The sequence below is a fragment of the Enterobacter cloacae complex sp. IR5403 genome (assembly GCF_049238705.1).
GTDB classification, from domain to species: Bacteria; Pseudomonadota; Gammaproteobacteria; order Enterobacterales; family Enterobacteriaceae; genus Enterobacter; species Enterobacter hormaechei_C.
On record NZ_JBMKHP010000018.1, the window covers coordinates 1 to 81,442 of the forward strand.

Here is an 81,442-nt window from a genome sequence, read left to right on the forward strand (position 1 = left end):
ACCGTGTCTCAGTTCCAGTGTGGCTGGTCATCCTCTCAGACCAGCTAGGGATCGTCGCCTAGGTGAGCCGTTACCCCACCTACTAGCTAATCCCATCTGGGCACATCTGATGGCAAGAGGCCCGAAGGTCCCCCTCTTTGGTCTTGCGACGTTATGCGGTATTAGCTACCGTTTCCAGTAGTTATCCCCCTCCATCAGGCAGTTTCCCAGACATTACTCACCCGTCCGCCACTCGTCAGCGAAGCAGCAAGCTGCTTCCTGTTACCGTTCGACTTGCATGTGTTAGGCCTGCCGCCAGCGTTCAATCTGAGCCATGATCAAACTCTTCAATTTAAAAGTTTGATGCTCAATGAATTAAACTTCGTAATGAATTACGTGTTCACTCGTTGAGACTTGGTATTCATTTAGTGTCCGAAGACATTAAGAATCCATGTCACTTTGAGTGCCCACACAGATTGTCTGATAAATTGTTAAAGAGCAGTTGCGACGCGCTTCAGCGCGCTGTCGCGAGGTGGCGTATATTACGCTTTCCTCTTTCAGAGTCAACCCGTTATTTCAGGATTTTTTCTCTTCAACCGACCGGGTTATCTGTGAAGTGATTCACATCCGCCGTGTCGATGGAGGCGCATTATAGGGATCCCAGTTTTTAGCACAAGTATTTTTTAGATCTTTTTTTCCAACTGATGATTTTCCGTGCTTTTCGCTGAAAACCCACCCGATCCGCTTAAAAATTGACGCATTTTGCCTTGCCTCGATCCAGGAATACGATCAAAGTCTTCTTTAATAGCGCTCATCTGTATCGAGGTAGATATGTTTGCAGTATTACGTCCTTATAAAGATCTGTTCCCTCAAAAAGGCGATCGCGTGATGATCGATGCCAGCAGCGTGGTCATTGGTGATGTTCGCATGGCCGATGATGTCAGCATCTGGCCACTCGTCGCGATCCGGGGCGATGTTAACTACGTTGCAATCGGTGCACGCACCAATATTCAGGACGGCAGCGTGCTGCATGTGACTCATAAGTCATCTTATAACCCTGAGGGCAATCCGCTCATCATTGGGGAAGATGTCACCGTCGGTCATAAAGTGATGCTCCACGGCTGCACAATCGGTAACAGGGTTCTCGTTGGGATGGGATCGATTTTGCTGGATGGCGTCATAGTAGAAGATGACGTAATGATTGGCGCAGGAAGCCTTGTTCCGCAAAACAAACGTCTGGAAAGTGGCTATCTCTATTTAGGCAGTCCGGTTAAACAGATCCGCCCCCTAAAAGAGGCGGAGATCGAAGGATTGAAATACTCAGCGAACAATTACGTTAAATGGAAGAATGACTATCTGGATCAGGATAACCAGACCCAACCCTGATCGTCTTCCTGCTGATCGCGGATCAAATCGCTGGCTTCCTCTTCCAGATCCCAGCGATTTTCGCAAAAGACCGCTAACGGATCTGAACCACCAAAGCGCTGATGCAACGTCTCCCCTTTAATCGCACAGGTGAGCTGCATTCCATGCACCAGCACCGGGAAACAAACCGCTTGCTTGTTTTCATCCCAGATTTCTCTGTCCGGAAAATGAATCGCCTGATTCACGCCATCAGTTCCTGTTTCAGCGTTTCGATCACCGGCTCTACAGCAGGTAACACGCCATGCCAGAGTAGCACCGCATGAGCCGCCTGCCCCACCAGCATGCCCAGACCATCAGCCATGTGTTTTGCCCCCTGTTGTTCGCACCAGGTCAGAAAGGGCGTTTTCCCTTTTTGATAAAACATGTCATAGGCGTAGATGTAGGAGTGAACCAGGGATGCAGGAATCGCCGGGATCTCTCCATTAATACCGCTTGAGGTGGCATTAATCACAAGATCAAATTCGTGACCCGCGAGATCGTCAAGTGCTACCGCAGTTACGCTGCCTGTGTGTGCGAACAACGCCGCCAGCTCTTCTGCTCTGGAGAAAGTGCGGTTGGTAATTGTCACCGCACAATCCAGCGAAAGGAGAGGAAGCAATACGCCGCGCGACGCGCCACCCGCGCCGATCAGCAGGATCCGGAAGCCTGGTTTAATGAACGACAGTCGCGCCAGATCGCTGAGTAAACCTATGCCATCGGTGTTATCGCCAAGAAGGCGACCATCTTCAAGCCGCTTAAGGGTATTGACGGCACCAGCGAGCGAGGCACGCTCGGTCAGTTCATCCGCGAGCCCGAAAGCCTCTTCTTTAAAAGGCACCGTGACGTTCGCACCTTTACCACCCGCATCAAAAAAGCTATTCAGCGTCGGTATAAATGCATCAACAGGCGCAAGAACCCGACCATACGGGTGATCTATCTGCAACTGCTCTGCAAACAGCTGATGGATCAGAGGCGACTTGCTGTGCGCGATCGGGTTACCAAAAACAGCATAGGTTTCCATCACATTATCCCTGGCGAAAACGTTCGCCGGTCAAGGCATCACGAATTTCTGACGGGTTAAGACGGCCACCGGTTTCACCGACGGCTACCGGGAAATCACTCCCGAACTGTGCCAGAACTTCTTCGGTTGTCCGACAAGGGGGAAGCCCGGTCAGGTTGGCGCTGGTTGAAACCAGAGGTTTACCAAATGCCTGGCATAACTCCACCACCAGCGGATGGTCGGTAATGCGTACCGCGAGTGAATCGAAACGCCCGGTTAACCAGCGCGGCGTTGTCGGTTGTGCAGGGAAAACAAACGTCACGGGACCAGGCCACGCAGAGAAAATGGTTTCCCACTGTGCAGGCGTCAGCATGGAATCATCAATATAAGGCTTAAGCTGCGCGTAGTTCGCAGCGATTAAAATCAATCCTTTTTCAACAGGCCGCTGTTTTAGCGCCAGCAGACGATTAACGGCGACTTCGCTGTCAGGATCGCACCCGACCCCGAAAACGGCTTCTGTTGGATAGGCGATGACTTCTTCTTTTTTCAGGATTTCCACCGCCTGCGCGATGGAGCCTGATGGCAGGTTATTATTCACTGATTTGATCCGCCGAAACCGGCTTTCCACATTGTTTACTGGCGCAAAAGCGTTTCAGGCCTTGCGCGGTTTTCTTTTCTATAAGTAACGGATAATCGCAATGAGGGCAGACGCCCGCTACTGGTTTGAAATTGATAACGAACTGGCATTCAGGATAGCGATCGCACGAATGGAAGGTCTTACCATAACGAGAGCGGCGCTGCACCAGTTGACCACGCTGGCACTGAGGACAGGCAATTGCCGTTTCATCTGGTTTATCAATTTGTTCCGTATGTTCACATTCCGGATAGCGGCTGCATCCGATAAACATCCCGAACCGCCCCTGCCGCAGCGCCAGTTCGCCGCCACAGAGTGGACAAAGCTGTCCCTCCAGAATTTTGACGATATGTCCATCCGCCTGGCTTTTCAGGGGACGGACATAATCACATTCCGGATAGTGTGAACAACCGAGAAACGGACCGTGTTTCCCGGACCGAATAACAAGTTCAGCCCCACACTGTGGGCAGGGCTCGTTTTTATGCACCGTGAAGAGTGCTGATTTGGCCATAACAACTCTTGTTGCTGCACATAGAATTAATGCAGCATACCTTCATTCACTTCAAAGAGTAATTCTTCCATTTGCTGATAGGCATTTTCACAGCCTGGAATGTTGAACAGAACCATCAGGATCACCCATTTGAGATCTTCCAGTTCAAATTCAGCAGTATCCAGCGCCATGACGCGCTCTATCACCATCTCTCTCGTTTCGAGGTTTAGCACCTGAATCTGCTCGAGGAATAAAATGAATCCCCGGCAGCTGGCATCCAGCCTTTCACACTCTTCAGCTGTATAGATGCGCACAGACAATGGGTCAGAAGCAAGCTGCATCGGTTCGGCGAGGCCGTCCTGATAATCAGCTAACTTATCCAGCCACATCAACGCATTATAAATATCTTCCCGCTCAAAACCTGCGTCGGTCAGATCCCGTGTTAATTTGTCCTGATCCACCTGCATTTCTGCTTCGTTGTGGATGTAAGTCTCAAACAAATACATCAGTACGTCGAACATGGCATGCCCTCCTTAATCGGACATAGCCGCCGGGTACAGCTGCGATCCACCCTGCTAACTCCAGTTCGAGTAGCTGTGCTACCGTTACTGGCACAGGTTGGCCGGCACGTTCAGCGACAACGTCAACAGGTGTTACCTCATCTCCTACGTTAGCCAGGAGCTTGGGAAATGGCAATGCTACTGCCTCCTGATCCGATGAAATATGTCGCTTTTGGAGATCATCCTGCAACCAATGCAATCCATACTGCAAATTTTCCAGGATATCCTCTTTACAGGTCACCAGCGTCGCCCCCTGTTTTATCAGCCAGTGAGGGCCTTCGCAGCCAGGGTTTCCCAACGGGCCGGGTAGCGCAAAAACTTCACGCCCCTGCTCCAGTGCGCACCTTGCGGTAACCAGCGATCCACTCCGAATCGCAGCTTCGACCACCAGCACGCCCTGGCTTAACCCACTGATGATCCGGTTACGCCGTGGAAAGTTACCCGGTCTGGGCGATGTCGAAAGTGAAAACTCAGACACTATCGCCCCCTCTGAAGCGATAAGTTGCTCAGCCAGAATGTGATGACGACGCGGATAGAGACTAAAAAGACCATTGCCAAGCACGGCGACACTTCGCCCTTTTGCTGACAACGCCGCATGATGTGCCACACCATCGATGCCGCAAGCCAGGCCACTGGTGATCGTAAAGCCACATTGGGACAGCTGTTCACTCAGCATTTTCCCCCAACGCTCGCCATACCACGAGGGCGCACGGCTGCCCACAACCGCAAGCTGCATGCTATTAAGCACATCAACGCAGCCTCGCACAAAGAGCGCCCCGGGAAAATCAGGTATAGAACGCAGCAATGGCGGGAAGCGAGGATCATCCGCCGTGAGAAGGTGGTTGTCGGTGTGTTCCAGCCATTCCAGACTACGTTCATGCTCACTCTCGCTGAACGAAAAAAACTTTACGGCATGTTTGGGCGAAAGCCCTGACGCGTTGACAGCTTCAGCATCGACGGTTGCCTGGCGAAGCAGCCTCTGCGTAATCTCCAGCATCGCGTCACCGTATAACGACCCGATGTTTATAAGCCGTAACCATATCTCTGTGGACGTCATCCTTTTCCCTGCCATAAGCAGCCTCAGCAATCTTTGCGATTGGTCACTGATGCTGTCAATCGACCGGGGATTTGTCTAGAATAGAAGTAATATTCTTATCAACTCCTGAACACGACTCTGGAAATTTATGGCAGTTTTGCAAGTGTTACATATTCCTGACGAGCGCCTTCGCATCGTCGCGGAACCGGTTAAAGAAGTGAATGCAGAAATTCAGCGTATCGTCGATGATATGTTCGATACCATGTACGCTGAAGAAGGCATTGGCCTTGCCGCGACCCAGGTAGACATTCACAAACGTATTATTGTGATCGACGTTTCTGAAAATCGCGATGAGCGCCTGGTGCTGATCAACCCTGAGCTGCTGGAAAAAAGCGGCGAAACAGGTATTGAGGAAGGCTGTCTGTCTATCCCTGAACAGCGCGCTTTGGTGCCACGTGCCGAAAAAGTTAAAATCCGCGCACTGGATCGTGACGGCAATCCGTTTGAGCTGGAAGCTGACGATCTGCTGGCGATTTGCATTCAGCATGAGATGGATCACCTGGTCGGTAAACTGTTTATCGATTACCTCTCACCACTGAAGCAACAGCGTATTCGTCAGAAAGTTGAGAAACTGGATCGTTTGCGTTCTCGCGCTTAACGCCCCCCGGATACAAGGAATAACGTGTCTACATCACTACGTATAATCTTCGCGGGTACCCCTGATTTTGCAGCGCGTCATCTCGACGCGCTGCTATCGTCTGGTCATCAGATTGTTGGCGTATTTACTCAGCCGGATCGTCCGGCTGGCCGCGGTAAAAAACTGATGCCTGGCCCGGTTAAAGTGCTGGCAGAAACGCATGGTTTACCGGTATTCCAGCCTGCGTCATTACGACCTCAGGAAAACCAGCAGTTAGTGGCAGATCTGAACGCTGACGTGATGGTAGTTGTGGCTTACGGCCTCATTCTGCCGAAAGCGGTACTCGATATGCCCCGCCTGGGCTGTGTTAACGTTCATGGTTCTTTGCTCCCACGCTGGCGCGGTGCAGCCCCTATTCAGCGCGCTCTGTGGGCAGGCGATGCTGAAACTGGCGTGACAATCATGAAGATGGACGTAGGTTTAGACACGGGCGACATGCTGTATAAACTGGCGTGTCCCATTACCGCAGAAGATACCAGCGCCACGCTGTATGACAAGCTGGCGGATCTCGGTCCGCAGGGGCTGATTGAGACGCTGCAACAGCTTGCTGACAATACAGCGACACCTGAAGAGCAGGATGAGGCGCAGGTGACCTATGCTGAAAAACTGAGTAAAGAAGAAGCCCGGATCGACTGGTCCCTGTCAGCAGCTCAACTCGAACGCTGCATCCGCGCCTTTAATCCGTGGCCGATGAGCTGGTTGATGATTGATGAGCAGCCAGTGAAAGTCTGGAAAGCTTCAGTTATTAACGGCAATACATCGGCAGAGCCCGGTACGATTATCGACGCCAGCAAAAACGGTATCCAGGTTGCGACCGGAGAAGGGATCCTGAATCTTGAATCGCTGCAACCGGCCGGTAAAAAGGCAATGAGCGCGCAGGATCTATTAAATTCCCGTCGTGAATGGTTCATCCCTGGCAATCGCCTTGCCTGAACAAATTTACTCTTAAGGCCCGGTGTTTCCGGGCATTTTTATTTTTACGGTTATGAAAAGACAAAATCTACGCACTATGGCGGCTCAGGCCGTTGAGCAGGTTATTGAGCAGGGCCAGTCACTGAGTAATGTCCTGCCTGCACTGCAACAAAAGGTTTCCGATAAAGACAAAGCCCTGCTTCAGGAGCTGTGCTTTGGCGTGCTGCGCACCCTCTCTCAGCTTGAGTGGTTAATTAATAAGCTGATGTCACGCCCGATGAGCGGCAAGCAGCGTACCGTGCATTATTTGATCATGGTCGGTTTCTACCAGCTTCTTCATACCCGCATTCCACCTCATGCTGCGCTGGCTGAGACAGTGGAGGGGGCCGTTGCGATTAAACGTCCCCAGTTGAAAGGATTGATTAACGGCGTGCTGCGTCAGTTCCAGCGTCAGCAGGACGAACTGCTGGCAGAATTTGCGCAAAGCGAAGCGCGCTTCCTGCATCCTGAATGGCTGCTGAATCGCCTTAAAAAAGCCTACCCTCAGCAATGGCAAGACATTGTGGATGCCAATAACCAACGTCCGCCGATGTGGTTACGCGTTAATCGTAACCATCATACCCGCGACGCATGGCTGGCCCTGCTGGAAGAGGCCGGAATGAGCGGCTTCACACACGCTGCTTATCCTGATGCGGTTCGTTTAGCCTCCCCTGCACCGGTACATGCATTACCCGGTTTTGAAGAGGGCTGGGTAACGGTACAGGACGCATCCGCTCAGGGCTGCATGACCTGGCTTGAACCGAAAGACGGGGAGCAGATCCTTGATCTCTGTGCAGCGCCAGGGGGGAAAACAACGCACATTCTGGAAGTGGCGCCGCAGGCCAGCGTGATGGCCGTGGATGTTGATGAGCAGCGTCTTTCACGCGTCTATGACAACCTCAAGCGTCTGGGTATGAAAGCACAGGTTAAGCAAGGCGATGGACGTAAACCCGCAGACTGGTGTGGTGATACCCGGTTCGATCGCATTTTGCTGGACGCCCCCTGCTCAGCAACCGGCGTGATTCGTCGTCATCCCGATATCAAATGGCTGCGTCGCGATCGTGATATCAAGGAGCTTGCCCAGTTGCAATCCGAAATTCTGGATGCCATCTGGCCGCATCTCAAACCCGGCGGAACCCTGGTGTATGCAACCTGCTCTGTTCTCCCGGAAGAGAACAGTCAGCAAATTGCGGCCTTCCTGAAACGCACCCCGGACGCTACGCTGCATGATACGGGAACACCTGAGCACCCGGGTCTGCAAAACCTGCCGGGCGCAGAAGAGGGTGATGGCTTCTTTTACGCTAAGCTAATCAAAGAGTGATGTTGAGAACAGGTCACGAAAGATGAAAATTATCATTCTGGGCGCAGGGCAAGTTGGCGGAACGCTGGCGGAAAATCTCGTGGGCGAAAACAACGATATCACCATTGTGGATACCAATGGCGATCGCCTGCGCGTTTTGCAGGACAAGTTTGATCTTCGTGTTGTACAGGGGCACGGCTCTCACCCACGCGTGCTTCGGGAGGCGGGCGCGGACGATGCCGACATGCTGGTTGCAGTAACCAGTTCTGATGAAACCAACATGGTTGCATGTCAGGTGGCCTACTCGCTTTTCAACACACCGAACCGCATCGCCCGTATTCGCTCCCCGGACTATGTCCGGGATGCGGAAAAGCTGTTTAATTCCGAAGCAGTACCTATCGACCATCTTATTGCGCCTGAACAGCTGGTTATCGACAGTATTTATCGTCTGATTGAGTACCCGGGCGCGTTGCAGGTTGTGAACTTTGCTGAAGGAAAAGTAAGCCTGGCGGTTGTGAAGGCTTATTACGGCGGTCCGCTGATTGGTAATGCCCTGTCGACAATGCGCGAGCATATGCCACATATCGATACGCGTGTTGCGGCGATTTTCCGTCACGACAGACCTATTCGTCCGCAAGGGTCCACCATTGTCGAAGCCGGGGATGAAGTCTTCTTTATTGCGGCTTCTCAGCATATCCGTGCGGTGATGAGTGAACTTCAGCGTCTCGAAAAACCGTATAAACGTATTATGCTGGTTGGCGGCGGTAATATTGGCGCAGGTCTGGCGAGACGGCTGGAAAAAGACTACAGCGTGAAGCTGATCGAACGAGATCAACAGCGCGCGTCGGAGCTGGCTGAAAAGCTTCAGAATACTATCGTGTTTTATGGCGATGCTTCGGATCAGGAATTGCTGGCCGAAGAGCATATCGATCAGGTTGATCTTTTTATTGCCGTCACCAACGACGACGAAGCGAATATTATGTCCGCCATGCTCGCTAAACGTATGGGGGCGAAAAAAGTAATGGTGCTTATCCAGCGTAAGGCTTATGTCGACCTGGTACAGGGTAGCGTAATTGATATTGCTATTTCACCTCAGCAAGCCACCATTTCTGCCCTGCTAAGCCATGTGCGTAAAGCGGATATTGTCGGCGTGTCGTCTCTTCGTCGTGGTGTTGCTGAAGCCATTGAAGCCGTCGCTCATGGGGATGAAACGACGTCGCGCGTTGTTGGTCGCGCGATCGACGAAATTAAACTTCCACCAGGCACCATTATCGGCGCCGTAGTGCGAGGTAACGATGTCATGATCGCCAATGATAATTTACGTATCGAGCAGGGTGACCACGTTATTATGTTCCTGACCGATAAAAAATTTATTACCGACGTCGAGCGTTTATTCCAGCCAAGCCCGTTCTTCCTGTAATGATTTGGGTGCTCAGACAAGAGCACCCAAATATTAACCTTCTAATTTTCATGCCTTTTATTTTTCATAACGATTATTTATCCCCAATGGCAATTAGCTAATCATTTGTTAAACTTATAGGCGTCAGCTGGCACAAGGAGAACATAATGAGTTTTATTAAAGAGTTTCGCGAATTTGCGATGCGCGGGAATGTGGTGGATTTGGCTGTGGGTGTCATAATTGGTGCGGCGTTCGGTAAGATCGTTTCATCATTAGTCGCCGACATTATTATGCCGCCGTTAGGACTGTTGATTGGAGGCATTGATTTTAAACAATTCGCCTTCACACTTCGGGAAGCTCAGGGCGATATCCCTGCGGTTGTAATGCACTACGGCGTATTCATTCAGAACGTATTTGATTTCGTGATCGTGGCATTTGCCATTTTCATGGCGATCAAACTTATCAACAGACTTAACCGTAAAAAAGAAGAACCGGCTGCTGCCCCGCCAGCACCCACTAAAGAAGAAGTCTTACTGACTGAAATTCGCGATCTGTTAAAAGAGCAGAATAACCGCGTTTAATCAGGCGACAGAAACAGAAAGGCCAGTGGTAAAAAAGCGATTAGCTTGCTTGCCACTGGCCTCCCAGTTACCTCGTTGTGCATGTTTACCTTTACGTAAATAACTCCCTTTTCCTTTCTTGTTCTTCTCCACTCGCTGTCTGAAAAGCGGGTCGTGAAGCAATGCCTCAATGGCGTTATCCTTAATTTGTCCCTTAGTATGCTGATAGCGGCTCATCATTTCTCCTGAGCATAGTTAATGTCGGCGGGAGTCTAGTCCCTGGCTGATAAAAAATCAACAACCCTGAGTTTCACTACTGGCGCCCTGTTCAAGAGCTTCCAGTATTGAGCAATAAACACTGCTATGAGCGGTACCGCAGCACGCGTCATTTAACCTTTGCAGAGATCGCTGCATGGCTTGCAGCTCCTGAATGCGTCCTTCAACTTCATCCAGCCGGGCCTGAACGATGCTTTTAGATTCCTGACACGTATGATGTTCAGGATCGATACGGATCGACAGCAGTTCACGGATCGACTCCAGCGTGAAGCCGAGTTGCCGTGCATAGCGGATAAAACGAAGGCGTTGCAGATCGTTATCCGTATAAAGGCGAAATCCACCTTCCGTTCTGACCTCATGATCGATCATCTGCTGCTTTTCGTAGTAGCGGATAGTATCCGGCGTTACGTTAGCAAGCTTCGCAAGTTCACCTATGCGGTACATGGCTACTCCTCGTTTATTTTTTGCATTAAACTTTCACTGTACTCACCATGCAAAAAATCAGTATTCATTCCCGTCTGGCGCAGTTTTAGCTCGATGAGCGCCAACCGACGACTGATTTCGGAGTACCGCGGGTCATTCTTATGAATGCCTTTAAGCAGATCGGCAAGCTCGACGGCTTCATTGCGTTGCTGAAGTTCAGGCGGTAAACAACCTGCGTTTTTCAGTAAGCGATAACCGGCCCGTAATTCAGGTGGAATATGTGAATCATCGTCCAGAATCAGCGGCTCACCGCTGCCGGGAAGATTTTCGAACTCGCCTTTGTTTTGGGCATCGCAAATATGGCGTTCAGCCCACTGATCGAGCAACCACATAATGAACTCCAGGGGATGAGCAGAAAAGATACAGACATTGTAGATAAGTGGAGATTCTGCGGATATAAAAAAACCCGCCGAGGCGGGTTTTTTTACGTTACTACAGATTACTCTGCAGCAGCTTCTGCTTTCTCTGAACGATCAACCAGCTCGATGTAAGCCATCGGCGCGTTGTCGCCTGCACGGAAGCCACACTTCAGAATGCGAGTGTAACCACCGGCACGGCTCGCGAAACGCGGGCCCAGTTCGTTAAACAGTTTTGCCACGATCTCGTTATCACGAGTACGGGCGAATGCCAGACGACGATTAGCAACGCTGTCAGTCTTGGCAAGAGTAATCAGCGGCTCAACTACGCGACGCAGCTCTTTCGCTTTAGGCAGGGTCGTCTTGATGATTTCATGACGAACCAGTGAACCTGCCATGTTGCGGAACATAGCCTGGCGATGGCTGCTGTTGCGGTTCAGTTGACGACCACTCTTACGATGGCGCATGACCTTATCCTTCTCAGTAAAACCTTAACCTGTGATCCGGTTACTCGTCAGCAATGCTTGCCGGTGGCCAGTTTTCCAGGCGCATGCCCAGAGACAGACCACGTGAAGCCAGCACGTCTTTAATCTCGGTAAGAGATTTTTTACCCAGGTTCGGCGTTTTCAGCAACTCAACCTCGGTACGCTGTACCAGATCACCGATATAGTGGATAGCTTCTGCCTTGAGGCAGTTAGCAGAGCGGACAGTCAATTCCAGATCGTCAACAGGGCGCAGCAGGATCGGATCGAATTCTGGTTTCTCTTCTTTCACTTCCGGCTGACGTACATCACGTAAGTCAACGAAAGCTTCCAGTTGTTCTGCCAGGATGGTTGCCGCACGACGAATCGCCTCTTCAGGATCGATTGTGCCATTGGTTTCCATTTCGATGACCAGCTTGTCCAGGTCGGTACGCTGTTCTACACGCGCTGCTTCAACATTGTAGGCAATACGCTCTACAGGGCTGTAGCATGCGTCGACCAGCAGACGGCCGATTGGGCGCTCATCTTCTTCCGAATGAATTCGGGCAGAAGCCGGCACATAACCACGACCGCGCTGAACTTTGATACGCATGCTAATAGCTGCGTTCTCATCGGTCAGGTGGCAGATCACGTGCTGCGGCTTGACGATTTCAACATCACCGTCGTGGGTGATGTCGGCTGCAGTCACAGGGCCAATGCCAGATTTATTCAGAGTAAGAATAACTTCATCTTTACCCTGAACTCTCACCGCCAGCCCTTTCAGGTTGAGCAGGATTTCAAGGATATCTTCCTGAACGCCTTCTTTGGTGCTGTACTCATGAAGTACACCATCAATCTCAACCTCGGTCACCGCGCAACCCGGCATCGATGAGAGCAGAATACGGCGCAGTGCGTTACCCAGAGTATGGCCAAAGCCACGCTCTAAAGGCTCAAGGGTCACCTTGGCGTGCGTCGAACTCACTTGCTCGATATCTACCAGGCGCGGTTTTAGAAACTCTGTCACAGAACCCTGCATTGTGTCCTCTCTTTGGTACTAAGCTTTACTTGGAGTAAAGCTCGACGATCAGGTGTTCGTTAATGTCCGCAGACAGATCAGAACGTTCTGGCTGACGCTTGAACGTACCTTCCATCTTGCCAGCATCAACTTCCAGCCAGGTTGGCTTTTCACGCTGCTCAGCCAGCTCCAGAGCGGCTTTCACGCGAGATTGCTTTTTCGCTTTCTCACGAATGCTAACAACGTCATTCGCTTTAACCTGATAAGAAGCGATGTTAACAACACGACCGTTTACCATGATTGCTTTATGGCTAACCAGCTGGCGTGATTCAGCACGAGTCGCGCCGAAGCCCATACGGTATACAACGTTGTCCAGACGACCTTCCAGCAGAGCCAGCAGGTTTTCACCTGTGTTGCCTTTCAGACGTGCTGCTTCTTTATAGTAGTTACGGAACTGACGCTCCAGCACACCGTAGATACGGCGAACTTTTTGCTTTTCACGCAACTGCACACCATAGTCAGACAGACGCGGTTTACGCGCACCGTGCTGGCCAGGAGCTTGTTCAATTTTACACTTGGTATCGATCGCGCGAACGCCAGACTTAAGGAATAAGTCGGTGCCCTCACGACGGCTCAGCTTGAGCTTAGGACCCAAATATCTTGCCATTTTCTATCTCCAACTAACCTAAAAAACGAGCGTTATACGCGACGTTTTTTCGGCGGACGACAACCGTTATGAGGGATCGGAGTCACATCAGTAATATTCGTGATGCGGAAACCAGCGGCGTTCAGAGCGCGAACAGTAGATTCACGACCCGGACCCGGACCTTTAACCATAACTTCCAGATTCTTGATGCCGTATTCTTTTACGGCTTCAGCGCAACGCTCTGCTGCAACCTGAGCTGCGAACGGAGTGGATTTGCGAGAACCACGGAAACCGGAACCACCGGCTGTTGCCCAACCCAATGCGTTACCCTGACGATCAGTAATAGTAACGATGGTGTTGTTGAAAGAAGCATGGATATGAGCCACGCCGTCAGAGACTTGTTTTCTTACACGTTTACGTGCACGAACTGGTGCCTTTGCCATTATTCAATCACCCCGATTATTTCTTGATCGGTTTGCGCGGACCCTTACGGGTACGTGCGTTGGTCTTAGTACGCTGACCGCGCACTGGCAGACCACGACGATGACGCAAACCGCGATAGCAACCAAGATCCATCAGGCGCTTGATGCTCATGCTGATTTCACGGCGCAGATCACCTTCAACGACAAATTTGGCAACTTCGTCACGCAGCGTGTCGATTTGTTCTTCAGACAGCTCACTGATCTTAACATCTTCAGCGATACCCGCTGCAGCCAGAATGGCTTTAGAACGGGTCTTGCCGACGCCATAGATCGAAGTTAATGCGATCACAGCATGTTTCTGATCAGGAATGTTAATGCCTGCTATACGGGCCACTATGCACTCCTACTATTTAATATGTACGCACCATGCTGAAAAGCCCGTTTTCAGGATACTCAAATGGAAACGTACAGACATACAAAAGATTGGCTGGCTAATCTAGCCAGCTCAACCCAACTTTGCAAGAAAAATATGCGAAATAATCAGCCTTGGCGCTGTTTATGCTTCGGCTCGGCACTGCAAATCACACGGATGACACCATCACGCTTAACGATTTTGCAGTTACGGCATAATTTCTTGACGGAAGCACGAACTTTCATTTTTACTCTCCGTAACTTCTCAGGCGACCAGTTAGCGGCCGTAGCCTTTCAGGTTCGCCTTCTTCAATGCAGACTCATACTGACTGGACATCATCAGAGTTTGCACTTGAGCCATAAAGTCCATAATCACGACCACAACGATAAGCAGTGAGGTCCCACCGAAGTAGAACGGTACTTTCATTGCATCACGCATGAACTCCGGGATCAGGCAGATAAAAGTAATATAAAGCGCACCAACCAAAGTCAGGCGAGTCATTACTTTATCGATATACTTCGCCGTTTGCTCTCCCGGACGAATTCCTGGTACAAATGCACCGGACTTCTTCAGGTTATCTGCTGTTTCACGCGGGTTGAAGACCAACGCCGTGTAGAAGAAACAGAAGAAGATGATCGCAGACGCATAGAGTAACACATAAAGTGGTTGCCCAGGCTGCAAATACAGCGAAATTGTTGTCAGCCAGTTCCAACCAGTACCGCCCCCGAACCATGACGCGATGGTTGCCGGGAACAGAATAATACTGGAAGCGAAGATAGCCGGGATAACCCCCGCCATATTCACTTTCAGCGGTAAATGTGTGCTCTGTGCAGCATAGACACGACGACCCTGCTGACGTTTAGCGTAGTTCACCACAATGCGGCGTTGACCACGTTCAACGAAGACAACAAAGAACGTCACTGCAAATACTAATACTGCAACCAACAGCAACAGGAGGAAGTGCAGGTCGCCTTGACGCGCTTGCTCGATAGTATGGGCGATGGCCGGCGGGAGACCCGCAACGATACCGGCGAAGATAATGATTGAGATACCGTTACCGATACCGCGTTCAGTAATCTGTTCGCCGAGCCACATCAGGAACATGGTCCCTGTGACCAGACTTACAACAGCGGTGAAATAGAATGCAAAGCCCGGGTTTAAAACCAGGCCCTGCATACCAGGCATATTCGGAAGACCGGTAGCAATACCGATCGACTGGAATATTGCCAGCACCAGAGTGCCGTAACGGGTGTACTGGCTAATCTTACGACGTCCAGACTCCCCTTCTTTCTTCAACTCTGCCAGGGCCGGATGAACGACCGTCAGCAGCTGGATAATAATCGATGCCGAAATGTACGGCATAATACCCAGTGCGAAAATAGAAGCACGGCTGAGAGCACCACCAGAGAACATGTTGAACATTTCAATGATGGTGCCTCGCTGTTGCTCAAGCAGTTTGGCAAGTACAGCGGCATCAATACCAGGGATCGGAATAAAAGAGCCAATACGGAACACAATCAGCGCGCCGATTACAAACAGCAGTCTGCGTTTCAGCTCGCCAAATCCACCTTTGGCACTTTGAAAATCTAATCCCGGTTGCTTAGCCATCTGCTACTTATTCCTCAATTTTACCGCCAGCAGCTTCGATAGCAGCACGAGCACCTTTAGTAACACGCAGGCCACGAACAGTTACCGGAGTAGAAACTTCACCAGCCAGGATCACTTTCGCGAACTCGATCTGGATACCGATAATGTTAGCCGCTTTCAGCGTATTCAGGTCTACAACGCCGCCTTCAACTTTCGCCAGGTCAGACAGACGGATTTCCGCTGTGATCGCTGCTTTGCGAGAGGTGAAGCCGAACTTCGGCAGACGACGGTACAGTGGCATCTGGCCACCCTCGAAACCGCGACGTACGCCACCGCCAGAACGAGAGTTCTGACCTTTGTGACCACGACCACCGGTTTTGCCGAGGCCAGAACCGATACCACGACCCAGGCGTTTACCCGCCTTTTTAGAGCCTTCGGCCGGAGACAGAGTATTTAAACGCATCTCTTACTCCTCAACTTTAACCATGAAGTAAACCGCGTTGACCATACCACGAACAGCAGGAGTATCCTCGCGCTCAACGGTATGACCAATACGACGCAGACCCAGGCCAAGCAGCGTTGCCTTGTGTTTCGGCAGACGACCGATTGCACTGCGGGTTTGAGTGATTTTAATAGTCTTTGCCATGGTCAATTACCCCAGAATTTCTTCAACGGATTTACCACGCTTGGCAGCGACCATTTCTGGAGAATTCATATTTTCCAGGCCATCAATAGTTGCACGAACCACGTTGATCGGGTTGGTGGAACCATATGCTTTAGCCAGAACGTTATGAACTCCAGCAACTTCCAGAACGGCGCGCATTGCACCACCGGCGATGATACCGGTACCTTCGGAAGCTGGCTGCATGAATACACGAGAACCCGTGTGAACACCTTTAACTGGGTGTTGCAGGGTACCGTTGTTCAGCGCGACGTTAATCATATTGCGACGGGCTTTTTCCATCGCTTTCTGGATCGCTGCTGGAACTTCACGCGCTTTACCGTAACCAAAACCAACGCGACCGTTACCATCACCCACTACAGTCAGAGCTGTGAAGGAGAAAATACGACCACCTTTAACGGTTTTAGATACGCGGTTTACCGCGATCAGCTTTTCCTGCAGTTCGCCAGCCTGTTTTTCGATGTGAGCCATCTTACACCTCTACCTTAGAACTGAAGGCCAGCTTCACGGGCAGCATCTGCCAGTGCCTGGACACGACCATGATATTGGAACCCGGAACGGTCAAAGGAAACATTGCTGATGCCTTTTTCCAGAGCGCGTTCAGCGACAGCTTTACCTACAGCTGCTGCGGCGTCTTTGTTACCGGTATACTTCAATTGTTCTGAGATAGCTTTTTCTACAGTAGAAGCAGCTACCAGAACTTCAGAACCGTTCGGTGCAATTACCTGTGCGTAAATATGACGCGGGGTACGATGTACCACCAGGCGAGTTGCACCCAGCTCTTTGAGCTTGCGGCGTGCGCGGGTCGCACGACGGATACGAGCAGATTTCTTATCCATAGTGTTACCTTACTTCTTCTTAGCCTCTTTGGTACGCACGACTTCGTCGGCGTAACGAACACCCTTGCCTTTATAAGGCTCAGGACGACGGTAGGCGCGCAGATCTGCTGCAACCTGACCGATCAGCTGTTTATCAGCGCCTTTCAGCACGATTTCAGTCTGAGTCGGGCATTCTGCAGTGATACCGGCCGGCAGCGGATGCTCAACAGGGTGTGAGAAGCCCAGAGACAGGCCTACTGCATTCCCTTTGATAGCTGCACGATAACCTACACCAACCAGCTGAAGCTTTTTAGTGAAGCCTTCGGTAACACCAACAACCATTGAGTTCAGCAGGGCACGCGCGGTACCAGCCTGAGCCCATCCATCCACGAAACCATCACGTGGACCGAAGGTCAGAGCGTTATCTGCATGTTTAACTTCAACAGCATTGTTGAGGGTACGAGTCAGCTCGCCGTTTTTACCTTTGATCGTAATAACCTGACCGTCGATTTTTACATCAACGCCGGCAGGAATAACGACCGGTGCTTTAGCAACACGAGACATTCTTTCCTCCGATTAGGCTACGTAGCAGATAATTTCGCCACCAAGACCAGCCTGGCGCGCTGCACGATCAGTCATAACACCTTTAGAGGTAGAAACAACTGCGATACCAAGACCAGCCATTACTTTTGGCAGCTCATCTTTTTTCTTATAGATGCGCAGGCCTGGGCGGCTGACACGCTGAATGCTTTCTACAACAGCTTTACCCTGGAAATACTTGAGAGTAAGTTCCAGTTCCGGCTTGGTGTCGCCTTCAACTTTAAAATCTTCGATAAAACCTTCTTCCTTCAGCACGTTGGCAATTGCCACTTTCAGCTTGGCGGAAGGCATGGTGACCGCAACTTTGTTCGCGGCCTGACCGTTACGGATACGGGTCAGCATATCCGCGATCGGATCTTGCATGCTCATCTGTCTTTACTCCCGTGATTCAATTGGTAATTACCAGCTAGCCTTTTTCAAGCCTGGTACTTCACCGCGCATGGCGGCTTCACGCAGTTTGATACGGCTCAACCCAAACTTGCCCACATAACCATGTGGACGACCTGTTTGACGACAGCGGTTACGCTGACGAGACGGGCTGGAATCACGCGGCAGAGACTGCAGCTTGAGAACCGCATTCCAACGATCTTCGTCGGAAGCGTTCACATCAGAAATGATCGCTTTCAGTTCAGCGCGTTTAGCGAAGAATTTATCAGCTAAAGCTACGCGCTTTACTTCGCGTGCTTTCATTGATTGCTTAGCCATTCAGTAACCCTACCTTACTTGCGGAACGGGAAGTCAAAGGCAGCCAGCAGAGCACGGCCTTCTTCATCAGATTTCGCAGTAGTGGTAATGGTAATATCCAAACCACGCACGCGGTCGACTTTATCGTAGTCGATTTCTGGGAAGATGATCTGCTCACGGACACCCATGCTGTAGTTACCACGACCGTCGAAAGACTTAGCGGACAAGCCACGGAAGTCACGGATACGTGGAACAGCAATAGTGATCAGGCGCTCAAGGAACTCCCACATGCGTTCGCCACGCAGAGTTACTTTACAGCCGATCGGATAGCCCTGACGGATTTTGAAGCCTGCAACAGATTTGCGTGCTTTGGTGATCAGCGGTTTTTGACCGGAGATTGCTGTCAGGTCAGCTGCTGCGTTATCCAGCAGTTTCTTGTCAGCGATCGCTTCACCAACACCCATGTTCAGGGTGATCTTCTCGACCCGAGGGACTTGCATGACAGAATTGTAGTTAAACTCAGTCATGAGTTTGTTAACTACTTCGTCTTTGTAGTAATCATGCAGTTTCGCCATCGTACTACTCCAAATTACTTGATAGTTTCGCTGTTAGACTTGAAGAAACGGACTTTTTTACCGTCTTCGAATCTAAAGCCTACACGGTCAGCCTTACCGGTAGCCGCATTGAAGATTGCAACGTTAGAAACCTGAATAGCAGCTTCTTTTTCAACGATGCCGCCTGGTTGGTTCAGGGCCGGAACCGGCTTCTGATGTTTCTTAACCAGGTTGATACCTTCAACGACGAGTTTGCCGGAAGACAGAACATTTTTTACTTTACCGCGTTTACCTTTATCTTTACCGGTTAACACGATAACTTCGTCATCACGACGGATTTTCGCTGCCATGATTCGCTCCTTAGAGTACTTCTGGTGCCAGAGAGATAATTTTCATGAACTTCTCAGTACGAAGTTCACGAGTTACCGGCCCAAAGATACGCGTGCCGATAGGCTGCTCGCTGTTATTGTTTAAAATAACGCATGCATTACCATCGAAGCGAATGACAGAACCGTCAGGGCGACGAACACCCTTCTTGGTGCGCACCACTACCGCCTTCAGCACATCACCTTTTTTGACCTTACCACGTGGAATTGCTTCCTTGATGGTGATCTTGATGATGTCGCCTACGCCTGCGTAGCGACGGTGCGAGCCACCCAGAACCTTGATACACATTACGCGACGTGCACCGGAGTTGTCGGCGACGTTCAGCATAGTCTGTTCTTGGATCATTTTAGTGCTCCGCTAATGTCAACTACTACCTGAGACTCTAAAATCAGAGCCGTTAAAAAGCCCCATATCGAGGGCGCGGCATTATAACACCGCTTCTGCAATATGGGTAGAAAAAATAAACGGCTCATCGCTGAGCCGTTTATTCGTATTGAGAATGCGTACTCTATTACAGAACCGCTTTCTCTACAACGCGAACCAGCGTCCAGGACTTAGTCTTGGACAGTGGACGGCATTCACGGATTTCAACCTTGTCGCCGATACCACATTCGTTGTTCTCGTCATGTACGTGCAGTTTGGTCGTACGCTTGATGAATTTACCGTAGATCGGGTGTTTCACAAAACGTTCGATAGCTACAACAATGGATTTCTCCATTTTATCGCTAACAACACGACCTTGCAGAGTACGGATTTTATCGGTCATTACGCACCCGCCTTCTGAGTCAGTAAAGTCTTAACGCGCGCAACATTGCGACGCACTTGCTTCAGCAGGTGAGTCTGTTGCAGCTGGCCACTTGCAGCCTGCATACGCAGGTTGAACTGCTCACGCAGCAGGTTCAGCAGCTCAGCGTTCAGCTCTTCAACGCTTTTTTCACGCAGCTCTTTTGCTTTCATTACATCACCGTCTTAGTTACAAAGGTGGTTTTGATAGGCAGTTTCGCTGCTGCCAGGCCGAAGGCTTCACGGGCCAGCTCTTCCGGAACACCGTCCATTTCATAAAGGACTTTGCCCGGTTGGATCAAGGCAACCCAGTACTCCACGTTACCTTTACCTTTACCCATACGAACTTCCAGTGGCTTCTCGGTGATCGGTTTGTCCGGGAATACACGGATCCAGATCTTACCTTGACGCTTAACTGCACGGGTCATTGCACGACGTGCTGCTTCGATCTGACGTGCAGTCAGACGACCACGGCCAACAGCTTTCAGACCGAAAGTGCCGAAGCTAACATCCGTACCCTGCGCCAGACCACGGTTGCGGCCTTTGTGCACTTTACGGAATTTTGTACGCTTTGGTTGTAACATCAGCGACGCTCCTTATTTACGGCCTTTACGCTGCTGCTTTTTAGGTTGAGCAGCCGGTTTTTCCGGTTGTTCAACAGCAGCCATACCACCCAGGATCTCACCTTTGAAGATCCATACCTTAACGCCGATTACACCGTAAGTGGTGTGCGCTTCAGAGGTGTTGTAGTCGATGTCAGCACGCAGAGTGTGCAGCGGTACGCGACCTTCGCGGTACCATTCGGTACGTGCGATTTCCGCGCCGCCCAGACGGCCGCTAACTTCAACTTTGATACCTTTAGCGCCCAGACGCATTGCGTTCTGTACAGCACGCTTCATAGCACGACGGAACATAACACGACGTTCCAGCTGAGAAGTGATGCTGTCAGCAACCAATTTAGCGTCCAGTTCAGGCTTACGAACTTCAGCGATATTGATCTGTGCAGGAACGCCAGCGATATCCGCTACGACCTTGCGCAGTTTTTCTACGTCTTCGCCTTTCTTACCGATAACGATGCCAGGACGAGCAGTGTGAATAGTCACACGGATGCTCTTAGCTGGACGCTCGATAACGATACGAGATACAGACGCTTTAGCCAGTTCCTTAGTCAGGTACTGACGTACTTTAAAATCGCTGTCCAGGTTGTCAGCGAATTCTTTGGTGTTCGCAAACCAGGTAGAGTTCCATGGTTTTACAATACCCAGGCGAATACCATTAGGATGTACTTTCTGACCCATTGCTAGTCTCCAGAGTCTCAGCGATCGGACACAACCACAGTAATGTGGCTGGTGCGCTTCAGGATGCGATCTGCACGACCTTTCGCACGCGGCATAATGCGCTTCATGCTTGGGCCTTCATCTACGAAAATTTTCGCGACTTTCAGATCGTCGATGTCAGCGCCATCGTTGTGTTCAGCGTTAGCAATGGCAGATTCCAGTACTTTCTTGACCAATACCGCAGCTTTCTTGTTGGTATAGGTCAGGATGTCCAGGGCCTGCGACACTTTCTTACCGCGAATCAGGTCAGCAACAAGGCGAACCTTCTGTGCAGAAGAACGAGCATGGCGATGTTGAGCTAAAGTTTCCATCTCTTCCTCCTACCTTATTTCTTCTTCGCTTTTTTATCAGCAGCGTGGCCGCGATAAGTACGAGTCGGTGCGAATTCACCCAGTTTGTGACCAACCATTTCGTCGGTAACAAAGACTGGAACGTGCTGACGACCATTATGGACAGCGATGGTCAAACCGATCATGTTAGGAAAGATCGTTGAACGACGGGACCAAGTGCGCAGGGGCTTCTTGTCTCCGCTTTCCACCGCTTTCTCTACCTTCTTCAGCAAGTGCAGGTCAATAAAAGGACCTTTCTTGAGAGAACGTGGCATGGCTTATCCTCTAAAATTATTTGCTACGGCGACGTACGATAAATTTATCAGTACGCTTGTTGCTGCGGGTCTTCTTACCTTTGGTCTGAACGCCCCACGGAGTTACCGGGTGCTTACCAAAGTTACGACCTTCACCACCACCATGTGGGTGATCGACTGGGTTCATCGCAGTACCGCGAACGGTAGGACGAACACCACGCCAGCGTGCAGCACCAGCTTTACCCAGAACGCGCAGCATATGCTCAGCATTGCCAACTTCGCCCAGAGTAGCGCGGCAGTCTGCTTCGACTTTACGCATTTCACCAGAACGCAGACGCAGGGTGACATAAGCACCGTCACGCGCAACGATCTGAACGTAAGTACCCGCGGAACGCGCCAGCTGACCGCCTTTACCTGGTTTCATTTCTACGTTATGAACGGTAGAACCAACCGGGATATTGCGCATCGGCAGGGTGTTGCCTGCTTTGATTGCAGCATCAACGCCAGACTGAATCTGGTCGCCAGCTTTCAGGCCTTTAGGGGCCAGGATGTAACGGCGTTCGCCATCTTTGTACAGAACCAGCGCGATGTTCGCGGAACGGTTCGGATCGTACTCAAGACGCTCAACAACTGCTGGGATACCGTCTTTGTTGCGTTTGAAGTCAACAATACGATAAGCCTGCTTGTGGCCACCACCGATGTGACGAGTGGTGATACGGCCATTGTTGTTACGACCACCGGATTTGCTGTTTTTTTCCAGCAACGGAGCAAAAGGTTTGCCCTTGTGCAGCTCAGGGTTAACCACTTTAACTACGTGGCGACGACCCGGAGATGTCGGTTTACATTTAACAACTGCCATTGTATTACTCCTCCGACTTACTCAGCGCCGCCAACGAAGTCCAGGTTCTGGCCTTCTTTCAGGGTGACGTAAGCTTTTTTCCAGTCGCTACGACGACCGATACGCTGTCCGTGACGTTTAACTTTCCCTTTAACTACCAGGGTGTTAACGACTTCGACTTCGACTTCAAACAGTTTCTGCACAGCAGCTTTGATCTCTGCTTTGGTCGCGTCTTTAGCAACTTTGAGAACGATGGTGTTTGTTTTTTCCATCGCAGTAGACGCTTTTTCAGAAACGTGCGGTGCGCGCAGCACCTTCAGCAGACGTTCTTCACGAATCATGCCAGCATCTCCTCAACTTGCTTAACAGCATCAGCAGTCATTACGACTTTGTCGAAGGCGATCAGGCTAACCGGGTCGATACCAGTCGCGTCGCGTACGTCAACCTTGTGCAGGTTACGCGCGGCCAGGAACAGGTTCTCGTCCAGCTCACCGGTGATGATCAGCACATCTTCCAGAGCCATGTCTTTCAGTTTCTGTGCCAGCAGCTTAGTTTTAGGCGCTTCAACAGAGAACTTCTCGACAACGATCAGACGATCCTGACGTACCAGTTCGGACAGAATGCTTTTCAGCGCGCCGCGGTACATCTTTTTGTTAACTTTTTGACTGTGGTCCTGTGGACGCGCAGCGAAGGTCACGCCACCTGAACGCCAGATCGGGCTCTTGATAGAACCTGAACGCGCACGGCCGGTACCTTTCTGGCGCCATGGCTTTTTGCCTGAACCAGTTACTTCAGCACGAGTCTTCTGAGCACGAGTACCCTGACGAGCACCAGCTGCATAAGCAACAACAACCTGGTGAACCAGCGCTTCGTTGAAATCACGACCGAAGGTAGTTTCGGAAACAGTCAGCGCGCTCTGCGCGTCTTTCAATACTAATTCCATTGCTATCCCCTTACGCCTTCACAGCTGGTTTAACGATCAGGTCGCTACCGGTTGCACCCGGGACCGCACCTTTAACCAGCAGCAGGTTGCGCTCAGCGTCAACACGTACTACGTCCAGGCTCTGAACGGTTACACGTTCGTTGCCCAGCTGACCTGCCATTTTCTTGCCTTTGAACACTTTGCCCGGAGTCTGGTTCTGACCGATAGAACCCGGAACGCGGTGAGACAAGGAGTTACCGTGAGTAGCGTCCTGGGTACGGAAGTTCCAGCGCTTAACGGTACCAGCAAAACCTTTACCTTTAGAGGTACCGGTTACGTCAACTTTTTTAACGTCAGCAAACAGCTCAACGCTAATGTCCTGACCTACGGTGAACTCTTCGCCTTCAGCAAGACGGAATTCCCACAGACCACGGCCAGCTTCAACGCCAGCTTTAGCGAAGTGACCCGCTTCTGGTTTGGTTACACGGTTAGCTTTTTTAGCACCAGTGGTAACCTGAATAGCGCGGTAGCCATCGTTAGCCAGATCTTTAACCTGAGTAACGCGGTTTGCTTCAACTTCGATTACGGTTACTGGGATAGAAACGCCATCTTCAGTGAAGATGCGGGTCATACCCACTTTTTTACCGACTAAACCAATCATTGTTTCAACCTCTCAATCGCTCGATGACCTGATTAACCCAGGCTGATCTGCACGTCTACACCGGCAGCCAGATCCAGACGCATCAGAGCATCAACGGTTTTCTCAGTTGGCTCAACGATGTCAACCAGACGCTTGTGAGTGCGGATTTCGTACTGATCACGCGCATCTTTGTTAACGTGCGGAGAGATCAGAACGGTAAAGCGCTCTTTGCGGGTCGGCAGCGGGATCGGACCACGGACTTGCGCACCAGTGCGCTTAGCAGTCTCGACGATTTCCGCGGTTGATTGATCGATCAGACGATGATCAAACGCTTTAAGGCGGATACGGATTCTTTGGTTCTGCATGAGACCAGAGCTCCAATTATTTTATAAACGAAAATGATTACTCCTCAAACCCATTACGATTGATGGGAGAGTGTAACCGTTCTTACGTAGCTCCCCAATTGGAAGCATTGTTGAGTAACAAAGTGAGCTACTCTGGTTCAGATTGAACCCGCCGTCAATTACGACAAGCCCGCGCATTATACGTAAATCTGGGGAAGACGCAAGTGCCGTTTAGAAATTAAGCGCTAAAGACGTACTCTGCGTAAGGCCTCGCATTTTTTTATGCAAAGTATCCCTTCTCAACTCTTTGTCTGAAGCCGCTACGCAATTGCAGTTTTTGCACATTGGCGGACATGCAGATTATTACGAGTATGCGCTCAAACCGTTTTGAGGCTCTCGCTATGCTACTGTCCCTCCCCTTTCTGCTGATCTATTTTGCGTTATCGGCCTTGCTTGTTCGCACCGATATTCGTACGGGGCTTCTTCCCGATAAATTTCTTTGCCCGCTGCTATGGACGGGCCTGCTTTACCAGCTTTGCCTCCATCCTGATTTTTTGCCGAGCGCGGTAGTGGGTGCGATGGCAGGATACGCCGGATTCGCTGTTATCTATTGGGGATATCGGCTCATCTGCCGACGTGAAGGGATGGGATATGGCGACATAAAATATCTGGCGGCGCTGGGGGCATGGCATGGCTGGTGTGTACTGCCAGTACTGGCACTCGTAGCCGCGTTAATGGCTCTGCTCTATCTGGTTGCTTTCTCGTTGTTTACCCCTGATAAGCAGGCATTAAAAAACCCACTGCCTTTTGGGCCATTTCTGGCGGCAGCGGGTTTATGCGTTGGCTGGGAAAGCCTGATTAACTTTCCACTTTGATTTGAGACTGAAGGTAGTTCTGTAGGCCAATTTTGCTAATGAGATCCAGTTCGGTCTCAAGCCAGTCAATGTGCCCTTCTTCATCGGCCAGGATCTGGATCATCATATCGCGGCTGACGTAGTCATGTACGCTGTCCGCATAGGCAATGGCTTCGCGCAGGTCTTTTGCACCCTCCAGCTCCAGCCGGAGATCAGAACGCAGCATCTCTTCGACATCTTCTCCGATGCCCAGTTTTCCGAGATCCTGTAGGTTAGGAATGCCTTCAAGGAATAAAATACGCTCAATGTATTTATCGGCGTGTTTCATTTCATCAATCGACTCATGGTATTCAACATCGTTGAGGCGAGTCAGTCCCCAGTTTTTGAACATTCTTGCATGGAGAAAATACTGATTGATTGCGACAAGCTCATTTCCCAATAATTTATTGAGATAACTTATGATTTTAACATCACCTTTCATTATATAGTCCCTCCGCTTCCACTCATTGAAGCGTAGATCGGGCTACGGGGATGTCAAAAAAAAGATAGGGGCTTACGCGATCTCTTTGAATTCCGGGATCTGCATCAGTTCGTCCTGCATGATCTCACGCGCTGCGCGAACGCATTTACCGCATTGATTTCCCACCGGAACAAACTTGCGAAGCTGCTGGAAAGATTGTGGCTGAAACTGGCGAACGGCCTGACGAATTTTTTTGTCGCTTACACCATTACATAAACAAACGTACATAAAGACTCCCGTTCAAAATATGCGCAAAGTGTAAGTGAGAATGGTTATGATTACAATAGCACAGGCGCCGGAATACGGGGCGGGAGAAGACAAAAAATGCGAATTTTTATGACAGCGACTTTACGGCAGAAAACAAAAAAGGACGCCGAAGCGTCCTTTTTATTTCAGGGATAATTAATTAGCCCAGAACTTTAGCAACAACGCCCGCGCCAACAGTACGGCCGCCTTCACGGATTGCGAAACGCAGACCGTCGTCCATCGCGATTGGGTGGATCAGAGTCACAACCATCTTGATGTTGTCGCCTGGCATTACCATCTCTACGCCTTCTGGCAGTTCGATGGTACCGGTCACGTCAGTTGTACGGAAGTAGAACTGTGGACGGTAGCCTTTGAAGAACGGAGTATGACGGCCGCCTTCGTCTTTGGACAGAATGTACACTTCAGATTCGAACTTGGTGTGTGGCTTGATTGAGCCTGGCTTCGCCAGAACCTGACCACGTTCGATTTCTTCACGTTTGATACCACGCAGCAGAACACCAACGTTCTCACCAGCACGGCCTTCGTCCAGCAGTTTGCGGAACATTTCAACGCCAGTACAGGTAGACTTCGCAGTCTCTTTGATACCAACGATTTCAACTTCTTCGCCAACTTTGATGATACCGCGCTCTACACGACCGGTAACAACGGTACCACGACCGGAGATGGAGAATACGTCTTCGATTGGCAGCAGGAATGGCTTGTCAATCGCACGCTCTGGTTCTGGGATGTAAGAATCCAGGTAGCCAGCCAGTTCGATGATTTTCTCTTCCCACTCTGCTTCGCCTTCCAGCGCTTTCAGCGCGGAACCACGAACGATTGGAGTGTCGTCGCCTGGGAAATCGTACTGAGACAGCAGTTCACGAACTTCCATCTCTACCAGTTCCAGCAGTTCTTCGTCATCAACCATGTCGCATTTGTTCAGGAACACGATGATGTAAGGAACGCCTACCTGACGACCCAGCAGGATGTGCTCACGAGTCTGAGGCATAGGGCCGTCAGTCGCAGCAACAACCAGGATCGCGCCGTCCATCTGCGCAGCACCGGTGATCATGTTTTTAACATAGTCGGCGTGGCCTGGGCAGTCTACGTGTGCGTAGTGGCGAGTCGGGGTGTCATACTCAACGTGAGAGGTATTGATGGTGATACCACGAGCTTTTTCTTCTGGTGCGTTATCGATCTGGTCGAAAGCACGAGCAGCACCGCCGTAGGTTTTAGCCAGTACGGTAGTGATTGCAGCAGTCAGGGTAGTTTTACCATGGTCAACGTGGCCGATAGTACCAACGTTGACGTGCGGTTTTGTACGTTCAAATTTTTCTTTAGACACGGCTATATTCCTTACTATAGTGCTCTCCCCTTCGGAGAGAGCACGGGACTTAGGTTTTAATCCTGTGGATTACTTACCACGGGCTTCGATAACGGCCTGAGCAACGTTGTTCGGCGCATCATCATACTTCAGGAATTCCATAGTGTATGATGCACGACCTTTGGTCAGAGAACGCAGCTGAGTTGCATATCCGAACATTTCAGACAGCGGAACTTCAGCGTGGATCTTAACGCCAGTTACTTCGGATTCCTGACCACGCAGCATACCGCGACGACGGCTCAAGTCACCGATAACGTCACCGGTGTTCTCTTCAGGAGTTTCTACTTCAACCTTCATGATCGGCTCAAGCAGAACTGGTTTTGCTTTCTTAAAGCCTTCTTTAAAGGCAATAGACGCAGCCAGTTTAAACGCCAGTTCAGAGGAGTCAACGTCGTGGTAAGAACCGAAGTGCAGACGAACACCCATGTCTACAACCGGGTAACCAGCCAGAGGACCAGCTTTCAGCTGCTCCTGGATGCCTTTATCAACGGCAGGGATGTATTCGCCAGGAATTACACCACCTTTGATGTCGTTGATGAACTCGTAACCTTTCGGGTTAGAGCCCGGCTCCAGTGGGTACATGTCGATCACAACGTGACCGTACTGACCGCGACCACCAGACTGCTTAGCGTGTTTACCTTCAACGTCGGTAACTTTCGCGCGAATCGCTTCGCGGTAAGCAACCTGAGGTTTACCCACGTTCGCTTCAACGTTGAATTCACGCTTCATACGGTCAACGATGATGTCCAGGTGCAGTTCACCCATACCAGCGATGATGGTCTGGTTAGATTCTTCATCAGTCCATACGCGGAATGATGGGTCTTCTTTCGCCAGACGGCCCAGAGCCAGACCCATTTTTTCCTGGTCAGCTTTGGTTTTTGGTTCAACTGCGATGGAGATTACCGGCTCAGGGAATTCCATACGCTCCAGAATGATCGGGTGATCCGGGTCACACAGGGTGTCACCAGTGGTCACGTCTTTCAGACCGATAGCAGCAGCGATGTCGCCCGCACGAACTTCTTTGATCTCTTCACGTTTGTTAGCGTGCATCTGTACGATACGGCCAAAACGTTCACGCGCCGCTTTCACGGAGTTCAGGATGGTGTCACCGGAGTTAACCACACCAGAGTAAACGCGGAAGAAGGTCAGGTTACCCACGAATGGGTCGGTAGCAATTTTGAACGCCAGTGCAGAGAACGGCTCTTCATCACTTGCGTGACGCTCAGCCGGAGTGTCTTTACCGTCGTCCAGGATGCCGTTGATCGCAGGAACGTCAATCGGGGATGGCAGGTAGTCAACTACCGCATCCAGCATCGCCTGAACACCTTTGTTCTTGAACGCAGAACCACAGGTTACCAGGATGATTTCGTTGTTCAGAACGCGCTGACGCAGAGCAGATTTGATCTCTTGCTCAGACAGTTCTTCACCACCCAGGTATTTTTCCATCAGCTCTTCAGAAGCTTCTGCTGCGGATTCGATCAGGTTCTGGTGCCATTCGTCAGCCAGGTCCTGCATCTCTGCCGGGATATCTTCGTATTCGAAGGTAACGCCCGCATCTGCTTCGTTCCAGTTGATGGCTTTCATTTTCACCAGGTCGATAACGCCGGTGAAACCTTCTTCAGCACCAATTGCCAGCTGAAGCGGAACAGGGTTCGCGCCCAGACGGGTTTTGATCTGGCCAACAACTTTCAGGAAGTTAGCACCCATACGGTCCATTTTGTTAACGAACGCGATGCGTGGAACTTTATATTTGTTTGCCTGACGCCATACGGTTTCAGACTGTGGCTGAACACCACCAACTGCGCAATAAACCATTACCGCGCCGTCAAGAACACGCATGGAACGTTCTACTTCGATGGTGAAGTCAACGTGCCCTGGGGTGTCGATGATGTTTACGCGATGCGGTTCGTACTGCTTAGCCATACCTGACCAGAATGCAGTAGTCGCTGCGGAGGTGATAGTAATACCACGCTCCTGCTCCTGTTCCATCCAGTCCATGGTGGCTGCGCCGTCATGAACTTCACCGATTTTATGGTTTACACCGGTGTAGAACAGAATACGTTCGGTAGTAGTGGTTTTACCGGCGTCGATGTGCGCACTGATACCGATGTTACGGTAGCGTGCGATGGGTGTTGTACGAGCCATTTGATTCCTCGTTTATATCTTTAGGCGTTCAGTTAAGTTACCCAGAGCGGGCGGCTTCTCTGAAGCGCCCGCCTGGTGACTACGACTCCGAAGGGATTACCAACGGTAGTGTGCGAACGCCTTGTTGGCTTCTGCCATACGGTGAACGTCTTCACGTTTCTTAACTGCGGTACCTTTGTTTTCCGCAGCATCAGAAAGTTCGTTCGCCAGACGCAGAGCCATGGATTTATCACCGCGTTTACGAGCAGCTTCAACGATCCAACGCATTGCCAGAGCATTACGACGAACCGGACGAACTTCAACTGGAACCTGATAAGTAGAACCACCAACGCGGCGAGACTTAACTTCTACAGTCGGACGCACGTTGTCGAGAGCGACTTCGAAGGCTTCCAGTTCATTTTTACCAGAACGCTGAGCCAGGGTCTCCAGCGCGCTGTATACGATTGCTTCTGCGGTAGATTTTTTACCATCTACCATCAGGATATTTACAAATTTTGCCAGCAGTTCTGATCCGAATTTCGGATCTGGAAGAATTTTACGCTGACCAATGACGCGACGACGTGGCATGGGATTACTCCGTTGTTAATTCAGGATTGTCCAAAACTCTACGAGTTTAGTTTGACATTAAGATAAATCAGTTTGGCCTTACTTAACGGAGAACCATTAAGCCTTAGGACGCTTCACGCCGTACTTGGAGCGAGCCTGCTTACGGTCTTTAACACCTGAGCAGTCCAGCGCACCACGAACGGTGTGGTAACGAACACCCGGAAGGTCTTTAACACGACCGCCACGGATCAGGATCACGGAGTGCTCCTGAAGGTTGTGACCTTCACCACCGATGTAGGAAGTCACTTCGAAACCGTTAGTCAAACGCACACGACATACTTTACGCAGTGCGGAGTTTGGTTTTTTAGGAGTGGTGGTATATACACGAGTACATACGCCACGTTTCTGCGGGCAGGCTTCCAGCGCAGGCACGTTGCTTTTTGCAACTTTGCGTGCACGTGGTTTGCGTACCAGCTGGTTAACTGTTGCCATTAAATAGCTCCTGGTTTTAGCTTTTGCTTCGTAAACACGTAATAAAACGACCTCATACAATATGAGGACGCGAAATTTTAGGGCTACGTCGAAAAGGTGTCAAGAAATATACAGCGATCTCAAATCACCAGTTCATTTGACTGGCGTGCGTCACAGTAAGATTGACGAAATCAGTATAGCCAACCACGTCAATTTTGGCTGAAATTTGACCAGAAAGACCCCGCGCATCCAGATCCTCTTTCAGCGCAGAGACTGTTATGGGGGCATTAGCGAGGATTTCAACAAAACGGCTGCCTTCAAGCGCCGCAAGCACGCCATCCTGAATCAGCAGCAGATCATCACCTTCGCGCAGCATGCTCAGTAACGTGTCGATATCGCATTGCCACGGTGAACGGCTCAGGGTATGGAGCATGACAGCCTCAGAAAGTCAGAACGGTATCGTAGTGAGAAAGTTGTTCGCGCAGCGCAGCAGAAGTCAGGATCGTCACGTCCAGCACGAACGGTGTTTTCTCGTTTAACCCACGCGCGGCCAGCGAGTCGGCGCACACATAGAAGGTTTCAATGTCATAGAGCGGCAGAACTTTAAAGGTCGCAATGTAGTCGCGCGCAAGAATGGCCTGCGGTTGTTGGCCTGCCAGAAGCTGGAATACGCCATCGCCTAAAAAGAAGACGCCAATATCTTCGGTTAAAGCCGATGTCGCGAGCAATGCATCCAGCCCTTCCCGACCTGAAGCGCTGCCATGCGGCGCAGAAGTAAAAACAAACGCTACGCGCTTCATCAAAATTGCACCACTCTGTCGCAGGTCAACGCCGCCTGTGCCAGGGCACCTAGTCCGCTGAGCGAAAAGCCCGGTTGCAGGTTAGCCCCCGCCAGACCAAGGCGTTCGGCTTCGGTCGCATCCGTCACGCCGCGACGCAGTGCCGCCGCGACACAGATATGCAGGTCAACGCCCTGCGTTTCGTTTAATTTTTGCCAGGCGCGCACGAGGTCAAACTCATCGCTCGCCGGAGACGTAAACTGATTCGCGTTATACACGCCTTCGCGATAGAAAAAGACGCTTGCCAGTTCATGACCGGCATCAAGCAGCGCATGGGCAAACTGTAGCGCGCTGCTGGCCTGCTGAGTACCGTACGCCGGGCCCGTCACCATTAACGCAAAACGCATTACTTGTCTTGTCCCAGAAAGTCGCCGCTTTTGAACTGACGAATATAGAGGTAAACCGTGTGTTTGGAGATATTCAGGCGATCGGCCACCTGGTTGATGGCATCTTTGATATCAAAAATCCCTTTCTCATAGAGGTTCAGGACGATCTGACGATTCTTGGCGTTGTTGGATACGTTGCGATCGGCATTCACCTCTTCAATGGTGAACTCCAGCGTCTGGGTCACGAGATCCTCAACCGAAGAAGCAAAGTTCACCGATGAGCCCACGTCCGGCGTTTCTGGCGGGATGAAGGTGCTCATGATTTGCGAGAAGGGCACATCAAGGTTCATGTTGATGCACAGCAAACCGATTACCCGGTGTTCGCGGTTTCGAATCGCGATCGTTTCTGATTTCATCAGCACGCCGCTTTTGGCGCGGGTGAAATAGCATTTTGAGACGCTGCTGTCCGCGCCGGTCATGTCATGCAACATACGCAATGCAAGGTCGGTGATTGGCGAACCAATTTTACGGCCAGTGTGCTCACCATTCGCAATGCGGATAGCGGAACACTTAAGATCTTGCAGGGAATGCAATACGATTTCGCAGTGGGAACCAATGAGCATCGCTAACCCGTCCACTACCGCTTCGTAGGATTTCAGAATATCGAAGTCGGTCTGGTCAAATGGACGTTGATCCAGCAAATCAAGTTCACTGGTTTCGTTGGTTAAAAGCGACCTGGACATGAAAAAAACACTCCTTTTCAGGAGCCTGTCGTTAGGTTTTCAGGGCAGGCTCATTATCTACACGGACAACTAAATTAATACAGCGTGTACAACGCTTTCCAGTGTTAATTATATCTGCCCCACAATAAAAAAACCGCCGCCTGTAAAGGCGGCGGTTTTTTTCAGCATTACTTCTTAGCTGCTGCGGCTTTGTCGTCAGCCGGTGCGTCTGTTTTCGCATCCGCTTTCGGCGCCGGTTTGATGTCCAGCAGTTCTACATCAAATACCAGCGTGGAGTTAGCCGGGATACCCGGAACGCCGGTTTTGCCGTAAGCCAGATCCGGTGGGATGACCAGCTTGATTTTACCGCCTTTCTTGATGTTCTTCAGGCCTTCAGTCCAGCCCGGGATCACACCGTCCAGACGGAAGGAGAGAGGCTCACCACGGGTATAAGAGTTATCGAACTCTTTACCGTCGATCAGCGTACCTTTGTAGTTCACCACAACGGTGTCGCTGTCTTTAGGCGCATCGCCGGTACCTTCTTTCTCAACTTTATAGATCAGGCCAGTAGAAGACGTTTTAACGCCTTTCTCTTTAGCGAACTTGTCGCGGTAGGCTTTGCCTTTCGCTTCGTTATCTTTAGCGTCTGCTTCCATCTTGGTCTGAGCGGCGCCTTTCACGCGCGCTTCAAACGCTTGCAGAGTCTGCTCGATTTCCTGGTCAGACAGTTTGCTCTTGTCTGCGAACGCATCCTGAACCCCTGCGATCAGCTGGTTTTTGTCCAGTTTGATGCCCAGTTTCTCTTGTTCTTTCAGAGAGTTTTCCATGTAACGACCCAGAGACGCGCCAAGTGCGTAGGCGGATTTCTGGTCGTCATTTTTGAATGCCGCTTTGCTGTCTGTAGTCGCAGCAGGCTTCGCAGCAGTATCAGCAGCGAAAGACAGCGGCGCATTGAGCGCTACAGCCATAGTGGTCGCCAGCAGCGTAACTTTAAACAGTGATTTCATCCATATCTCCAGGACCTGAGGTCTCTCACCCCAGTGTTAAACGTAAATGAGTGACGTACTATAAAACGTTGTGGAAGAAATCTACAGACAGACTCCCCCGAATGTCGCTTCTTTTCAGACTATTTTTGTTTAAATAAGTTTCTTGTCAGGGAGATGGATACTGTACTTAAGGAAAAAGTCAGCTAAACTTCGCCGCCGCTGGTCCATTATGGCGAATGAGAGATAAACGAGGTGAATGATGAAGGATACAACGATCGAAGCGAGACTGGCTGAGCTGGAAAGCCGCCTGGCTTTTCAGGACATCACCATCGAAGAACTGAATCAGACCGTGACGGCCCATGAGCTTGAAATGGCAAAACTGCGCGATCACATGCGCCTGCTGACGGAAAAGCTGAAGGCCACGCAGCCGTCAAACATTGCCTCTCAGTCAGAAGAGACGCCACCACCTCATTATTGAGGCGTAAAAAAAGCGGGATTATCCCGCTTTTTTATTTTCCGGAGTACGGAATCAGTGGCAACCGCAGCCGCCGTTACCGCAACCACCTTTACCGTGGCCGTGGTCATGACCATGGTCGTGGCCGTGACCACCGCAGCAGCCGTCGTGGCCGTGATCGTGGTCATGGTCGTGACCGTGCGCACCGTGAACGTGGCCATGAGCCAGCTCTTCTTCGGTCGCTTCACGGATCGCAACAACTTCTACGTTGAACTTCAGGTTCTGACCCGCCAGCATGTGGTTGCCGTCAACCACAACGTGGTCGTCTTCAACTTCAGTGATTTCAACCGGAACCGGACCCTGGTCAGTTTCCGCCAGGAAGCGCATGCCAACCTGCAACTCGTCAACGCCCATGAATACGTCTTTAGGAACGCGCTGAACCAGGTTGTCGTCATACTGACCGTAAGCGTCGTTCGCGCCTACAGCAACGTCGAATTTGTCGCCAACTTCATGACCTTCCAGCGCCGTTTCCAGGCCGGAAATCAGGGAACCGTGACCATGCAGGTAGTCCAGCGGCGCACTCACCGGAGACTCATCAACCAACACACCGTCTTCTGTACGTACCTGATAGGCCAGGCTGACCACCAGGTCTTTTGCTACTTTCATGATATCTCCTGAGCGTGGGAAAATTGCTGGCGCAGATTGTAGCGGAAATCTGCACCCGTGTACCCTTAAGCTTAAAAAAACTCAGAGCATATCGCTAGTCTGGATGAAAAATGCCGATCACTTGCTCTTCATTGCGAACATGATCGCGGGCTTCTTTGTCGGCCTCACGCATCTGGTGACCGCACTTAACACATTCAACGATATCGATATTATTTTCACGCCACATGGCCAGCGTATCTTGCGCCTGGCAGGATGGGCATTTTGCGCCCGCGATAAAGCGTTTACGTACAGCCATCTTTCGTTACCCTTTATTCAAATTCATCCCAGCCGTCGAGCTGGCGTCGTTCCTGTTGCATCTCACGCTGGAAGATCTCCTCCAGTTCGCGACGCGCTTCCCGCACGCGGGAGATCTGCGCCGTGTCGCTGTGCACGGGCATCAGTTCACGCAGCATTCGCATATCCAGCCGGCGGAAATGCATCTGGGCGCGTTGCGCCTGGTGAGGATGCATACCCAGCGAAACCAGCGCCTTGCGTCCCAGCTCCAGCGCGCTGGAGAAGGTTTCGCGGGAGAAGTGTTTCACACCCGCCTGCAAAAGTTCGTGAGCCTCCACACGTCCACGCGCACGCGCCAGAATATGCAGATGCGGGAAATGCTGCTGGCACAGCTCCACCAGCTTCATCGTGTCTTCCGGATCGTTGCAGGTGATGACGATGGACTCCGCAGCCTCTGCCCCCGCCGAGCGCAACAGCTCAAGCTGCGTCGCATCGCCGTAGTACACCTTATAACCATATTTGCGCATCAGGTTGACGGCGCTGATATCGCGCTCCAGCACCGTGATGCGCATTTTATTCGCCATCAACAGGCGACCAATCACCTGTCCGAAGCGACCAAAGCCCACGACGATCACCTGCGGTTTATCATCTTCCACCCACGGCGCTTCGTCTTCATCGTCTGCGGGATTCAGGCGGCGCGACAGCAGTTTGTCCACCAACTTCATCAGCAGCGGGGTGGTCATCATCGACAGCGTAACCGTCACCAGCAGCAGCGCCATCTGGTCATCTTTGAACAGCTTCTGAGACGACGCCGTGGAAAACAGCACAAACGCAAATTCTCCACCCTGGCTTAACACGCTGGAAAACTGCATTCTTTCCGAGCTGCGCAGCCCGTAAATCCTCGCGAGGAGATACAGCACCAGCGTTTTGACCGCCACCAGCACGGCGACACTCGCAATAACCCACAGCAGATGGGTATAGAGCACGCCAAGATTAAGCGCCATACCCACCGAGATAAAGAACAGCCCTAACAGCAGCCCCTTAAACGGATCGATGGCGGTCTCCAGCTCGTGGCGGTACTCGCTTTCCGCAAGCAGCACCCCGGCGATAAACGTCCCAAGCGCCATCGACAGCCCCAGCGCATCCATAAACAGCGCTGAGCCAAGCACCAGCAGCAGCGTTGCGGCGGTGAATACCTCGCGCACGCCGGATGCGGCAATAAACCGGAACACCGGACGCAGTAAAAACCGTCCGCCGATCAGCATCCCCGCGAAGGCCAGCACCTTCATGGAGATCTTCATCCAGTCGAAATGATCGTCTCCGGATCCCGCCAGCAGCGGCACCAGCGCCAGCGCCGGGATCACTGCTAAATCCTGGAACAGCAGCACCGAAAAACCCAGTTGCCCCGCCTCGTTGCGGTTCATCCCTTTGTCGCGCATCAGCTGAAGCGCCATCGCCGTCGACGACATCGCAAGACCGATCCCGCCAATCACTGCGGCCTGCCAGGAAAACTGCGTCAACATCAGCAGTCCCGCGAGAATGGCCGCGCTGAGCAACACCTGCGCCGCCCCGACGCCAAAAATAGATTGCCGCAGCTGCCACAGCTTGGAGGGGTTCAGCTCCAGGCCGATGATGAACATCAGGAAGACCACGCCCAGCTCGGAGAAGTGGAGAATTTCATCCACATCGCTGATAAACCCAAGCCCCCAGGGGCCAATGGCTATCCCCGCCAGCAAATAACCCAGCACCGCGCCAATACCGAGACGCGCGGCAAGCGGGACCGCGACGACGGCGGCAAACAAAAACAGCACCCCGGCAAGAAGTAAATTCGAACCGTCCATTAGCGTCCTCCCGCCGGAATCGGTGACGCCAGCCATTCGCCATAGGCCCTGGCATGGCTCGCCAGCGCTTTCGGATCCTGCCGCCGTGCCCAGTAGATAATAATCGGGCTCATCCAGTGCATACGGCACATCGCCGCCGTCAGCTCAAACGGCCGCAGAATGTCGCTCATGGGGTAACGGTTCAGCCCGTCGTGACGGTAAGCGCTTTCCGGCTCACCGGTGGTAATGACACTCCGCCAGTACTTTCCCGCCAGCTGGTTGCCCCCCACCCCGCTGGAGAAGCCCCGGCTCAGCACGCGGTCCAGCCACTCTTTGAGCAGCGCCGGACAGCTGTAGGTATAAAGCGGATGCTGGAACACAATCACGTCGTGCTGACGCAGCAGTGCCTGCTCGTAAGGAATATCGATAAAAAAATCGGGATAGTGCGCGTAGAGATCGTGCACCGTTACGTTACTGAGCTGTGTGGCCGGCTTAAGCAGCACCCGGTTCGCCACCGAGTCCTGTGATTCCGGATGGGCATACAGCAGCAGCACTTTCGCTGTCTGAGACATCACTCCCCTCCCGGTTCTGTTTTTGTGTATTGTTGTCGTTTTGGGCTACCATGGCGGCCCGGTGGGGAAAATGGCCCACACCTTACATTATCATAATGACAAATTAACATAGTCGGAACATACGGCGCTTCTATGATTGTTTTCTCCTCGTTACAAATTCGTCGCGGCGTGCGCGTCCTGCTGGATAACGCGACTGCTACCATCAACCCGGGCCAGAAAGTGGGGCTGGTCGGCAAAAACGGCTGCGGTAAATCCACCCTGCTGGCGCTGCTGAAAAACGAGATAAGCGCGGATGGCGGTAACTTTACCTTCCCGGGCAACTGGCAGCTCGCCTGGGTGAACCAGGAGACGCCCGCGCTGAGCGAACCCGCGCTCGACTATGTTATCGACGGCGACCGTGAATACCGCAAGCTCGAAGCGGAGCTCAACGCCGCCAACGAGCGCAACGACGGCCACGCCATCGCCACCGTCCACGGCAAGCTGGACGCCATCGATGCCTGGACCATTCGCTCCCGCGCCTCCAGCCTGCTGCACGGCCTGGGTTTCAGCAACGAACAGCTTGAACGCCCGGTGAGCGATTTCTCCGGCGGCTGGCGTATGCGCCTTAACCTGGCGCAGGCGCTGATCTGCCGCTCCGACCTTTTGCTGCTCGATGAACCCACCAACCACCTCGATCTTGATGCGGTTATTTGGCTGGAGAAGTGGCTCAAGAGCTATCAGGGCACTCTGATTCTGATCTCCCACGACCGCGACTTCCTCGATCCGGTGGTGGATAAAATCATTCATATCGAACAGCAAAGCATGTTCGAATACACTGGCAACTACAGTTCTTTCGAGCGCCAGCGCGCGACGCGCCTTGCCCAGCAGCAGGCGATGTATGAAAGCCAGCAGCAGCGCGTGGCGCACCTGCAAAGCTTTGTGGATCGCTTCAAGGCGAAGGCGTCAAAAGCCAAGCAGGCGCAGAGCCGCATCAAGATGCTGGAACGTATGGAGATGATTGCCCCCGCGCACGTGGATAACCCGTTCCACTTCAGCTTCCGCGAGCCGGAGAGCCTGCCGAACCCGCTGCTGAAAATGGAAAAAGTGAGCGCGGGCTACGGCGATCGCATTATTCTCGACTCTATCAAGCTCAACCTGGTGCCAGGTTCACGCATTGGTCTGCTGGGACGTAACGGCGCCGGTAAATCGACGCTGATCAAGCTGCTGGCGGGCGAGCTTAACCCGGTCAGCGGCGAAATCGGCCTGGCGAAAGGCATCAAGCTTGGCTACTTCGCCCAGCATCAGCTGGAATTTTTACGCGCGGATGAATCGCCGATCCAGCACCTGGCGCGCCTGGCGCCGCAGGAGATGGAGCAGAAGCTGCGCGACTACCTCGGCGGCTTTGGCTTCCAGGGCGATAAGGTGACTGAAAACACCGAGCGCTTCTCCGGCGGCGAAAAGGCCCGTCTGGTGCTGGCGCTGATCGTCTGGCAGCGTCCAAACCTGCTGCTGCTTGATGAACCGACCAACCACCTCGATCTCGACATGCGCCAGGCGCTGACCGAAGCGCTGATAGAGTTCGAAGGGGCGCTGGTTGTCGTATCGCACGACCGCCACCTGATCCGCTCCACCACCGACGATCTCTACCTGGTGCACGGTGGCAAAGTGGAGCCGTTCGACGGCGATCTGGAAGATTACCAGCAGTGGCTGACGGACGTGCAGAAGCAGGAAAACCAGCCGGAAGAGTCAGCGAAAGACAACGCCAACAGCGCCCAGGCGCGTAAAGACCAGAAGCGCCGTGAAGCGGAACTGCGCACCCAGACGCAGCCGCTGCGTAAAGAGATTGCCCGTCTCGAAAAAGAGATGGAGAAGCTCAACGCCACGCTTGCTGCCGTCGAAGAGAAGCTGGGCGACAGCGAACTGTACGATCAGAGCCGCAAAGCGGAGCTGACGGACTGTCTGCAAACTCAGGCGAAAACCAAATCCAGCCTCGAAGAGTGCGAAATGGCGTGGCTGGACGCGCAGGAACAGCTGGAAGCGATGCTGCAAGCCGACTAACACGCCGGGAGGGTTATGGGCTTCGATACCACGAGCGAGATTACATTCCGTAAGCTCAGCATCTTCATGACGTTCATGGAGAAGGGCAATATCGCACGTACCGCAGAAACGCTTGGCCTGAGCGGTGTCAGCGTGCACCGTGCGCTGCATACCCTCGAAGAGAATGTCCGCTGCCCGCTCTTTGCTCACAAAGGGCGTAACCTGATTGCCCTCCCCTCCGCGTGGACGCTGCTGGAGTATTGCCAGGAGGTGATGCAGGTGATGGAGCGTGGGCTGGAAGAGTCGCGCAAGATCGCCGGTATCGGCCAGGGACGGTTGCGCGTCGGCACGCTCTACTCGCTGACGCTGGAAACCGTGCCGCGCCTGATAATGGGCATGAAGCTGCGCCGTCCGGATCTGGAGATGGATCTGACGATGGGCTCGAACGAAACCCTGCTCCATATGCTGGATGAGGGGTCGCTGGATGCGATTTTAATCTCTATTTCCGAAAGCGATATCGACCGTAACAGCCTCGAAGTGCTTCCTCTGTTCCATGACGATATTTTCCTTGCCGCACCGGCCTCTGCCACGCTGAATACCAGCGGCCCCGCCGATCTGCGTGATTATAAAGATCAGAAGTTTGTCGCCCTCGCGGAAGGGTTCGCCACTTACGCCGGGTTTCAGGAAGCGTTCCATATCGCCGGGTTTGAACCAGAGATTGTTACCCGGGTGAACGACATTTTCTCAATGCTCAGCCTGGTGCAGGCGGGCGTCGGCTTTACGCTGATGCCGGGAAGGATGAAGAAGGTCTACGAGAATTCCGTGCAACTGTTGAAGCTGGCGGAGCCGTACCAGATGCAGCAGCTGATCGCGATTGTCTTTGCCCGCAACCGCGAGCAGGATCCGAGCCTGCGCGCGCTGGCCGCCGAAGGGCGGATGTATGCCAGAAGTTTGCAGGACGGAGCCTGAGGTCTTGCCGGGTGGCGACGCGTTGCGTCTTACCCGGCCTACAAAGCAATCGAACCCGTAGGCCCGGTAAGGCGCAGCCGCCACCGGGCAAAAAATTACGCACGAAGCCGTCCCGCCAGATGCACCGCCACGTCCACCCCGCTGCGCTCCAGCGAAATGGATTCCCCTTCCCACGCCGCCTGCCGCGTCAGACAGGTCAGAATCCCCCCTGGCGGCATCTCAATCGCCAGACGCGCTTCGCGCTCGTTAGCAGAAATCACCGCCTCCTGCCAGCGCACGGTTCGCGCCATATTCATCGCTAAATCATCAGCGATCCTCTCCGGCTGCCAGAGCACGCGTCCGGTACTGCCGCTCAGGTACGCACAGCGCGGACGTGAAAGCGTGACCGAATTAAATGCTGCCACCAGCTTCTGCGCCGGTTCCGCCAGCAGTTCACAGTGCGACGGTACGCTCACCGCCAGCCGCTTAGCCTTGCTCGCGCCTTTTGCCAGGGCGCGCTCCGCCACCTGCGCCATGCCGTCATCGGTTCCGGCAATCACGATCTGCGTTTCGGCGTTCAGGTTAGCAATATAGGTTCCTGTCCCCTGAAGCAGGTTTTCCACCTGGGGCAGGGTCAACCCCATAATCGCCGTCAGGCCGTAGCCGTGCGGATACGCCTGCTCCATCAGATCGCCGCGCAGCGCCACCAGCTTCAGCGCGTCCGTAAAGTCCAGCGCACCGGCGATAACCGCCGCAGGATAAGCGCCAATGGACAGCCCGCTGACGATATCCGGCGACACGCCGCGACGTTCCAGCTCGCGCGCCCACGCCACACCGGCAATCAACAGCGAAAGCTGAACCGCGCGGGTGTGGGTTAACGAGCCTTCGCTGTCCAGGGTATCGACTTCCGCCCCCAGCACAGCGCGGGCCTGCTCCAGCTCCGTTCCCGGCAGGTTTTGCAGCATACCCTCATGCTGTGTGCCCTGCCCCGGAAAGGTAAACAGTATTTTCATTACTCCTCCCTGTGCCATGGATCCGCCACCAGGCGTGGTCCACATTGCGTTTTTAGCAGCGTTTTGCCGTCGCGCAACCATTCCGCCAGCGCGAATCCGCCCTCGGGCGTGTCCACCTGCGTATCCGCCCGACACAACGCACGGCTGAGCTGAGCCTGCCAGCCAGTAAACGCCTCAGGGGAAACGGCACGCGGGGCGCGGATCAGCAGATCGAGATCGCTGTCGGCGTGGATCACCGGAATGCCGGTCGCCAGCGCGTAACCCGTACTGCCGGTTATCCCCCACGTCCACGGCCACGACTGCTGCGCAAGCTGAAGCGCCACCTGAACCGGCGGCTGGGTGATAAACGGCGAACGCAGCAGGTCGGCGGCAACGCTCAAATCTTCGGGCGACACAACGCGCAACACGTTCTCAGGCTTCACCCATCCGGCCGCCCGCTGGTCGCGGCGCAATCCGCGCACGCCAACGGGAATACGGCCTTCATTATCAACATCACGCCGCACCACTACCGGTAGCCCGGTATGCCAGGCCGCGTCCACCCAGGATTCGGTAATCCCTTCCAGGGCGTCGCGCGCGGTAAGCCAGATGAGGTCATGTGGGCGTAATGTTGTGGTCATGATTACATTCCTGAAGTCAGCGAGATAAACAGCGGCAGCGACAGGATACACAGTACGGAGCTCAACAGCAGCACGGCTTCAGCATCCGGCGACTGCACGCCAAAGCGGTTACCGAACACCACGCCAAAGAAGCCCGCGGACAGCGCAATCATCAGGATGGCGGTGATCGCCACAGAACCGTGCAGACCGAAGATTAAAACGATACCCCAGGCAATCGCTGGCTGGATCAGCAGCTTGGCGATAGTGGAAGTGATCACCATGGTGTTGATCTGAAGTTTACGCGCGGAGAGGATCACCCCGGTCAGGAACAACGCCGCAGCGGTCGCAGACAGTCCCAGCGGTTTAATCGCCGCCAGTACCAGCTCCGGCATTTTGATGCCGATAGCGGACAGGATCACACCCAGCAGCGGGCCCATCACGATCGGTTTTTTAATGGAACGCCACATTAGCACCGGCAGCATGGAAAGCGTTGAACCCGAGTTATTGCCTTCGGCGCGGGCTTTCTCACGCTCCAGAATCAGCAGGCAGAACGGGGTCATCAACACTGAACCACAGGCGATGGAGACCGCCACGGACAGTGAGGTTGAAGGGCCTTCGCCCAGCACGCTGCCCAGAATCGGCAGGCCAAGCGCCGCGTAGTTTGGCAGGGCGACGGTAAGCGTCAGCACGGCCGCATCCTGCGGGGATTTTTTAAACACTTTCGTCGCGAGGAAGTAGATGACCGCATAGGTGATCCACATCGCCAGGGTGAGCACCAGGATCAGCGGCGACTGCGCCACGATGCCGGTCCACGGGGTTTGCACGGTGGCGCTGAACAGCGCAGCCGGGAGTGCAAAATCCATCACGAAGATATTCAGCAGGGAAACATTTTTGTTATCGACCATCTTTGCCTTACCGGCCCAGAATCCCAGCAGCATGATGACGAAAATCGGTGCAAGAGCATGAACAATTACGTAAGTCATAAATCACCTGTAGTAAAAAAGTTTAAGCACTGGCGCGATGTTTATTATTTTCAGGATGCAGGTTCCCGCGTGGACGCAACGGGCGCGCCCACGGGGTGATGCATCTGGCAGGTCTCTTTTTACTTACCAGCTGGCTCGCATACGTTCACGTACGAGCGCCGAGCTGCGGCGGTTGTCAGCACCCAGACGGTTTTTCAACGTGGTGTCCTGACGAGCGTCGCTGATGGCCTGTTGCAGGGTGGTTTTCACCCGCGTCAGATCGCTTTCGGAAGGGGCATCCGGATTGCTGATATCCAGCAGGTCGGAAAGCAGCCCCAGCGTGGCGTAGTTACTGATGTCGTACGCCATTGGCGGAATGGTTGCAGCCAGTTTTTCCAGCGCCTCAACGGTACGCAGCGTAATGCGCGCCGCAGACTCTTTGCCCATGGCGTGGATCAGCACGCCTTTATCGTTGAAGGCAATCAGACGGTTAGCCTGGTAGCCGTGCGCCAGAAACGCGCCGGACATGGCCTTACCGACGATAAGACCAATCACCGGATGACCCGCCAGCCGCGCGTTAGCGTAGGCGGCAGCGGCGCCGGCCAGCGCCTGGTGGATGCCAAACGCCTCTTCGCGACGGCCATAGGCCTGGCTGGGGACGTCGATTACCGCCACGATCGGGCGCTTCACGGCTTTGTCTGCGTCGGCGGCGACGGTTTCGCTGACCACTTTTGCCAGCGTCCATCCTTCCAGCAGGCCGACTTCACCCTGCGCCGCACGCGGGAAGTGGTTGTTGGCGTCCGGTACCACGGCGATAAAACGCACCGTTTCACCGTTCAGCTCGCCGTCTGCGGCCTGCACGGACGGGCATAACCCCTCCAGACGTTTCGCGTTCGGGGCGAGGGTTTCCAGCCAGAGTTCGCCACGGCTAATTGCGTTAGTCATCATTTCACCTCCCGGGCAAAAAGCGCTTTAATCTGTTCGGCATCGGCCTGTTTGCGGGTGTCGAAATTCGTCAGACGGTTCAGGTAATCGTCGTAGTTATCGGTGCGATGTTTCGCCGGTACGCCTTTGGCGATGGCTTCGTTCATCGCGGCTTTCACCGCGTTCACCCCGTCGCCCACCAGCGCATCCACCAGCCCGCTTTCATAGCGCACTTCGCCGCCGGTCATGCTCCAGATAAACGGACGGTCGCGGGAGTCATACTCTTCAATGCCCGCTTCCTGCTCGATAACCTGCGGACCGTTGAGGCCGAGCCGCGCTTCGCAGGTCACAATCAGGTAGCTGCACAGCGCCGCGGCGATAGACATCCCGCCGAAGCAGCCCACGGTCCCGGCGACAATCCCGACGACCGGGGTATAGCGACGCAGGTCAACGATCGCGGCGTGGATATCGGCAATCGCCGCCAGGCCGAGGTTGGCTTCCTGCAAACGTACGCCGCCGGTTTCGAGGCACAGCACCGCCTGAGTCGGAATGCCGTTGCGGTTATCTTCCGCCGCCAGCTCCAGCGCCGCCGCCATTTTGGCGCCGGACACTTCGCCCATGCTGCCGCCCTGGAAGGTGCCTTCAATCGCCACCACCACCGCAGGCTGGCCGTTAATGGTCCCTTTCGCGACCACCATGCCGTCATCGGCCTGAGGAACAATCCCCTGTGGCCCAAGCCAAGGAGAAATAATGCCTTCAAACGGATCCAGCAGTTCGCGGTAGCTGCCGTCGTCGAGCAGCGCCTGCGCACGCTGGCGCGCTTTTAATTCGATAAAGCTGCTGTCATCACGCATGGTTCACCCCTTCAAAAACCTGTTCGATACGAATGCGTGCCACGCCCGGCGTCGCGCCGAAGTCGTGGATGGTCAGCTTACCTGCGGGCAGGCTGCTGACGGTTTGCAGGCGGTTGAACAATGCCTCCCAGCGCCCGCGGCTGTTGTCGACGGAGGTGGTGATATCAATGGTTAAGGTCTGGCCCGGTTCGGCGGTGAAAAGCACCTCCATATCCCCGGAACCGACTACCCCTGCCAGCGCCCTGCCGCTTACTTCGCGGCTGGCGGGCACGGTCAATGTGATTTTTTCCATAACATCCTCTTAATGCTTTGAATAGGGCGTTTCGACGCGGTCAAGAAACAGCGTGGCGGCAAGCAGGTCTGCGGCTCCGCCCGGCGAGGCGTTAAGCGACAGCATCTGACGGTCTAACCGCGCCAGCGCCTGCTGCCCGGCGAGCGTTGCGCATCCTCCGGCGTTCAGCACCGCACGGGCGCCGTTCTGCATGGCGTCCAGCCCCTCCATGCCGGCGCGCGACAGCACGCAGGTGTCGGTGAGCGAGGTCATGATCGCCATCAGCGCGTCGAGTCTGGCCTGCGTTTCGCTGCTGCCGTTGAGACGGCTGAGGCGAAGCTGCGGCAGCGCGCGCTGCATAACGTGCGGAAACGCCTGCTGAGCCTCTTCACGCGCGCCCGGTACACGGTAGCGGTGCGTGACGCGTAACCCCTTGCTGAACACTTTCGGCGCCGCGTCATCCGGCAGCTTCGCCAGCTGAGCGGCGGTGTTCGCGACGGTTTGCGCCCGGGCATCGCCGCCCAGCATCGCCACCGCGCTCACCAGCAATCCCAGCGCCCAGATCGCGCCACGGTGCGTGTTCACGCCGTCGGTAGCGGCCATCATCTGCCGTTCACCTTCGCGACCCAGGCGGCCAACGGTTTGCCGGAGGGCAATATCCGCCGGACGCTGCCAGCTCTGCTGCGCCAGCGCCTGAAACGTGGGGGTCAGGCTGTGAGCGGAGCGCTCCATCAGCGCAAGCGATAAATCGTGGTGCGCGCCGTTCCCCCGGCTGTCCACCAGACCGGGCTTCGGGCTTAAACGTGCTTCGTCAATCAGACACTGCGTGGCGGTTCGCGCCAGCCATTCGGCACCGCCTTCAACCTGGATCTGGGGCAGAAGTTTCATTACCAGCTCCGGAATTTCGCAGGTGGGTTGTAAAGACCGCCGGACCATTCCACCAGGTCCGCGACGCTACCGGCCGCCAGCAGCGAACGGGTGGCATCGGTACGACGAATGCCCATATCTTCCGGATACACAACCTTGCCGCTCTGGCGCAGTTCCGCCACGCGTTTGGCGTCAACGCCCAGACCGATATCGGTGATACCCGCCACGGCGGCGACCATGGCGCGACGCTCTTCCAGATCTTTCGCCCGGTAGAGGTAAGCAATCCCCTCTTCCGTCAGCACGTGGGTGACGTCATCGCCGTAAATCATGACCGGCGCCAGCGGCATACCGGAGGCTTTCGCGACGTCAACGGCGTCGAGTTTTTCCACGAAGGTTGGCTTCACGCCCGCCTGGAAGGTTTCCACCATCTGCACAACCAGCTTTTTACCGCGCTGCATCGGGTCAGGCTCGGTGATCATGTTCAGCCAGGCCGGTGTGGCGTGGCGACGACCGTGCGGATCGTGGCCCATGTTTGGCGCGCCGCCGAAGCCGGAAAGACGGCCGCGGGTCACGGTTGAGGAGTTAGCGTAACCGTCGACCTGTAGCGTAGAGCCGATAAACATATCGACCGCGTACTGACCAGCCAGCTGACAGAAGGCGCGGTTAGAGCGCATGGAGCCGTCGGCACCGGTAAAGAACACGTCCGGACGGGCGCGGATGTACTCTTCCATTCCCAGCTCGCCGCCGAAGCAGTGGACGCTCTCCACCCAGCCGCTTTCGATGGCCGGGATCAGCGTTGGATGCGGGTTCAGGGTCCAGTGTTTACAGATTTTGCCTTTGAGTCCGAGCTGTTCGCCGTAGGTGGGCAGCAGCAGCTCGATCGCGGCGGTGTTAAAGCCAATCCCGTGGTTCAGGGACTGCACCTGGTGTTCAGCGTAGATGCCTTTAATCGCCATCATCGCCATCAGGATATGTTCCTGTTTGATCAGGCGCGGGTCACGGGTGAAGAGCGGTTCGATAAAGAACGGCTTGTCGGCAACCACCACAAAATCAATCCACGAGCCCGGAATATCCACACGCGGCAGGTCGCACTCGTCGTCCACCAGCTCATTCACCTGCGCGATGACGATGCCGTCATGGAACGCGGCGGCTTCCACCAGCGCCGGAGTATCTTCGGTACTCGCCCCGGTATAGAGGTTGCCTTTGCGGTCCGCTTTAAAACCGGCAATCAGCGCCACGTTTGGCGATAGGTCGACGTATAAACGTGAGTAGAGTTCGATGTAGGTGTGAATCGCCCCGATTTCGAGCTGACCATCCTCCAGCAGTTGGGAGATTCGCAGGCTTTGCGTACCGGAGAAGGAGAAGTCCAGCTTGCGGGCGATGCCTTTCTCAAAGATGTCCAGATGCTCGCTGCGGCCCACGCTCGGCATGATCATATGCAGATCGTGTACGATTTGCGGGTTCACTTCCGCCAGTGAACGGGAAAGGAAATCCGCCTGCTTCTGGTTGTTGCCTTCCAGAACGACTTTGTCGCCTGGTGCGATCAGTTTTTCCAGCATGGCGACAAGATCGCCGGTTGGCAGTACCTTGCCCTGCACCGGTACGGACGCCAGACGACGCGCTTTCTCACTGCGTCGGGTGTTCCATTGCCGGGTGGGTGTTTGCCCAGATAACATTATTAACCTCCTGATTCAGCACATCATTCTGATTTGCTTAACGTTGAGTAAAGTGTGCGCTCTGGTGAGAAAGGCATCAATTAAGCGTAGGACGTAATCATTAGCCTGAGAGTAATAATCAAGGTAAAGAAATGTGATCGGGATCAGTTCATGTTTCGGAAAAACGGGCTAAACGGGGTACAATTCGGAAGGTATAGTTAATTTCTGACAAGAATCAGCATCGCCCTTATGACCCAAATCATTCCCTCAGACTTCGACATTGCAGCCGAAGAGAGCGCAGAGTTCGTGCCCATGCGCGGTGTGGCTAACCCTCACCTGCAAACCATGCTGCCGCGCCTGATCCGCCGCAAGGTACAGTTCACCCCGCACTGGCAACGCCTGGATTTGCCGGATGGCGACTTTTTGGATCTCGCCTGGAGCGAAGATCCGGATCGGGCCAGACATAAACCCCGTCTGGTGGTGTTTCACGGTCTGGAAGGCAGCCTGCACAGCCCTTACGCACACGGTCTCATTGAGGCGGCGAAAGCCCGCGGCTGGCTTGGGGTGGTGATGCATTTTCGCGGATGCAGCGGCGAGCCTAACCGTCAGAAACGCATTTATCACTCGGGTGAAACCGAGGACGGCACCTGGTTCCTGCGCTGGCTAAGAGACCATTTCGGCGAGGCGCCAACGGCAGCGGTGGGGTATTCGCTGGGCGGCAATATGCTGGCCTGCCTGCTGGCGAAGGAGAGCGACGCCGTACCGCTGGATGCGGCGGTGATTGTCTCTGCGCCCTTTATGCTGGAGCAGTGCAGCTATCATATGGAAAAGGGGTTTTCGCGGGTCTACCAGCGCTACCTGCTCAACCTGCTGAAAGCCAACGCCGCGCGCAAGCTGAAGGCTTATCCGGATACGCTGCCTGTAACGCTGCAACAGCTCAAACGCGTGAAGCGCCTGCGCGAGTTTGATGATTTGATCACCTCGAAAATTCACGGCTTTGCCGATGCGATTGACTATTACCGTCAGTGCAGCGCCATGCCTTTACTGAACCAAATCACGAAACCTACGCTGATTATCCACGCCAAAGATGATCCGTTTATGGATCATCACTCGATTCCGGCGCCCGATCATCTGCCGGCCAACGTGGAGTATCAGCTCACCCAATTCGGCGGACACGTCGGCTTTGTCGGCGGCACGCTGCGTCGGCCCAAAATGTGGCTTGAGACGCGTATTCCCGACTGGTTAACGGCTTATCTGGACGGTAAAAAATGATTATTCCCTGGCAGGATCTCTCTCCCGACACGCTCGATAATCTGATTGAAAGCTTTGTCTTGCGCGAAGGCACCGATTATGGTGAACATGAACGTTCGCTTGAACAAAAGGTCAACGATGTTAAGCGCCAGCTTAAAAGCGGCGACGTGGTGCTGGTATGGTCCGAACTGCATGAGACGGTCAATATCATGCCCCGCAACGCGTTTCACGGCTGATCTTTACACTTTTCCAGTCAGGGAGTTGCTATGTCTGCCAGACATCCGGTTATTGCCGTTACGGGTTCGAGTGGGGCGGGAACCACTACCACCAGCCTCGCCTTCCGCAAGATCTTCGCCCAGCTTAACTTACGGGCGGCAGAGGTAGAAGGCGACAGCTTTCACCGCTACACGCGCCCGGAGATGGATATGGCCATCCGCAAGGCGCGCGATCTGGGTAAACACATCAGCTACTTCGGCCCGGAGGCCAATGACTTCGGCCTGCTGGAGCAAACCTTCCGTGAATACGGGCAAAGCGGTACCGGGCAGTCCCGCAAGTATCTCCACACCTACGATGAAGCCGTGCCCTGGAACCAGGTCCCCGGCACGTTCACGCCCTGGCAGCCGCTGCCGGAACCGACTGACGTGCTGTTTTACGAAGGATTGCACGGCGGCGTGGTGACGCCTCAGCACGACGTGGCGCGCCACGTGGATTTGCTGGTGGGGGTGGTGCCGATTGTTAACCTTGAGTGGATCCAGAAGCTGACGCGTGACATGAGCGAGCGCGGCCATTCGCGAGAGGCGGTCATGGACTCGGTGGTGCGCTCCATGGAAGATTACATCAACTTCCTGACGCCGCAGTTCTCCCGAACCCACATTAACTTCCAGCGCGTCCCCACCGTGGACACCTCCAACCCGTTCGCTGCAAAAAGCATCCCGTCGCTGGACGAGAGCTTTGTGGTGATCCACTTCCGCAACCTGGAAGGCATTGATTACCCCTGGCTGCTGGCGATGCTACAGGGTTCGTTTATTTCGCACATGAATACGTTAGTGGTGCCCGGGGGAAAAATGGGGCTGGCAATGGAGCTGATCATGACACCGCTGGTGCAGCGGCTGATGGAAGGAAAGCAGATCGCGTGACGCCTGTTGCCGGATGGCGCTTCGCTTATCCGGCCTACGGGCGTGCTTTTGTAGGGCGGGTCAGCGCAGCGCCACCCGCCAAAAAATTAAGCCGCGATCACTTCATACGAATGGGTGATTTTTACCGCTTTCTCCAGCATTAACGCCACAGAGCAGTATTTCTCCGCAGACAGGTCAACCGCACGCGAGACCGCCGCATCCTTCAGTTCTTTGCCGGTGACGATAAAGTGCAGATTAATATGCGTAAACAGGCGGGGCGCCTCTTCACGACGTTCCGACGTCAGCTTCACTTCACAATCGGTCACGTCATGACGGCCTTTTTGCAGGATCGACACCACGTCGATCGCACTGCATCCGCCTGCCGCCATCAGCACCATTTCCATTGGGCTTGGCGCTTTATCGCCGGAGTTGCCATCCATCAAAACCTGGTGCCCGGAAGCAGACTCGCCCAGGAACGTTAACCCTTCAACCCATTTCACACGCGCTTGCATATTCACTCACTCCAACGTTGCATTTTTTATGACAGATTACGTGTACGTTACATTTCTCGCAACGGAAGGCGACCTGCGTCATGCTGAAGCGAGACACCAGGAGACACGCGGCGAAAGCTATGCTAAAACACTCTGGATGCTACAGTAATACATTGACGTTACACATGTATGCAGAGGACATCAAACTTTACTGGCTGCGAAACGTTACGACAGCCGACTTCCCAGGTATGGGTAAGAATTCGATTGCAACCCCAGAGTCCGGATGCATCTTATGACTCTGGTGACAGCTTATAACAGAGGATAACAGCGCATGGTGCTTGGCAAACCGCAAACAGACCCGACTCTCGAATGGTTCTTGTCTCATTGCCACATTCATAAGTACCCATCAAAGAGCACGCTGATTCACCAGGGTGAAAAAGCGGAAACGTTGTATTACATCGTTAAAGGCTCGGTGGCCGTGCTGATCAAAGATGAAGAAGGGAAAGAGATGATCCTTTCTTATCTGAACCAGGGCGATTTTATCGGTGAACTGGGCCTGTTTGAAGAAGGCCAGGAACGTAGCGCCTGGGTTCGTGCAAAAACAGCATGTGAAGTGGCTGAAATTTCTTACAAGAAATTCCGTCAGCTGATTCAGGTCAACCCTGACATCCTGATGCGTCTTTCTTCCCAGATGGCACGCCGTCTGCAAGTGACCTCTGAGAAGGTGGGTAACCTCGCCTTCCTGGACGTGACCGGTCGTATCGCGCAGACGCTGTTGAACCTGGCGAAACAGCCAGACGCCATGACCCACCCTGACGGTATGCAAATTAAAATTACCCGCCAGGAAATCGGTCAGATCGTCGGCTGTTCCCGTGAAACAGTGGGCCGTATCCTGAAGATGCTGGAAGACCAGAACCTGATCTCTGCCCACGGTAAAACTATCGTGGTCTACGGAACCCGTTAATTTCGGTCAAACGGCGTGCCGCCGCAGGGTGGCACGCCGTTTTTGTCTCTACTCCTCATGTGGCGCAGGCTGATCTATCACCCGGAAGTTAACTACGCACTGCGACAAACGCTGGTGTTGTGTCTTCCCGTGGCCGTGGGCCTGATCTTCGGACATCTTCAGCAAGGCCTGCTGTTTTCTCTTGTGCCCGCCTGCTGCAACATTGCCGGTCTGGATACGCCGCATAAACGCTTTTTTAAACGTCTGATTATTGGCGGCTGCCTGTTTGCCGGCTGTAGCCTTGCCGTACAACTCTTACTGGCCCGCGACATTCCTCTGCCGCTGATCCTGACCGTGCTGGCGATGACGCTCGGCGTCACCGCCGAAATCAGCTCGCTGCACGCCCGCCTGCTTCCCGCGTCGCTGATTGCCGCCATCTTCACCTTAAGCCTTGCGGGCAATATGCCGGTGTGGGAGCCATTGCTGATCTACGCCCTCGGCACGCTGTGGTACGGGCTGTTTAACTGGTTCTGGTTCTGGCTGTGGCGGGAACAGCCGCTGCGCGAATCCCTGAGCCTGCTCTACGTGCAGCTTGCTGAATATTGCGAAGCAAAATACACCCTGCTCACTCAACATACCGACCCGGAAAAATCCCTGCCGCCGCTGCTGGCGCGCCAGCAAAAAGTGGTGGATCTGATCAGCCAGTGCTATCAGCAGTTGCACATGCTTGCCGCCAACAAAAATCATGAATACAAGCGGCTGCTGCGAACCTTCCAGGTCGGGCTGGATTTGCAGGAGCATATCTCCGTCAGCCTTCATAATCCGGAAGAGGTGCAAAAGCTGGTGGAGCGCAGCCATGCGGAAGCGGTGATCCGCTGGAACGCGCAGACCGTCGCGGCCCGCCTGCGGGTGCTGGCTGACGATATCCTCTATCACCGCTACCCGACGCGCTTTAACATGGACAAACAGCTCGGCGCGCTGGAAAAGATTGCGCGTCAGCACGCGGATAACCCGGTCGGGCAATTTGCTGCCTGGCATTTCAGCCGCATCGCCCGGGTGTTACGCACCCAGCGCCCGCTTTATGCCCGGGACCTGATGGCCGATAAGCAAAAACGGCTGCCGCTGCTGCCCGCGCTCAAAAGTTATCTTTCACTGAAATCTTCCGCGCTGCGCAATGCCGCGCGGATCAGTGTGATGCTGAGCATCGCCAGCCTGATGGGAATGGCCCTGCACCTGCCGAAACCCTACTGGATCTTAATGACCGTGCTGTTTGTCACCCAGAACGGCTATGGCGCCACGCGGGTGCGCATTCTGCATCGGGCGGGCGGTACGATGGCGGGGCTGATTATCGCGGGCGTGACGCTGCACTTCCACGTGCCGGAAGGCTATACCCTGGCCGGTATGCTGGCGATCACGCTGGTGAGCTACCTGATCATCCGCAAAAACTACGGCTGGGCGATGGTGGGCTTTACGGTAACGGCGGTGTATACCCTGCAACTGCTTACGCTTAACGGGGAACAGTTTATTATTGCCCGGCTGGTCGATACGCTGATTGGCTGCCTGATCGCCTTTGGCGGCATGGTCTGGCTGTGGCCGCAGTGGCAGAGTGGGCTGCTGAGGCAGAACGCCCACGACGCGCTGGAAGCTGACCAGCAGGCCATTCGTCTTATTCTGAGCGATGACCCGCAGCCCTCTCCGCTGGCCTACGAGCGCATGAAGGTCAACCAGGCGCATAACGCCCTGTTCAACTCTCTTAACCAGGCCATGCAGGAGCCGGGCTTTAACGCGCACTATCTGGCTGACATGAAGCTGTGGGTCACGCACAGCCAGTTTATCGTCGAGCACATCAATGCCATGACGACGCTGGCGCGGGAGCACACGATGCTGACGCCGGATCTGGCGCAGCGCTATTTGCAGTCGTGTGAAATTGCGTTGCAGCGCTGTCAGCAGCGTCTGGAGTATGACGCGCCGGGCGAGTCAGGGGATTCGAACATTCTGGAAGCGCCGGAGACGCTGACCCACGGGCCGATGAGCACCCTTGAGCAGCATTTACAGCGCGTTCTCGGACATCTGAACACCATGCACACCATTTCGTCGGTGGCATGGCGTCAGCGCCCGCATCACGGGATTTGGTTAACGCGCCGGTTAAAACGAACGGCGTATTAGCCGCTGACGATCTTCGCGACCGCCGCGGCAAAACGGGTTAATCCGTCTTCGATGTCTTTGTCTTCCACCACCAGCGATGGCGCAAAGCGCATCACGTCCGGCCCGGCGTTGAGCACCATGACGCCTTCGTGCGCGGCGGCGTGCAGGAAATCGCGCGCGCGGCCTTTGTACTGCGGCTTCAGTTCGGCGCCGATCAGCAGCCCCATCCCGCGGATGTCGCTGAAGACATCAAACTGTTGGTCAATCTGCTGGAGATGTTTCACAAACAGGTCGCGTTTCGCATTCACGCCATTCAGGACGTCCGGCGTATTAATGATGTCGAACGCCGCACCCGCCACGGCGCACGCCAGCGGATTACCGCCGTAGGTGGAGCCGTGTGAGCCCACATGAAATGCGGAAGCGATATCCTGGGTGGTGAGCACCGCACTGACCGGGAAACCGCCGCCGAGCGCTTTCGCGCTGGTCAGAATATCCGGCGTTACGCCGTAGTGCATATAAGCAAACAGGTCTCCGGTACGCCCCATCCCACACTGCACTTCATCAAACACCAGCAGCGCCTGGTGCTCGTCGCACAGCTCGCGCAGCCCTTGCAGAAATTCCGGGGTGGCCGCCGTGACGCCGCCTTCCCCCTGAATGGGCTCGACCACCACGGCACAGGTGTGATCGTCCATCACCGCTTTAACGGCGTGGAGATCGTTAAACGGCACGTGGATGATATCCGCAGGTTTCGGACCAAAGCCGTCGGAATACTTCGGCTGGCCGCCAACGGAAACGGTAAAGAAGGAGCGTCCGTGGAAGGCGTTATGGAAGGCGATGATTTTGGTTTTGTACGGGCTATGACGCGTGGTTGCGTAGTAGCGCGCCAGCTTAAAGGCGGTTTCGTTGGCTTCGGTGCCGGAGTTCATAAACAGCACGCGTTCGGCGAAGGTGGCATCGATGATCTTACGCCCCAGACGCAGCGCCGGTTCGTTGGTGAACACGTTGCTCGTGTGCCACAGCGTTTCGCCCTGCGTTTTCAGCGCGTCCACCAGCGCAGGATGGCAATGGCCCAGCGCCGTCACTGCAATACCGCCTGCGAAATCAACATACTCGTTGCCCTGCTGATCCCAGACGCGGCTGCCTCTCCCTTTCACCGGGATAAACTCAGCCGGTGCATAAATCGGCAGGATCACTTCATCGAATGTCGCGCGGGTAATTGCTGGTTGTTCAGTTGCCATGTCATGACCATCCATTTTTATGTCACATTGATTGTGAAAATATAATCACAAAATATGCATAAAAAATCACAACAAGGCAACAGATATTCAGCGATTAAGGAAATTGGCCAGCAGCGCGTGACCCTGTTCGCTGAGAATGCTTTCCGGGTGGAACTGCACCCCTTCCAGATCGTACTCGCGGTGGCGAATGCCCATGATCTCCTGCGTCTCGCTCCAGGCGGTGACCTCAAAGCAGGCCGGCAGGGTCGGCGGATCAATGATCAGAGAATGGTAGCGCGTCACGGTTAACGGATTGTTTAGCCCCAGGAATACGCCGGTACCGGTGTGCGTGATCGGTGAGGTTTTGCCGTGCATGACTTTCGCGGCACGGACAATGGTGGCGCCAAAGACCTGCGCAATGGCCTGGTGACCCAGGCAGACGCCCAGAATCGGCAGTTTGCCCGCATAGTGGCGGATGACCTCCAGCGCGATACCGGATTCCGACGGGGTACACGGCCCCGGCGAAATCACGATTTTCTGGGGCGCCAGCGCGTCAATGTCAGCCAGCGCGATCTCATCGTTACGGCGGACAACCACCTCTGCCCCCAGCTCACAAAAATACTGGTAAAGGTTCCAGGTAAAGGAATCGTAGTTATCAATCAGCAGAATCATGGCGGCTCCTGAAAAAATGGCCGCCCTATTTTACGCAGATTCCCGCGCTTCGCTCACAACTTTGGCAAAGATGGCGTTCAGGGCGGTCAAATCCCCCATTGCCCCGCTCTGGTTGGCGGCAGCCCAGTCGTCCGGGTCGATCCCCTGCCAGTTCAGCACATAGCCCGCATGAATAGCCAGTTGTTCAAAGAAGATCCGCTGGGCCACGCCATTACCGCTCATAAACGGATGTAGCATGTTGATTTCACAGTAGTAATGACTGATTCTGTCTGTAAACTCTTCTTTCTGAAGGCCCACCAGATATTTATCACTTTCCAGCAAAGCCATCAGCTCATTACCCACTTTCTCGATGTACTCGAAATGGCAAAAAGGAATGTCGCCCTTGGAAATATCGGCGGTGCGCAGCTCGCCCGCGCCTTTCATTTCGTTGCGGAATAAATGGCGGTGAATAAGACACAGATGGGGTAAACCCGGTGCGGAAGGCCCCAGTTCCAGCGTCTCGATATCGGGTTCAGCGGGGCCCTTGCCTTTTTCAAGGAGGCAGCTGGCCTGAAAATTGACCTTACGTTGTTGCTCCCAGAGACGGGATTTTTGCTTGTCGGTGAGTTTTTTCACTACGCCTCCCTGAATAGTCCGTTTGCCACAAGTATAAGCAGCAAAACGCGCTTTCGCAGGGAGGGTGGAAAGACACGGGCAAGATGTGCCCGTGTGAGGGAACGTTACGGCAGCACTTTCGCGGAGAGAATGACGACAGGCTTAGTCGGCACATTCTGGTATGGACCGACATCGTGAGTCTGAACCTGAGAGATCTTATCCGCCACGTCCATGCCTTTCACCACTTTGCCGAACACCGCGTAGCCAAAGTCGCGCTGACCGTGGTCCAGGAAGGCGTTATCAGCCACGTTGAGGAAGAACTGGCTGGTGGCGCTGTCTTTGTCCGCCGTACGCGCCATGGAGATGGTGCCGCGCTTGTTCAGCAGGCCGTTGTCTGCTTCATTTTTGATGGGCGGGTTGGGCTGTTTCTGCTGCATCTGCTCGTTAAAACCGCCACCCTGAATCATGAAGCCCGGGATCACGCGGTGGAACGTGGTGTTGTTATAAAAACCACTGTTCACGTAGTCGAGGAAGTTTTTCACCGAAACAGGGGCTTTCTGGCTATCCAGCTCCAGCTCAATATTCCCCGCAGAGGTAGTCAGCAGGACGTGAGGGTCTCCTTTGGCTGCCAGCGCAGCAGGGGAAACGGCAGAAAGAGCAAACACAGCTGCGACAGCCGCCAGTGTTGATTTGAGCATGAGAATTCCTTAACAAAGCGCAGTATAAAAAGCGAATGGCTTGATTCTAAAGAGCAGTATGAACCCAGACCAGTCTTTTACCTAATTTTACCAAATTGAAACAATTATTACCGCGCAAACGATTGTTCAGCCCGAAACGTAATGTGATCTGCATCACGTTAAAACCTGCAATTGTGCTCAAAATTTTCTGAAAAGATTTAATTAGATCACTTTCGCGACTAAAATCTGCCCGCTCAAACGCAGTCATTGCGTTTTTCTTTACTTTTAACAGGCCAGACATGACTAACAGCAATCGCATCAAGCTCACATGGATCAGCTTCTTCTCTTACGCCCTGACCGGCGCGTTGGTGATCGTCACCGGGATGGTGATGGGAAATATCGCAGACTACTTCCAGCTGCCCGTTTCCAGCATGAGTAACACCTTCACCTTCCTGAACGCGGGGATCCTGATCTCTATTTTCCTGAATGCCTGGCTGATGGAAATCGTGCCGCTGAAAACGCAGCTGCGTTTCGGCTTCGTGCTGATGGTTGCCGCCGTGGCGGGCCTGATGCTGAGCCACAGCATCGCCCTCTTCTCTGCCGCCATGTTCGTGCTGGGCCTGGTGAGCGGGATCACCATGTCGATCGGTACGTTCCTGATTACGCACATGTATGAAGGCCGCCAGCGCGGCGCGCGTCTGCTGTTCACCGACTCCTTCTTCAGCATGGCCGGGATGATTTTCCCGATGGTCGCCGCGTATCTTCTGGCGCGCAGCATTGAGTGGTACTGGGTGTACGCCTGCATTGGTCTGGTCTACGTCGCGATCTTTATTCTCACCTTCGGCTGCGAGTTCCCTGTGCTGGGCAAAAAAGCGCAGACCACATCTGAGCCGGTTGCGAAAGAAAAATGGGGTATCGGCGTACTGTTCCTCTCCATTGCCGCCCTGTGCTACATCCTCGGTCAGCTGGGCTTTATCTCCTGGGTACCGGAATACGCCAAAGGTCTGGGCATGAGCCTGAACGACGCGGGCAAGCTGGTGAGCGATTTCTGGATGTCTTACATGTTCGGCATGTGGGCGTTTAGCTTTATCCTGCGCTTCTTCGACCTGCAACGTATTCTGACCGTTCTGGCGGGTCTGGCGACCGTGCTGATGTATCTGTTCATCAACGGTTCCCCGGAGCATATGCCGTGGTTCATCCTGACCCTGGGCTTCTTCTCCAGCGCGATTTATACCTCGATCATCACCCTTGGCTCTCTTCAGACCAAAGTGGCCTCGCCGAAGCTGGTGAACTTCGTGCTGACCTGCGGCACCATCGGCACCATGCTGACCTTCGTGGTCACGGGCCCGATTGTTGCGCACAGCGGTCCGCTGGCGGCGCTGCATACCGCTAACGGTCTGTATGCCGTGGTGTTCATCATGTGCTTCGTGCTGGGCTTTGTGACCCGTCACCGTCAACACAACCCGGCAACAGCTACCCACTAATCGCCATAACCCCTTTGCGTACTGCAAAGGGGTTTTCCCCTGCTCACCCGCCCTGCCCGCCGATGGGTAAAAACCCCACTAATTTTGTGCGAAAAACGAGCAAGCACAAAAATCAAACAATATCCGTCACTTATAAAAATCCTGACAAATCATAGATATACCCACTAAGGGGTAGGTGAAGGCGTATTTGATTTGCATCAATAAGTGCCCCTGCTGAATCGTTAAGGTAGGCAGTAATAGAAAAGAAATCGAGGCAAAAATGAGCAAAGTCAGACTCGCTATCATCGGTAACGGCATGGTCGGCCACCGCTTTATTGAGGATCTTCTCGATAAAGCCGATGCTGAGCAGTTCGATATTACCGTGTTCTGTGAAGAACCCCGCAAGGCGTACGACCGTGTGCACTTGTCTTCCTACTTCTCTCACCATACCGCCGAAGAGCTCTCTCTGGTGCGTGAAGGGTTCTACGAGAAGCATGGCGTAAAAGTGCTGGTGGGCGAACGCGCTATCACCATCAACCGTCAGGAGAAAGTGATCCACTCCAGCGCCGGACGTACGGTTTTTTACGATAAGCTGATCATGGCGACGGGCTCGTATCCGTGGATCCCGCCTATCAAAGGGTCGGAAACCCAGGATTGCTTCGTTTACCGTACCATTGAAGACCTCAACGCCATTGAATCCTGCGCACGTCGAAGCAAACGCGGGGCGGTTGTCGGCGGTGGTCTGCTGGGTCTGGAAGCGGCAGGCGCGCTGAAAAACCTCGGCGTTGAAACCCACGTCATCGAATTTGCCCCGATGCTGATGGCGGAACAGCTGGACCATATGGGTGGCGACCAGCTACGCCGTAAAATCGAAAGCATGGGCGTGAAGGTTCACACCAGCAAGAACACCAAAGAGATCGTGCAGGAAGGCACCGAAGCGCGTAAAACCATGCGCTTTGCAGACGGCAGCGAGCTGGAAGTGGATTTCATCGTCTTCTCCACCGGTATTCGCCCGCGCGACAAGCTGGCCACCCAGTGCGGTCTGGCCGTGGCGCAGCGCGGCGGGATCATGATCAACGATACCTGCCAGACCTCCGATCCGGATATCTACGCTATCGGCGAATGCGCCAGCTGGAATAACCGCGTATACGGCCTGGTTGCACCAGGGTACAAAATGGCGCAGGTCGCCGTTGACCATATCCTCGGCAACGAAAACGCCTTCACCGGCGCAGACATGAGCGCCAAGCTGAAGCTGCTGGGCGTGGACGTGGGCGGTATTGGTGATGCGCATGGCCGCACCCCGAACTCCCGCAGCTATGTTTATCTGGACGAAAGCAAAGAAGTCTACAAACGTCTCATCGTCAGCCAGGACAACAAAACCCTGCTCGGGGCGGTGCTGGTGGGTGATACCAGCGACTTCGGTAACCTGCTCCAGCTGGTGCTGAACGCCATTGAGCTGCCGGAGAACCCGGACGCGCTAATCCTCCCGGCGCACGCCTCCAGCGGTAAGCCGTCCATCGGCGTGGATAAACTGCCGGACAGCGCGCAAATCTGTTCCTGCTTCGACGTGACCAAAGGCATGCTGATCTCCGCCATTAACAAAGGCTGCCACACTGTTGCGGCGCTGAAGGCGGAAACCAAAGCCGGGACCGGCTGCGGCGGCTGTATTCCTCTGGTCACTCAGGTGCTGAACGCCGAGCTGGCAAAACAGGGCATTGAAGTGAACAACAACCTGTGCGAGCACTTCGCTTACTCTCGCCAGGAGCTGTATCACCTGATCCGCGTGGAAGGCATTAAGTCCTTCGACGAACTGATGGAGAAACACGGCCAGGGCTATGGCTGTGAAGTATGTAAGCCCACCGTCGGTTCCCTGCTGGCGTCCTGCTGGAACGAATATGTGCTCAAACCAGAACACACTCCGCTTCAGGACACCAACGATAACTTCCTGGCGAATATTCAGAAAGACGGGACTTACTCGGTGATCCCGCGTTCTGCCGGAGGGGAAATCACCCCGGAAGGGCTGGTCGCCGTGGGTCGTATCGCCCGTGAGTTTAACCTGTACACCAAAATCACCGGTTCCCAGCGTATCGGCCTGTTCGGTGCGCAGAAAGATGACCTGCCGGAAATCTGGCGTCAGCTGATTGAAGCGGGCTTTGAAACCGGTCACGCGTACGCCAAGGCGCTGCGCATGGCGAAAACCTGCGTGGGCAGCACCTGGTGCCGCTACGGCGTGGGCGACAGCGTGGGCTTCGGCGTAGAGCTTGAAAACCGCTACAAAGGCATCCGTACGCCGCACAAAATGAAGTTCGGCGTCTCAGGGTGTACCCGTGAATGTGCGGAAGCACAGGGGAAAGACGTGGGTATCATTGCCACGGAGAAAGGCTGGAACCTGTACGTGTGCGGTAACGGCGGGATGAAACCTCGCCACGCGGATCTGCTGGCCGCCGATCTCGATCGCGATACGCTGATCAAATACCTCGACCGCTTCATGATGTTCTACATTCGTACCGCCGATAAGCTGACCCGTACCGCGTCCTGGCTGGATAATCTCGAAGGCGGCATCGACTACCTGAAGTCGGTCATTATCGACGACAAGCTGGGCCTGAATGAACAGCTGGAATTCGAGATGACTCGCCTGCGCGAGGCGGTGATCTGCGAGTGGACCGAAACCGTGAACACGCCAGCGGCGCAGACGCGCTTCAGACACTTTATCAACAGCACCCAGCGCGACCCGAACGTGCAGGTGGTGCCGGAGCGCGAACAGCATCGTCCAGCGACCCCGTATGAACGTATTCCGGTGATGCTGGTGGAGGAAAACGCATGAGCCAGTGGGTAAACATCTGCAACATTAACGACATTCTGCCAGCAACCGGCGTCTGTGCCCTGCTGGGTAACGAGCAGGTGGCGATTTTCCGCCCTCGCCACGATGAACAGGTTTATGCCATCAGCAATATCGACCCGTTCTTCGAGGCCAGCGTGCTCTCCCGCGGTCTGATTGCGGAGCACCAGGGCGAGCTGTGGGTTGCCAGCCCGCTGAAAAAGCAGCGCTTCCGCTTAACCGACGGACTCTGCATGGAAGATGAAAGCTTCTCGGTCAAACACTACGACGTCCGCGTGAAGGACGGCGAGGTGCAGCTGAAAGCGTAACCCCTCGCCTTTTCAATAGGAAAGGCTTATGACCCCTTATGGGTAACGGCAGGAAAAACCGTATGTTCTGTACGATCCCTGCTGTTATCCTGACGTCAATTCTTCCCCCGCCATGAATGCTGTGAGGTAACGTCGTGGATCACCTGCCGATTTTTTGTCAATTACGCAACCGCGACTGCCTGCTCGTGGGCGGCGGCGATGTGGCTGAACGCAAGGCACGCCTGCTGTTAGAGGCGGGCGCCCGACTGACCGTCAACGCCCTCACCTTCGCCCCACAGTTTGACGTCTGGGCGCAGGAAGGGATGCTCACCCAGGTGCAGGGCGAATTTGATGAATCCCTGCTGGATACCTGCTGGCTGACCATCGCCGCAACGGATAACGATGACGTTAACCAGCGCGTCAGCGACGCCTGCGAAGCGCGCCGCATCTTCTGTAACGTGGTGGATGCGCCGAAAGAGGCGAGCTTTATCATGCCGTCGATTATCGACCGTTCACCGCTGATGATTGCGGTGTCGTCCGGTGGCCGCTCACCCGTTCTTGCCCGTCTGCTGCGGGAAAAACTGGAAGCCGTGCTGCCGCAGCATCTTGGTCAGATTGCCCACTACGCCGGGCAGCTGCGTTCCCGCGTGAAGCAAACCTTCGCAACCGTGGGCGAACGCCGTCGCTTCTGGGAGAAGTTCTTTGTCAACGACAGGCTGGCGCAGTCCCTTGCCAATCAGGACACCAAAGCCGTTGAAGAGACGACCGAACAGCTCCTGAGCGAGCCGCTGGACCATCGCGGTGAAGTGGTACTGGTGGGCGCTGGTCCCGGCGATGCGGGCTTGCTGACGCTGAAGGGTCTCCAGCAGATCCAGCAGGCGGACATCGTGGTGTATGACCGTCTGGTCTCTGATGACATCATGAATCTGGTGCGCCGGGATGCTGACCGCGTGTTCGTCGGCAAACGGGCAGGTTATCACTGCGTACCGCAGGAGGAGATCAACCAGATCCTGCTACGGGAAGCGCAAAAAGGTAAGCGCGTGGTGCGCCTGAAGGGTGGCGATCCGTTTATCTTTGGTCGCGGCGGCGAAGAGCTGGAAACCCTGTGCAACGCGGGTATTCCGTTCTCCGTGGTGCCGGGCATTACGGCGGCGTCCGGCTGTTCTGCCTATTCCGGCATTCCGTTAACCCATCGCGACTATGCCCAGAGCGTGCGCCTGGTGACGGGCCACCTGAAAACCGGCAGCGAACTGGACTGGCATAATCTGGCCGCTGAAAAGCAGACGCTGGTTTTCTATATGGGGCTAAATCAGGCAGCCACGATTCAGGCGAAACTGCTGGAGCACGGCATGGAAGCAGATATGCCGGTCGCGCTGGTGGAAAACGGCACCGCCATTACCCAGCGCGTGGTCGATGGCGTGCTGACGCAGCTGGGCGAGCTGGCGCAGCAGGTTGAAAGCCCGGCGCTGATCGTGGTGGGTCGCGTGGTAGCCCTGCGCGAAAAACTGAACTGGTTCTCCAGCCACTAACGCATAATCTCTCCCGGGAGTAGTCTTTAAGCGGACTACTCCCTTCTTACCTCAGTCGATAACATACCGCCCGCATAATGGAACTTTTCCATTTATTCCCTCGTGTTACATCCAATTTTCGATTTTTTGACAAGGAATGCGTATGTTCAAACTGGCAAAAGCTGCCGTACTGGTCGGCCTGTTATCAACTCTGACGGCCTGCACCGGTCACGTTCAAAATACTAAAAATAATTGCAGCTACGATTACCTGCTTCACCCGGCGATCTCCATTTCGAAGATCATTGGCGGTTGCGGCCCGGCGGCACAGCAGTAAGCGTTTTTCAGGCGTAAAAAAACCGGGGATGTCCCGGTTTTTTTGTTTCGTCAGTTTTGTCGGGTGGCGGCTCCGCCTTACCCGACCTGCACGGTCCCGTAGGCCGGGTAAGCGTTAGCGCCACCCGGCAAAGCGGCTTAAGGTTTCGCCACAAACCCAATCGCGTCGTACACCGCTTTCAGGGTTTCGGAGGCGCGCGCGCTGGCTTTTTCCGCGCCCTCTTTCATCACTTTTTGCAGGAAAGCTTCGTCGTTACGGTAACGGTGATAGCGCTCCTGCAACTCGGTCAGCATGCCGGAAACGGCGTCTGCCACTTCGCCTTTCAGGTGGCCGTACATCTTGCCTTCAAAGTGTTTTTCCAGCTCAGGAATGCTCTGTCCGGTCACACCGGAGAGAATGTCCAGCAGGTTTGACACGCCCGCTTTGTTCTGCACGTCGTAGCGCACCACTGGCGGCTCGTCGGAGTCGGTCACCGCACGCTTGAGCTTTTTCACCACCGATTTCGGATCTTCCAGCAGGCCGATAACGTTGTTGCGGTTATCGTCAGACTTGGACATCTTTTTGGTCGGCTCCAGCAGGGACATCACGCGCGCGCCGGATTTCGGAATAAACGGCTCAGGCACTTTGAACACGTCACCGTAAAGCGCATTGAAGCGCTGGGCGATATCGCGGCTCAGCTCCAGGTGCTGCTTCTGGTCTTCACCCACCGGCACCTGGTTGGTCTGGTACAGCAGAATGTCGGCCGCCATCAGCACCGGATAATCAAACAAACCGGCGTTGATGTTTTCAGAGTAGCGGGCAGACTTATCCTTGAACTGGGTCATGCGGCTCAGCTCGCCGAAATAGGTGTAGCAGTTCAGCGCCCAGCCAAGCTGCGCGTGCTCTGGCACGTGAGACTGAACGAAAATGGTGCTCTTCTCTGGATCGATACCGCACGCCAGGTACAGCGCCAGCGTATCGAGCGTTGCTTTGCGCAGCTTCTCGGGATCCTGACGCGCGGTGATAGCATGCAAATCCACGATGCAGTAAATGCAGTGGTAGTCATCCTGCATGCTCACCCACTGACGTAACGCACCCATGTAGTTACCAATGGTCAGTTCACCTGAAGGCTGTGCGCCACTAAAAACGATGGGCTTAGTCATTATTCAATTCCTGATGTTCACTGTGCGAGAGCCCGAGTGCGGGCAACAAATCTTTGAAGTGGTCGAACACAACGTCCGGCTCACTCAGCGTAATGGCTTCACCGTAGTTGTAGCCGTAGGTCAACCCAACCGACGGGCAACCTGCCGCTCTGGCAGCCAGAATATCATTGCGGGAATCCCCGACAAAGAGCAGCTCCGCAGGCGCTAAGGATAATTTTCCTGCCACCAGCAATAGCGGTTCCGGATGCGGCTTTTTATTCTGCACGTCATCGCCGCCCACAATTACGGAGAAGTATTTCGCGATATCCAGCGCTTCCAGCAGAGGCGCAACGAACGGTGTCGGCTTGTTAGTCACCAGCCCCAGCGGGATGCCTTTGGCATGTAGCGCGCTCAGCGTTTCAGCGACATCCGGGAACAGGAAGCTGCCCTCTTCGACGGTCTCTTCGTAGAAACGGTCGAACAGTTTGCGCAGAATACGCTGCTGCTCATCCTGGGGAATATCCGCGTGGTCAACACTCGGTTTCCCTTGCGCGGAACGCTGAGAGGCACGCTCCTGACGAGCCCAGGTCAGCGCGCGCTCCATCAGCACGTCTGCACCGTTACCAATCCACGTCACCACGCGCTCTTCGCCCGCAACGGGGAGTTCAAGGGCATACAGCGCCTGATCGACGGCGCGGGTTAATCCTGGCGCGCTGTCGACCAGCGTGCCGTCGAGGTCAAATGCTACACCCCGAATAGCCTGCAATTTATCCATGACTTACCTTCGCCAGTTCACGGCGCATTTCATCAATGACTTTTTTGTAATCCGGTTGATCGAAGATGGCGGAACCTGCGACGAACATATCCGCCCCTGCCGCCGCAATCTCACCGATGTTATTGACCTTCACGCCGCCGTCCACTTCCAGACGAATATCATAGCCAGACTCATCGATACGGCGGCGCACTTCACGCAGTTTGTCGAGGGTCTGAGGGATAAACGACTGGCCACCAAAGCCCGGGTTGACGGACATCAGCAGGATCACGTCCAGCTTGTCCATCACGTAGTCGAGATAGCTCAGCGGGGTCGCCGGGTTAAAGACCAGTCCCGCCTTACAGCCGTTCTCTTTGATCAGCTGTAGCGTGCGGTCAACGTGTTCGGAGGCTTCCGGGTGGAAAGTGATGATGCTGGCACCCGCCGCGGCGAAATCAGGCACGATGCGGTCAACCGGTTTCACCATCAGATGCACGTCAATGGGCGCGGTGATCCCGTAGTTACGCAGCGCTTTAAGCACCATCGGACCGATGGTCAGGTTGGGAACGTAGTGGTTATCCATAACGTCGAAATGGACGACATCCGCGCCAGCCGCGAGAGCTTTGGCAGTGTCTTCACCCAGGCGGGCAAAATCGGCCGACAGAATTGAGGGGGCAATCAAAAACTGTTTCATCCGCATCTCCTTGAAATGTGTTTACCGGCGGGCAAAGGCTCAGGGTCGATAAAGCGCCAGAAGTTCGTCCACCTTTTTACGTGTGCCGCCGTTGCTGCTAATGCTACGCCGCACTTTTACCTGAAAATGCTTCGCGGCTTTGTACCATTCGCGCGTATCAGGGGTGTCGTGATTCGAAATTAACACCGGAATTCTTTTGCTGACCAGCTTTTCCGCCATCTCAGCCAGACGAGCCTGCTCGGCCGGGCTGAAGCTGTTGGTGTGGTAGGCGGTGAAATTTGCCGTGGCAGATAGCGGCGCGTAAGGCGGGTCGCAGTAGACCACCGAGTTTACGCCCGCCAGATCCATGCACTCTTCATAGGAGAGACAGTAGAACTCGGCATTCTGCGCTTTTTCAGCAAAGTGATACAGCTCGTCCTGCGGGAAATAGGGGCGCTTATAGCGGCCAAACGGCACGTTAAACTCGCCACGCAGATTATACCGGCACAGACCGTTGTAGCCATGGCGGTTGAGATAAAGAAACAACAGCGCGCGACGGAACGGATCCTGGCTTTGATTAAACTCAGCGCGGAACTGATAGTAGACGTCCGGGTTGTTGTTCTCTGGCGTAAACAGCTTCCGCGCCTCTTCCACATACTCATCGGTACGCAGTTTGACGATGTTATAGAGGCTGATAAGGTCGCTGTTGATATCCGCCAGGATATAACGAGAAAAATCGGTATTCAGGAACACCGATCCAGCACCCACGAAGGGCTCGATAAGACACTCGCCTTTCGGCAGGTGCTTTTTAATATCGTCGAGCAGGGGGTATTTCCCCCCTGCCCATTTCAGAAAAGCGCGATTTTTTTTCATGCTGACTAACTGATTACACCTTCTCCGGCTGTGGAGAAAGCTCCGACAGCATCCTGCGCTTTAAACATTACTTCAGATCGGCCTGCACCTGATGAATCGGCTTCGCCCACGGGTTTTTCGCCTGCACGTCGGCTGGCAGCGTGGAAACGGCACGTTTTGCTTCATCTTTGGAAGCATAAATACCACTCACCAGCACATACCACGGTTGACCGTTACGGGTCGTCTGATAAACCACGTAGTTTTTCAGATTCGATTTCTTCGCCCAGGCGTTGAGGTTGTCATAGTTAGACGAACTGCTCAGCTGAAGGGTGTAGTTGCTGGAAGAGGCCGACTGCAAAGAACCCACGTTGCCCGTCGTTTTACCTGATGCAGCGCCCGTTTTGGCTGCGGGAGCCGCAGGTGTTGTTGCAGCAGGCGCGGCTGTGGTCGCCGTTGCTTTCGGTGCAGTGGTTGCCGCAGGCGTTGGCGCTTTAACCGGCTGGCTCACCGCAGGTTTTGTCTGCGCTGGCGCTTTCGTTTCTGGCGCTTTTGCCACGGTTTGCGGTTTCGTCTCACGCTTCGGCTCAATCACAGCCTGCTTACGCTCCTGGCGTGGCGCAGTCTGCGTCTGGCGCGGTTTGGTTTCCGTTGCCGCCGTTTGCTGCTGGGCATTGCTGCCATGAACTGGCGCAACGGTGGCTGGTTCAGTTGGCAGCGTGGAGTTCACCACGGCAGCGTTAACCTGCTCCTGATTCTGCGGCTGCATCAGCGCGTTATTCAGATCGCCCTGAACTTCAACACGCTGCTGGCCTTCAGGCGTCGCAGGCGCCTGGCCCTGAGTCGGGGTCGCAGAGACAGGCGGCAGAGAGATATCCTGACCAGCGCTGGTGTTACCTGCGGTCTGCTCTGCGGAAGTGGTGCCCGGCGCAGGCTGAGCGCCATTCGCCTGGTTGCTCGCATCGTTACCAGACAGGTCGATGCTCTTCTCGGCAGACGCTGTCTGCTCGGTAGAATTGGTAGAAGGTGCTTTTAGCGCAGAACCAATGCCGACAATCAGCAAGACCAGCACCAGAACGCCAAGGCCCATCATGATGTACTGACGGGAGGCCGGTTTTGCCGCTGCCGCTTTTTTACGTTTGCGCGGACGACGTTCAACAGGCTGTTCATCCATTAACTCTTCTTCGGATTCATACTCCTCGTCTTCACGCTCATTTCGCGCATTACGGCTACGCGAAGGGCGACGTTCGTCTGCATCCAGATCGACATCGTCAAAGTTGATCTGCGGCTCGTTATCACGTTCTGAAGATTGACGAGAACGACCAGTACGACGATCGCTGGGATCGGGTTTCAGCTCGTCTTCTGGTTTGAATTCATCCATTTAACACCCCACTCAAAGGCTTCTGCCAACGACTCTGCATTTACCTGAAGCTAAAACGACCACCTGTTACAGCGGTCTGACCTTTCTAGTTGTTACGCCTGCTGACAATCAGCAATAGCGCCAAGTACGACTTCGTGCGGCACTCCGCCGCGCACTTCACTTTTCCCTATTGCAAGCGGGAGTACCAGACGCATCTCACCTGCCAATACTTTTTTATCGCGCATCATGTGGGGAAGGTACGCCTGCGCAGACATTTCCTGCGGACCACTTACCGGCAAGCCAGCACGTTTAAGCAACGCGATGATACGTGCTGTCTCTTCCGGCCTGAACTGCCCCAGACGTTCAGAGGCCCGCGCCGCCATAACCATTCCGGCAGCGACAGCTTCACCGTGAAGCCAGTTACCGTAGCCCATTTCGGCTTCGATCGCATGACCAAACGTATGCCCCAGATTCAGTAAAGCACGTAAGCCGGTTTCACGCTCATCTGCGGCAACGACTTCTGCTTTCAGCTCACAACAACGGCGAATACAGTAGGCCATTGCCTGCCCGTCGAGGCGCAGCAGCGCATCCATATTCTCTTCCAGCCAGGTGAAGAACTCCCCGTCAAGAATAATGCCGTATTTGATCACTTCTGCAAGGCCGGACGCCAGTTCGCGCGCTGGCAAGGTTTTCAGACAGTCGAGATCCACCACCACCGAGGCAGGCTGGTAGAACGCGCCAATCATGTTTTTGCCGAGCGGATGGTTAACCGCCGTTTTACCGCCCACAGAAGAATCGACCTGTGAGAGCAACGTGGTTGGAATTTGAATAAAGCGCACGCCGCGCTGGTAGCTGGCGGCTGCAAAACCGGTCAGATCGCCCACAACACCGCCGCCCAGGGCAAGCAGTGTTGTATCACGACCGTGCGGTTTTTGCAGAAGTGCGGTAAAGACGGTATCCAGTACCGTCAGGCTTTTGTACTGCTCGCCATCGGGCAGAATCACACTGTCGACCTTCACGCCCGCCTGCTCAAGCAGGTGACGTACACGGTCGAGATAAAGCGGAGCCAGCGTCTCGTTGGTGACCAGCATCGCCTGATCACCCGCTTTCAGTGGTAAGAAGGAAGCTGGGTCGTTAAACAAACCAGCCGCGATGGTGATAGGGTAACTACGTTCCCCGAGAGTAACTGTAATCCTCTCCATGACGCGACATCCACCTTAAATGCTTTTACCCGCAGGCGAGTGTATATAAAGCCAGAATCAGTTGCTTTCCAGCATATGAATAATCTGGTTTGCAACCACTTTAGCGCTTTGATCGTCAGTACGAATGGTCACATCAGCAATCTCTTCGTACAGAGGATTGCGTTCATCGGCCAAAGCTTCCAGAACTTCACGTGGCGGTGTTTCAACCTGCAACAACGGGCGCTTTTTATCACGCTGCGTGCGTGCCAGCTGTTTTTCGATGGTCGTCTCAAGATAGACCACTACGCCACGGGCGGAGAGACGGTTGCGGGTTTCGCGAGATTTTACAGAGCCGCCGCCAGTTGCCAGCACAATGCCCTGTTTTTCCGTGAGTTCGTTGATCACTTTTTCTTCTCGGTCACGGAAACCTTCTTCGCCTTCTACGTCGAAGACCCAGCCCACATCCGCTCCGGTTCGTTTCTCAATCTCTTGATCAGAATCGTAAAATTCCATATTGAGTTGTTGAGCTAACTGACGCCCAATAGTGCTTTTGCCGGCACCCATAGGCCCAACCAGAAAGATATTGCGTTTCTCTGCCATTTTTTCGGTACTACTAAGACTATTCGTTAATGGTAATCCCCGCTGCGCAGACACCCGGCGTAGCAGGACATGAACTGAAACCTCATTTGCAATAGAGCGAGAGTCAGACGAAAAATTATCTCAATACTCCGGCTTGTTTGGCAACTGATTAAATCACCGTTCCCGGCGCATAAGGAAATAAGACGTAAGTCCAACTCAAATCGGTACTCCTTGTATGCTAATTCATGCCCCACGTCAAACATCTGCAACAAACTGAATGCAAAATCATTGCGGGGATCGTTACCCATTAATGAATACTGACCAGACGTGGCGTGATAAACACCACTAACTCGCGCCGTTCGTTATCTTTTCCGTCATGGCGGAACAGCTGACCCAGCCACGGAATGTTGCCCAGCACGGGCACGCTGTCGCGTCCGGTTTTATTCTTTTGCGAAAAGATCCCGCCCAGCGCGAGCGTTTCCCCACTTTTTACCTCTACCTGCGTTTCGATCTCCTGCTTATCGATCGCCAGCGTTTCGCCGTCTGCCTGTTGCAGCACCTGGCCGGGCATATTTTCACTGATATGCAGTTTCAGGCGCACGCGACCGCCCGGCAGGACCACCGGCGTGACCTCCATGCCTAATACCGCCTCTTTAAATTCAACGGATGTCGCCCCGCTCTCGCCGCTGGAAACCTGATACGGAATTTCGCTGCCCTGCTTGATGCTGGCCGGCTGCATGTGCGACGCCAGCAGCCGCGGGCTGGCGATGATATCCACCTGCTGCTTTTGCTCAAGCGCCGACAACTCAAGATCCAGCATCCTGCCGTTGATGCGCCCGATGTTAAACCCTGCGTGGGTGGTTGCACTGGCCACCGACAGGTCCGCCCCCAGCGTCGTGACCTGACCCACCTTACCGGCCTCCGTTGCGTCAGCGAGGTTCCATTTCACCCCCAGTTCACGCAGGCTTTTTTCACTGATGGTCACAATCTGCGCCGCCAGTTCCACCTGCTCGACGGGCAGATCCATCTGCACAGCCCAGCGCTGGAGCATATCCACCACCGTCTGGTTATCCCTGACCAGAAAACGGTTGGTGCGCTTGTCGACGGAGAGACTGCCTTTCGGGCTTAAGAGCTTTTCCGCCGCTTTTTGCAATTCGGCCGCATCCGCATAAGCAAACGGAATGCTGTGAGAGTGCAGCGGGGCGTCGAGCAGACGCTGGGCCCGCTCCTGCTCTTTACGCGTCTGTTGCTCCCGTTGCCAGGCCGCCGTATGCACATAAAAAATGCCGCCCTCTTCCCGCAATACCAGCCCGGCGCTGTTCACGACCGTCTGAAGCGCCTGCCTCCAGGGCACCCGCGTTAAATTCAGCGAAAGCGAACCGCTGACATCCGGCGACACCACCAGATTGCGATCCTCCTGCGCTACCAGCGCCTGTAATATCTGCACCACCGGGACATCATCCACCAGCAGGGTGACCGGTTTTGGCGTCGCGGCCCACAGGGGCTGGCTGAGTGCCGCCAGTAACAGCCCTATCCTTATCTTCACTTTTTTTCGTTCCTTCTCGTTGCCATGTCCATCGCTTCGGCTCGCACATGTCGCCGACATCAACGGTCAGTTGTTGTTTATCTATCGCGCTCACCCGCCAGCCTGTCGGTAACCGCATCTGCGTTTTTACCCGGTGCCAGCGTTTCTGCCCGTCCTGCATAAGGCCGATATCCCTGCTGCCGCTGACTATCCCCTGATACCACCACTGGCTGAGCTGCCCGGCTGCGCAACGCTCTTCCGGCACAGAGAAGGGATCCCGCATCCCGGTCAGGAAAAGCGGAGAAAGCAGGATCAGCAAACGGGCTTTACTGCGCATGACCGATCTCCAGTTGCAGGCTGAGGCGTAACTGTTTGCCCTGTGGGATGATGGAAAACGCACTCACCCGCACGTTCTCAAGCGCCAGACGGGCAAAGAGTGCCGGAACCGCGCCCCAGGAGGCATCCAGCGCCAGCTCTCCCCCACTCTGCTGCGGCTTCCAGTACACCAGCCTTGCGTCCTCACGCTGAAAAGCCAGGGGAGAAAAGGGCTGCGAGGGCGTCACTTGCCTAACCACTACTCGCCGTCCGGCCTCTGGCCACAGCGAGGCGTTGATTCGCTTCGCACTGATGGCCTGCGCCTGAATATCGGCGTAACGCAGAGCAGCGGGCCTGAGCAGCAGTCCCCAAATTGCCCACGCAACAAGCCCCGACGCGATCAACCAGCAAAGGACGCGCCGGGAAGGACGTGCATCAGTCCAGCGTTGATACCAGATACCCACCTGCTACCTCCGGCTATGTAGTTGAAAAGAGAACATCCATCGCCCCTGGCTATCCTGTTGCATTTCGCCTGCCGGTCCGGGGTTAAATCCCGTCACCCCTTTCAGGGCATCGGTCATGGCGGAGAGCGCTGGCAGTGAGGTGGTATAGCCGGTCAGGGTCAGCGAGGGTGGCTGATAACGCAGCGCCGTCAGCCACGCCTGCCGGGGCATTGCGCTGGCAAGGGACTCCAGCGCCGGTTGCCAGGCCGGATCAGACGGCGGCGAAGGGGTTTTCTGCCCCGCTGACTGCGGCTGACGGGCTCTCAATACTTTCTGCACCGCACGTGTCCCGGCCAGTTCGCTCTGCAACGCCTGTAACGCGAGAGTCTGCGTCGCCCGCAGGCTGATACTCCCCGCCAGCATCACCAGCCATGAGCCAGCAAACAGCAGCCCCCAGAAACGCAGGCGCTGATTACGTTGCTGCCGACGCCAGGGTAAAAGATTGGGCATGCTCATTACGGCGCCTCGCTCATGGCCAGCGCCAGGGCGACGGTGTAATCAGCACCGCATTCCGGCAACGGCGGCTGGCACAGCGTCACCGCTTCCCAGGGATCGCGGGCAGCATCAAACACGGCGATATCAGAAGGAGAAAGCGCAAGCAGCGCCGCCAGTTCATTCACCGTCGCCGCTTCTGTGGTGTAGCGCCGCCCCCACTGGTGACGCATCGCCCATAGCCACTGGTGTTGATCTCTCCAGGCGACGCACCGGGCAGGGGCAACAGCAGAGAGAAGATTAGCCAGCGCGCCGGCATCCGGGGCGATTGCTGCCAGACGCAAACGCAGCGCGTTCGCCAGCGTCAACAGGGTATCGACCTCTCTGTTTTGCGCTGCGGTAACCTGAAAAGTGTTGCTGAAGGTATCCTGCGCGTAGTCAAAGCAGAGCGTATCGGCGGGCATCTCCAACTCACGCGCTAATGCGGCGCCTACCCAGGTGAGCTGTTCGCTGTCACGCAAGGTAACGGATGGACGGGGCAACGCGCGTTGCAGAACGCGCGTCGCCGGAAATGAGAGAAATACCCGATGCGAGTGCGGCAATGTTTTCCGCCAGCCACGTAATGCGTTAACCAGCTGTTCTGGCTTAAGTATTTTGCCTTCCCCGATAACGCCGTCCGACAGCGGCACCGCCCACCAGCGCCGTAAACGCCAGCCGGCCCGCTCTCTGGTCAGCGCTACCGCAACCACCTTATCCTGTTGAATATGAACGCCTGTCTGCCACGTTTTAAAAGCCATGCTTCACGATCTCCTTATCGCCCGTCGGAGTGACGGCTATATCAATGAATCAGGCTTGCCTTTATACTACCGCGCGATTGTTTAGAAACTGCCCAGGCTAAACCAAATGGGAAATCTCCGGTGAAGTTCGTAAAGTATTTATTGATCCTTGCAGTCTGTTGCATTCTGCTGGGAGCAGGCTCGATTATTGGTTTGTACAAATATGTCGAGCCGCAACTCCCTGATGTCGCCACGCTTCGTGATGTGCGGCTTCAGATCCCTATGCAGGTCTATAGCGCCGATGGTGAACTGATGGCGCAATACGGCGAGAAACGTCGTATCCCTCTGACCTTAAATCAAATTCCACCCGTGATGGTGAAGGCCTTTATCGCCACCGAGGACAGCCGTTTTTACGAGCACCACGGTGTCGATCCGGTCGGTATTTTCCGTGCGGCAAGCGTGGCGCTGTTCTCCGGTCATGCCTCTCAGGGGGCAAGTACCATTACCCAGCAGCTGGCGCGTAACTTCTTCCTCAGCCCGGAAAAGACGCTGATGCGTAAGATCAAAGAGGTATTCCTCGCGATCCGCATTGAGCAACTGCTGAGCAAAGACGAGATCCTTGAGCTTTACCTCAACAAGATCTATCTGGGCTACCGCGCCTATGGCGTAGGGGCTGCGGCTCAGGTCTATTTTGGTAAGCCGATCGATCAGCTCACGCTGAGCGAAATGGCGACCATTGCCGGCCTGCCAAAAGCGCCATCCACGTTTAACCCGCTCTACTCGCTGGACCGCGCCACCGCACGCCGTAACGTGGTGCTGTCGCGTATGTTGAGCGAAGGCTATATCAGCCAGTCTGAGTACGATAAGGCGCGCAGCGACGTTATTGACGCCAATTACCATGCGCCGGAAATCGCCTTCTCTGCACCGTATCTCACTGAAATGGTTCGCCAGGAGATGGTGAGTCGCTACGGTGATAAAGCGTATGAAGATGGCTATCGCGTCTATACCACCGTGACCCGCAAGGTGCAGCAGGCTGCCCAGCAGGCGGTGCGTAATAACGTGATGGATTACGATATGCGTCACGGCTATCGCGGCCCGTCCAACGTGCTGTGGAAAGTGGGTGAAGGCGCATGGGACAGTAAAAAAATCACTGATTCCCTGAAAGCGCTGCCGACCTATGGTCCGCTGCGTCCGGCAGTCGTCACCCAGGCCGATCCACAGGAAGCGGTGGCGTTGATGGCCGATGGCACATCCGTTTCGCTGCGCATGGAGGGTGTCCGCTGGGCGCGTCCATACCGTTCTGACACCCTTCAGGGGCCTACGCCACGTAAAGTGACCGATGTCGTACAAACCGGACAACAAATCTGGGTGCGTCAGGTAGGCGATGCCTGGTGGCTGGCGCAGGTGCCGGACGTAAACTCTGCGCTGGTCTCCATCAATCCGCAGAACGGCGCCGTGATGGCGCTGGTTGGCGGGTTCGATTTCAACCAGAGCAAATTTAACCGCGCGACCCAGGCGCTGCGTCAGGTTGGTTCGAACATCAAACCGTTCCTGTATACCGCGGCGATGGATAAGGGGCTGACGCTCGCCAGCATTCTCAACGACGTGCCAATTTCCCGCTGGGATGCCGGTGCGGGCTCTGACTGGCAGCCGAAGAACTCTCCGGCGCAATACGCTGGTCCTATCCGTCTGCGCCAGGGCCTTGGTCAGTCGAAGAACGTGGTCATGGTTCGCGCGATGCGTGCGATGGGCGTGGATTATGCGGCAGAGTATCTGCAACGCTTTGGCTTCCCGGCGCAAAACATCGTTCATACTGAATCTCTGGCGCTCGGCTCCGCGTCCTTTACGCCGCTCCAGGTTGCGCGTGGCTACTCGGTGATGGCGAACGGCGGCTTCCTGGTCGATCCGTATTTCATCAGCAAAATCGAGAACGATCAGGGCGGCGTACTGTTTGAAGCGAAACCGAAAATTGCCTGCCCTGAATGCGATATTCCGGTGATTTACGGCGACACGCCAAAATCCAATGTCCTGGAAAACAAGGATATGGAAGATGTGGCGATCTCTCAGGAACGTCAGAATCTGGCGGTGCCGCAGCCTCAGCTGGAACAGGCCAATCAGGCGCTGGTCGCCCAGAGTGGCGCGCAGGAGTATGCCCCGCACGTGATCAGCACGCCGCTGTCGTTCCTGATTAAGAGCGCACTGAACACCAACATCTTTGGTGAACCGGGCTGGCAAGGCACCGGCTGGCGAGCGGGCCGCGATTTGCAGCGCCACGACATCGGCGGCAAAACCGGGACAACCAACAGTTCAAAAGATGCCTGGTTCTCAGGTTATGGCCCGGGGGTTGTCACCTCCGTCTGGATTGGTTTTGACGATCACCGCCGCGATCTGGGGCGCACCACCGCCTCTGGCGCGATTAAAGATCAGATTTCCGGATACGAAGGCGGCGCGAAGAGTGCGCAACCTGCCTGGGATGCTTACATGAAGGCCGTTCTCGAGGGCGTACCAGAGCAGCCGCTAACGCCTCCGCCGGGTGTGGTGACGGTGAATATCGACCGCAGCACCGGACAGCTCGCGAATGGCGGTAACAGCCGTGCCGAGTATTTCATCGAGGGTACGCAGCCAACCACGCAGGCAGTGCATGAGGTGGGGACAGAGATCATTGATAACGGCGAGACGCACGAACTGTTCTGACGCCAACAAAAAAGCCGGGTGGCGACTACGCCTGACCCGGCCTACAACGTCAATGCAAAACGGCAACCTTCGGTTGCCGTTTTTAATGGTGGCGCTACAAACGCCCCTGCCCCTTCAGCCACTCCCGTACCAGGAACAGTGCGCTCACGTTGCGCGCCTCGTTAAAGTCAGGATCTTCCAGCAAATCCATCAGATGAGCCAGCGGCCAGCGAACCTGCGGCAGCGGTTCCGGCTCGTCTCCTTCCAGCGATTCAGGATAGAGATCTTCCGCGACAACAATGTTCATTTTACTGGAGAAATAGGACGGCGCCATGCTCAATTTTTTCAGGAACGTCAGCTCTTTCGCGCCAAAACCGACCTCTTCTTTCAGCTCCCGGTTTGCCGCTTCAAACACCGTTTCGCCCGGATCGATCAGTCCTTTGGAGAAGCCCAGCTCGTAGGATTCTGTGCCCACAGCGTATTCACGAATGAGGATCAGGTGCTCGTCGACGATGGGCACAATCATCACCGCTTCACGCGAGGAGGGGCGCATACGCTCATAAACACGACGCACACCGTTGCTGAACTCCAGATCCACGCTTTCGACATTAAACAGACGCGATTTCGCGACGGTTTCAACATTCAGAATGGTGGGCTTTTGTAAGGGTTTGGTCATCTTGACGGGTCTTTGCTGGGTGAACTGGCTTTATTGTGCGATACGCCGCACGGTTTCGGCAATGTCAATTGTTCTTTATTTACATTTATGCAACGTAATTGAATGCGATTCTCATTTCAAAACAAATGTCAAGAGGTTGAAATGTTTCCAGGAATTTGCTGATATCGCGCCGGAACAGGCTTTGTTATCATTACCGGTCACTGGGATGCGCGTCAACATGCTCAAGTTAGACTCCATACTTGCCGATAGCCGACCACAGAATCTCATTCATTGTACAAAAGGTGCGACTGACAACACCTGTAAGAAGATAAGTAAGATGGGGAAAGCATGAGCACCATTTTGATTTTTCTCGCTGCTGTGCTGGCCTGCGCGTCGATTGCGGTGTGGGTATTCAGGCGCCGCGTACATCGCCGTTATCGGCTGCCCTTTTTGAACGCGTTCGCCGGGGCAAACACGCGCAAGCTTTCGCCAGAGGAACGCAGCACCGTTGAGCAGTATCTCGACACGCTGAACCGATCCCGGCTTTCGCCTGGCCCTACCGGCGCCAGCGCCGCCCCCGTATCGCTCAACCTTAACGCCCAAAGCGACACCGTTCTGTGCGTGACGCGCTCCATTACCCGCTACGGCATTACAACCGACGATCCCAACAAGTGGCGTTACTATCTCGACTCTGTTGAAGTGCACCTGCCTCCCTTCTGGGAGCAATATATCAACGACGAAAACAGCGTCGAGCTGATCCATACCGATACGCTGCCGCTGGTTATCTCCCTCAATGGTCATACGCTGAGCGAATATGTTCAGGAAGCGCCACGCTTTGCGCTGGAACGCGCAAGCGGAACGCAGGCCTCTATTCGCGGTGAAGAGACAGAGCAGATTGAACTGCTGAACATCCGCCAGGAGACGCATGAAGAGTACGTCCTGAGCCGTCCGGATGGCATTCGCGAAGCGGTGTTGATTGTCGCCTCGTTCCTGCTCTTTTTCATCTGCCTGCTGACGCCGGACGTGTTTGTTCCGTGGCTCGCGGGTGGCGCAGTACTGCTTCTGGCCGCCGGGCTGTGGGGCATATTTGCTCCGCCGGCAAAAACGTCATTACGCGAAATTCACTGCCTGCGCGGAACCCCAAAACGCTGGGGACTGTTCGGTGAGAACGATCAGGAACATATCAACAATATCTCGCTCGGGATCATCGATCTTATCTATCCGCGCCACTGGCAGCCGTGGATTGCGCAGGACCTTGGCCATAAAACGGATATTGATATCTATCTCGACCGCCACGTTGTCCGCCAGGGGCGCTACTTATCCCTGCACGACGAAGTGAAAAACTTCCCGCTTCAGCACTGGCTCCGCAGCGCGGTGATTGCCGGTGGCGCCGCGTTAATCTTCATCATGCTGCTGCTCTTCGTGCCGCTGGATATGCCGATTAAATTTACCCTGTCGTGGATCAAAGGGGCGCAAACTGTGGAAGCCACCAGCGTACAGCAGCTCGAAGAAGCGGGGGTACGCGTGGGGGATACGTTGCGGCTGAAAGGCACCGGGATGTGTAATATCCACACGCCGGGCGCCTGGAACACGCGCCAGAACTCGCCGTTCGCGCCGTTCGACTGCTCTCAGATCATCTGGAATGACGCCTCTCCGCTACCGCTGCCGGAATCGGATGTGGTCAATAAGGCCACCGCGCTCACCCAGACGATTAATCGCCAGCTCCATCCGAAACCGGATGATGATTCTCGCGTCAGCCCTGCCCTGCGTTCGGCTATTCAGAAGTCGGGCATGGTGCTGCTGGATGACTTTGGCGAAATCGTCCTGAAAACAGAGGATCTCTGTTCCGCCCAGGATGACTGTATCCGACTGAAGAACGCGCTGGTCAACCTCGGCAACAGCAAAGACTGGGACGCGCTGGTGAAACGCGCCGAAGCGGGACGCCTGGACGGTGTGAACGTGCTTCTGCGTCCGGTCAGCGCCGAGTCGCTGGATAACCTGGTGGCGACCTCTACCGCCCCCTTCGTGATGCGTGAAACCACCCGTGCCGCCCAGGCGCTTAATAGCCCGGCGCCGGGCGGTTTTGTGATTGCCAGCGATGAAGGCAGCGACCTGGTGGATCAACCTTATCCGCAGGTTTCGCTGTATGACTATCCGGCCCAGGAGCAGTGGAGCGAATTCCAGCGTCTGGCGCAGATGCTGATGCAGACGCCATTCAGCGCGGAAGGGATCGTCACTACCCTCTTTACCGACGCCAACGGCACGCGTCATATTGGCCTGCACCGTATGCCGGATAGCGCTGGCCTGTGGCGCTATATAGGGACATCCCTGCTGCTGATTGCAATGCTGGCGTGCATTGTCTGGAACGGTTATCAGGCCGTACGCCGCTATCAGCGTTCCCGCACGCGGCTGGCAGAAATCCAGGCCTACTACGAAAATTGCCTTAACCCGAAACTGATCTCCTCTTCCGAGAGCCTGATCGGATAACGTCCCTGCGCGACAAGTTGTGCTACCCTGTCGCGCACGTTTCTTCTGGCTGGAGTTCCCCCTTATGCATCTTAATATCGACTGGCAGGCGGTCGATACCGTCCTGCTTGATATGGACGGCACGCTGCTTGATCTCGCCTTTGATAACTATTTCTGGCAAAAGCTGGTCCCGGAAACATACGGTGAACAGCAGGGGATCTCCCCGGCGGAAGCGCAGGAATTCATTCGTTCGCAATATAGCGCGGTGCAGCATACGCTAAACTGGTACTGTCTTGACTACTGGAGCGAGCGACTCGGTTTGGATATTTGTGCCATGACCACCGCCCAGGGCGCACGCGCCGTACTGCGCGACGATACGGTCCCGTTCCTGGACGCGCTGAAAGCCTGCGGTAAGCGCCGCATTTTGCTGACGAATGCGCATCCCCATAACCTGGCCGTAAAGCTGGAACATACCGGTCTTGCTTCACACCTTGATTTATTGCTTTCCACCCACACATTTGGTTATCCGAAAGAGGATCAGCGGTTGTGGCATGCCGTGGTGGAAGAGACCGGTTTACAGCCGGAACGCACGCTGTTTATTGACGACAGCGAGCCGATTCTGGATTCTGCGGCCGCTTTTGGCATTCGCTATTGTCTGGGCGTGACCAATCCGGATTCCGGCCTGGCTGAAAAAAGCTATCTGCGACATCCGGGGCTGAACGACTATCGCCGGATGATCCCCTCACTCACCGTGAAGGAGACGCCATGAAAGAAAAAACCTCTGATGGGGTAAGACTGGATAAATGGCTGTGGGCCGCCCGTTTTTACAAAACGCGAGCCCTTGCCCGTGAAATGGTTGATGGCGGAAAGGTGCATTACAACGGTCAGCGCAGCAAACCGAGCAAGCTGGTTGAACTGAATGCCACGTTAACGCTTCGCCAGGGCAACGATGAGAAAACGGTGGTGGTGAAAGCCATTACCGAGCAGCGGCGGCCCGCAACCGAAGCCGTTTTGCTGTATGAAGAGACGGCCGAAAGCATAGAGAAGCGCGAGAAAACCGCGCTGGCGCGCAAAATGAATGCGCTGACCATGCCTCACCCGGACCGGCGACCGGATAAAAAAGAGCGCCGCGATCTGATGAAATTTAAACACGGTGAGAGCGAATAACCCTCACCTGCACGAGAGATGAAAATGGCCCAACACGACCAATTACACCGCTATCTGTTTGAACAATTCGCCGTGCGCGGCGAGCTGGTCACCGTATCCGAAACCTGGAAACAGATTCTGGAAAACCACAACTACCCGCTGCCGGTGAAAACCCTGTTGGGCGAACTGCTGGTTGCCACCAGCCTGCTGACCGCCACGCTGAAGTTCGCTGGCGATATTACCGTTCAGTTGCAGGGTGATGGCCCGATGTCGCTGGCGGTGATCAACGGCAATAACCAGCAGCAGATGCGCGGCGTGGCGCGCGTTCAGGGCGATATCCCTGAAAATGCGGATCTGAAAACGCTGGTCGGAAATGGCTACCTGGTTATCACGATCTCGCCTGAAGAGGGTGAGCGCTATCAGGGCGTTGTCGGTCTGGAAGGCGACACGCTTGCCGCCTGCCTGGAAGATTACTTCATGCGTTCCGAACAGCTGCCAACCCGTCTGTTCATCCGCACCGGTGAAGTGGATGGTCAGCCTGCTGCCGGTGGTATGCTGCTTCAGGTTCTGCCTGCGCAGGATGCGCAGACCAATGATTTCGAGCATCTGGCAACGCTGACGGAAACCATCAAAGCGGAAGAGCTGTTCACCCTGTCGGCGACCGACGTGCTGTGGCGTCTGTACCACGAAGAAGAAGTGACGGTTTACGATCCGCAGGATGTGGAATTTAAGTGCACCTGCTCTCGTGAGCGTTGTGCTGGCGCCCTGAAAACGCTGCCGGATGAAGAGATCGACAGCATCATGGCGGAAGACGGTGAGATCGATATGCACTGTGATTACTGCGGTACGCACTACGTGTTCAATTCCATGGATATCGCGGAGATCCGCAATAACGCCTCTCCGGCGGACCCGCAGGTTCACTAAGCTCTGAGCCTGTTGCCCGGCGGCGCTATGCTTGCACGGGCCTACAATGAATTGTGCAATTTTTTGATATGATTGCTAATTGTAGGCCGGGTAAGCGTAGGGTATGAACCGGAAACATGGGTAACACTTTAGACCGGATACATGGGTAACAGTTATAACTGGCATAGAAGAGGAGACTCGCTATGCCCTGGACTGAGACCCGACCTA

General features: G+C 54.6%; 103 protein-coding genes and 1 rRNA gene. 25 read left to right on the plus strand and 79 right to left on the minus strand.

Features of this window, described 5'->3' with window-relative positions; all coding sequences use genetic code 11:
* Positions 1-333: ribosomal RNA gene (locus ACOTW6_RS19055) — 16S ribosomal RNA — on the minus strand; the annotation flags it as partial.
* A 477-nt stretch (positions 334-810) separates the two neighbouring features.
* Between ACOTW6_RS19055 and ACOTW6_RS19060 the strand changes: the two genes are divergently transcribed.
* Complete coding sequence (locus ACOTW6_RS19060; protein ID WP_003863357.1) at positions 811-1,365, plus strand: gamma carbonic anhydrase family protein; 555 nt, start codon at positions 811-813, stop codon at positions 1,363-1,365.
* Here ACOTW6_RS19060 and ACOTW6_RS19065 read toward each other — a convergent pair.
* From ACOTW6_RS19065 to dprA, 6 genes are read right to left on the minus strand one after another with little or no spacing between them, the layout of a single operon-like run.
* The gene (locus tag ACOTW6_RS19065; RefSeq protein ID WP_015571398.1) at positions 1,341-1,589 is read right to left on the minus strand and encodes a DUF1488 domain-containing protein; all 249 of its coding nucleotides are present in this window, start codon (positions 1,587-1,589) and stop codon (positions 1,341-1,343) included. The two genes, ACOTW6_RS19060 and ACOTW6_RS19065, sit on opposite strands and share 25 nt — an antisense overlap.
* Complete coding sequence (aroE, locus tag ACOTW6_RS19070) at positions 1,586-2,404, minus strand: shikimate dehydrogenase (protein ID WP_121479367.1); 819 nt, start codon at positions 2,402-2,404, stop codon at positions 1,586-1,588. The genes ACOTW6_RS19065 and aroE overlap by 4 nt, the downstream gene beginning before the upstream one ends.
* A gap of 4 nt (positions 2,405-2,408) precedes the next feature.
* Positions 2,409-2,981, minus strand: coding sequence for an L-threonylcarbamoyladenylate synthase type 1 TsaC (gene tsaC, locus ACOTW6_RS19075; RefSeq protein WP_062933854.1), 573 nt, complete (start codon positions 2,979-2,981; stop codon positions 2,409-2,411).
* Positions 2,974-3,528 (minus strand): type I DNA topoisomerase, encoded by a 555-nt coding sequence (locus ACOTW6_RS19080; protein WP_017383725.1) that lies wholly within the window; start codon positions 3,526-3,528, stop codon positions 2,974-2,976. The genes tsaC and ACOTW6_RS19080 overlap by 8 nt, the downstream gene beginning before the upstream one ends.
* A gap of 26 nt (positions 3,529-3,554) precedes the next feature.
* Entirely contained in the window at positions 3,555-4,028 is a 474-nt protein-coding gene (smg, locus tag ACOTW6_RS19085) for a DUF494 family protein Smg (protein WP_000460665.1), read from the minus strand.
* The gene (gene dprA / locus ACOTW6_RS19090; protein WP_213789426.1) at positions 4,000-5,124 is read right to left on the minus strand and encodes a DNA-protecting protein DprA; all 1,125 of its coding nucleotides are present in this window, start codon (positions 5,122-5,124) and stop codon (positions 4,000-4,002) included. The genes smg and dprA overlap by 29 nt, the downstream gene beginning before the upstream one ends.
* A 127-nt stretch (positions 5,125-5,251) precedes the next feature.
* Here dprA and def point away from each other — a divergent pair, with 127 nt between their 5' ends.
* The 5 genes from def (at position 5,252) to mscL (ending at position 10,031) form a co-directional block, all read left to right on the plus strand.
* The gene (gene def / locus ACOTW6_RS19095) at positions 5,252-5,761 is read left to right on the plus strand and encodes a peptide deformylase (RefSeq protein ID WP_006812188.1); all 510 of its coding nucleotides are present in this window, start codon (positions 5,252-5,254) and stop codon (positions 5,759-5,761) included.
* Positions 5,762-5,785: 24 nt separating this feature from the next.
* Positions 5,786-6,733 (plus strand): methionyl-tRNA formyltransferase, encoded by a 948-nt coding sequence (gene fmt, locus ACOTW6_RS19100; RefSeq protein ID WP_062933852.1) that lies wholly within the window; start codon positions 5,786-5,788, stop codon positions 6,731-6,733.
* A gap of 52 nt (positions 6,734-6,785) precedes the next feature.
* A complete protein-coding gene (rsmB, locus tag ACOTW6_RS19105; protein WP_062933856.1) occupies positions 6,786-8,072 on the plus strand; it encodes a 16S rRNA (cytosine(967)-C(5))-methyltransferase RsmB in 1,287 nt (428 codons plus the stop codon).
* Positions 8,073-8,094: 22 nt separating this feature from the next.
* Positions 8,095-9,471: a Trk system potassium transporter TrkA gene (trkA, locus tag ACOTW6_RS19110; protein WP_003863337.1), complete on the plus strand. Its 1,377-nt coding sequence runs from the start codon at positions 8,095-8,097 to the stop codon at positions 9,469-9,471.
* 146 nt (positions 9,472-9,617) lie between these two features.
* A complete protein-coding gene (gene mscL, locus ACOTW6_RS19115; RefSeq protein WP_003863335.1) occupies positions 9,618-10,031 on the plus strand; it encodes a large-conductance mechanosensitive channel protein MscL in 414 nt (137 codons plus the stop codon).
* Here the strand turns inward: mscL and ACOTW6_RS19120 are convergent, their stop codons facing one another.
* The 31 genes from ACOTW6_RS19120 to rpsJ all read right to left on the minus strand — a co-directional run bounded on the left by ACOTW6_RS19120 (position 10,032) and on the right by rpsJ (position 24,861).
* Positions 10,032-10,247, minus strand: a complete 216-nt coding sequence (locus ACOTW6_RS19120; protein WP_017383729.1) for an alternative ribosome-rescue factor A — start codon at positions 10,245-10,247, stop codon at positions 10,032-10,034. It lies immediately after the preceding gene.
* A gap of 57 nt (positions 10,248-10,304) precedes the next feature.
* A complete protein-coding gene (gene zntR / locus ACOTW6_RS19125) occupies positions 10,305-10,730 on the minus strand; it encodes a Zn(2+)-responsive transcriptional regulator (protein WP_003863328.1) in 426 nt (141 codons plus the stop codon).
* A 2-nt stretch (positions 10,731-10,732) separates the two neighbouring features.
* Positions 10,733-11,101, minus strand: a complete 369-nt coding sequence (locus ACOTW6_RS19130) for a DUF1992 domain-containing protein (protein ID WP_421766276.1) — start codon at positions 11,099-11,101, stop codon at positions 10,733-10,735.
* A 107-nt stretch (positions 11,102-11,208) separates the two neighbouring features.
* Positions 11,209-11,592: a 50S ribosomal protein L17 gene (rplQ, locus tag ACOTW6_RS19135; RefSeq protein WP_001216368.1), complete on the minus strand. Its 384-nt coding sequence runs from the start codon at positions 11,590-11,592 to the stop codon at positions 11,209-11,211.
* A gap of 40 nt (positions 11,593-11,632) precedes the next feature.
* Positions 11,633-12,622: a DNA-directed RNA polymerase subunit alpha gene (locus ACOTW6_RS19140; protein WP_002919219.1), complete on the minus strand. Its 990-nt coding sequence runs from the start codon at positions 12,620-12,622 to the stop codon at positions 11,633-11,635.
* A 25-nt stretch (positions 12,623-12,647) separates the two neighbouring features.
* The gene (gene rpsD / locus ACOTW6_RS19145; protein WP_003863314.1) at positions 12,648-13,268 is read right to left on the minus strand and encodes a 30S ribosomal protein S4; all 621 of its coding nucleotides are present in this window, start codon (positions 13,266-13,268) and stop codon (positions 12,648-12,650) included.
* A gap of 32 nt (positions 13,269-13,300) precedes the next feature.
* The gene (gene rpsK, locus ACOTW6_RS19150) at positions 13,301-13,690 is read right to left on the minus strand and encodes a 30S ribosomal protein S11 (protein ID WP_003863312.1); all 390 of its coding nucleotides are present in this window, start codon (positions 13,688-13,690) and stop codon (positions 13,301-13,303) included.
* Between the two features lie 16 nt (positions 13,691-13,706).
* The gene (gene rpsM, locus ACOTW6_RS19155; RefSeq protein WP_003863308.1) at positions 13,707-14,063 is read right to left on the minus strand and encodes a 30S ribosomal protein S13; all 357 of its coding nucleotides are present in this window, start codon (positions 14,061-14,063) and stop codon (positions 13,707-13,709) included.
* Positions 14,064-14,209: 146 nt separating this feature from the next.
* Positions 14,210-14,326, minus strand: a complete 117-nt coding sequence (gene rpmJ, locus ACOTW6_RS19160) for a 50S ribosomal protein L36 (protein ID WP_000868187.1) — start codon at positions 14,324-14,326, stop codon at positions 14,210-14,212.
* Between the two features lie 31 nt (positions 14,327-14,357).
* Positions 14,358-15,689: a preprotein translocase subunit SecY gene (gene secY, locus ACOTW6_RS19165; protein WP_003863305.1), complete on the minus strand. Its 1,332-nt coding sequence runs from the start codon at positions 15,687-15,689 to the stop codon at positions 14,358-14,360.
* A 7-nt stretch (positions 15,690-15,696) separates the two neighbouring features.
* On the minus strand, positions 15,697-16,131 hold the full coding sequence (rplO, locus tag ACOTW6_RS19170) for a 50S ribosomal protein L15 (protein WP_003863304.1): 435 nt from the start codon (positions 16,129-16,131) through the stop codon (positions 15,697-15,699).
* A 3-nt stretch (positions 16,132-16,134) separates the two neighbouring features.
* Complete coding sequence (gene rpmD / locus ACOTW6_RS19175; protein ID WP_003863301.1) at positions 16,135-16,314, minus strand: 50S ribosomal protein L30; 180 nt, start codon at positions 16,312-16,314, stop codon at positions 16,135-16,137.
* Positions 16,315-16,320: 6 nt separating this feature from the next.
* Entirely contained in the window at positions 16,321-16,821 is a 501-nt protein-coding gene (rpsE, locus tag ACOTW6_RS19180) for a 30S ribosomal protein S5 (protein ID WP_003863299.1), read from the minus strand.
* A gap of 14 nt (positions 16,822-16,835) precedes the next feature.
* Complete coding sequence (rplR, locus tag ACOTW6_RS19185; protein ID WP_003863297.1) at positions 16,836-17,189, minus strand: 50S ribosomal protein L18; 354 nt, start codon at positions 17,187-17,189, stop codon at positions 16,836-16,838.
* Between the two features lie 9 nt (positions 17,190-17,198).
* Positions 17,199-17,732, minus strand: a complete 534-nt coding sequence (rplF, locus tag ACOTW6_RS19190) for a 50S ribosomal protein L6 (RefSeq protein WP_006178917.1) — start codon at positions 17,730-17,732, stop codon at positions 17,199-17,201.
* Positions 17,733-17,744: 12 nt separating this feature from the next.
* On the minus strand, positions 17,745-18,137 hold the full coding sequence (rpsH, locus tag ACOTW6_RS19195) for a 30S ribosomal protein S8 (protein ID WP_006178918.1): 393 nt from the start codon (positions 18,135-18,137) through the stop codon (positions 17,745-17,747).
* 30 nt (positions 18,138-18,167) lie between these two features.
* Positions 18,168-18,473, minus strand: coding sequence for a 30S ribosomal protein S14 (gene rpsN, locus ACOTW6_RS19200; protein ID WP_003863291.1), 306 nt, complete (start codon positions 18,471-18,473; stop codon positions 18,168-18,170).
* Positions 18,474-18,487: 14 nt separating this feature from the next.
* On the minus strand, positions 18,488-19,027 hold the full coding sequence (rplE, locus tag ACOTW6_RS19205) for a 50S ribosomal protein L5 (RefSeq protein ID WP_003863290.1): 540 nt from the start codon (positions 19,025-19,027) through the stop codon (positions 18,488-18,490).
* Positions 19,028-19,041: 14 nt separating this feature from the next.
* The gene (gene rplX / locus ACOTW6_RS19210) at positions 19,042-19,356 is read right to left on the minus strand and encodes a 50S ribosomal protein L24 (RefSeq protein ID WP_003863287.1); all 315 of its coding nucleotides are present in this window, start codon (positions 19,354-19,356) and stop codon (positions 19,042-19,044) included.
* 10 nt (positions 19,357-19,366) lie between these two features.
* A complete protein-coding gene (gene rplN / locus ACOTW6_RS19215; protein ID WP_002919748.1) occupies positions 19,367-19,738 on the minus strand; it encodes a 50S ribosomal protein L14 in 372 nt (123 codons plus the stop codon).
* A 166-nt stretch (positions 19,739-19,904) separates the two neighbouring features.
* On the minus strand, positions 19,905-20,159 hold the full coding sequence (gene rpsQ, locus ACOTW6_RS19220) for a 30S ribosomal protein S17 (protein ID WP_002438707.1): 255 nt from the start codon (positions 20,157-20,159) through the stop codon (positions 19,905-19,907).
* Positions 20,159-20,350, minus strand: a complete 192-nt coding sequence (gene rpmC / locus ACOTW6_RS19225) for a 50S ribosomal protein L29 (protein ID WP_003863282.1) — start codon at positions 20,348-20,350, stop codon at positions 20,159-20,161. Before rpmC ends, rpsQ begins: the two co-directional genes overlap by 1 nt.
* The gene (rplP, locus tag ACOTW6_RS19230; RefSeq protein WP_002919759.1) at positions 20,350-20,760 is read right to left on the minus strand and encodes a 50S ribosomal protein L16; all 411 of its coding nucleotides are present in this window, start codon (positions 20,758-20,760) and stop codon (positions 20,350-20,352) included. The genes rpmC and rplP overlap by 1 nt, the downstream gene beginning before the upstream one ends.
* Positions 20,761-20,772: 12 nt before the next feature.
* Positions 20,773-21,474, minus strand: a complete 702-nt coding sequence (gene rpsC / locus ACOTW6_RS19235; protein ID WP_000529945.1) for a 30S ribosomal protein S3 — start codon at positions 21,472-21,474, stop codon at positions 20,773-20,775.
* Positions 21,475-21,491: 17 nt separating this feature from the next.
* Complete coding sequence (gene rplV, locus ACOTW6_RS19240) at positions 21,492-21,824, minus strand: 50S ribosomal protein L22 (RefSeq protein ID WP_002919773.1); 333 nt, start codon at positions 21,822-21,824, stop codon at positions 21,492-21,494.
* A 14-nt stretch (positions 21,825-21,838) separates the two neighbouring features.
* Positions 21,839-22,117, minus strand: coding sequence for a 30S ribosomal protein S19 (gene rpsS / locus ACOTW6_RS19245; protein WP_001138117.1), 279 nt, complete (start codon positions 22,115-22,117; stop codon positions 21,839-21,841).
* Between the two features lie 16 nt (positions 22,118-22,133).
* The gene (rplB, locus tag ACOTW6_RS19250; protein WP_000301859.1) at positions 22,134-22,955 is read right to left on the minus strand and encodes a 50S ribosomal protein L2; all 822 of its coding nucleotides are present in this window, start codon (positions 22,953-22,955) and stop codon (positions 22,134-22,136) included.
* A 17-nt stretch (positions 22,956-22,972) separates the two neighbouring features.
* Positions 22,973-23,275: a 50S ribosomal protein L23 gene (rplW, locus tag ACOTW6_RS19255; protein WP_000617546.1), complete on the minus strand. Its 303-nt coding sequence runs from the start codon at positions 23,273-23,275 to the stop codon at positions 22,973-22,975.
* Positions 23,272-23,877, minus strand: a complete 606-nt coding sequence (rplD, locus tag ACOTW6_RS19260; RefSeq protein ID WP_000424395.1) for a 50S ribosomal protein L4 — start codon at positions 23,875-23,877, stop codon at positions 23,272-23,274. Before rplD ends, rplW begins: the two co-directional genes overlap by 4 nt.
* A gap of 10 nt (positions 23,878-23,887) precedes the next feature.
* Positions 23,888-24,517 carry a 50S ribosomal protein L3 gene (rplC, locus tag ACOTW6_RS19265; RefSeq protein ID WP_003863274.1) on the minus strand — a complete coding sequence of 210 codons (630 nt, stop codon included), beginning with the start codon at positions 24,515-24,517 and terminating at the stop codon, positions 23,888-23,890.
* A 32-nt stretch (positions 24,518-24,549) separates the two neighbouring features.
* Complete coding sequence (rpsJ, locus tag ACOTW6_RS19270; protein ID WP_001181005.1) at positions 24,550-24,861, minus strand: 30S ribosomal protein S10; 312 nt, start codon at positions 24,859-24,861, stop codon at positions 24,550-24,552.
* A gap of 380 nt (positions 24,862-25,241) precedes the next feature.
* On the opposite strand from rpsJ, the gene ACOTW6_RS19275 reads away from it, so the two are divergent.
* Positions 25,242-25,715 (plus strand): prepilin peptidase, encoded by a 474-nt coding sequence (locus tag ACOTW6_RS19275; protein ID WP_003863271.1) that lies wholly within the window; start codon positions 25,242-25,244, stop codon positions 25,713-25,715.
* Here ACOTW6_RS19275 and bfr read toward each other — a convergent pair.
* The 11 genes from bfr to fkpA form a co-directional block, all read right to left on the minus strand.
* A complete protein-coding gene (bfr, locus tag ACOTW6_RS19280) occupies positions 25,699-26,175 on the minus strand; it encodes a bacterioferritin (protein ID WP_003863270.1) in 477 nt (158 codons plus the stop codon). The two genes, ACOTW6_RS19275 and bfr, sit on opposite strands and share 17 nt — an antisense overlap.
* A 72-nt stretch (positions 26,176-26,247) precedes the next feature.
* Complete coding sequence (gene bfd / locus ACOTW6_RS19285) at positions 26,248-26,442, minus strand: bacterioferritin-associated ferredoxin (protein ID WP_003863268.1); 195 nt, start codon at positions 26,440-26,442, stop codon at positions 26,248-26,250.
* A 178-nt stretch (positions 26,443-26,620) separates the two neighbouring features.
* Positions 26,621-27,805: an elongation factor Tu gene (tuf, locus tag ACOTW6_RS19290; protein ID WP_022651945.1), complete on the minus strand. Its 1,185-nt coding sequence runs from the start codon at positions 27,803-27,805 to the stop codon at positions 26,621-26,623.
* 69 nt (positions 27,806-27,874) lie between these two features.
* Positions 27,875-29,989, minus strand: a complete 2,115-nt coding sequence (gene fusA, locus ACOTW6_RS19295) for an elongation factor G (RefSeq protein ID WP_022651946.1) — start codon at positions 29,987-29,989, stop codon at positions 27,875-27,877.
* A gap of 96 nt (positions 29,990-30,085) precedes the next feature.
* Entirely contained in the window at positions 30,086-30,556 is a 471-nt protein-coding gene (gene rpsG, locus ACOTW6_RS19300; RefSeq protein ID WP_003861706.1) for a 30S ribosomal protein S7, read from the minus strand.
* 96 nt (positions 30,557-30,652) lie between these two features.
* The gene (gene rpsL, locus ACOTW6_RS19305; protein ID WP_000246815.1) at positions 30,653-31,027 is read right to left on the minus strand and encodes a 30S ribosomal protein S12; all 375 of its coding nucleotides are present in this window, start codon (positions 31,025-31,027) and stop codon (positions 30,653-30,655) included.
* A gap of 124 nt (positions 31,028-31,151) precedes the next feature.
* Positions 31,152-31,439, minus strand: coding sequence for a sulfurtransferase complex subunit TusB (tusB, locus tag ACOTW6_RS19310; RefSeq protein WP_015571409.1), 288 nt, complete (start codon positions 31,437-31,439; stop codon positions 31,152-31,154).
* Positions 31,440-31,446: 7 nt separating this feature from the next.
* Complete coding sequence (gene tusC, locus ACOTW6_RS19315) at positions 31,447-31,806, minus strand: sulfurtransferase complex subunit TusC (protein ID WP_003861700.1); 360 nt, start codon at positions 31,804-31,806, stop codon at positions 31,447-31,449.
* On the minus strand, positions 31,806-32,192 hold the full coding sequence (tusD, locus tag ACOTW6_RS19320) for a sulfurtransferase complex subunit TusD (protein ID WP_003861699.1): 387 nt from the start codon (positions 32,190-32,192) through the stop codon (positions 31,806-31,808). The genes tusC and tusD overlap by 1 nt, the downstream gene beginning before the upstream one ends.
* Positions 32,192-32,914 carry a helix-turn-helix transcriptional regulator gene (locus tag ACOTW6_RS19325; RefSeq protein WP_003861697.1) on the minus strand — a complete coding sequence of 241 codons (723 nt, stop codon included), beginning with the start codon at positions 32,912-32,914 and terminating at the stop codon, positions 32,192-32,194. Before ACOTW6_RS19325 ends, tusD begins: the two co-directional genes overlap by 1 nt.
* A gap of 167 nt (positions 32,915-33,081) precedes the next feature.
* Complete coding sequence (gene fkpA / locus ACOTW6_RS19330; RefSeq protein ID WP_003861695.1) at positions 33,082-33,900, minus strand: FKBP-type peptidyl-prolyl cis-trans isomerase; 819 nt, start codon at positions 33,898-33,900, stop codon at positions 33,082-33,084.
* 238 nt (positions 33,901-34,138) lie between these two features.
* Here fkpA and ACOTW6_RS19335 point away from each other — a divergent pair, with 238 nt between their 5' ends.
* A complete protein-coding gene (locus ACOTW6_RS19335) occupies positions 34,139-34,357 on the plus strand; it encodes a protein SlyX (RefSeq protein WP_003861693.1) in 219 nt (72 codons plus the stop codon).
* Positions 34,358-34,408: 51 nt separating this feature from the next.
* Here ACOTW6_RS19335 and slyD read toward each other — a convergent pair whose 3' ends face one another.
* The 4 genes from slyD to kefG all read right to left on the minus strand — a co-directional run bounded on the left by slyD (position 34,409) and on the right by kefG (position 37,664).
* On the minus strand, positions 34,409-34,999 hold the full coding sequence (slyD, locus tag ACOTW6_RS19340; protein WP_003861691.1) for a peptidylprolyl isomerase: 591 nt from the start codon (positions 34,997-34,999) through the stop codon (positions 34,409-34,411).
* Positions 35,000-35,093: 94 nt separating this feature from the next.
* Positions 35,094-35,294 carry a YheV family putative zinc ribbon protein gene (locus ACOTW6_RS19345; protein ID WP_062933384.1) on the minus strand — a complete coding sequence of 67 codons (201 nt, stop codon included), beginning with the start codon at positions 35,292-35,294 and terminating at the stop codon, positions 35,094-35,096.
* 13 nt (positions 35,295-35,307) lie between these two features.
* A complete protein-coding gene (kefB, locus tag ACOTW6_RS19350; protein ID WP_003861688.1) occupies positions 35,308-37,113 on the minus strand; it encodes a glutathione-regulated potassium-efflux system protein KefB in 1,806 nt (601 codons plus the stop codon).
* Complete coding sequence (kefG, locus tag ACOTW6_RS19355; RefSeq protein ID WP_421766277.1) at positions 37,113-37,664, minus strand: glutathione-regulated potassium-efflux system ancillary protein KefG; 552 nt, start codon at positions 37,662-37,664, stop codon at positions 37,113-37,115. Before kefG ends, kefB begins: the two co-directional genes overlap by 1 nt.
* Positions 37,665-37,796: 132 nt before the next feature.
* Between kefG and ACOTW6_RS19360 the strand changes: the two genes are divergently transcribed.
* Positions 37,797-39,701 (plus strand): ABC transporter ATP-binding protein, encoded by a 1,905-nt coding sequence (locus ACOTW6_RS19360; protein WP_017693878.1) that lies wholly within the window; start codon positions 37,797-37,799, stop codon positions 39,699-39,701.
* Between the two features lie 15 nt (positions 39,702-39,716).
* Complete coding sequence (locus ACOTW6_RS19365; protein WP_062933383.1) at positions 39,717-40,649, plus strand: LysR substrate-binding domain-containing protein; 933 nt, start codon at positions 39,717-39,719, stop codon at positions 40,647-40,649.
* A 95-nt stretch (positions 40,650-40,744) separates the two neighbouring features.
* Here ACOTW6_RS19365 and mdcH read toward each other — a convergent pair whose 3' ends face one another.
* The 8 genes from mdcH to mdcA form a co-directional block, all read right to left on the minus strand.
* Positions 40,745-41,641: a malonate decarboxylase subunit epsilon gene (gene mdcH, locus ACOTW6_RS19370; RefSeq protein ID WP_213789415.1), complete on the minus strand. Its 897-nt coding sequence runs from the start codon at positions 41,639-41,641 to the stop codon at positions 40,745-40,747.
* A complete protein-coding gene (locus ACOTW6_RS19375; RefSeq protein WP_040118173.1) occupies positions 41,641-42,258 on the minus strand; it encodes a malonate decarboxylase holo-ACP synthase in 618 nt (205 codons plus the stop codon). Before ACOTW6_RS19375 ends, mdcH begins: the two co-directional genes overlap by 1 nt.
* A 2-nt stretch (positions 42,259-42,260) precedes the next feature.
* Entirely contained in the window at positions 42,261-43,220 is a 960-nt protein-coding gene (locus ACOTW6_RS19380; protein ID WP_000222846.1) for an AEC family transporter, read from the minus strand.
* 123 nt (positions 43,221-43,343) lie between these two features.
* The gene (gene mdcE / locus ACOTW6_RS19385; protein ID WP_045333920.1) at positions 43,344-44,144 is read right to left on the minus strand and encodes a biotin-independent malonate decarboxylase subunit gamma; all 801 of its coding nucleotides are present in this window, start codon (positions 44,142-44,144) and stop codon (positions 43,344-43,346) included.
* Positions 44,144-44,977 carry a biotin-independent malonate decarboxylase subunit beta gene (locus ACOTW6_RS19390; RefSeq protein ID WP_213789414.1) on the minus strand — a complete coding sequence of 278 codons (834 nt, stop codon included), beginning with the start codon at positions 44,975-44,977 and terminating at the stop codon, positions 44,144-44,146. The genes mdcE and ACOTW6_RS19390 overlap by 1 nt, the downstream gene beginning before the upstream one ends.
* Positions 44,970-45,269, minus strand: a complete 300-nt coding sequence (mdcC, locus tag ACOTW6_RS19395) for a malonate decarboxylase acyl carrier protein (RefSeq protein ID WP_000411786.1) — start codon at positions 45,267-45,269, stop codon at positions 44,970-44,972. The genes ACOTW6_RS19390 and mdcC overlap by 8 nt, the downstream gene beginning before the upstream one ends.
* Positions 45,270-45,278: 9 nt before the next feature.
* Positions 45,279-46,136 carry a triphosphoribosyl-dephospho-CoA synthase gene (locus ACOTW6_RS19400; protein ID WP_062933381.1) on the minus strand — a complete coding sequence of 286 codons (858 nt, stop codon included), beginning with the start codon at positions 46,134-46,136 and terminating at the stop codon, positions 45,279-45,281.
* Positions 46,136-47,791, minus strand: coding sequence for a malonate decarboxylase subunit alpha (mdcA, locus tag ACOTW6_RS19405; RefSeq protein WP_003861669.1), 1,656 nt, complete (start codon positions 47,789-47,791; stop codon positions 46,136-46,138). The genes ACOTW6_RS19400 and mdcA overlap by 1 nt, the downstream gene beginning before the upstream one ends.
* Positions 47,792-48,019: 228 nt before the next feature.
* Here mdcA and ACOTW6_RS19410 point away from each other — a divergent pair, with 228 nt between their 5' ends.
* The 3 genes from ACOTW6_RS19410 to ACOTW6_RS19420 are packed head-to-tail and all read left to right on the plus strand — an operon-like array spanning position 48,020 to position 50,157.
* Positions 48,020-49,042, plus strand: a complete 1,023-nt coding sequence (locus tag ACOTW6_RS19410) for a hydrolase (protein WP_047050464.1) — start codon at positions 48,020-48,022, stop codon at positions 49,040-49,042.
* A complete protein-coding gene (locus ACOTW6_RS19415) occupies positions 49,039-49,257 on the plus strand; it encodes a YheU family protein (protein WP_014171926.1) in 219 nt (72 codons plus the stop codon). The genes ACOTW6_RS19410 and ACOTW6_RS19415 overlap by 4 nt, the downstream gene beginning before the upstream one ends.
* 30 nt (positions 49,258-49,287) lie before the next feature.
* Positions 49,288-50,157 (plus strand): phosphoribulokinase, encoded by an 870-nt coding sequence (locus ACOTW6_RS19420; RefSeq protein ID WP_003861663.1) that lies wholly within the window; start codon positions 49,288-49,290, stop codon positions 50,155-50,157.
* A gap of 86 nt (positions 50,158-50,243) precedes the next feature.
* Here the strand turns inward: ACOTW6_RS19420 and ACOTW6_RS19425 are convergent, their stop codons facing one another.
* Positions 50,244-50,648, minus strand: a complete 405-nt coding sequence (locus ACOTW6_RS19425) for an OsmC family protein (protein ID WP_015571423.1) — start codon at positions 50,646-50,648, stop codon at positions 50,244-50,246.
* Positions 50,649-50,958: 310 nt separating this feature from the next.
* Between ACOTW6_RS19425 and crp the strand changes: the two genes are divergently transcribed.
* Both crp and ACOTW6_RS19435 read left to right on the plus strand, forming a co-directional pair.
* The gene (crp, locus tag ACOTW6_RS19430) at positions 50,959-51,591 is read left to right on the plus strand and encodes a cAMP-activated global transcriptional regulator CRP (protein ID WP_000242758.1); all 633 of its coding nucleotides are present in this window, start codon (positions 50,959-50,961) and stop codon (positions 51,589-51,591) included.
* Between the two features lie 57 nt (positions 51,592-51,648).
* On the plus strand, positions 51,649-53,736 hold the full coding sequence (locus ACOTW6_RS19435) for a YccS/YhfK family putative transporter (RefSeq protein WP_047050466.1): 2,088 nt from the start codon (positions 51,649-51,651) through the stop codon (positions 53,734-53,736).
* Here ACOTW6_RS19435 and argD read toward each other — a convergent pair.
* From argD to ppiA, 4 genes are all read right to left on the minus strand, one after another.
* Entirely contained in the window at positions 53,733-54,953 is a 1,221-nt protein-coding gene (gene argD / locus ACOTW6_RS19440; RefSeq protein WP_023295528.1) for a bifunctional acetylornithine/succinyldiaminopimelate transaminase, read from the minus strand. The two genes, ACOTW6_RS19435 and argD, sit on opposite strands and share 4 nt — an antisense overlap.
* A gap of 87 nt (positions 54,954-55,040) precedes the next feature.
* Entirely contained in the window at positions 55,041-55,604 is a 564-nt protein-coding gene (gene pabA, locus ACOTW6_RS19445) for an aminodeoxychorismate synthase component 2 (protein ID WP_121479370.1), read from the minus strand.
* 30 nt (positions 55,605-55,634) lie between these two features.
* Positions 55,635-56,219: a putative adenosine monophosphate-protein transferase Fic gene (locus ACOTW6_RS19450; protein WP_121479371.1), complete on the minus strand. Its 585-nt coding sequence runs from the start codon at positions 56,217-56,219 to the stop codon at positions 55,635-55,637.
* 104 nt (positions 56,220-56,323) lie between these two features.
* Positions 56,324-56,896 (minus strand): peptidylprolyl isomerase A, encoded by a 573-nt coding sequence (ppiA, locus tag ACOTW6_RS19455; RefSeq protein WP_003861649.1) that lies wholly within the window; start codon positions 56,894-56,896, stop codon positions 56,324-56,326.
* 278 nt (positions 56,897-57,174) lie between these two features.
* Here ppiA and tsgA point away from each other — a divergent pair, with 278 nt between their 5' ends.
* The 5 genes from tsgA to ACOTW6_RS19480 all read left to right on the plus strand — a co-directional run bounded on the left by tsgA (position 57,175) and on the right by ACOTW6_RS19480 (position 63,306).
* Positions 57,175-58,359, plus strand: a complete 1,185-nt coding sequence (gene tsgA, locus ACOTW6_RS19460) for an MFS transporter TsgA (protein ID WP_003861648.1) — start codon at positions 57,175-57,177, stop codon at positions 58,357-58,359.
* Positions 58,360-58,618: 259 nt separating this feature from the next.
* The gene (nirB, locus tag ACOTW6_RS19465; protein WP_062933378.1) at positions 58,619-61,162 is read left to right on the plus strand and encodes a nitrite reductase large subunit NirB; all 2,544 of its coding nucleotides are present in this window, start codon (positions 58,619-58,621) and stop codon (positions 61,160-61,162) included.
* Positions 61,159-61,485: a nitrite reductase small subunit NirD gene (gene nirD / locus ACOTW6_RS19470; RefSeq protein ID WP_015571429.1), complete on the plus strand. Its 327-nt coding sequence runs from the start codon at positions 61,159-61,161 to the stop codon at positions 61,483-61,485. The genes nirB and nirD overlap by 4 nt, the downstream gene beginning before the upstream one ends.
* Positions 61,486-61,619: 134 nt before the next feature.
* Positions 61,620-62,993 (plus strand): siroheme synthase CysG, encoded by a 1,374-nt coding sequence (gene cysG / locus ACOTW6_RS19475; RefSeq protein WP_023298772.1) that lies wholly within the window; start codon positions 61,620-61,622, stop codon positions 62,991-62,993.
* Positions 62,994-63,135: 142 nt separating this feature from the next.
* Positions 63,136-63,306: a YhfL family protein gene (locus ACOTW6_RS19480; protein ID WP_008503029.1), complete on the plus strand. Its 171-nt coding sequence runs from the start codon at positions 63,136-63,138 to the stop codon at positions 63,304-63,306.
* Between the two features lie 137 nt (positions 63,307-63,443).
* Here the strand turns inward: ACOTW6_RS19480 and trpS are convergent, their stop codons facing one another.
* The 12 genes from trpS to pilM form a co-directional block, all read right to left on the minus strand.
* The gene (gene trpS / locus ACOTW6_RS19485; RefSeq protein WP_015571430.1) at positions 63,444-64,448 is read right to left on the minus strand and encodes a tryptophan--tRNA ligase; all 1,005 of its coding nucleotides are present in this window, start codon (positions 64,446-64,448) and stop codon (positions 63,444-63,446) included.
* Positions 64,441-65,202 (minus strand): phosphoglycolate phosphatase, encoded by a 762-nt coding sequence (gene gph / locus ACOTW6_RS19490; protein WP_017384158.1) that lies wholly within the window; start codon positions 65,200-65,202, stop codon positions 64,441-64,443. Before gph ends, trpS begins: the two co-directional genes overlap by 8 nt.
* Entirely contained in the window at positions 65,195-65,872 is a 678-nt protein-coding gene (gene rpe, locus ACOTW6_RS19495; protein ID WP_003861634.1) for a ribulose-phosphate 3-epimerase, read from the minus strand. The genes gph and rpe overlap by 8 nt, the downstream gene beginning before the upstream one ends.
* A 39-nt stretch (positions 65,873-65,911) precedes the next feature.
* Positions 65,912-66,724 carry an adenine-specific DNA-methyltransferase gene (gene dam / locus ACOTW6_RS19500; protein ID WP_015571432.1) on the minus strand — a complete coding sequence of 271 codons (813 nt, stop codon included), beginning with the start codon at positions 66,722-66,724 and terminating at the stop codon, positions 65,912-65,914.
* A gap of 67 nt (positions 66,725-66,791) precedes the next feature.
* The gene (damX, locus tag ACOTW6_RS19505; RefSeq protein ID WP_062933377.1) at positions 66,792-68,081 is read right to left on the minus strand and encodes a cell division protein DamX; all 1,290 of its coding nucleotides are present in this window, start codon (positions 68,079-68,081) and stop codon (positions 66,792-66,794) included.
* A 92-nt stretch (positions 68,082-68,173) separates the two neighbouring features.
* Positions 68,174-69,262: a 3-dehydroquinate synthase gene (gene aroB / locus ACOTW6_RS19510; protein ID WP_003861631.1), complete on the minus strand. Its 1,089-nt coding sequence runs from the start codon at positions 69,260-69,262 to the stop codon at positions 68,174-68,176.
* A 57-nt stretch (positions 69,263-69,319) separates the two neighbouring features.
* Entirely contained in the window at positions 69,320-69,841 is a 522-nt protein-coding gene (gene aroK / locus ACOTW6_RS19515; protein WP_003861630.1) for a shikimate kinase AroK, read from the minus strand.
* Between the two features lie 286 nt (positions 69,842-70,127).
* Positions 70,128-71,366 carry a DNA uptake porin HofQ gene (hofQ, locus tag ACOTW6_RS19520; RefSeq protein WP_032104286.1) on the minus strand — a complete coding sequence of 413 codons (1,239 nt, stop codon included), beginning with the start codon at positions 71,364-71,366 and terminating at the stop codon, positions 70,128-70,130.
* On the minus strand, positions 71,278-71,682 hold the full coding sequence (locus ACOTW6_RS19525) for a HofP DNA utilization family protein (protein WP_062933375.1): 405 nt from the start codon (positions 71,680-71,682) through the stop codon (positions 71,278-71,280). Before ACOTW6_RS19525 ends, hofQ begins: the two co-directional genes overlap by 89 nt.
* Positions 71,672-72,124 (minus strand): DNA utilization protein HofO, encoded by a 453-nt coding sequence (locus ACOTW6_RS19530; RefSeq protein WP_116329908.1) that lies wholly within the window; start codon positions 72,122-72,124, stop codon positions 71,672-71,674. Before ACOTW6_RS19530 ends, ACOTW6_RS19525 begins: the two co-directional genes overlap by 11 nt.
* A 3-nt stretch (positions 72,125-72,127) precedes the next feature.
* Positions 72,128-72,619 (minus strand): PilN domain-containing protein, encoded by a 492-nt coding sequence (locus ACOTW6_RS19535; protein ID WP_062933373.1) that lies wholly within the window; start codon positions 72,617-72,619, stop codon positions 72,128-72,130.
* Entirely contained in the window at positions 72,619-73,392 is a 774-nt protein-coding gene (gene pilM / locus ACOTW6_RS19540; RefSeq protein WP_017384153.1) for a pilus assembly protein PilM, read from the minus strand. The genes ACOTW6_RS19535 and pilM overlap by 1 nt, the downstream gene beginning before the upstream one ends.
* A 120-nt stretch (positions 73,393-73,512) precedes the next feature.
* On the opposite strand from pilM, the gene mrcA reads away from it, so the two are divergent.
* Positions 73,513-76,065, plus strand: coding sequence for a peptidoglycan glycosyltransferase/peptidoglycan DD-transpeptidase MrcA (gene mrcA, locus ACOTW6_RS19545; RefSeq protein ID WP_062933372.1), 2,553 nt, complete (start codon positions 73,513-73,515; stop codon positions 76,063-76,065).
* A gap of 94 nt (positions 76,066-76,159) precedes the next feature.
* On the opposite strand, the gene nudE is transcribed toward mrcA, so the two are convergent.
* Positions 76,160-76,720: an ADP compounds hydrolase NudE gene (nudE, locus tag ACOTW6_RS19550; protein WP_003861622.1), complete on the minus strand. Its 561-nt coding sequence runs from the start codon at positions 76,718-76,720 to the stop codon at positions 76,160-76,162.
* 327 nt (positions 76,721-77,047) lie between these two features.
* On the opposite strand from nudE, the gene ACOTW6_RS19555 reads away from it, so the two are divergent.
* From ACOTW6_RS19555 to hslO, 4 genes are all read left to right on the plus strand, one after another.
* The gene (locus ACOTW6_RS19555) at positions 77,048-79,186 is read left to right on the plus strand and encodes an intracellular growth attenuator family protein (protein WP_047050486.1); all 2,139 of its coding nucleotides are present in this window, start codon (positions 77,048-77,050) and stop codon (positions 79,184-79,186) included.
* A 64-nt stretch (positions 79,187-79,250) separates the two neighbouring features.
* Positions 79,251-79,934 (plus strand): GMP/IMP nucleotidase, encoded by a 684-nt coding sequence (gene yrfG / locus ACOTW6_RS19560; protein WP_000550486.1) that lies wholly within the window; start codon positions 79,251-79,253, stop codon positions 79,932-79,934.
* Positions 79,931-80,332 (plus strand): ribosome-associated heat shock protein Hsp15, encoded by a 402-nt coding sequence (gene hslR / locus ACOTW6_RS19565; RefSeq protein WP_213789413.1) that lies wholly within the window; start codon positions 79,931-79,933, stop codon positions 80,330-80,332. The genes yrfG and hslR overlap by 4 nt, the downstream gene beginning before the upstream one ends.
* Before the next feature lie 24 nt (positions 80,333-80,356).
* Positions 80,357-81,235: an Hsp33 family molecular chaperone HslO gene (gene hslO / locus ACOTW6_RS19570; RefSeq protein WP_023304550.1), complete on the plus strand. Its 879-nt coding sequence runs from the start codon at positions 80,357-80,359 to the stop codon at positions 81,233-81,235.
* Positions 81,236-81,442: the final 207 nt, after the last annotated feature.

Bases quoted from the DNA above. Each gene is read 5' to 3' on its own strand.
- ACOTW6_RS19120 (WP_017383729.1), bottom strand. From the start codon at position 10,247: ATGAGCCGCTATCAGCATACTAAGGGACAAATTAAGGATAACGCCATT.
- nudE (WP_003861622.1), bottom strand. From the start codon at position 76,720: ATGACCAAACCCTTACAAAAGCCCACCATTCTGAATGTTGAAACCGTC.
- ACOTW6_RS19380 (WP_000222846.1), bottom strand. From the start codon at position 43,220: ATGACTTACGTAATTGTTCATGCTCTTGCACCGATTTTCGTCATCATG.
- secY (WP_003863305.1), bottom strand. From the start codon at position 15,689: ATGGCTAAGCAACCGGGATTAGATTTTCAAAGTGCCAAAGGTGGATTT.
- fusA (WP_022651946.1), bottom strand. From the start codon at position 29,989: ATGGCTCGTACAACACCCATCGCACGCTACCGTAACATCGGTATCAGT.
- rpsQ (WP_002438707.1), bottom strand. From the start codon at position 20,159: ATGACCGATAAAATCCGTACTCTGCAAGGTCGTGTTGTTAGCGATAAA.
- ACOTW6_RS19535 (WP_062933373.1), bottom strand. From the start codon at position 72,619: ATGAGCATGCCCAATCTTTTACCCTGGCGTCGGCAGCAACGTAATCAG.
- ACOTW6_RS19060 (WP_003863357.1), top strand. From the start codon at position 811: ATGTTTGCAGTATTACGTCCTTATAAAGATCTGTTCCCTCAAAAAGGC.
- aroE (WP_121479367.1), bottom strand. From the start codon at position 2,404: ATGGAAACCTATGCTGTTTTTGGTAACCCGATCGCGCACAGCAAGTCG.
- ACOTW6_RS19525 (WP_062933375.1), bottom strand. From the start codon at position 71,682: ATGCGCAGTAAAGCCCGTTTGCTGATCCTGCTTTCTCCGCTTTTCCTG.
- rpsK (WP_003863312.1), bottom strand. From the start codon at position 13,690: ATGGCAAAGGCACCAGTTCGTGCACGTAAACGTGTAAGAAAACAAGTC.
- def (WP_006812188.1), top strand. From the start codon at position 5,252: ATGGCAGTTTTGCAAGTGTTACATATTCCTGACGAGCGCCTTCGCATC.
- ACOTW6_RS19415 (WP_014171926.1), top strand. From the start codon at position 49,039: ATGATTATTCCCTGGCAGGATCTCTCTCCCGACACGCTCGATAATCTG.
- ACOTW6_RS19480 (WP_008503029.1), top strand. From the start codon at position 63,136: ATGTTCAAACTGGCAAAAGCTGCCGTACTGGTCGGCCTGTTATCAACT.
- rpsJ (WP_001181005.1), bottom strand. From the start codon at position 24,861: ATGCAGAACCAAAGAATCCGTATCCGCCTTAAAGCGTTTGATCATCGT.
- zntR (WP_003863328.1), bottom strand. From the start codon at position 10,730: ATGTACCGCATAGGTGAACTTGCGAAGCTTGCTAACGTAACGCCGGAT.
- argD (WP_023295528.1), bottom strand. From the start codon at position 54,953: ATGGCAACTGAACAACCAGCAATTACCCGCGCGACATTCGATGAAGTG.
- ACOTW6_RS19400 (WP_062933381.1), bottom strand. From the start codon at position 46,136: ATGAAACTTCTGCCCCAGATCCAGGTTGAAGGCGGTGCCGAATGGCTG.
- ACOTW6_RS19140 (WP_002919219.1), bottom strand. From the start codon at position 12,622: ATGCAGGGTTCTGTGACAGAGTTTCTAAAACCGCGCCTGGTAGATATC.
- rplN (WP_002919748.1), bottom strand. From the start codon at position 19,738: ATGATCCAAGAACAGACTATGCTGAACGTCGCCGACAACTCCGGTGCA.
- hslR (WP_213789413.1), top strand. From the start codon at position 79,931: ATGAAAGAAAAAACCTCTGATGGGGTAAGACTGGATAAATGGCTGTGG.
- kefG (WP_421766277.1), bottom strand. From the start codon at position 37,664: ATGTCTCAGACAGCGAAAGTGCTGCTGCTGTATGCCCATCCGGAATCA.
- mdcC (WP_000411786.1), bottom strand. From the start codon at position 45,269: ATGGAAAAAATCACATTGACCGTGCCCGCCAGCCGCGAAGTAAGCGGC.
- ACOTW6_RS19420 (WP_003861663.1), top strand. From the start codon at position 49,288: ATGTCTGCCAGACATCCGGTTATTGCCGTTACGGGTTCGAGTGGGGCG.
- rplR (WP_003863297.1), bottom strand. From the start codon at position 17,189: ATGGATAAGAAATCTGCTCGTATCCGTCGTGCGACCCGCGCACGCCGC.
- ACOTW6_RS19410 (WP_047050464.1), top strand. From the start codon at position 48,020: ATGACCCAAATCATTCCCTCAGACTTCGACATTGCAGCCGAAGAGAGC.
- tusD (WP_003861699.1), bottom strand. From the start codon at position 32,192: ATGCGTTTTGCGTTAATGGTGACGGGCCCGGCGTACGGTACTCAGCAG.
- ACOTW6_RS19325 (WP_003861697.1), bottom strand. From the start codon at position 32,914: ATGTCCAGGTCGCTTTTAACCAACGAAACCAGTGAACTTGATTTGCTG.
- rplD (WP_000424395.1), bottom strand. From the start codon at position 23,877: ATGGAATTAGTATTGAAAGACGCGCAGAGCGCGCTGACTGTTTCCGAA.
- nirD (WP_015571429.1), top strand. From the start codon at position 61,159: ATGAGCCAGTGGGTAAACATCTGCAACATTAACGACATTCTGCCAGCA.
- ACOTW6_RS19080 (WP_017383725.1), bottom strand. From the start codon at position 3,528: ATGGCCAAATCAGCACTCTTCACGGTGCATAAAAACGAGCCCTGCCCA.
- ppiA (WP_003861649.1), bottom strand. From the start codon at position 56,896: ATGCTCAAATCAACACTGGCGGCTGTCGCAGCTGTGTTTGCTCTTTCT.
- rpsE (WP_003863299.1), bottom strand. From the start codon at position 16,821: ATGGCTCACATCGAAAAACAGGCTGGCGAACTGCAGGAAAAGCTGATC.
- bfd (WP_003863268.1), bottom strand. From the start codon at position 26,442: ATGTACGTTTGTTTATGTAATGGTGTAAGCGACAAAAAAATTCGTCAG.
- nirB (WP_062933378.1), top strand. From the start codon at position 58,619: ATGAGCAAAGTCAGACTCGCTATCATCGGTAACGGCATGGTCGGCCAC.
- rpsS (WP_001138117.1), bottom strand. From the start codon at position 22,117: ATGCCACGTTCTCTCAAGAAAGGTCCTTTTATTGACCTGCACTTGCTG.
- dprA (WP_213789426.1), bottom strand. From the start codon at position 5,124: ATGACGTCCACAGAGATATGGTTACGGCTTATAAACATCGGGTCGTTA.
- rplW (WP_000617546.1), bottom strand. From the start codon at position 23,275: ATGATTCGTGAAGAACGTCTGCTGAAGGTGCTGCGCGCACCGCACGTT.
- rplV (WP_002919773.1), bottom strand. From the start codon at position 21,824: ATGGAAACTTTAGCTCAACATCGCCATGCTCGTTCTTCTGCACAGAAG.
- mdcE (WP_045333920.1), bottom strand. From the start codon at position 44,144: ATGACTAACGCAATTAGCCGTGGCGAACTCTGGCTGGAAACCCTCGCC.
- rpmJ (WP_000868187.1), bottom strand. From the start codon at position 14,326: ATGAAAGTTCGTGCTTCCGTCAAGAAATTATGCCGTAACTGCAAAATC.
- slyD (WP_003861691.1), bottom strand. From the start codon at position 34,999: ATGAAAGTAGCAAAAGACCTGGTGGTCAGCCTGGCCTATCAGGTACGT.
- rpe (WP_003861634.1), bottom strand. From the start codon at position 65,872: ATGAAACAGTTTTTGATTGCCCCCTCAATTCTGTCGGCCGATTTTGCC.
- ACOTW6_RS19555 (WP_047050486.1), top strand. From the start codon at position 77,048: ATGAGCACCATTTTGATTTTTCTCGCTGCTGTGCTGGCCTGCGCGTCG.
- crp (WP_000242758.1), top strand. From the start codon at position 50,959: ATGGTGCTTGGCAAACCGCAAACAGACCCGACTCTCGAATGGTTCTTG.
- damX (WP_062933377.1), bottom strand. From the start codon at position 68,081: ATGGATGAATTCAAACCAGAAGACGAGCTGAAACCCGATCCCAGCGAT.
- ACOTW6_RS19365 (WP_062933383.1), top strand. From the start codon at position 39,717: ATGGGCTTCGATACCACGAGCGAGATTACATTCCGTAAGCTCAGCATC.
- rpsC (WP_000529945.1), bottom strand. From the start codon at position 21,474: ATGGGTCAGAAAGTACATCCTAATGGTATTCGCCTGGGTATTGTAAAA.
- yrfG (WP_000550486.1), top strand. From the start codon at position 79,251: ATGCATCTTAATATCGACTGGCAGGCGGTCGATACCGTCCTGCTTGAT.
- hslO (WP_023304550.1), top strand. From the start codon at position 80,357: ATGGCCCAACACGACCAATTACACCGCTATCTGTTTGAACAATTCGCC.
- rplP (WP_002919759.1), bottom strand. From the start codon at position 20,760: ATGTTACAACCAAAGCGTACAAAATTCCGTAAAGTGCACAAAGGCCGC.
- fkpA (WP_003861695.1), bottom strand. From the start codon at position 33,900: ATGAAATCACTGTTTAAAGTTACGCTGCTGGCGACCACTATGGCTGTA.
- tusC (WP_003861700.1), bottom strand. From the start codon at position 31,806: ATGAAGCGCGTAGCGTTTGTTTTTACTTCTGCGCCGCATGGCAGCGCT.
- rpmD (WP_003863301.1), bottom strand. From the start codon at position 16,314: ATGGCAAAGACTATTAAAATCACTCAAACCCGCAGTGCAATCGGTCGT.
- ACOTW6_RS19375 (WP_040118173.1), bottom strand. From the start codon at position 42,258: ATGACCACAACATTACGCCCACATGACCTCATCTGGCTTACCGCGCGC.
- dam (WP_015571432.1), bottom strand. From the start codon at position 66,724: ATGAAAAAAAATCGCGCTTTTCTGAAATGGGCAGGGGGGAAATACCCC.
- rsmB (WP_062933856.1), top strand. From the start codon at position 6,786: ATGAAAAGACAAAATCTACGCACTATGGCGGCTCAGGCCGTTGAGCAG.
- rpsN (WP_003863291.1), bottom strand. From the start codon at position 18,473: ATGGCTAAGCAATCAATGAAAGCACGCGAAGTAAAGCGCGTAGCTTTA.
- rplF (WP_006178917.1), bottom strand. From the start codon at position 17,732: ATGTCTCGTGTTGCTAAAGCACCGGTCGTTATTCCTGCCGGCGTTGAT.
- smg (WP_000460665.1), bottom strand. From the start codon at position 4,028: ATGTTCGACGTACTGATGTATTTGTTTGAGACTTACATCCACAACGAA.
- rplX (WP_003863287.1), bottom strand. From the start codon at position 19,356: ATGGCAGCGAAAATCCGTCGTGATGACGAAGTTATCGTGTTAACCGGT.
- trpS (WP_015571430.1), bottom strand. From the start codon at position 64,448: ATGACTAAGCCCATCGTTTTTAGTGGCGCACAGCCTTCAGGTGAACTG.
- ACOTW6_RS19335 (WP_003861693.1), top strand. From the start codon at position 34,139: ATGAAGGATACAACGATCGAAGCGAGACTGGCTGAGCTGGAAAGCCGC.
- ACOTW6_RS19435 (WP_047050466.1), top strand. From the start codon at position 51,649: ATGTGGCGCAGGCTGATCTATCACCCGGAAGTTAACTACGCACTGCGA.
- rplE (WP_003863290.1), bottom strand. From the start codon at position 19,027: ATGGCGAAACTGCATGATTACTACAAAGACGAAGTAGTTAACAAACTC.
- rplC (WP_003863274.1), bottom strand. From the start codon at position 24,517: ATGATTGGTTTAGTCGGTAAAAAAGTGGGTATGACCCGCATCTTCACT.
- ACOTW6_RS19360 (WP_017693878.1), top strand. From the start codon at position 37,797: ATGATTGTTTTCTCCTCGTTACAAATTCGTCGCGGCGTGCGCGTCCTG.
- rpsH (WP_006178918.1), bottom strand. From the start codon at position 18,137: ATGAGCATGCAAGATCCGATCGCGGATATGCTGACCCGTATCCGTAAC.
- rplQ (WP_001216368.1), bottom strand. From the start codon at position 11,592: ATGCGCCATCGTAAGAGTGGTCGTCAACTGAACCGCAACAGCAGCCAT.
- ACOTW6_RS19390 (WP_213789414.1), bottom strand. From the start codon at position 44,977: ATGCGTGATGACAGCAGCTTTATCGAATTAAAAGCGCGCCAGCGTGCG.
- bfr (WP_003863270.1), bottom strand. From the start codon at position 26,175: ATGAAAGGTGATGTTAAAATCATAAGTTATCTCAATAAATTATTGGGA.
- mscL (WP_003863335.1), top strand. From the start codon at position 9,618: ATGAGTTTTATTAAAGAGTTTCGCGAATTTGCGATGCGCGGGAATGTG.
- aroB (WP_003861631.1), bottom strand. From the start codon at position 69,262: ATGGAGAGGATTACAGTTACTCTCGGGGAACGTAGTTACCCTATCACC.
- rplO (WP_003863304.1), bottom strand. From the start codon at position 16,131: ATGCGTTTAAATACTCTGTCTCCGGCCGAAGGCTCTAAAAAGGCGGGT.
- rpmC (WP_003863282.1), bottom strand. From the start codon at position 20,350: ATGAAAGCAAAAGAGCTGCGTGAAAAAAGCGTTGAAGAGCTGAACGCT.
- ACOTW6_RS19130 (WP_421766276.1), bottom strand. From the start codon at position 11,101: ATGTGGTTGCTCGATCAGTGGGCTGAACGCCATATTTGCGATGCCCAA.
- gph (WP_017384158.1), bottom strand. From the start codon at position 65,202: ATGGATAAATTGCAGGCTATTCGGGGTGTAGCATTTGACCTCGACGGC.
- pabA (WP_121479370.1), bottom strand. From the start codon at position 55,604: ATGATTCTGCTGATTGATAACTACGATTCCTTTACCTGGAACCTTTAC.
- tsgA (WP_003861648.1), top strand. From the start codon at position 57,175: ATGACTAACAGCAATCGCATCAAGCTCACATGGATCAGCTTCTTCTCT.
- ACOTW6_RS19275 (WP_003863271.1), top strand. From the start codon at position 25,242: ATGCTACTGTCCCTCCCCTTTCTGCTGATCTATTTTGCGTTATCGGCC.
- mdcA (WP_003861669.1), bottom strand. From the start codon at position 47,791: ATGTTATCTGGGCAAACACCCACCCGGCAATGGAACACCCGACGCAGT.
- pilM (WP_017384153.1), bottom strand. From the start codon at position 73,392: ATGGCTTTTAAAACGTGGCAGACAGGCGTTCATATTCAACAGGATAAG.
- kefB (WP_003861688.1), bottom strand. From the start codon at position 37,113: ATGGACGGTTCGAATTTACTTCTTGCCGGGGTGCTGTTTTTGTTTGCC.
- mdcH (WP_213789415.1), bottom strand. From the start codon at position 41,641: ATGAAAATACTGTTTACCTTTCCGGGGCAGGGCACACAGCATGAGGGT.
- rpsL (WP_000246815.1), bottom strand. From the start codon at position 31,027: ATGGCAACAGTTAACCAGCTGGTACGCAAACCACGTGCACGCAAAGTT.
- ACOTW6_RS19425 (WP_015571423.1), bottom strand. From the start codon at position 50,648: ATGCAAGCGCGTGTGAAATGGGTTGAAGGGTTAACGTTCCTGGGCGAG.
- rplB (WP_000301859.1), bottom strand. From the start codon at position 22,955: ATGGCAGTTGTTAAATGTAAACCGACATCTCCGGGTCGTCGCCACGTA.
- rpsD (WP_003863314.1), bottom strand. From the start codon at position 13,268: ATGGCAAGATATTTGGGTCCTAAGCTCAAGCTGAGCCGTCGTGAGGGC.
- tusB (WP_015571409.1), bottom strand. From the start codon at position 31,439: ATGCTCCATACCCTGAGCCGTTCACCGTGGCAATGCGATATCGACACG.
- ACOTW6_RS19345 (WP_062933384.1), bottom strand. From the start codon at position 35,294: ATGGCTGTACGTAAACGCTTTATCGCGGGCGCAAAATGCCCATCCTGC.
- rpsG (WP_003861706.1), bottom strand. From the start codon at position 30,556: ATGCCACGTCGTCGCGTCATTGGTCAGCGTAAAATTCTTCCAGATCCG.
- aroK (WP_003861630.1), bottom strand. From the start codon at position 69,841: ATGGCAGAGAAACGCAATATCTTTCTGGTTGGGCCTATGGGTGCCGGC.
- trkA (WP_003863337.1), top strand. From the start codon at position 8,095: ATGAAAATTATCATTCTGGGCGCAGGGCAAGTTGGCGGAACGCTGGCG.